The organism is Stenotrophomonas sp. PAMC25021 (assembly GCF_004795795.1).
GTDB classification, from domain to species: Bacteria; Pseudomonadota; Gammaproteobacteria; order Xanthomonadales; family Xanthomonadaceae; genus Stenotrophomonas; species Stenotrophomonas muris.
The window spans coordinates 2995906-3111248 of the sequence record NZ_CP039255.1 but is presented as its reverse complement, the minus strand read 5'-3'; the positions used below and the strand labels follow the sequence as shown (position 1 = coordinate 3111248).

The 115343-nt window shown below is 66.3% G+C and carries 92 protein-coding genes, 1 tRNA gene and 1 pseudogene (2 of these 94 only partly in view); 25 read left to right on the top strand and 69 right to left on the bottom strand.

Annotated features, from left to right (window positions below):
• Positions 1-844: the 3' portion of an alpha,alpha-trehalose-phosphate synthase (UDP-forming) gene (gene otsA, locus E5790_RS14485; RefSeq protein WP_014648191.1), read on the top strand. The gene continues 521 nt to the left of window position 1, outside the view; 844 of the gene's 1365 nt are visible here — the last part of the coding sequence; its start codon lies beyond the left edge, outside the window; the stop codon is at positions 842-844.
• 70 nt (positions 845-914) lie between these two features.
• Here otsA and E5790_RS14480 read toward each other — a convergent pair whose 3' ends face one another.
• From E5790_RS14480 to rluD, 4 genes are read right to left on the bottom strand one after another with little or no spacing between them, the layout of a single operon-like run.
• Positions 915-1352: a thiol-disulfide oxidoreductase DCC family protein gene (locus tag E5790_RS14480; protein ID WP_111206591.1), complete on the bottom strand. Its 438-nt coding sequence runs from the start codon at positions 1350-1352 to the stop codon at positions 915-917.
• On the bottom strand, positions 1327-1833 hold the full coding sequence (locus tag E5790_RS14475) for a DUF4166 domain-containing protein (protein ID WP_049440363.1): 507 nt from the start codon (positions 1831-1833) through the stop codon (positions 1327-1329). The genes E5790_RS14480 and E5790_RS14475 overlap by 26 nt, the downstream gene beginning before the upstream one ends.
• A 20-nt stretch (positions 1834-1853) precedes the next feature.
• A complete protein-coding gene (pgeF, locus tag E5790_RS14470; protein WP_111206593.1) occupies positions 1854-2624 on the bottom strand; it encodes a peptidoglycan editing factor PgeF in 771 nt (256 codons plus the stop codon).
• A complete protein-coding gene (gene rluD, locus E5790_RS14465; RefSeq protein ID WP_014038257.1) occupies positions 2624-3613 on the bottom strand; it encodes a 23S rRNA pseudouridine(1911/1915/1917) synthase RluD in 990 nt (329 codons plus the stop codon). Before rluD ends, pgeF begins: the two co-directional genes overlap by 1 nt.
• A 113-nt stretch (positions 3614-3726) precedes the next feature.
• On the opposite strand from rluD, the gene E5790_RS14460 reads away from it, so the two are divergent.
• On the top strand, positions 3727-4614 hold the full coding sequence (locus tag E5790_RS14460; RefSeq protein WP_032960726.1) for an outer membrane protein assembly factor BamD: 888 nt from the start codon (positions 3727-3729) through the stop codon (positions 4612-4614).
• A 211-nt stretch (positions 4615-4825) separates the two neighbouring features.
• A complete protein-coding gene (locus E5790_RS14455) occupies positions 4826-6028 on the top strand; it encodes a lipase family protein (RefSeq protein ID WP_111206595.1) in 1203 nt (400 codons plus the stop codon).
• Positions 6029-6170: 142 nt separating this feature from the next.
• Here the strand turns inward: E5790_RS14455 and E5790_RS14450 are convergent, their stop codons facing one another.
• The 3 genes from E5790_RS14450 to sucC all read right to left on the bottom strand — a co-directional run bounded on the left by E5790_RS14450 (position 6171) and on the right by sucC (position 10051).
• On the bottom strand, positions 6171-7805 hold the full coding sequence (locus E5790_RS14450) for an NAD+ synthase (RefSeq protein ID WP_111206597.1): 1635 nt from the start codon (positions 7803-7805) through the stop codon (positions 6171-6173).
• Between the two features lie 180 nt (positions 7806-7985).
• Positions 7986-8861, bottom strand: coding sequence for a succinate--CoA ligase subunit alpha (sucD, locus tag E5790_RS14445; protein WP_005410793.1), 876 nt, complete (start codon positions 8859-8861; stop codon positions 7986-7988).
• 20 nt (positions 8862-8881) lie between these two features.
• The gene (gene sucC / locus E5790_RS14440; RefSeq protein WP_004154430.1) at positions 8882-10051 is read right to left on the bottom strand and encodes an ADP-forming succinate--CoA ligase subunit beta; all 1170 of its coding nucleotides are present in this window, start codon (positions 10049-10051) and stop codon (positions 8882-8884) included.
• Positions 10052-10456: 405 nt separating this feature from the next.
• Here sucC and E5790_RS14435 point away from each other — a divergent pair, with 405 nt between their 5' ends.
• Positions 10457-12070: an ATP-binding protein gene (locus E5790_RS14435; protein ID WP_049440369.1), complete on the top strand. Its 1614-nt coding sequence runs from the start codon at positions 10457-10459 to the stop codon at positions 12068-12070.
• A 60-nt stretch (positions 12071-12130) separates the two neighbouring features.
• The gene (locus E5790_RS14430) at positions 12131-13504 is read left to right on the top strand and encodes a sigma-54 dependent transcriptional regulator (protein WP_049405671.1); all 1374 of its coding nucleotides are present in this window, start codon (positions 12131-12133) and stop codon (positions 13502-13504) included.
• A 114-nt stretch (positions 13505-13618) separates the two neighbouring features.
• Here E5790_RS14430 and pilB read toward each other — a convergent pair whose 3' ends face one another.
• From pilB to E5790_RS14415, 3 genes are all read right to left on the bottom strand, one after another.
• A complete protein-coding gene (gene pilB / locus E5790_RS14425; protein WP_111206599.1) occupies positions 13619-15349 on the bottom strand; it encodes a type IV-A pilus assembly ATPase PilB in 1731 nt (576 codons plus the stop codon).
• A gap of 160 nt (positions 15350-15509) precedes the next feature.
• Positions 15510-16343 (bottom strand): sterol desaturase family protein, encoded by an 834-nt coding sequence (locus E5790_RS14420; protein WP_168708240.1) that lies wholly within the window; start codon positions 16341-16343, stop codon positions 15510-15512.
• Between the two features lie 203 nt (positions 16344-16546).
• On the bottom strand, positions 16547-16975 hold the full coding sequence (locus tag E5790_RS14415; RefSeq protein ID WP_049416952.1) for a pilin: 429 nt from the start codon (positions 16973-16975) through the stop codon (positions 16547-16549).
• Positions 16976-17329: 354 nt separating this feature from the next.
• On the opposite strand from E5790_RS14415, the gene E5790_RS14410 reads away from it, so the two are divergent.
• Genes E5790_RS14410 through coaE form a run of 3 tightly spaced genes read left to right on the top strand, consistent with a single transcriptional unit; the run spans position 17330 to position 20079 of the window.
• Positions 17330-18589: a type II secretion system F family protein gene (locus E5790_RS14410; protein WP_049416954.1), complete on the top strand. Its 1260-nt coding sequence runs from the start codon at positions 17330-17332 to the stop codon at positions 18587-18589.
• A gap of 3 nt (positions 18590-18592) precedes the next feature.
• A complete protein-coding gene (locus E5790_RS14405; protein ID WP_005418626.1) occupies positions 18593-19456 on the top strand; it encodes an A24 family peptidase in 864 nt (287 codons plus the stop codon).
• 11 nt (positions 19457-19467) lie between these two features.
• Positions 19468-20079 carry a dephospho-CoA kinase gene (coaE, locus tag E5790_RS14400; protein WP_049440374.1) on the top strand — a complete coding sequence of 204 codons (612 nt, stop codon included), beginning with the start codon at positions 19468-19470 and terminating at the stop codon, positions 20077-20079.
• Between the two features lie 974 nt (positions 20080-21053).
• On the opposite strand, the gene E5790_RS14390 is transcribed toward coaE, so the two are convergent.
• The 13 genes from E5790_RS14390 to E5790_RS14330 all read right to left on the bottom strand — a co-directional run bounded on the left by E5790_RS14390 (position 21054) and on the right by E5790_RS14330 (position 33160).
• Positions 21054-21368: a hypothetical protein gene (locus tag E5790_RS14390; protein WP_198282880.1), complete on the bottom strand. Its 315-nt coding sequence runs from the start codon at positions 21366-21368 to the stop codon at positions 21054-21056.
• 564 nt (positions 21369-21932) lie between these two features.
• Complete coding sequence (locus E5790_RS14385) at positions 21933-22577, bottom strand: hypothetical protein (protein WP_126411298.1); 645 nt, start codon at positions 22575-22577, stop codon at positions 21933-21935.
• A 1021-nt stretch (positions 22578-23598) separates the two neighbouring features.
• Entirely contained in the window at positions 23599-23967 is a 369-nt protein-coding gene (locus E5790_RS14380; protein WP_136191771.1) for a hypothetical protein, read from the bottom strand.
• Positions 23968-24701: 734 nt separating this feature from the next.
• A complete protein-coding gene (locus E5790_RS14375) occupies positions 24702-25088 on the bottom strand; it encodes a hypothetical protein (RefSeq protein WP_032957214.1) in 387 nt (128 codons plus the stop codon).
• Between the two features lie 531 nt (positions 25089-25619).
• Positions 25620-26990: a HAMP domain-containing sensor histidine kinase gene (locus tag E5790_RS14370; protein ID WP_111206605.1), complete on the bottom strand. Its 1371-nt coding sequence runs from the start codon at positions 26988-26990 to the stop codon at positions 25620-25622.
• Positions 26953-27630 carry a response regulator transcription factor gene (locus E5790_RS14365; RefSeq protein WP_005410804.1) on the bottom strand — a complete coding sequence of 226 codons (678 nt, stop codon included), beginning with the start codon at positions 27628-27630 and terminating at the stop codon, positions 26953-26955. The genes E5790_RS14370 and E5790_RS14365 overlap by 38 nt, the downstream gene beginning before the upstream one ends.
• A gap of 162 nt (positions 27631-27792) precedes the next feature.
• Positions 27793-28254 carry a hypothetical protein gene (locus tag E5790_RS14360; RefSeq protein ID WP_061479298.1) on the bottom strand — a complete coding sequence of 154 codons (462 nt, stop codon included), beginning with the start codon at positions 28252-28254 and terminating at the stop codon, positions 27793-27795.
• A gap of 115 nt (positions 28255-28369) precedes the next feature.
• Positions 28370-28840: a hypothetical protein gene (locus E5790_RS14355; protein ID WP_014648207.1), complete on the bottom strand. Its 471-nt coding sequence runs from the start codon at positions 28838-28840 to the stop codon at positions 28370-28372.
• Positions 28841-28935: 95 nt separating this feature from the next.
• The gene (locus E5790_RS14350) at positions 28936-29415 is read right to left on the bottom strand and encodes a hypothetical protein (protein WP_032957208.1); all 480 of its coding nucleotides are present in this window, start codon (positions 29413-29415) and stop codon (positions 28936-28938) included.
• A 258-nt stretch (positions 29416-29673) separates the two neighbouring features.
• On the bottom strand, positions 29674-30552 hold the full coding sequence (rimK, locus tag E5790_RS14345; RefSeq protein WP_005418651.1) for a 30S ribosomal protein S6--L-glutamate ligase: 879 nt from the start codon (positions 30550-30552) through the stop codon (positions 29674-29676).
• 177 nt (positions 30553-30729) lie between these two features.
• Positions 30730-30948 carry a hypothetical protein gene (locus tag E5790_RS14340; protein ID WP_032957205.1) on the bottom strand — a complete coding sequence of 73 codons (219 nt, stop codon included), beginning with the start codon at positions 30946-30948 and terminating at the stop codon, positions 30730-30732.
• Between the two features lie 124 nt (positions 30949-31072).
• A tRNA-Gly gene (locus tag E5790_RS14335) sits at positions 31073-31146 on the bottom strand.
• 160 nt (positions 31147-31306) lie between these two features.
• On the bottom strand, positions 31307-33160 hold the full coding sequence (locus tag E5790_RS14330; RefSeq protein ID WP_069116424.1) for an autotransporter domain-containing esterase: 1854 nt from the start codon (positions 33158-33160) through the stop codon (positions 31307-31309).
• 207 nt (positions 33161-33367) lie between these two features.
• Here E5790_RS14330 and thiS point away from each other — a divergent pair, with 207 nt between their 5' ends.
• From thiS to E5790_RS14310, 4 genes are all read left to right on the top strand, one after another.
• On the top strand, positions 33368-33568 hold the full coding sequence (thiS, locus tag E5790_RS14325; protein ID WP_005418796.1) for a sulfur carrier protein ThiS: 201 nt from the start codon (positions 33368-33370) through the stop codon (positions 33566-33568).
• Positions 33569-33686: 118 nt separating this feature from the next.
• Positions 33687-34481: a thiazole synthase gene (locus tag E5790_RS14320; RefSeq protein ID WP_005418798.1), complete on the top strand. Its 795-nt coding sequence runs from the start codon at positions 33687-33689 to the stop codon at positions 34479-34481.
• On the top strand, positions 34481-35215 hold the full coding sequence (gene trmB / locus E5790_RS14315) for a tRNA (guanosine(46)-N7)-methyltransferase TrmB (RefSeq protein ID WP_019660186.1): 735 nt from the start codon (positions 34481-34483) through the stop codon (positions 35213-35215). The genes E5790_RS14320 and trmB overlap by 1 nt, the downstream gene beginning before the upstream one ends.
• Before the next feature lie 27 nt (positions 35216-35242).
• The gene (locus E5790_RS14310) at positions 35243-37090 is read left to right on the top strand and encodes an SLC13 family permease (protein ID WP_032957191.1); all 1848 of its coding nucleotides are present in this window, start codon (positions 35243-35245) and stop codon (positions 37088-37090) included.
• A gap of 206 nt (positions 37091-37296) precedes the next feature.
• Here E5790_RS14310 and E5790_RS14305 read toward each other — a convergent pair whose 3' ends face one another.
• Entirely contained in the window at positions 37297-37632 is a 336-nt protein-coding gene (locus E5790_RS14305) for a Rieske (2Fe-2S) protein (RefSeq protein ID WP_049442681.1), read from the bottom strand.
• Positions 37633-37810: 178 nt separating this feature from the next.
• On the opposite strand from E5790_RS14305, the gene E5790_RS14300 reads away from it, so the two are divergent.
• The 4 genes from E5790_RS14300 (at position 37811) to E5790_RS14285 (ending at position 41010) form a co-directional block, all read left to right on the top strand.
• Positions 37811-38092 (top strand): hypothetical protein, encoded by a 282-nt coding sequence (locus tag E5790_RS14300; protein ID WP_005410817.1) that lies wholly within the window; start codon positions 37811-37813, stop codon positions 38090-38092.
• 75 nt (positions 38093-38167) lie between these two features.
• The gene (locus E5790_RS14295; protein ID WP_019660190.1) at positions 38168-38884 is read left to right on the top strand and encodes a fumarylacetoacetate hydrolase family protein; all 717 of its coding nucleotides are present in this window, start codon (positions 38168-38170) and stop codon (positions 38882-38884) included.
• Between the two features lie 54 nt (positions 38885-38938).
• Positions 38939-39343: a large-conductance mechanosensitive channel protein MscL gene (gene mscL, locus E5790_RS14290; RefSeq protein ID WP_005418809.1), complete on the top strand. Its 405-nt coding sequence runs from the start codon at positions 38939-38941 to the stop codon at positions 39341-39343.
• 245 nt (positions 39344-39588) lie between these two features.
• Positions 39589-41010, top strand: a complete 1422-nt coding sequence (locus E5790_RS14285; RefSeq protein WP_111206608.1) for a M28 family peptidase — start codon at positions 39589-39591, stop codon at positions 41008-41010.
• A 60-nt stretch (positions 41011-41070) separates the two neighbouring features.
• On the opposite strand, the gene E5790_RS14280 is transcribed toward E5790_RS14285, so the two are convergent.
• The 10 genes from E5790_RS14280 to E5790_RS14235 form a co-directional block, all read right to left on the bottom strand.
• On the bottom strand, positions 41071-42522 hold the full coding sequence (locus E5790_RS14280) for an alanine/glycine:cation symporter family protein (protein ID WP_069116431.1): 1452 nt from the start codon (positions 42520-42522) through the stop codon (positions 41071-41073).
• Positions 42523-42532: 10 nt separating this feature from the next.
• Positions 42533-43519 (bottom strand): hypothetical protein, encoded by a 987-nt coding sequence (locus E5790_RS14275; RefSeq protein ID WP_049404925.1) that lies wholly within the window; start codon positions 43517-43519, stop codon positions 42533-42535.
• Between the two features lie 166 nt (positions 43520-43685).
• Positions 43686-44519, bottom strand: coding sequence for a TrmH family RNA methyltransferase (locus tag E5790_RS14270; protein ID WP_049440415.1), 834 nt, complete (start codon positions 44517-44519; stop codon positions 43686-43688).
• Positions 44520-46028, bottom strand: a complete 1509-nt coding sequence (locus tag E5790_RS14265; protein ID WP_049440417.1) for an alanine/glycine:cation symporter family protein — start codon at positions 46026-46028, stop codon at positions 44520-44522.
• Positions 46029-46210: 182 nt separating this feature from the next.
• Positions 46211-46813, bottom strand: coding sequence for a GNAT family protein (locus tag E5790_RS14260; RefSeq protein ID WP_049440418.1), 603 nt, complete (start codon positions 46811-46813; stop codon positions 46211-46213).
• Entirely contained in the window at positions 46806-49931 is a 3126-nt protein-coding gene (locus E5790_RS14255; RefSeq protein ID WP_111206610.1) for an efflux RND transporter permease subunit, read from the bottom strand. Before E5790_RS14255 ends, E5790_RS14260 begins: the two co-directional genes overlap by 8 nt.
• Positions 49928-51034 (bottom strand): efflux RND transporter periplasmic adaptor subunit, encoded by a 1107-nt coding sequence (locus E5790_RS14250; protein ID WP_032957171.1) that lies wholly within the window; start codon positions 51032-51034, stop codon positions 49928-49930. Before E5790_RS14250 ends, E5790_RS14255 begins: the two co-directional genes overlap by 4 nt.
• A 275-nt stretch (positions 51035-51309) precedes the next feature.
• Complete coding sequence (locus E5790_RS14245; RefSeq protein ID WP_111206612.1) at positions 51310-53373, bottom strand: TonB-dependent copper receptor; 2064 nt, start codon at positions 53371-53373, stop codon at positions 51310-51312.
• A 72-nt stretch (positions 53374-53445) separates the two neighbouring features.
• A complete protein-coding gene (locus tag E5790_RS14240; protein ID WP_111206614.1) occupies positions 53446-53865 on the bottom strand; it encodes a DUF2946 family protein in 420 nt (139 codons plus the stop codon).
• A gap of 631 nt (positions 53866-54496) precedes the next feature.
• Complete coding sequence (locus E5790_RS14235; protein ID WP_010481448.1) at positions 54497-55480, bottom strand: LysR family transcriptional regulator; 984 nt, start codon at positions 55478-55480, stop codon at positions 54497-54499.
• A gap of 208 nt (positions 55481-55688) precedes the next feature.
• On the opposite strand from E5790_RS14235, the gene cysK reads away from it, so the two are divergent.
• Positions 55689-56648, top strand: coding sequence for a cysteine synthase A (gene cysK, locus E5790_RS14230; protein ID WP_014648230.1), 960 nt, complete (start codon positions 55689-55691; stop codon positions 56646-56648).
• A gap of 273 nt (positions 56649-56921) precedes the next feature.
• A complete protein-coding gene (locus E5790_RS14225) occupies positions 56922-57521 on the top strand; it encodes an O-acetyl-ADP-ribose deacetylase (protein WP_014648231.1) in 600 nt (199 codons plus the stop codon).
• 92 nt (positions 57522-57613) lie between these two features.
• Here the strand turns inward: E5790_RS14225 and E5790_RS14220 are convergent, their stop codons facing one another.
• The 8 genes from E5790_RS14220 to gap all read right to left on the bottom strand — a co-directional run bounded on the left by E5790_RS14220 (position 57614) and on the right by gap (position 69423).
• A complete protein-coding gene (locus E5790_RS14220; RefSeq protein ID WP_075075806.1) occupies positions 57614-58756 on the bottom strand; it encodes an ABC transporter substrate-binding protein in 1143 nt (380 codons plus the stop codon).
• 129 nt (positions 58757-58885) lie between these two features.
• Positions 58886-59890, bottom strand: coding sequence for a class I fructose-bisphosphate aldolase (locus E5790_RS14215; protein ID WP_014648233.1), 1005 nt, complete (start codon positions 59888-59890; stop codon positions 58886-58888).
• A 223-nt stretch (positions 59891-60113) separates the two neighbouring features.
• Positions 60114-61580 carry a pyruvate kinase gene (gene pyk / locus E5790_RS14210; protein WP_014648234.1) on the bottom strand — a complete coding sequence of 489 codons (1467 nt, stop codon included), beginning with the start codon at positions 61578-61580 and terminating at the stop codon, positions 60114-60116.
• A gap of 210 nt (positions 61581-61790) precedes the next feature.
• The gene (locus E5790_RS14205; protein ID WP_111205442.1) at positions 61791-62444 is read right to left on the bottom strand and encodes an HAD hydrolase-like protein; all 654 of its coding nucleotides are present in this window, start codon (positions 62442-62444) and stop codon (positions 61791-61793) included.
• Positions 62441-63616 carry a phosphoglycerate kinase gene (locus E5790_RS14200; protein WP_014648236.1) on the bottom strand — a complete coding sequence of 392 codons (1176 nt, stop codon included), beginning with the start codon at positions 63614-63616 and terminating at the stop codon, positions 62441-62443. The genes E5790_RS14205 and E5790_RS14200 overlap by 4 nt, the downstream gene beginning before the upstream one ends.
• Before the next feature lie 625 nt (positions 63617-64241).
• Complete coding sequence (locus E5790_RS14195; RefSeq protein ID WP_032962132.1) at positions 64242-65618, bottom strand: DUF3999 domain-containing protein; 1377 nt, start codon at positions 65616-65618, stop codon at positions 64242-64244.
• Complete coding sequence (locus tag E5790_RS14190; RefSeq protein WP_111207003.1) at positions 65615-68293, bottom strand: DUF2339 domain-containing protein; 2679 nt, start codon at positions 68291-68293, stop codon at positions 65615-65617. The genes E5790_RS14195 and E5790_RS14190 overlap by 4 nt, the downstream gene beginning before the upstream one ends.
• Positions 68294-68418: 125 nt before the next feature.
• Positions 68419-69423 carry a type I glyceraldehyde-3-phosphate dehydrogenase gene (gene gap, locus E5790_RS14185; protein WP_111207004.1) on the bottom strand — a complete coding sequence of 335 codons (1005 nt, stop codon included), beginning with the start codon at positions 69421-69423 and terminating at the stop codon, positions 68419-68421.
• Positions 69424-69615: 192 nt separating this feature from the next.
• Here gap and E5790_RS14180 point away from each other — a divergent pair, with 192 nt between their 5' ends.
• From E5790_RS14180 to E5790_RS14170, 3 genes are all read left to right on the top strand, one after another.
• Entirely contained in the window at positions 69616-70245 is a 630-nt protein-coding gene (locus tag E5790_RS14180; protein WP_136191770.1) for an OmpW family outer membrane protein, read from the top strand.
• Positions 70246-70806: 561 nt separating this feature from the next.
• Complete coding sequence (locus E5790_RS14175) at positions 70807-71625, top strand: S1/P1 nuclease (RefSeq protein ID WP_049406223.1); 819 nt, start codon at positions 70807-70809, stop codon at positions 71623-71625.
• Between the two features lie 11 nt (positions 71626-71636).
• Positions 71637-72437: an MBL fold metallo-hydrolase gene (locus tag E5790_RS14170; RefSeq protein WP_111206045.1), complete on the top strand. Its 801-nt coding sequence runs from the start codon at positions 71637-71639 to the stop codon at positions 72435-72437.
• 53 nt (positions 72438-72490) lie between these two features.
• On the opposite strand, the gene E5790_RS14165 is transcribed toward E5790_RS14170, so the two are convergent.
• Genes E5790_RS14165 through E5790_RS14155 form a run of 3 tightly spaced genes read right to left on the bottom strand, consistent with a single transcriptional unit; the run spans position 72491 to position 74650 of the window.
• Positions 72491-73054, bottom strand: a complete 564-nt coding sequence (locus E5790_RS14165; RefSeq protein WP_014648242.1) for a hypothetical protein — start codon at positions 73052-73054, stop codon at positions 72491-72493.
• A complete protein-coding gene (locus tag E5790_RS14160; protein ID WP_111206044.1) occupies positions 73051-74292 on the bottom strand; it encodes a TonB family protein in 1242 nt (413 codons plus the stop codon). Before E5790_RS14160 ends, E5790_RS14165 begins: the two co-directional genes overlap by 4 nt.
• Positions 74285-74650, bottom strand: a complete 366-nt coding sequence (locus tag E5790_RS14155) for a BlaI/MecI/CopY family transcriptional regulator (RefSeq protein WP_014648244.1) — start codon at positions 74648-74650, stop codon at positions 74285-74287. Before E5790_RS14155 ends, E5790_RS14160 begins: the two co-directional genes overlap by 8 nt.
• A 118-nt stretch (positions 74651-74768) precedes the next feature.
• Here E5790_RS14155 and E5790_RS14150 point away from each other — a divergent pair, with 118 nt between their 5' ends.
• Together E5790_RS14150 and E5790_RS14145 are read left to right on the top strand one after the other, a co-directional pair.
• Positions 74769-75326, top strand: coding sequence for a flavin reductase family protein (locus E5790_RS14150; RefSeq protein WP_014648245.1), 558 nt, complete (start codon positions 74769-74771; stop codon positions 75324-75326).
• A 33-nt stretch (positions 75327-75359) separates the two neighbouring features.
• Positions 75360-77312, top strand: a complete 1953-nt coding sequence (locus E5790_RS14145) for an acetyl-CoA hydrolase/transferase C-terminal domain-containing protein (protein WP_111206043.1) — start codon at positions 75360-75362, stop codon at positions 77310-77312.
• 125 nt (positions 77313-77437) lie between these two features.
• On the opposite strand, the gene tkt is transcribed toward E5790_RS14145, so the two are convergent.
• From tkt to E5790_RS14080, 13 genes are all read right to left on the bottom strand, one after another.
• On the bottom strand, positions 77438-79435 hold the full coding sequence (tkt, locus tag E5790_RS14140) for a transketolase (protein ID WP_014648248.1): 1998 nt from the start codon (positions 79433-79435) through the stop codon (positions 77438-77440).
• A 213-nt stretch (positions 79436-79648) separates the two neighbouring features.
• Positions 79649-80968 carry a dicarboxylate/amino acid:cation symporter gene (locus tag E5790_RS14135; protein ID WP_014648249.1) on the bottom strand — a complete coding sequence of 440 codons (1320 nt, stop codon included), beginning with the start codon at positions 80966-80968 and terminating at the stop codon, positions 79649-79651.
• Positions 80969-81025: 57 nt separating this feature from the next.
• Positions 81026-82741: a BatD family protein gene (locus tag E5790_RS14130; protein WP_111206042.1), complete on the bottom strand. Its 1716-nt coding sequence runs from the start codon at positions 82739-82741 to the stop codon at positions 81026-81028.
• Entirely contained in the window at positions 82738-84576 is a 1839-nt protein-coding gene (locus tag E5790_RS14125; RefSeq protein ID WP_111206041.1) for a VWA domain-containing protein, read from the bottom strand. Before E5790_RS14125 ends, E5790_RS14130 begins: the two co-directional genes overlap by 4 nt.
• Positions 84573-85577 (bottom strand): VWA domain-containing protein, encoded by a 1005-nt coding sequence (locus E5790_RS14120; RefSeq protein WP_014648252.1) that lies wholly within the window; start codon positions 85575-85577, stop codon positions 84573-84575. Before E5790_RS14120 ends, E5790_RS14125 begins: the two co-directional genes overlap by 4 nt.
• Complete coding sequence (locus E5790_RS14115; RefSeq protein WP_032962172.1) at positions 85574-86023, bottom strand: DUF4381 family protein; 450 nt, start codon at positions 86021-86023, stop codon at positions 85574-85576. Before E5790_RS14115 ends, E5790_RS14120 begins: the two co-directional genes overlap by 4 nt.
• A complete protein-coding gene (locus tag E5790_RS14110) occupies positions 86020-86949 on the bottom strand; it encodes a DUF58 domain-containing protein (protein WP_032962159.1) in 930 nt (309 codons plus the stop codon). Before E5790_RS14110 ends, E5790_RS14115 begins: the two co-directional genes overlap by 4 nt.
• Positions 86950-86957: 8 nt before the next feature.
• Positions 86958-87983, bottom strand: a complete 1026-nt coding sequence (locus E5790_RS14105) for a MoxR family ATPase (RefSeq protein WP_014648255.1) — start codon at positions 87981-87983, stop codon at positions 86958-86960.
• Positions 87984-88169: 186 nt separating this feature from the next.
• A complete protein-coding gene (locus E5790_RS14100; RefSeq protein WP_032962161.1) occupies positions 88170-90140 on the bottom strand; it encodes a type IV pilus secretin PilQ family protein in 1971 nt (656 codons plus the stop codon).
• A gap of 21 nt (positions 90141-90161) precedes the next feature.
• On the bottom strand, positions 90162-90695 hold the full coding sequence (locus E5790_RS14095) for a pilus assembly protein PilP (RefSeq protein ID WP_005418914.1): 534 nt from the start codon (positions 90693-90695) through the stop codon (positions 90162-90164).
• Positions 90695-91351, bottom strand: a complete 657-nt coding sequence (gene pilO / locus E5790_RS14090) for a type 4a pilus biogenesis protein PilO (RefSeq protein WP_014648258.1) — start codon at positions 91349-91351, stop codon at positions 90695-90697. The genes E5790_RS14095 and pilO overlap by 1 nt, the downstream gene beginning before the upstream one ends.
• Complete coding sequence (locus E5790_RS14085; protein WP_014648259.1) at positions 91348-92229, bottom strand: PilN domain-containing protein; 882 nt, start codon at positions 92227-92229, stop codon at positions 91348-91350. The genes pilO and E5790_RS14085 overlap by 4 nt, the downstream gene beginning before the upstream one ends.
• The gene (locus E5790_RS14080; RefSeq protein ID WP_014038321.1) at positions 92229-93287 is read right to left on the bottom strand and encodes a pilus assembly protein PilM; all 1059 of its coding nucleotides are present in this window, start codon (positions 93285-93287) and stop codon (positions 92229-92231) included. The genes E5790_RS14085 and E5790_RS14080 overlap by 1 nt, the downstream gene beginning before the upstream one ends.
• A gap of 219 nt (positions 93288-93506) precedes the next feature.
• Between E5790_RS14080 and E5790_RS14075 the strand changes: the two genes are divergently transcribed.
• The gene (locus E5790_RS14075) at positions 93507-95927 is read left to right on the top strand and encodes a penicillin-binding protein 1A (protein WP_046432301.1); all 2421 of its coding nucleotides are present in this window, start codon (positions 93507-93509) and stop codon (positions 95925-95927) included.
• A gap of 212 nt (positions 95928-96139) precedes the next feature.
• Positions 96140-96784, top strand: coding sequence for a hypothetical protein (locus tag E5790_RS14070; protein ID WP_111206040.1), 645 nt, complete (start codon positions 96140-96142; stop codon positions 96782-96784).
• Between the two features lie 339 nt (positions 96785-97123).
• Here the strand turns inward: E5790_RS14070 and E5790_RS14065 are convergent, their stop codons facing one another.
• The 11 genes and pseudogenes from E5790_RS14065 to recG all read right to left on the bottom strand — a co-directional run.
• Positions 97124-97870 carry a hypothetical protein gene (locus tag E5790_RS14065; protein WP_111206039.1) on the bottom strand — a complete coding sequence of 249 codons (747 nt, stop codon included), beginning with the start codon at positions 97868-97870 and terminating at the stop codon, positions 97124-97126.
• A 69-nt stretch (positions 97871-97939) separates the two neighbouring features.
• Entirely contained in the window at positions 97940-103120 is a 5181-nt protein-coding gene (locus tag E5790_RS14060) for an ESPR-type extended signal peptide-containing protein (RefSeq protein WP_111206038.1), read from the bottom strand.
• A gap of 62 nt (positions 103121-103182) precedes the next feature.
• Positions 103183-103890, bottom strand: coding sequence for an alpha-fimbriae chaperone protein (locus E5790_RS14055; RefSeq protein ID WP_014648264.1), 708 nt, complete (start codon positions 103888-103890; stop codon positions 103183-103185).
• A gap of 17 nt (positions 103891-103907) precedes the next feature.
• Positions 103908-105050 carry a CfaE/CblD family pilus tip adhesin gene (locus E5790_RS14050; RefSeq protein ID WP_111206037.1) on the bottom strand — a complete coding sequence of 381 codons (1143 nt, stop codon included), beginning with the start codon at positions 105048-105050 and terminating at the stop codon, positions 103908-103910.
• Entirely contained in the window at positions 105047-107773 is a 2727-nt protein-coding gene (locus E5790_RS14045) for a TcfC E-set like domain-containing protein (RefSeq protein WP_111206036.1), read from the bottom strand. The genes E5790_RS14050 and E5790_RS14045 overlap by 4 nt, the downstream gene beginning before the upstream one ends.
• A gap of 53 nt (positions 107774-107826) precedes the next feature.
• Positions 107827-108336 carry a CS1 type fimbrial major subunit gene (locus E5790_RS14040; protein ID WP_111206035.1) on the bottom strand — a complete coding sequence of 170 codons (510 nt, stop codon included), beginning with the start codon at positions 108334-108336 and terminating at the stop codon, positions 107827-107829.
• 460 nt (positions 108337-108796) lie between these two features.
• Positions 108797-109860: pseudogene (locus E5790_RS14035) on the bottom strand (hypothetical protein).
• A gap of 344 nt (positions 109861-110204) precedes the next feature.
• Positions 110205-111482: a citrate synthase gene (locus E5790_RS14030; protein WP_049440467.1), complete on the bottom strand. Its 1278-nt coding sequence runs from the start codon at positions 111480-111482 to the stop codon at positions 110205-110207.
• 296 nt (positions 111483-111778) lie between these two features.
• Complete coding sequence (locus E5790_RS14025; RefSeq protein WP_010484049.1) at positions 111779-112021, bottom strand: type B 50S ribosomal protein L31; 243 nt, start codon at positions 112019-112021, stop codon at positions 111779-111781.
• Positions 112022-112109: 88 nt separating this feature from the next.
• On the bottom strand, positions 112110-113048 hold the full coding sequence (locus E5790_RS14020) for a nucleoside hydrolase (RefSeq protein ID WP_049407499.1): 939 nt from the start codon (positions 113046-113048) through the stop codon (positions 112110-112112).
• A gap of 320 nt (positions 113049-113368) precedes the next feature.
• A protein-coding gene (gene recG / locus E5790_RS14015; protein WP_111206033.1) for an ATP-dependent DNA helicase RecG crosses the window boundary here: on the bottom strand, positions 113369-115343 show its 3' portion. The gene runs 137 nt beyond the window's last position; only the last 1975 of its 2112 coding nucleotides appear in the window; the start codon falls outside the window, past its right edge; it ends in the stop codon at positions 113369-113371.

Sequence of the window (115343 nt, the reverse complement as noted above, 5' to 3'; positions counted from 1 at the left end):
CGCGCTCTACGCGTATGACCTGGTGGGCTTCCAGACCCAGCGCGATGCCGATCGCTTCCAGACCTACCTGCGCCTGTTCGGCGGGGGGCGGGTACTCGCCAACGGCGAGCTGGAGGCACCGGGCGGGCGTCGTTTCCGCGCGGCGGCGTTCCCGATCGGCATCGACACCGAGCTGATCGCGCGCCAGGCCGGTACCGCCGCCACCAAGGCCGCCGTAAAGAACCTGCGCGCCAGCCTGCGTGATCGCCAACTGGCGATCGGCGTTGATCGCCTGGATTATTCCAAGGGCCTGCCCGAGCGCTTCCTCGGCTTCGAACGGTACCTTGAGCGCCATCCCGACCAGCGCGGGTCGCTGACCTACCTGCAGATCGCCCCCGTCTCGCGCGGTGATGTCACCGAGTACCGGCAGCTGCGCAGCCAGCTGGAGCAGATCGCCGGCCACATCAACGGTGGCCACGCCGAGCCGGACTGGACACCCCTGCGCTACGTCAACCAGAACTTCACCCATGCCACCCTCACCGGTTTCTACCGTGCAGCGGCGGTGGGGCTGGTCACGCCGCTGCGTGATGGCATGAACCTGGTGGCCAAGGAATACGTGGCCTCGCAGGACCCGGAGGACCCGGGCGTGCTGGTGCTGTCGCTGCTGGCCGGCGCCGCCGACGAACTCAAGCAGGCACTGCTGGTGAACCCGCACGACCTGGATGGCGTTGCCGACGCCATCGCCACCGCGGCGACGATGTCGCTGCGCAAGCGCAAGGAGCGCTGGCACGCCATGATGGAGCACCTGCGCACCTACGACATCAACCACTGGCGGCGCAGCTACCTGGACGCACTGGAAGGCTGAGGAAAAAGGGGACGGAGGGGATTAAGTCGTTTGTGCACAAACGACTTAATCCCCTCCGTCCCCTTTTTCTTCAATCCAGGAATCGCGCTGCCTGCTCCGGTGCGGGCAGATGACAGGCATCATGCCGCCCGAACCAGCGGTAGCGGTTGCGGGCCAGCGCGCGGTACGCCGCGTCGCGCAGTCCGCGCGGCAGCACCTTCAGTACGCCGCTCAGGCGCCATCCACCGCCCAGCCCGGCCAGTACACGCAGGATGGCATCGGTATCGGTCCAGGTGCCCTGCGCATCCAGCAGCAGGAACGACATCGGGTCCTGCGGGTCCAGCCCGTGCGCGCGCAACATCGCGCTGCCCTGCTGCCCCTGCATCGCCGCAAAACGGTAGCGCCCCTTGCGGTCGAAACGCAGCAGGAAGCGCACCCAGCGGTTGCACAGGGCGCACACGCCGTCGAACACGATCACCGCGCTGCCAGTCCCGGCGGCGCCGTCACTGTGGTTCGAGCCAGCCTTCATAGCGGATCAGGGCTCCGGCCCAGGGCAGCGTCACATCGACCAGGAAAGTGTAACGCTCGCCGCGCCAGGCTTCACGGCAGCGCACACCGCCGAACCAACGCGTCGGCAGCGGCAGCAGCCCGAACGCCCAGACCCGCCGCACCGACCAGTCGATGCCACCCTCGCGGGCCTGCAGCGCGAACTCGAAGCGAACCGCGCCCAGTTGCTCGCGCAGAAGCCCTTCGTGCGCCCACAGCCGCGACACCATCGGCCAGCGGCCAAACCGCCGCGCCCACTGCTCGCCCTGCCCGCGTGCACTGAACGCCACTTCGGTGGGCAGCGCGTCGCCGTCCTTCGGCAACCGCGCCAACGTGGCCAGCAGCGGCACCAGCCAGTGCCGCCCCCTCACGATGCGCGCCTGCCCCACGTAACGGCAGGGCAACGGCGCGGCATGCAGCGCCTGCACCGGCGCTGCCAGAGTGGCGAAGGCCGGCCCCAGCACCCGCGCAAACAGCGGCGGGGTCAGGGCGCGATCCAGGCCAGGGTCGCCATGCGCCCGGTACGACGGTCGCGCCGGTGCGAATACAGGTCAGGATCGGCCATGGTCGACACCGTGCCGCCATACACCTGCGCCGGGTCCATCCCCGCCGCCTGCAACCGCTGCCGCGCCAGCGCGAACAGGTCCACCTTCCAGTGGCCCGGCCGGGTCGCCACGAACGCCGCTTCGGCGGCCGGATCATGGCCGACGAAGGCGTGATAGACCTCCTCGCCGATCTCATAGTCGGACGGCCCGGCGGCCGGGCCCAGCCAGGCCCGCAGCTGCGCCGGCGGCGTCTGCAGGGCGGCCACCGTGGCCTCCAGCATGCCGTCAGCCAGCCCACGCCAGCCGGCATGGGCCGCACCCACCTCGCTGCCATCGGCCGCGGCAAACACCACCGGCAGGCAGTCGGCGGTCAGGATCGCCAGCACCACGCCCGGCACCGAAGTCACCGCGGCGTCGGCCACCGGTTCGCTGGTGCCGGGCACCGGTGGCGCGGTGAAGCGCAGCACGGTGCTGCTGTGCACCTGGCGCAGCCAGTGCGGTGCCGAGGGCAGTGCCAGCCCCTCCTGCAGCAGCTTGCGGTTGTGCTCCACGTTGGCCGGGGTATCACCATCGGCCGCGTGCCGGTTGCCGAGGTTGAACTGCGCGAACGGCGCCGGCGAGATGCCCGCGCCATGCCGACGCGTGGTCAGCGCATGGACGCCTGCCGGCGCCGGCCAGTCCGCCTGCAGCAACGGCAGCGCGGCGGCCATCACCAGCGATCCCGCTCGCGGGCGGCGAAGGCTTCGCTGTCTTCGCGCAGCACCTTCATCAGGTGCAGCATGTCCTCCGGCACCGGCGCGGTATTGCGCACCGGCTCACCAGTGATCGGATGCATGAACTCCAGGGTCTCGGCGTGCAAGGCCTGGCGCTTGAAGCCGCGCAGCGCGGCCACCAGCTCGTCGCTGGCACCCTTGGGCAGCTTCAGCGCACCGCCGTACAGCGGGTCGCCGATGATCGGATGGCGCACGTGTGCCATGTGCACGCGGATCTGGTGGGTACGGCCGGTTTCCAGGCGGCACTCCAGCGCGGTGTGCGCACGGAAGCGCTCGCGCAGGCGGTAGTGGGTCACCGCTTCCTTGCCGTCTTCGCGCACCGCCATCTTCAGCCGGTCGCGCGGGTGGCGGTCGATCGGGGCATCGGCGGTACCGCCTGCCACCAGCGCGCCCATCACGATGGCCAGGTACTGGCGGTGCACGTCACGGGCCGCCAGTTGCTCGACCAATGCAGTCTGCGCTTCCAGGGTCTTGGCCACCACCATCACGCCGCTGGTGTCCTTGTCCAGGCGGTGCACGATGCCCGCGCGCGGCAGCACCGCCACCGAGGGGTCGCGGAACAGCAGCGCGTTGACCAGGGTGCCGCTGTGGTTGCCGGCGCCGGGGTGGACCACCAGGCCGACCGGCTTGTTGATCACCAGCACATGCTCGTCCTCGAACAGCACGTCCAGCGGGATGTCCTCCGGCTGGGCGTCGGTCTGGGTTTCCAGCACCACATGGAGGGTCACCACCTCGCCGCCGCGCAGCGGATCGCGCGGGCGCACCTGGGCGCCGTCCAGCAGGACGTCACCGGACTTGATCCACTCGGTCAGGCGCGAACGCGAATATTCGGGGAACAGTTCGGCCACGACGGCATCGAAACGACGGCCGGCAGCGGTGTCGGGGACGATGGCCTGGCGGGCCGATTCAGAGGGTTGTTCAGACATGGCAGGGGGCATTCTTTGAAATTTTGGGGTCCCGGCGGCCGGTTTCAGTCGCTGGACAGGACACTAGGCTATCATCGACCCTTCGTATTCCAGCCGCGTCCCGCCTCGACCCCATGATCCGACGCTCCGCCATGCTCTCCGCGCCCGTCCGCCTCACCGCCCTGCTGCTGGTGCTGGTCATCGCCGCAACCGGCTGCCACCGCGGCGCCAAGAAGGGTGATCGCCCCGACGAAGGCGTGCCGGTCGAACAGCTGTACGAGAAAAGCCACAAGCTGATGCAGGGCGGCAACTGGAGCGGCGCCGAAGCCAGCTTCCGCCGCCTGGTGGCCCAGTATCCGTACGGCCCGTACACCGAGCAGGCGATGATCGAAACCGCCTACGCCCAGTACAAGGCCGGCAAGCACGATGACGCGGTGTCCAGCATCGACCGCTTCATCCGCACCTACCCGACCCACCGCAACATTGCGTACCTGTACTACCTGCGTGGCCTGGCCAACTCCAACCGCAGTACGGTTTTCCTGCGCCGCGTATGGTCGCTGGATGCCAGCCGCCGCGACCTGTCCACGCCGCACCAGGCGTACTCGGACTTCAACATCGTGGTTGATCGTTACCCGAACAGCCGCTACGCCGCCGATGCGCGCCAGCGCATGCTGGAGCTGCGTGACGTGTTCGCCCAGCACGAGCTGGACAACGCCCTGTACTACATGCGCCGCGGCGCCTGGGTCTCGGCCGTGGGCCGCGCCAACTACCTGCTGGAAACCTACCCGCAGAGCGCCTTCCAGTACGACGCCGTGGCCGTGCTGGCCGATTCCTACACCCACCTGGGCAACAAGACCCTGGCCGACGACGCCCGTCGCGTCCTGCAGCTGAACCAGCCGGATCACCCGTGGCTGGAAGGCAAGTGGCCGAAGTACCCGTGGATGATCCGCAAGCTGAACCCGTTCGCCGGCGAGAAGTCCGCCAGCACCGGCCAGCGCAACGCGCGACTGGAAAAGAAATAAGAGAGGGCCCCGAAAGGGGCCCTTCTTCTTTGTGGAGTCGAGCCACGCTCGACTGCTTTCCTCATCCGCCTCCCCGCGCCGGGGCCGCCACCTAGGCCCGAACCTAGGAATGCTACGAATCCAGCGCGGATGCGACGCCGGTCGCAGCCCGCCTGGGTGAGGCGCTCCACACTGCGGCGCAACGGCCACACCGGCCATCACGGAGCGTCCCATGGCCCCACTGCGCTGCAGTTTCCGTCCCCTGTCCTGCCTCATCGCCACCGCCCTGCTGGCGCTATCCCCGCGCCCCCTGGCCGCTGCACCGGCCGCGCCGGGCGATCTGCTGTCTGCTGCCCCCTATCGCGCGTCATGGGTGCCGTCCAGGGCCGCGCAGGCCTACAAGCTGCACTACCGCACCCCGGACCACCGCGGCCAGCTGGCCGAAGGCACCGGCCTGCTGTACCTGCCCGCCGGCGCGGCGCCTGCGGGCGGGTGGCCGGTGGTGTCCTGGGCACATGGCACTCAGGGCATTGCGGATCGCTGTGCGCCCTCGGTCTCCGGCCCCACCCATGCCGAACGCGACGGACGCTTCCTGGACGTGTTCCTGGCCCAGGGCTATGCCGTCGCCGCCGCCGACTACCAGGGCCTGGGCAGCCCAGGCAATCATGCCTACCTGCACGTGCGTACCGCGGCGCGCAACGCCATCGACATGGTCAAGGCCAGCCGCCAGTACCTGGGGACGGCAACATTGTCGCCGCGCTGGGTCTCGGTCGGATATTCGCAGGGGGGCGCGGCCGCATTGACAGCAGGCCATCTGGCCGCCTCCCATGGCGGCCCATCCCTGCAGTACCGCGGCAGTTTCACCGCCGGAACGCCCACCGCAGTCGAACTGACCGCGCTGGTGATGAATCCCGGCAACCGCACCGCCAATCCTGGCGCACCCAACGCATATCACGCGTATCTGCTCGACGGCCTGCTGCAGGCCGCGCCTCAGATCGACCGCGTCCTCAGCGACGCAGGCCGTGCCCGTGTGGCAGTGGCCCGCGAGCAGTGCCTGAGCGAACTGACCGCCACGCTGGACGGCGCCGATACCGGCAGCATGTTTACTGCACCACTGACCAGCGTGCCGGGCATCTGGGCGGTGCTGTACGACTATCTGGGTGTACCGCGCCGCGGCTTCAGCCAGCCGCTGATGCTGGCCCATGGCAGCGAGGACCGCGACGTGCCCTATCTGACCACCCTGCTGTACGCCGCAAGCCTGGCCTTGCGAGGTGAGCCGGTCGCGTTCCGGCGCTACCCGGTCGATCATCGCGGCACGCTGGATGCGGCGGCGGCGGATGCCCTGGCGTTCGTGCGTGCACGACTGGAGGGCGACCACTTCAACGACGCTGCGGAGATCGCAGGCCTCGAACAACGGCTCGACGAAGCCCGGTAGATCCACGCCATGCCGGATACGCGATCCAGGAAGTTGCCGGCCAGCGGCCGGCACTACCGAATGCAGTAGATCCACGCCATGCGTGGATACGCGCTATAGGGCGTTGCCGGCCAGCGGCCGGCACTACCTGCCAACCGCTGCCTCAGCCCTTGTAGCCGTTGCTGATCGGGTAACGACGCTCGCGGCCAAAGGCGCGGCGCGAGACCTTCGGCCCCGGCGCGGCCTGGTGCCGCTTCCACTCGCTGATGCGCACCAGCCGCAGCACGCGGTCGACCACGGCCGCGTCATAGCCGGCCGCCACGATCTCCGTGCGCGACTGCTCCTGGTCGATGTAGCGGTACAGGATGCCGTCCAGCACGTCATAGGCCGGCAACGAATCCTGGTCCAGCTGGTTCTCGCGCAGCTCGGCCGACGGCGGGCGGCTGATCACCGCCGGCGGGATCACCGGTGCGCCGCCCACGGTATTGCGCCACTTGGACAGGCCGAACACTTCGGTCTTGTACAGGTCCTTCAGCGGCGCATAGCCACCGCACATGTCGCCGTAGATGGTGGCGTAGCCGACCGCGTACTCGCTCTTGTTGCCGGTGGTCAGCAGCAAGCCGCCGAACTTGTTGGCCAGCGCCATCAGGATCACCCCGCGGCTGCGCGACTGCAGGTTCTCTTCGGTCACGTCCGGCGCGGTGCCCTCGAACATCGGCGCCAACGCTTCCATCAGGCCCTTGAACGCCGGCTCGATCGACACCGTCTCCAGCTTCACGCCCAGCGCCTGGCACTGCTCGGCCGCCAGGTCGTTGGACAGGCCCGCGGTGTAGCGCGACGGCAGGCGCACGGCGGTTACGTTCTCCGCGCCCATCGCGTCGACCGCCATGGCCAGCACGATCGCCGAGTCGATGCCGCCGGACAGGCCCAGCCACACTTTCTTGAAGCCGTTCTTGCGGCAGTAGTCCTGGATGCCACGGGTCACCGCGCGCCAGGCCAGCGCGTCCATGCTCTCGTCGCCGTCGTCCATCCACACGTGCGGCATGAAGCGGCGGCTGGCGCCGTCGTACTCCACCACCAGCCACTGGTCGACGAAGGCAGCAGCGGCCGGGTGCACCGTGCCATCACCGTCGGCCACCACCGAGGCGCCATCGAACACCAGCGCGTCCTGGCCGCCAACCACGTTGAGATAGGCGATCGCCGCCCCGCTCTCGCGGGTACGTGCAGCCAGCACGGCGTCGCGCTGGGCATGCTTGCCACGCTCGTACGGCGAAGCATTCGGCACCACCACCAGCTGCGCACCGGCGCGCATGGTGTCGGCCAGCGGCTCGGCAAACCACAGGTCCTCGCAGATCAGCAGGCCAACCGGAATACCGTTGACCTCGAACACGCAGCTGCCGCCATCCGGATCGACATCGAAGTAGCGGCGCTCGTCGAACACGGCGTAGTTGGGCAGCTCACGCTTGCGGTAGGTCTGCTCGACCAGGCCGTCACGCAGCACGCTGGCGGCGTTGTAGACCACCGCGCCAGCCGCCTGCGGCCAGCCGACCACGGCGGTGATGCCGCGGCAGGCGGCAGCGATGCGGGCCATCGCCTGCTCGCACTCGTACAGGAAGCCCGGGCGCAGCAGCAGGTCTTCCGGCGGGTAGCCGCTCACCGCCAGCTCGGGGAACATCACCAGCTCGGCGCCGTACTCGTCGCGCGCCTGGCCGATCATCTCGATGATGCGCTCGGTGTTGCCGGCGACATCGCCGACCGGGAAGTCGAACTGCGCCATCGCGATGCGGATCGAAGCCATGGGATTCCAGCCTGTGGTTGCAATGCCGCCATTGTAACGCCGGGGTCAGATCCGTTTTGCGCAGCAAAAGGGATCTGCCCCACACCAGACGCAGAAAGGCCGCCCGGAGGCGGCCTTTCTGTGTTCAAGCAGCCGGCCAGCGGCCGGCTCTACAGCATCGTCTGCCGGAGGCAGTCGATCTTATTTCACCAGCTTGGCGATGGCAGCGCCCAGATCGCCCGGCGAGCGGACGGTGACAACACCGGCAGCTTCCATGGCGGCGAACTTGCCTTCGGCAGTGCCCTTGCCGCCCGAGGCGATCGCGCCCGCGTGGCCCATGCGCTTGCCGGCCGGAGCCGACGCACCGGCGATGAAACCGACGACCGGCTTCTTCACGTGGTTCTTGATGTACTCGGCGCCGGCTTCTTCAGCGTCACCGCCGATCTCGCCAACCATGATGATGCCTTCGGTCTGCGGGTCTTCGTTGAACAGCTTCAGGCAGTCGACGAAGTTCAGGCCGTTGATCGGGTCACCACCGATGCCGATGCAGGTGGACTGGCCCAGGCCGACTTCGGTGGTCTGCTTGACCGCTTCATAGGTCAGGGTGCCCGAACGCGACACGATACCGATCTTGCCCGGCTGGTGGATGTGGCCCGGCATGATGCCGATCTTGCACTCACCCGGGGTGATGACGCCCGGGCAGTTCGGCCCGATCAGCACGGTGTCCGGATGCGAACGGGTCAGCACGTTCTTGACGCGCAGCATGTCCAGCACCGGGATGCCTTCGGTGATGCAGACGATGACCTTGATGCCGGCAGCAGCGGCTTCCAGGATCGCGTCGGCCGCGTACGGCGGCGGCACGTAGATGACCGAAGCGTTGGCGCCGGTGCTCTGCACGGCGTCGGCAACGGTGTTGAAGACCGGCAGGTCGATGTGGGTGGTGCCACCCTTGCCCGGGGTCACGCCGCCAACAACCTGGGTGCCGTACTCGATCATCTGAGTGGCGTGGAAGGTGCCCTGCTGGCCGGTGAAGCCCTGCACGATCACCTTGGTGTTCTTGTTAATCAAAACAGACATGGGAATTCCTTGGTGTCGAATCAGGCAGCGTTCTTGACAGCTTCAACGATCTTCTTGGCGCCATCGTTGATGTTGTCAGCCGGGATGATGGCCATGCCGCTGTCGCGCAGCAGCTGCTTGCCTTCTTCCACGTTGGTGCCTTCCAGGCGCACCACGACCGGAACCTTGACGCCCACTTCCTTCACGGCGGCGATGATGCCTTCGGCAATCATGTCGCAGCGGACGATGCCGCCGAAGATGTTGACGAAGATGCCTTCAACCTTGTCCGAGGACAGGATCAGCTTGAACGCCTCGATGACGCGCTGCTTGTTGGCACCGCCGCCCACGTCCAGGAAGTTCGCCGGCTCGCCGCCGTTGAGCTTGATGACGTCCATGGTGGCCATGGCCAGGCCGGCGCCGTTCACCATGCAGCCGATGTTGCCGTCCATGGTGACGTAGTTGATGTCCAGCTCCGAAGCGATCACTTCGGTCGGATCTTCCTGAGTCTTGTCGCGCATGGCGACCAGGGCCTTCTGGCGGAACGCGGCGTTGTCGTCGCTGTCGAACTTGCCGTCCAGCGCGTACAGGTTGCCGTCGTCCAGGATGGCCAGCGGGTTGATTTCAACCAGGGCCAGGTCCTTTTCGTTGAACAGGCGGTACAGGTTCACCATGATGCTGGCGAACTGGCCGGCCTGCTTGGCGGTCAGGCCCAGCTTGAAGCCGAAATCACGGCCGTGGTAACCCTGCACGCCTTCGACGAAATCGACGTTCAGCGAGTGGATCAGCTCCGGGGTTTCAGCAGCAACCTGCTCGATTTCCACGCCGCCTTCCGAAGAGGCGATGTAGGTGATGGTCTTGGTGCCACGGTCGACCAGCACCGACAGGTACAGTTCCTTGACGATCTCGCCGGCGGTGGTCACCAGCACCAGGTTGACCGGCAGTTCAACGCCTGCGGTCTGGTAGGTGGCCATCTTGGTGCCGAGCATCTTGGCCGCAGCGGCCTTCACGTCGTCGGTGGTCTTGCAGAACTTGACGCCGCCAGCCTTGCCGCGGCCGCCAGCGTGGATCTGCGCCTTGACCATCCAGGGGCCCTGGCCCAGGGAGTTGGCAGCGGCAACCGCTTCGTCCGGGGTCGCAGCGACCTTGCCGGCCGGGACCGGGATGCCGTACTCGGCAAGCAGTTGTTTTGACTGGTATTCGTGGAAATTCATGCGTCACCGTGGGAATAGGAACGACCGCACGCAATTCCTCAGGGCCCCGGCGGGGCGCCGGCATGGACCGCGGCGGGCCCACTATTGTGGCCGAGCCGGCGCCGGGGCGCAAAGAAGTCTGTACAAAACGCCAGACGCGGCCAGATTTCCGCCGTCATTCAGGCAGTTGCGCCCGGCGGCCCACTGGCCACCGGTATCCATCCCGGGCCAAATGCGCGATCCGGGCGGCTCCGGCAGCGCCCTGCCCGGGGCCCTATACTGGCCGACCAAGGTGTGTAGAGTCGGGCTTGCCCTGCTGCTTCCACCGCAGGCCACATCGAAGCGACGTGCCCGCCCGGCCTCAGGGGACGCCAGGCAGGCCCGCCGCAGCGTCCAGACCCAGGCAGCCAGAAGGGGAGTTCCGGCGTGTCACCCAGTGCTTCATTGATCGACCGCATCGAATCGATTCCGCGGCGTGAGCTGTATTTCTTCGCGCTGTACCGGGTGCTGATCGCCTCGGTCATCGCCGCGCTGCTCTACAGCCCGCTGTCGGCCATGGTCGGCGAAGCCCACCACCCGCGGCTGGCCGACACCGTCGCCGCCATCTACCTGGTGCTGTCCCTGCTGGCCCTGGTGATCGGCCGCAACGAACGCTGGCTGCGCCCGATCGTGGTCAGTGGCGTGCTGGTGGACATCGTCGCCGCCACCCTGCTGTCGCATGCCCTGCCCGGTGCCAGCGCCGGCATCTCGATGTCGCTGCTGTTCAACATCGCCGCCGCCGCCACCCTGCTCCCGCTCAGCCTGGGGCTGGGCCTGGCGCTGGCCGCCAGCCTCGCCACCGGCGTGGAGTACACCTGGAAGCTGCTGGAAGGCGGCGATCCCACCCGCACCCTGGCCGAACTGGCCATGTTCGCCACCAGCTACCTGGCACTGGCCTTCATCAGTTACCAGGTCGGCAGCCGCGCGCGCCGCAACCAGCAGCTGGCCAACCAGCGCGGCGACGAAGTGGCCAACCTGTTCCAGATCAACGAGCTGATCATCCGCCGCATGCGTACCGGCGTGCTGGTGGTCGACGCCGACAACCGCGTCACCCTGGCCAACGAGGCCGCCGCGATGCTGCTCGGTGACAACGACGGCAGCGGCGAAAGCGGCCGCCTGGACCTGGCCAGCGCCGCCCCGGAACTCGCCCGTCGCCTGCAGCGCTGGCGCAATGGCTGGGCGCAGGACGAACTACCGCTGCAGCTCAACCCCGACCAGCCCGAAGTGCAGCCGCGCTTTGCCCGCCTGCTGGCCGGCAGCGACCTGGCCCTGGTGTTCCTGGACGACTCCAGCGTGGTCTCGCGCCGCGCCGAATCGCTCACCCTGTCGGCGATGGGCCGCTTCTCGGCCAGCCTCGCCCACGAGATCCGCAACCCACTGGCCGCGATCAACTACGCGGTGCAGCTGCTGGAAGAAGGCACCGGCTTCAACGAAAGCGACCGCCGCCTGCTGCAGATCATCCGCCAGCAGTGCCAGCGCACCAACGGCATCGTCGAAAGCGTGCTGGGCCTGGCCCGGCGCGAGCGCGCCACGCCGGAGAACGTCGACCTGGCCGCCTTCGTGCGCCGCTTCGTGCTGGAGTACAAGCAGGGCCAGACGCTGGAGACCGACAGCATCGAGCCGATCATCAACGACACCTCGGTGCTGGCCCAGGTCGACACCAAGCACCTCTACCAGGTGCTGACCGTGCTGGTGCACAACGCGCTCAAGTACGGGCGCATCGGCCAGCAGCCGGCGCGGGTGCGCCTGCGCGTGGCGCAGCACGAGCGCAGTGCGGTCATCGACGTGATGGACCGTGGCCCCGGTATTCCCGAGAGTGTGGCCGCACAGTTGTTCCGGCCGTTCTTCACCACGTCCGAGCATGGCACCGGGCTGGGCCTGTATATCGCCCGCGAGCTGTGCCGGGCCAACCAGGCGCGGCTGGACTACATCCCGGTTCCCGCTGGAGGCTCCTGCTTCCGCCTGGTGCTGCCCGGCCCGCATACGCTGTTGCCCACCTGATCTCGATTCTGTGCGTCAAACATTTGTCGCTTCCAGCCCCCTCGTTTATCTTTCACGCCCATGAACGAAACCCGCAGCGCCCTCGTCGTCGACGACGAACGCGACATCCGCGAACTGCTGGTACTGACGCTCGGCCGCATGGGGCTGCGCATCAGTACGGCAGCCAACCTTGCCGAAGCGCGCGAACTGCTGGCCAGCAATCCGTACGACCTGTGCATCACCGACATGCGCCTGCCGGACGGCAACGGCATCGAGCTGGTCAGTGAGATCGCCCAGCACTACCCACGCACGCCGGTGGCGATGATCACCGCCTTCGGCAGCATGGACCTGGCGGTGGAAGCGCTGAAGGCCGGTGCCTTCGACTTCGTCAGCAAGCCGGTGGACATCGCCGTGCTGCGCGGCCTGGTCAAGCACGCGCTGGAACTCAACAACACCGAGCGCCCCGCGCCCGGCCCCGCCGCCGAACAGGGCGCACGCCTGCTTGGTGATTCGCCGGCCATGGACGTGCTGCGTACCACCATCGGCAAGGTCGCGCGCAGCCAGGCGCCGGTCTACATCCTCGGCGAATCCGGCGTGGGCAAGGAGCTGGTCGCACGCACCATCCACGCCCAGGGCGCCCGCGCGGCCGGCCCGTTCGTGCCGGTCAACTGCGGCGCCATTCCCGGCGAGCTGATGGAAAGCGAATTCTTCGGCCACCGCAAAGGCAGCTTCAGCGGCGCCCACGCCGACAAGCCCGGGCTGTTCCAGGCCGCGCATGGCGGCACCCTGTTCCTCGACGAAGTGGCCGAGCTGCCGCTGCAGATGCAGGTGAAGCTGCTGCGCGCGATCCAGGAGAAGTCGGTGCGCGCGGTGGGCGCGGCTGCCGAGGAGCCGGTTGACGTGCGCATCCTCTCGGCCACCCACAAGGACCTGGCCGAGCTGGTCGAGGACGGGCGCTTCCGCCACGACCTCTACTACCGCATCAACGTGATCGAACTGAGGGTCCCGCCGCTGCGCGAGCGTCGCCAGGACCTGCCGGAACTGGCCGCATCGGTACTGGCACGGCTGGCCCGCAGCCATGGCCGCCCGACGCCGTTGCTGGCGCCGTCGGCGCTGGACGCACTGGCCCAGTACGCCTTCCCTGGCAACGTGCGCGAATTGGAGAACATCCTGGAACGCGCGCTGGCCCTGGCCGAAGAAGACCGCATCGGCGCCGACGACCTGCGCCTGCCGCAGCATGCCCCGCGCACGCCCGGCAGCGCAGCACACGCCGAGGCCGTGGTGGACCTGCAGCCCGGCAGCGCCGCCCTGCCCTCGTACATCGAACAGCTCGAGCGCAGCGCCATCCAGCGCGCGCTGGAAGAGAACCGCTGGAACAAGACCCGCACCGCCGCGCAGCTGGGCATCACCTTCCGCGCGCTGCGCTACAAGCTGAAAAAGCTGGGGATGGAGTAAGGACAGGGCCCGACGCGGGCCACCCCATCCACGCACGACGCAGATCTACTGTAGAGCCGAGCCCACGCTCGGCTGCTCTTCGAACCATCAGCCGAGCATAGGCTCGGCTCTACCTCAATCCTTGGTAACGCGGTTGATCTCGGCCAGGCTGGTGACACCCGCAGCCGCCTTCTTCAACGCCGACTGGCGCAGATCGTTCACCCCGATCTGCTGTGCGGCCTCGGCAATCTGCAACGCATTGCCACCGGCCAGCACGATCGTGGCGATCTCGTCGGTCATCGGCATCACCTGGTAGATACCGGTGCGGCCCTTGTACCCCTCGGTGCACTCGTCACAGCCGACCGCCTCGTACAGCTCGATACCCGCATCCAGCTGCGCCTGGGTAAAGCCTTCAGCCAGCAGCGCGTGCTCTGGCAGGTTGGCCGGGCGCTTGCAGTTGTTGCACAACCGGCGCGCCAGGCGCTGGGCGATCACCAGCGTCACCGAGCTGGTGATGTTGTACGGCGCGATGCCCATGTTCATCAGGCGCGCGATGGTCTGCGGTGCATCGTTGGTGTGCAGCGTGGACAGCACCATGTGGCCGGTCTGCGCCGCCTTGATCGCGATCTCGGCCGTCTCCAGGTCGCGGATTTCGCCGACCATGATGATGTCCGGATCCTGTCGCAGGAACGAGCGCAGTGCCGCGGCGAAGGTCATGCCGCGCTTGTTGTTCTGCTGCACCTGGTTGACGCCGGGCAGACGGATTTCCACCGGGTCTTCGGCGGTGGAGATGTTGCGCGTCTCGTCGTTGAGGATGCCCAGCGCGGTATACAGCGACACCGTCTTGCCCGAACCGGTCGGGCCGGTCACCAGCACCATGCCGTACGGCTTGTGGATGGCGTCCAGGAACAGCTTCTGCTGGTCCGGCTCGTAACCCAGCTTGTCGATGCCCAGCTTGGCCGCGCTGCCGTCCAGGATACGCAGCACCACCTTCTCGCCGAACAGGGTCGGCAGCGTGCTCACGCGGAAGTCGATCTGCTTGGTCTTGGACAGGTTGAGCTTGATGCGTCCGTCCTGCGGCACGCGCTTCTCGGCGATGTCCAGCTGCGCCATCACCTTCAGGCGCGCGGCGATGCGCTGGTTCAGCTTCACCGGCGCGCGCGCCACCATCTTCAGCAGGCCATCGATGCGCAGGCGCACGCGATAGTCGTCTTCATAGGGCTCGAAGTGGATGTCCGAGGCGCCCTTGCGGATCGCGTCCACCAGCACCTTGTTGACGAACTTCACCACCGGGGTGTCATCACCCTTGGCATCGATGCCGGAGTCGCCGGCTCCGGAAATGTCTTCGTCACCGCCGGACACATCCAGGTTGCCAATGCCATCGTCGTCACCGCTCAGCGCGTCGCCCAGCGTGTCATGGCTGGCATGCCACTGCTCGAGCGTGCGGCGGATCTGGTCTTCATCCACCAGGATCGGCTCCACCACCAGGTTGGTGTGGAACTTGATCTCGTCCAGCGAATGGGTCGGGTTGCTGGTGCCCACGAACAGCTTGCCGCCGCGCTTGAACAGCGGCAGCACGTTGTGCTTGCGCAGCAGCTCCTCGCTGACCAGGCTCATCGCGTTCTGGCTGGCGTCGAACGTGGACACGTCGAACAGCGGCATGCCGAACTCGACCGCGTTGGCCGCCGCCAACTGGGCCGCCCCGACCACCTTGTTCTGCGCGAACCAGGTCGGCAGCGGCTGGCGGGCCGCGGCGGCCTTGGCCATGGCGTCGCGGGCGGAAGCCTCGTCCAGCGCACCATCCTGGACCAGGCGACGGGCCAGGCCGGTGATGCCGACGAGGTTGGCGGTGGTTACGGTGTTCATCTACTGGTCTCTTGCCTGTCAACGCCGGTGATATCGAATTTCGTACCGTGCACCCGTGAATCATGCTTCCCGGTACGCCCCACATTGGAGAGGATAGTCCATTGCTGGTGCAGCCAGAGAGCGCATTATGACGAGCCTTCGCCCCAACCTCCCCGATTGCCTAAGGAACAGCATCGCTCCCGACACCGGAGGGACGCCTCAATCTAAACAAGCGGGCGAAGGGACTGAAGATCTGATGCAAGAAGGAATCGTGACCGCCACCGGTCACACCCAGAGGTGCGCCGCACGAAGAGGGCACATACCAAGTACCAAACCACTGGTCAAACACCGAGAACACTGTGGCGAAATTGCTACCCACCCCTTCCCCGTTGCGCACGTGATGCCATCTATGCATCGCGGGCGACACGAATAAGCGACCCAAGGCGCCATAGGTCCATGGCAGGTTCGCGTGAATGAACAAGCCATAGTAATGACGCAGGAGCGCGTTCATAAAGATGACCCACAGCGGGAACCCGAAGAGCAGAAGCGCTCCCATATCGATGAATACCGTTGTCAAACGATTGATGGGATGAAAACGGTAGAGAGAGAACCAAGTCATCCTGCGATCACTGTGGTGCATCTCGTGAAACAGCCATAGCCACTTGCAGTGCTCGAGCCGGTGTCGGAAGTAGCCGATTGCATCCCCAACAAAGAGCACCACCAGGAGCAGCAGCCACTTTGGAAATTCAGCCCACATCGCGTCCAGTGCCCCGGTCCATGCCCATGCGACTGAACGTTGCATCAACACCATACCCATCCCCAGAAGCGGCGCAACCAGCAGCGCGTCCAGCAGAAAAGAAAGGACGTTGACATGGCACCCGGCAGGCAGTAAACGGCGCACGACGCCCACAAGATCGTTGCGATTGACGATCGCAGCCAATAGCAGGAATGCTCCTATCTCCGGAAGGAGCCCGGATATAGCGCTCTGGAACTGTGCGGCAACGTCGAAGTTCAACCCCGGACCGATCATTCGACTGCCCTCCCCCCCCTGTTGTGACACTACTCGGAAGCCACCTTGAGTCGATGAGATCAGAATCTGCGCGGCCAACGACATCAATTCCCAGCAGCGAGTGGCCCCATCCCCCCTAACGGCTACCCCTACAAAGCAAGAGCCCCGCAGTGCGGGGCCCTTGTTGTCTCAGTCAGCGCTGCAACCGATTACGGCGCCGGAGCGGCGGCGGCACCACACTGGCCCGGACGATACTTCGCGTCGAGGCTGGTGGAGCAGGACCACAGGCCGCTGTTGGCGTCGCGGGTCCACGTAATGTTCTTGCTGTTGAACTTGGTAGCGTTGCCGTTCTTAGTGGTGCAGGCAATGGTCGTGGCAGTCACGGCCACATTGCAGTAGGAGGTGCTGGCAGCAACGCCGATGAAGCCCGCATCGGTTGCGGTGGTCGACGGAGTCTTGCCTTCGTTGGTCGCCTGTTCGAAGCCGACCTTGCCGGGGGTAATCTCAGCCAGGGCGGAAGCCGCCTGCGAACGAACGACGTAGTCCTGATAGGCCGGGATCGCAATCGCAGCCAAAATGGCGATGATCGCAACAACGATCATCAGTTCGATAAGGGTGAAGCCCTTCTGGTTCTTCATTTGGTACATCCCCAAGATGGTGGTGGTTGATGTCAGCGGACAGGTTCGACCCGGCCCATGGCCGGTTGAGCGGGCCCTGCCCCCTGCGGGTGGTTCAACGCAGGTTGCGTGCCAACCCCGGCACGCCTCCCCCTGGATTTCCCCGCGCCAATGATGGCAGCAATTTCGCGGATGGGAACCCCCCTTACTCCAATCTGCGATGGAGGCGGCAATGTGACGCAGTGCGTCACCTTTGGTCAGCGACCGGCACGAAATCGCACAGCCCGCCATTCTCCCGCTGCCCAGACGGCCCTGAACCGGCTACCATCTTGAGCTAGACACCCGCCTGGGGATGGCGGGTCTTGGGGAGCCGATATGTCTGTCAGTGGCAGTGCAATGAAGAAAGAACCCGTGGCGCGCAGCACCACGGAACTGCAGCCGTTTGTATGGGAGGGGACCGACAAGCGGGGTGTGAAGATGAAAGGCGAGCAGATGGCAAAGAACGCCAATCTGTTGCGCGCAGAATTGAGACGCCAGGGCATCACGCCCAAAGCGGTGAAGGCGAAGCCAAAGCCTATTTTCGGCAGCACAGGCAGCAGGATTACGCCGAAGGACATTGCCTTCTTCAGTCGCCAGATGGCAACCATGATGAAGTCAGGTGTGCCTATCGTCTCTTCACTCGAGATCATTGGCGAAGGGCACAAGAACCTTCGGATGAAGAGGATGATCGGAACGATCCGCGCCGATATCGAGGGCGGCTCATCCCTATATGAGGCGATCAGCAGACATCCAGTGCAGTTCGACGAGCTGTATCGCAACCTGGTCCGTGCGGGCGAAGGCGCTGGTGTATTGGAGACCGTGCTTGACACTGTGGCCAACTACAAGGAGAACATCGAAACACTCAAGGGCAAGATCAAGAAGGCGCTGTTCTATCCGATCATGGTCATGGCAGTCGCCATCCTGGTCAGTGGCATCCTACTTGTCTGGGTGGTCCCTCAATTCGAAGATGTCTTCAAAGGCTTCGGAGCCGAGTTGCCCGCTTTCACCCAGCTGATTGTTGGCGTTTCTCGCTTCTTGGTGTCTTGGTGGTGGCTGATCCTGTTCACTTTTGTGGGGGCGATAGTTGGCTTCATCGCAGCCTACAAGCGCTCTCCGAAGCTGCAACACACGATGGACCGATTGATCCTGAGGGTGCCAGTGATCGGCCAGATCATGCACAACAGCTCAATTGCCCGCTTTGCACGTACCACTGCAGTTACCTTCAAGGCCGGCGTGCCCTTGGTGGAGGCGTTGGGCATTGTCGCCGGCGCGACCGGCAACAAGGTCTACGAAGAGTCCGTACTGCGGATGCGTGACGACGTGTCGGTCGGCTATCCCGTGAACATGGCCATGAAGCAGCTGAACCTATTTCCTCATATGGTCATCCAGATGACCGGCATCGGCGAGGAGGCCGGTGCTCTGGACGCCATGCTGTTCAAGGTCGCCGAGTACTATGAGCAGGAAGTCAACAACGCCGTGGACGCATTGAGCAGTCTGCTTGAACCTTTCATCATGGTCATCATTGGCGGAATTGTCGGCAGCATCGTGATCGGCATGTACCTGCCGATCTTCAAGCTCGCAGGAGCGGTAGGATAAGCAATGGCATTTCTAGACCAGCATCCCGGCCTCGGCTACCCCGCCGCGGCCGCCCTGGGGCTGCTGCTGGGCAGTTTCCTCAACGTCGTCATCCTGCGCCTGCCCAAGCGGCTGGAGTGGCAGTGGAAGCGCGATGCGCGCGAGGTCCTGGAAGAACCGGACTTCTACGAACCCCCGCCACCGGGGATCGTGGTCGAGCCCTCGCACTGCCCGCACTGCAAGCACAAGCTGAGCTGGTACGAGAACATCCCGCTGTTCAGCTGGATCATCCAGGGCGGCAAGTGCCGCCACTGCAAGGCGCCGATCTCGCTGCAGTACCCGCTGGTCGAGGCCCTGACCTCGGTATTGGTGCTGGCCTGCGTCTGGCAGTTCGGCTTCGGCTGGCAGGGCTTCGGCGCCATCGTGCTGACCTGCTTCCTGATCGCCTTGTCCGGCATCGACCTGCGCACCCAGCTGCTGCCCGACCAGTTGACCCTGCCACTGATGTGGCTGGGCCTGATAGGCAACATCGACAACCTGTACATGCCGGCCAAGCCTGCCTTGGTCGGCGCGGCGGTGGGCTATCTGTCGCTGTGGATGGTCTGGTGGCTGTTCAAGCAGCTGACCGGCAAGGAAGGCATGGGCCACGGCGATTTCAAGCTGTTGGCCGCGCTCGGCGCCTGGTGCGGGCTGAAGGGCATCCTGCCGATCATCCTGCTGTCGTCGGTGCTGGGCGCCATCATCGGCTCGATCTGGCTGTACACCAGGGGCCGTGACCGCGCCACGCCGATCCCGTTCGGCCCCTACCTGGCCATCGCGGGCTGGCTGTACTTCATGTGGGGCGCGCCCGTGGTGGAGCAGTACCTGGTGTTGAGCGGACTGCGCTGAGGGGAATCCCCATGAGCCGCTATGTGGTTGGCCTGACCGGCGGCATTGCCGCCGGCAAGAGCGAGGTGACCCGGCGCTTCGAGGCGCTGGGCATCGTGGTGGCCGACGCCGATCTGGCCGCCCGCGCGGTGGTTGCCGCCGGCAGCCCGGCCCTGGACCGTATCGCCGAGCGCTTCGGCGCCGGCATGCTGCAGGCGGACGGTAGCCTGGACCGGGCACGCCTGCGGGCCCACGTGTTCGCCGACCCGACCGAACGGGCGGCGCTGGAAGCGATCACCCACCCGGCCATCCGTCTGCTGATGCAACAGCAGTGCGAGCAGGCCGCCAGCCCCTATGCGATTGCCGCCATTCCGTTGCTGACCGAGGTCGGTGGGCGGCAGGCCTACCCGTGGTTGGACCGGGTATTGCTGGTGGATGCGCCCGAAGCCGTGCAGCACGCCCGGCTGATGCAGCGCGACGGCATCGACGCCGCGCTGGCCGACAAGATGATCGCCGCCCAGGCCAGCCGCGCGCAGCGGTTGGCACTGGCCGATGATGTAGTGGTCAACGATGGTCACCCCGAGGACCTGCAGGCGCAGGTGGAACGGGTGCATGAGCGGTATCTGGGGTTGGCTGGGGGCTGAGGCCTGGCTGCCGGCCAGCGACCGGCACTACCGAAGCGCATCGCCCCATGGCGTGGATCCACTGTAGAGCCGAGCCTATGCTCGGCTTGATGATCGCAGCCGAACTTTCTTGCGTTTTCTTCGACTCAATCTAATCGGACATCATCACTGCGGCGCGGGCCTCGATCATGACTATCCCGTTTCGCAGGTATAACCAGCAGACTCCTCGCTTTTCGTCGACGATGCAGCTCGCAACATTTCCAAGACGTTCGCTCCACTCCATTGCGGTTTCATCAAACCTCACCGCGCACGACTTGACGCCCTCGAAGCAGACAGACACGGGAATGCGCTCAGGCACGTCTGGCAAGCAGATGACATCTGTATCCCTCAGCACCAACAGCTGAGCTGAGAACTGCTTGCTGCCTACGGAATGGCTCAACCCCGTCAAGACAGCGAAACTCAGCCGCCCGGCAGCAACTCCATCGAGTCGTGTTCCAGAGGCCGCGGACACGCTGGGTCGTGGAGAATGTCCAGACAGCGCAGGGAGCTCCGACCTGAGTAGACTGCCCCCCCGCCTCCAGCATGCCTCCGGCCAGATAAAGCCGAAGTACGCCAGTGCAGCCCAACCCATCAAAATGGCCATCCTGAATGTTCCCGGGCCAAGCGTTGTCCGACAGCTCCTGACTGTCGGACAGCAGGAAGAACGATTCTAGGTTATGGCAACCAATGTCAGCCAATGCTCCTTCCGCAAGGTCACCACATACGCCAACAGTCCGTATCAGGCAGGATTTATCCAGGATCGACACCTGCACTGAATCGAGAGACGAGTCATGAAGTCCCGTCGCCTCCAATGGACTTCGAACCACCAACTCAGCCTCCAATAAGCCACGGGGAAATGCGCTCAATACTTGGCCGTGGCTCGGATGTACCTACAAATTTCAGCTGATCCAGTGGGTCATTGCAGCTCTGACCCACATCACTAATCAATCAGGAAATCAGCGGCCGCCACGAATAAACAGAGCCACGTCTCGATCAAAGAAGACGCTTTGGGCGATGTACGTTCTGACATCACCCGCCATTGCCTGATCAGGGTCCAAGAAAGAAAGCTCAACCAACTTCATCAGCAGATCCTTACTTGGCGACTTTCTCAACCACCAATGGAAGACACTGTTCCTATCATGTTCTGAGGCGCTCTCCATCCCAGGCTGATATGTAGCCATGAGCTGATCGATCAACTCCGCTCGCAACAAGTCGTACTCCCACCACTTGGTCGGGAATTCCATCATTTCCAGATACGCACTTCTATCCATGAATCATCACCAATAAGGCAGACCAACGCCCTCGATAAGCCCCCACATGACACCGGACATGATCGACACTCATCTGCAAACGATCATGCACCAACCATTTGCACGGGATCAACTTGATCATGCACTTCCCACCTGAAAAGGACGTTGCTTATCAAGCCATACAATTGAATCAAGCCCCCCAGCTCTACGACGCAGGACTTCCTGATCGACCGCGCTCGATCAAAGTGAAGTCGTGCTCTGTATCTGGACAATGCAGTAGACCGAATCCAGGCGCTCGCAACAACGCACCTCGTCCGAGGTACCGCCACTCTTCCGCGGAAAAGCCAACTGCATAGCACTCATCATCGATCACGGCAACCACGATCCCGCGCGTTCCGCCACCTAGATCAACGGTGTCGCCAAGCAGTACCTTTTCCCCATCCGGGTAGTTCATAGGAAGCACTCAGGGAAGCCCATGAATGTCGACGAGATCAGAGCGGGCTTCGAGCTCAAGCATGCCTTCGGATAGCGCCATACGGGATGGTCGATTCGGATTTCCAACTGCTGGCCACCAACAGGACCGAGCTAGACATACGGATCGAAATCCAATGAGACTCCACTAGACGCCATCAATCTGATCACGTCACAAGAAAGATTGAAACCCGGCCACACCCCGCGCTGACTCGATAGGCGTACTCCCACCTCCAGCGCCCACACCTTCGCCTCTCCTCCCACCTTCTCAAGGCCGCGCTGCAACGCTTCATGAACTCCCTCCTGGATGTCGCCAGTTCTGTATTGCTGGCGCTCGACTCTGGAAAGGATGACTTCTTCACCACTCACAGGAGAGTCACCAACGAGAACGACAACCAGCTCAGGGCGCGTCGATGGAGCACTGTCCTCCCCCAATTCCAATCCATCTGCGCCTCCGTCTCCAGTCAACTCGGGATCAAAATTCAATGAAGCAGATATAGATGCCATCTTTTCAAGGGTTGCGGAAGAGAGATTCAGACACGCCCTATCTCCCTCGCCTGCCCGAACTCGCACATCGACCTCAAGAGTCTGATGGGTCGACTCGGACAGGCTTGCCGCCCCGCGACAATCAATGACTTTCCTGATCAGAACATCCGCAGCATCCAGCTCATTCACTTCGAGCGACAGCTGCGCCATCAAGTCACAGCTAGCACAGCCAGCTACCGAAGCCGTCAATTTCACTTCAATCTCAGGATGCATCACTTCCACCGATGATTGGCAACTTCCACGAATAGAGCAGCGGATTATACGAACACCAGAATGATGCAATCGGGCATGCGCGCATTGCAATCAACGCACCTTTACCAGTTCAACTTCATATAGCGACGGCCTCCTTTGCAAGCAACGAAATTCTCGCGCCTTCAGATGCACTCTCCCAGCTCTACGCCTATTAGATCACTTTCGCCCAGGTCAGTCGCGTGCGGCGCTCGGCATCGGCCGACGATGCGGTGATCAACGATGTCCAATGGGAAGGCCTGCAGGCGCAGCTCGAACCTCTACATGGACGCCATCCGAGGCTCGCTAGGGACTGAGGTGCTCGCAATGCGCGGAAGCGCTTTTACGCATGACTTGGATCTTCTGAGATATTTCATCCGCTCATCCCTATCGACGTCGGCGTCCCTTTTTTTGCCTACGCCTTTCCGCTGAGCCCTTTCCGTGCCAAACCACAACAGAAACAAAAATGAACATCACTCCCGCAACAACCCAGGAAAAGCCCATCAATCTGTTGTAGGCCGACTGTCCGAATAAACGAATCAAGGCGCTATACAGACCACAGTTCGCTCGGCAAGGACCCGTCCCAATCAATGCATCGTCCATGACTGCAACGCCATACACGACCATCAGTACACCCACGAGACATCCGAAAATACGCAAGGCGAGCATCTTCATTCCTTAATTCGCGTCAAAGATTCCGCCATTGGCATAAAGAGCTCCAACTACCGGGCGCGCACCTGGAGAGCGCCCTACCGCGCTTTCGGATCCACCTGCCAGCATTTCAGGCAATCTCCAGCCCAGGATTCAACGACGGAGCATTCACTCGCCGCAATATGATTGCGCACTTCACCGCCCACTACGGGCCAGCATAGCCAACGGGGTCTTCCCAAGCGCCCAGCAAGCCACGGTTACCGGCCGTAACGTGCGCAAGGTGCCGATTCACATGAACCCTTGGTCGATGTTGGCCTTTAGCTCGGCGTTCAACAGCTCGGGCCTGAATCAAGATTCAATTCAAACTCCAGCTAGAGACAAGCCCCCTCACCGAATGACCCAAATCCAGACCAACGGAATCAACACGACGAGATAGGTAGAGAATGACAACCAGAATATCGCAAGAAGCATCCTTCGGGCACCAGAAGCCACCCAGAACACCTGCCGCCAGCCACAAAATGGATACTTCCGCATCAAGTGATCCCGCTCCAGAATCGCAGGACTCCCAAGTGAGATCCACAGCTCCGGGGAATTTCTTTTTAACTCCCAAACAAGAATAAGCCTTGAAGCGATCGCGATCATTAGCATCACGGCTGCCAATACACAAAGCAATTCGAATATGGATTCTAAGGGCATTCGCAGCTACTCCATCTGACACCAGCACCCAAGAGACTGCTTTGCGCAATGACGTAACTCGCCGTGGCATTCCACCGCCTTTGGCCAACGATTCCCACTGACGAGACCGCACCAATTTTCATAGCTGAATGGGAGAGCCCCCGCCGAAGCTCGGCATCCGCCTCGTAAAGTCTTGAGAAATGCCTTTCGTAGCAGTCTCTCGTTACCCGCTCCTGAGCGTTTGCATTGAGTGAGAAGATCCCACCTAGCATCGGGATCAAGTCAGGAAATCCGAAAGCCGTTGCAGTCCGGCACAGATGCGCAACCCGATCTTTCAATGAGGCGCCCGCGGTGGTCTCGCGTCGTTGCGGCTAGCGCGCATCCGGTCGAATCTAAACACAGAACAGCCACAACCACCTCCCTGTGGAAAAAAGCGAAAGAACGCAACGCTGTAAGAGCGCGCCCAAGTCCAAGCATTAGTCTTCCGAAAGCCTGTACACAGCTTCCTTCTGACTCTACACAGGAGAAGCTTCCTGTGAAACCTTCGTGGCGCGTTCAGAGACGGAGTATTGGATTGTGGCAATTGAGCTGCAACCCCCTCCCGCCTCATCGTGGCAAGCGAGTTCATCGCATCTGCCCATCGTTAGGGGTAGCACGACATAACAGCAGTTTGTGCCCCCCCCCAAGCAGCGCGCGAAGCGCGCCACAAGCGGACCACAGAAAGCGTACGCGCGACCCAAGGCAGTTGCGGCAGCAGCTCGCGCATCCACGCATTGCGTGGACCTACTCCAGCTGCAGGCGGGCATAACGGGCCAGTTCTCGTGCGCCGAGCAGCAGGCCGTCGACGACATCCGGGCTCAGCTGCTGGTGGGCACCGCCCTGTTCGCGGGCGGCTTCGGCGGCGTGCAGCACCTGCATGAGTGCATTCAAGCCGGCCAGGGTGCGGCTGAGACCGGCCATGGTGGCCGCCTGGGCAGGGCTGAGGCCCTGCGCTTCCAGTCGCCGGCCGTCGGCGGCATCGCGGCCGTCCATGCGGGCAAGCAACGCAGGCAGCAGATCTTTCGGATCATCGAGCAGGGTTTCGATGCGCGCGGCGACGTCGGCCGGCAGCAGGTCAGCGGCTTCGCCGATCAGGGCGTGCAGTTGAGGGAACACGGGGCGTGCGGACATGGTGAATCTCCTCGCAGACGACGAGCCACCTGCGGATGCGAGGTGGCGGACGGTGCGGGTTGGCGTACCGGAGATCCGACATTCAGCAAAAATACTCCAGCGGATTCTGATGAATCCCCACGCACCGCCCGCCGAAGCAAGGCACGCGGTGCATTTTCAACGACTGGCCGAGGGGCCGTCGAAGAGAGCTGAATGTTGGTTTTTTTCAGGACGCCAATCCCGGCCAGGGCACCTGCCCCGGCCGCCCCATCTGGCCATCACGCAGCGCTGTGATCTGTAAGGAAATTCTCAAGCCGCTGTTGGGTGTACGAATGCGTGCATGCGGACACGCGCGCTACGTGGCAACGGTCACGGTGATGTCGTGTTGGGCTTCTGGCCCATCCTTCCTGCGAGGGGAATTCGGTGGCACAAGCGACAGAGGGCGCGACACGAACCCGCTGTGGAGCCGAGCCTATGCTCGGCTTCGGGAAGCCACGGCAGCCGAGCGCAGGCTCGGCTCTACAAGTGGAGCACCCACCCAAGCAGGGGCCCTTACAACGGCTTCGGCGAGAACGTCAGCGTGGCGATCACGCCGCGCTCGCCACCGGGGCGCACGCTTACCTGCCAGCCGTACAGATCGCACAGGCGGCTGACGATCGACAGGCCGATGCCACCGCCCTGCGAATGGCCGGCATGGGTGCCGCGATAGCCGCGCTGGAACAGCTTGGCGGCGTCTTCTTCGCTCAGGCCCGGGCCGCTGTCAGTCACCGACACTGAATTGCTGCCGACAAAGACGCGCACTTCGCCATCCTGCGAGTACTTCACCGCGTTGCCGATCAGGTTGCCCAGCGCCACCGACAAGGCCGCCTCCGGCGCATCGATCACCAGGTTGCGCTCGCCTTCCAGCGCCAGCTCCAGCGGCTTGCCACCCAGCTGGGCGCGGTGGGCGTCCAGCAGCTGTTCGGCCACGCGCGCGACGTTGCTGGTGCCCTGCCCGCGCTCGTTGCGCGACAGCAGCAGCAGCGCGCCGATCAGGTCGCTGCACTGCTGTTCGGCGCGTTGGATGCGCTGTAGCCGCTGCAGCACCTTCTCATCCAGGCCGGGCCGGGTCAGCAGCAGTTCGGTGGCGCCACGGATCACCGCCAGCGGCGTGCGCAGTTCGTGGCTGACGTCGGCATTGAACTCGCGGTCGCGCTGCACCACTTCGGTCAGTCGCGACGAATAATCATCCAGCGCCTGCGCCAGCTGCCCCACTTCGTCGTCGGGGAAACGCGGCGCCAGCGGCTCGGGATCACTGGTGCCGCCGCGATAGGCACGCAGCCGCGCGGCCAGGTCCGAAACCGGCTTCATCACCTTCGATGCCGACCACCAGCCCAGCACCAGCGACAACAGGCTGAACACCAGCACCGACAGCACCAGCGCGCGGTTGAGCTGCTGCCCACCGCGCACGCTGTCGGTCATGTCGTAGGCCAGGAACGCCCAGGCGTCGGGCGTCTTGCGCACGGCCAGCTTGTAGGAATAGCGCTGGCCGCGCTCGTCCACGCCGCCCATGTTGTACAGGCCATCCTTGAACTCATACCAGTCCGGCTCTTCCTCGCGCAGCGCGTCAAACTTGTCAGGCTTGATCAGGCGCGCACGCATCTGCTGCACGGGCAGGTCGGGGTTGCGATCCGGGCTCTCGTAGAACCGCCGCACGTACTCGTTGATGTTGCGGTTCATCACGTCTTCCACCAGCTGGTTTTCCACGCGCATGCGGGCCCAGTTGGTGGCAAACGCGAACAGTGTCGTCAGGCAGAAGCCCAACAACACGAACGAGACGATGATGCGGCTGCGCAGGCGCCGCCGATACGGCGAACGCCGGCGCTCCCCCTTGGTTGCCACGGAATCAGGCTTCCGGGGTGGCGATTCGGTATCCGATGCCATGGCGGGTCTGGATCAGCGGCACTTCAAACGGCTTGTCGACCACCGCACGCAGGCCGTGGATGTGGACACGCAGCGAATCCGAGTCGGGCAGCTCCTCGCCCCACACGCGGGTTTCCAGCTCCTGGCGGGTGACCACGGCCGGCGCGGCCTCCATCAGGGCCTGCAGGATCTTCAGCGCGGTCGGGTTGAGTTGCAGCAGCTTGCCCTGGCGGCGCACTTCCAGCGTGTCCAGGTTGTATTCCAGGTCGCCGGTTTCCAGCACGCGGGTCTGCACGCCCTTGCCGCGGCGCGACAGCGCGTTCAAGCGCACTTCCACTTCCTGCAGCGCGAACGGCTTGATCAGGTAGTCATCGGCGCCGGAATCGAAACCGGCCAGCTTGTTGTCCAGCGAGTCGCGGGCGGTCAGCATCAGCACCGGGGTCTGCTTGCGCGCTTCGTTGCGCAGCTTGCGGCACACTTCGATGCCATCCATGCCCGGCAGGTTCAGGTCCAGAACGATGGCGTCGAACTCGTGGACCACGGCCAGGTGCAGGCCGGTCACGCCGTCGGCGGCGAAGTCCACGGTGTGGCCACGATCCTCAAGGTAGTCGCCAAGGTTGGCGGCGATGTCGCTGTTGTCTTCGATTACGAGAATGCGCACTGGGACCTCTGGTTCTTGAAGGGTCGTCGGGGGGCCAGGCCCACCCGCTCAGGATGCCCCTGCGTGGGTGGACGCGACGTCTACCTGCTGAACGATACAGGTTCCATTCTTAACATTTCGTACCGAAGGGCCGACACCGACAAAAGCCCCCTCGGCGAGCGGTCAGCGGCTGATGCGCTGCTGGTCGGTCAGCGCCTGGCGGCTGTCTTCCTGGGCCTTGCGACGCTGGGCCACGGTCAGGCAGACGCTGGTCGGCATGTTGCTGCCGGTAAGGCGCTCGCGGCGGCAGATCATGCGGCTGTCGGCCTGGGCGCGGGTCATGATGGTGTTGACGATCTCCTGCTCGTTGAACAGGTCGTTGCGCTCCTGCGGGGCCAGCTCATCCACCTTCTCCCGGCCATTCATCTTGATCCGGATCCGGTTCAGTGCCTGCTGCACGCGACTCTTGTCCTCCAGCCCGATCTCGCTGTAGTCCTCGCTGCCCATGGCCGTTTCAACGCGGCGGATCTGCTCGGACACCGGGGTGAAGGCATCCATCTGCACGGTGTCCTTCTGCGCCTTGGCCTGCACGGTGGCTACCAGGCCGAGCGACAGCATCAGGGCAAGTGTCGTGTTGCGGTACATGACGAGCTCCATGTTCGTCCATGAATAGGGTCTCGACTTTACGATTCCGCCGATGCGCCCACAAGGGACGCACGGCAGGGTGACCGATGGCGGCATGAGATCGGTCCGGCAGCGATCAGGGCTTGTAGTTGTTGAAGCGCTGGTTGTCGTTGAGCGCCTTGCGGCTGTCTTCCTGCGCCTTGCGGCGCTGGGCCACGGTCAGGCAGACACTCTGCGGCATGTTGCTGCCGGTGGTGCGTTCACGACGGCAGACCATGCGGCTGTCGGCGTGGGCGCGGGTCATGATCGTGTTGATCACTTCCTGGTCGTTGAAGATCTCGGTGCGGTCCTGCGGACTGACCTGCTCCACGCGTTCGTGGTCGCCCATCTTGATCTTGATGCGGCCCAGCGCCTGCTGCACGCGGCTTTTGTCTTCCAGCCCGATCTCGCTGTAGTCCTCGCTGTTGATCGCCGTCTCAACGTTGCGGATCTGTTCGGCCACCGGTGCGTTGGCGTCGAACTTCACCTGCCCTTTCTCGGGCTTGGCGTGGGCGGTGGTGGCCAGGGCCAGGCCCAGCATCAGGGCGAAGGGGGTCATGCGCTGCATCGTTACCTCCAGGTTCTTCCATGAGTGGAACATCGATCCTGCGGTGCCACCGATGCGCCGTCACAGCACACTCGATGGGCCGAAGGGCGGTGCGGTCAACGCCCGGCGGGCGGTGGGCTGAGCGTGTTGTAGCTGCGCTGGTCGTTGATCAGCGCCTTGCCTTTCTCTTCGATCCGGCGCCGTTCGGCCACGGTCAGGCAGCGGCTCTTGGGCATGTTGCTGCCGGTGGTGCGTTCGTACCTGCAGATCTGCCGGCTGTCTTCATGGCCACGCGCCAACAGGGTGTTGATGCGTTCCTGCTCGTTGAAGACCTCGGCCTGCAGCTGCGGCGGCAGCTCCTGCACGGTCTGGCGTTCGCCCATGTGCTGGCGGATACGCGACAGCGACTGCTGCACCTGGCCGCGATCCTCGGCGGAGAGTTCGGCATAGTCGGGGGCGGCCAGGGCGGTTTCCACCTGACGCATCTGCTCGGCGACCGAGCCCTGCCGGTCCATCTGTACAGCCACTTTCTCCGGCTTGGCGGCAACAGCGCCAGACAGGCCCAGCAGCAACGCGATCATCATGATGCGGTACATCGCCAACCTCCCGATCCATCCCGGAACGAAGGGCCAACTCTACGACCGTCACGCGGCCTCCACAAGAGACCTTGGGCATGGGGCCGACAGGCATAAAAAAGGCCCAGACGGTGCACCCGCCTGGGCCTGAAGTCGTATCCCGATACCGATCCTGCTGAGAGGCAGAGCTGCGGTTCGCTGAAGCCTACGCCCGCTCCGATTAAAGCCTCGTTAAAGACCCGGATCATTTGCCGGTGAGAATCATAACCCCATGGATAATCAGGGTTTTTTGATCTTCTCTACGTGCTCGATGATGCGTGTCGCCACGTCGACCCCGCAGGCCGCTTCGATGCCTTCCAGCCCGGGCGTGGAGTTGACCTCCAGCACCAGCGGGCCGCGCGCGGAACGGATCAGGTCCACGCCGCAGACCGACAGGCCCAGCGCCTTGGCCGAACGCACCGCCACCTGCTGCTCGGCACGGCTGGCCTTGGCCGCCACAGCGGTACCCCCGGCGTGCAGGTTGGAGCGGAAGTCGCCCTCCGGTGCCTGCCGCTGCATCGACGCCACCACCTGGTCGCCCACCACGAAGCAGCGCAGGTCGGCCCCCTTGGCCTCGCCGATGAATTCCTGCATCAGGAAGTTGGCGTACAGGCCGCGCAGCGCTTCGACGATGCCGCGCGAGGCACTGGCCTTCTCGGTCAGGATCACGCCGCGCCCCTGGGTACCTTCATTGAGCTTCACCACATGCGGCGGCGGGCCGAGCATGGACAGCAGATCGACGGTGTCATCGGGGTTGTCGCCGAACACGGTGACCGGCATGTCGATGCCCTTGGCCGCCAGCAGCTGGTGCGCGCGCAGCTTGTCGCGCGAACGCAGGATGGCGTCGGACGGATTGGGCGTGCGCGCGCCCATCAGCTCGAACTGGCGCAGCACCGCGGTGCCGTAGCGGGTGATCGAGGCACCGATGCGCGGGATGACCATGTCCACGCCGGTCATTGGCCGGCCCTTGTAGTGCATGGAAAAGCCATCGGCGGCGATGCGCATGTAGCAGCGCAACGGGTCCAGGATGCGCACGGTGTGGCCGCGCGCGCGCGCCGCCTCGACCAGCCGACGGGTGGAATACAGGGAGCTGTTGCGGGACAGGATGGCGAGCTTCATCGCGGTGGGATCGGTCGGCAGGCGCGAAGCATAGCGCGGGCGTGTGGCGGGTGGATGATGCCTGGCCCGTGCCGCCTGCGCCGGTAGTGGCCGGCTCCTGCGGCGACGATTCCGGCGAAAGAGTAACCGTCGCCGGATACACCACAGGCCCGCATCACCATGCGGGCTGGTTCCGCTTCAGAACCCGCGCGCGGATTCACCCAGCGCTGCGATGCAGGCCATCTGCGTGACCGATCCGGCCGAGGTCCCCTCATAGATCTGCCACAGAAGCTGCGCGGCCTTCGGCCCACCGGCGCGACCCAGTGCGCGCACTGCCGCCAGCTGGCGGGAGGTGCCGGCACCGGAGTTCCTGTAGATCTCATGAAGGCTGCCGACGACGTCGTCCTTCGTTTCCATGCGCTGCGTCCCGTGTAGGAAATGCGGCAACGCTAACCGGGCGCGGATGGCCGTGGATATGAAACTAATCAGAAATGCAGAAGGCCGCTGATGAGCGGCCTTCTGTCTACACGCGTGGCGTGATTGGAGCGGGCGATGGGAATCGAACCCACGTCAGTAGCTTGGGAAGCTACAGCTCTACCATTGAGCTACGCCCGCAGTGCGCGGTGAAAGTCTATGCGGTGGGGCCGGTGTTGCGCAATGGCAGCGTGCCGCAATGGGGTCAGAGCCGTTTCCTGGCGGAAACGGATCCGACCCCCGGCGCAACAGGTCAGAGCCCTTTCCTTGCGGAAAGGGATCCGACCCCAGCGGGTGCTGCTTAGAACGTGCCGCTGAAGTTGGCGAACAGGGTGGCGTCCTGCGCGCGCTTCTGGCCGGTCGACGCGCTCAGGCCGAAGTTGCTCTGCAGGCCGAACAGTTCGGTGCGGGCACCCAGCACGACGGTGGCGTAGTTCTTGTCGAACTTCAGGCCCGGCACGCGGTAGCTGCCCAGTTCCGGCAGGGTCTGCAGCCAGGCGCTGGCCTGCTTGGTGTCCTCGAACTCGTGATCGTAGGTCACCTGCGCGTACGGCTTGACGGCGCCGCCATCGAAACGGGCCTGCCAGCCGATGCGGCCGACGGTCGAATCGACGTTCTGGCGGTCATAGCCCAGTGCGGTGGCCAGGGTGCCGGCCGCGGCGCTTTCGGTGTAGCCGTCGATCTTCACCTTCTGCCAGATCACCGAGGCGATCGGGCCGTGGCGGAAGCCGCCTTCGGTGCCGAACTCGTAACCGGCGTTCAGGGCGGCGGTCAGGTTGCTGCCGTCCGGCGAACCACCGTGCTCACGGGTGGCCGGGCCCAGCTGGACCTTGCGGTTAACGTCATAGGACAGCCAGGTGTAGCTGACCTGGCCGTTCACCCAGATGCGATCGCCGTACCAGCCGGCGAACAGACCGGCGGTGGTGTCCTTCTGGGTGAAGTCGCCACGGCTGTTGCCGAAGTCGGCGCTGAGGCGGCCGAAGCCGGCGAAACCGCCGAACACCATGCCGTCGCGGGCCCAGTCGATACCGAACAGGCCGGCCGGGGCCAGGCCGTCGTACAGGTCGGCGTGGTCGTAGCGCTGCAGGTCACCGCGCACGCCGCCCCACCAGGACAGGCCGTCAGCCGGCCGACCGCCGAGGTGCATGCTGACCTGATCGGCGCGCGAGCGGCCGATGGTCTGTGCCGAGTGGCTCAGCACCTGCTGCAGGCGCGGGCCTTCCAGCACCGAGACCGCGTACTGGCCCAGCAGCTGATGACCGGCGGTGGTCGGGTGCACGCCATCGGCAAACAGGTAGGTGTTGGCCGCATCCGGGCTGACGTAGCTGGTCGGGTTGCAGGTCAGGATGCTCTGCGTCGAGTTGGCCGGATCGATCTTGCAGGCGGTGCTGGTGACGTTGGTGAAGCCGTACATGCCCGGGTTGGCGGTCACTTCACGCAGGATGCTGAAGGTGTCGAGCGGAATGAACTCGATGCCCGCCTGCTTCAGACCACCGTACAGGGCCTTGTTGTAACCGGCCGACAGTGCAGTGGCGGCGGCGGCGTTGGGGCCACGGAACTGCGGAGTGATGCCCACGTCCGGCAGATTCGGCACGAGCACGTACTGGGCACCGGCCTGCTTCAGGGCGCCCACCAGCGCGATCTGGTCGGTGACCGCGGCGCCGATGATGCCCTGCACCTGGGCCTGCGAGGCACCACCGGCCGCTGCGCGCGTGGCCGCGAACAGATCATTGGCACCGCCCCATACGGTGTACAGGGCATTGGCGTCAGCCTTGCCACCATTCGCAGCAAGGTAACGGGTCGCCTGCGACTTCAGCGACGGAATGGCTCCGAGGCCACCCGCTTCGTCGGCCGATACACGGGCGCCGCCGACGGCGTAGTTGTCACCGTTCTGGCCATTGCCGTTGGGCGTGCCGTTGAGGCCGTAGTAGTTGGCGACCTGCTGCGCCCACACCCAACCCGGGTTGGTGGTGAACTGGCCGGTCACCGGACGCACATCGGCCGGCAGCAGCGGGCGGAAATAGCCAGCGTCGGTCAGGCTGTCACCGAAGAACACGGCCTTGGAATAGGGGGATTCGCCTGCCATGGCCGGAAGCGCGGCCAGCGCGATCGCGGCCGCCATCAGGGAGCGGATCGGGCGTTTGCTGAGCAGCATGTAAAAAACTCCTGTGGGGATATCGTTGAGGACCCGGCGGACGTACGCCGGCGCACGGTGAATGGTTCCACTGCGCCGCGTTTTGCTCACGCTGCGCCGCCGCATGGATTGTCGCCTGAGGGCGCTGGACCACGCTGTGCCGGGGCTGGCGATCAACGAAATTTGCAAGGGTTCCGATCCGCGCAGGCCATCGGCGACAATGCGGCGATGAACATCCAGCTCAACGGCGAACCCCGTACCCTGCCCGCTTCGGCGACCCTCCACGACCTGCTGCAGGCCGAGCAGCTGCTGCAGCGCCGGGTGGCGGTGGAGGTCAACGGCGAGATCGTCAGCCGCAGCCGCCATGGCGAGCACGTCCTGGCCGAAGGCGACGTGGTGGAGATCGTGCACGCGCTGGGCGGGGGCTGAGGCCTGCGCGGGTGTTCAGGGGTCAGATCCCTTTGCCGATGGCAAAGGGATCTGACCCCACGCTCGACCCCGCCCTCTGCGTGACCCCATCTTCAGGCGGATAAGCGATAATCGCGCCATGAACGTTCATGTCTCCCCCGATTCGCTGGTGATCGCCGGCAAGACCTATGGCTCGCGGCTGCTGACCGGCACCGGCAAGTTCAAGGACCTGGAAGAAACCCGCCTGGCCACCGAGGCCGCTGGCGCCCAGATCGTCACCGTGGCCATCCGCCGCACCAACATCGGGCAGAACCCCGGCGAACCGAACCTGCTGGACGTGCTGCCGCCGGAGCGCTTCACCATCCTGCCCAACACCGCCGGCTGCTACACCGCCGAGGACGCCGTGCGTACCTGCCGGCTGGCCCGTGAGCTGCTGGACGGCCACAACCTGACCAAGCTGGAAGTGCTGGGCGACCAGAAGACCCTTTACCCGGACGTGATGCAGACCCTGAAGGCCGCCGAGCAGCTGGTCAAGGACGGTTTCGAGGTGATGGTCTATACCTCCGACGACCCGATCCTGGCCAAGCGCCTGGAAGAGATCGGCTGCGCTGCGGTGATGCCGCTGGCCGCGCCGATCGGTTCGGGCCTGGGCATCCAGAACAAGTACAACCTGCTGCAGATCATCGAAGACGCCAAGGTGCCGATCATCGTCGACGCCGGCGTCGGTACCGCGTCGGATGCGGCGATCGCGATGGAGCTGGGCTGCGACGGCGTGCTGATGAACACCGCCATTGCCGGTGCGCGCAGCCCGGTGCTGATGGCCAGTGCGATGCGCAAGGCGGTCGAGGCCGGCCGCGAGGCCTTCCTTGCCGGGCGCATCCCGCGCAAGCGCTACGCCAGCGCCTCCTCGCCGGTGGATGGGCTGATCGGCTGATGACCAATCCTTTTGACAGCGCCGGTTCCAAGGCCCCGCCCAAGCCCTTCACCGTGAGCGAGGGCCGCCGCGAGGTGCGCAGCTTCGTGTTGCGCCAGGGCCGCTTCACCCCTGCCCAGCAGCGCGCGTTCGACGAACGCTGGCCGCGCTTCGGCCTCGACTACACCGGCCAACCGCGTGACCTGGACGCCACCTTCGGCCGCCCGGCACACAAGGTGCTGGAAATCGGCTTCGGCAACGGTGCCGCGCTGCGCTTCGCCGCCCAGCACGACCCGTCGCGCGACTACATCGGCATCGAGGTGCACGCCCCGGGCGTGGGCCGTCTGCTGAACGCGCTGGCCGAGGACAATGCCGACCACGTGCGCCTGTACCACCACGATGCGGTGGAAGTGCTGCAGAACGAGATCGCCGACGGCGCGCTCGATGAAGTGCGCATCTACTTCCCGGACCCGTGGCACAAGAAGCGCCACAACAAGCGCCGCCTGCTGCAGCCGGCGTTCGCCGAACTGCTGGTGCGCAAGCTGCGCCCGGGTGGCCGCCTGCACTGCGCGACCGACTGGGAAGACTACGCCGAGCAGATGTGGGATGTGCTCGATGCCACCGCCGGCCTGGTCAACCGTGCCGGCCCGCGTGGCAGCGTGCCGCGCCCGGACTGGCGCCCGCAGACCCACTTCGAGACCCGCGGCCAGAAGCTCGGCCATGGCGTCTGGGACCTGCTGTACGACCGCACCTGACGATCGCCTGAGGACGCCGCGCCCCACATGGATACCGCGCTGACGCTGACCAACGACATGAAGCTCGTGCTCGGGCTGGTCGGCTTCACGATGGCGATGTTCCTGTTCGAGCGCATCCGCGCCGACGTGGTCGCGCTGGTGGTGCTGGTGGTGCTCGGTGTCACCGGACTGATCGCGCCGGAGGAAATCTTCGGCGGTTTCTCCGGTAACGCGGTGATGAGCATCATCGCCACCACCATCCTCGGTGCGGGTCTGGACCGCACCGGGGCGCTGAACCGGCTGGCCGCCTGGCTGCTGCGGCGCGGCCACGGTGTCGAGCAGCGGCTGCTGATGATGACCACGGCCATCGCCGGCCTGAACTCATCCTTCATGCAGAACCCGTCGGTGATGGCGTTGTACCTGCCGGTCGCCTCGCGACTGGCAGCGCGCACCGGGCTGACGATGCAGCGCCTGCTGCTGCCGATCTCGGCGGCGATCGTGATGGGCGGCGCGCTGACCATGGTCGGCAATTCGCCGCTGATCCTGCTGAACGATCTGCTGGCCTCGGCCAACAACAACCTGCCCTCCGGCCTGGCCACCATCGAGCCGCTGCGCATGTTCGCGCCGCTGCCGATCGGCGTGGCACTGCTGGTCGCCTCGCTGCTGTACTTCCGCTACTACGGCGACCGCAAGCTGATCGAGGAAGAAAACCTGGTCAACGACGGGGTCACCCCGGCGCGAACCGAGAGCTACTTTGCCAAGACCTACGGCATCGAAGGCGATGTGTTCGAGCTGGTGGTCAGCGCCGAAAGCCCGCTGGTCGGCATGACCCTGGGCGAGGCCGAGACCCTGCACGATGCGCCACTGCTGCTGGCCCTAAAGACCGGCAATGACACCCGCCTGGCGCCGCCGGCGGAGATGCGCATCTGGGTCGGCAGCGTGCTCGGTGCGATGGGCCCGCGCCAGCAGATCAGCGACTTCGCGCAGAACCAGTTCCTGCGCATGTCCTCGCGCCTGAAGCACCTGGGCGACCTGTTCAACCCCAGCCGCGCCGGCATTTCCGAGGCGGTGGTGCCGCCGACCTCGAACGTGATCGGCAAGAGTGCGGCCGACCTGCGCCTGCGCAAGGAGCGCGGCATCAGCCTGCTGGCGATCAACCGTGACAAGCAGGTGATCCGCGAGGACGTGCGTGACGTGCAGCTGCGCGCCGGTGACATGCTGGTGTTCCACAGCATCTGGACCGACCTGGCGCAGGCTGCCAAGAGCCGCGACTTCGTGGTGGTGACCGACTACCCGACCGGCGAGCAGCGCCCGCACAAGTTCAAGATCGCGATGGCGATCTTCGCGTTGACCATCCTGATCGCGCTGACCAGCAAGCTGCCGGTGGCGCTGACGCTGATGACCGGCGTGGCCGGCATGCTGCTGACCGGCGTGCTGCGCATGGACGAGGCCTATGCCTCGATCAACTGGAAGACGGTGTTCATGATGGCCGGGCTGATTCCGCTCGGCTGGGCGATGGACTCCAGCGGTGCGGCCGCGTGGGTGGCCGGCCATACCATCGACAAGCTGCCGACCGGCATTCCGGTGTGGGTGCTGGAGGTGGCGCTGGCGCTGCTGACCACGGCGTTCTCGCTGGTGATCAGCCATGTGGGCGCGACCATCGTGATGGTCCCCATTGCGGTGAACCTGGCACTGGCGGCGGGTGGCAACCCGACCGCGTTCGCACTGATCGTGGCGCTGTCGGCGTCCAACAACCTGATGACGGCCTCCAACCCGGTGATCTCGATGATCACCGGCCCGGCCAACTACACCCCGCGCGAGATGTGGCGGGTCGGCGGCCCGTTGTCGCTGATCTACACCTGCGTGGTGGTGCTGATGATCAACCTGATGTTCTGAGGGTTGGGGTTTGTTGGCAGGGCTGCGCCCTGCACCCGCCGAATCAACGTCAACGTCAACGTCAACGTCAACGTCAAAGGCTGGCATTCCGTGGCATGGCAGGTTGCCGCGATCTGTCAGAACGGCGTCGTGCATCGCTTTGGTAGGTGTCGACCTTGGTCGACACGGCTTTTGTAGCGTCGAGCCGTGCTCGACTGCTTCTGGCCTCAAGCCAGGTAGACCTGCCCGTCGCGCACGTCCACCGGCACCGCGCGCAGGCGGTCGCCCTTGCACGGGCCGGCGATGCAGTCGCCACTGTCCAGCGCGAACGACGCGCCATGCGCGGCGCACACCAGGTGGCCCTCGCGGCTCTTCAGGAACTGCCCCGGCGCCCAGTCCAGGCGGCGGCCGGCATGCGGGCAGATGTTCAGGAATGCGCGCACCTGCGCGCCGTCGCGGTACAGCACCAGCGATTCGGCATCTCCATCGACCACCGCTTCGACCTCGGCAAACGTGCCATCGGCAATGGCATCCAGGGCGATCAGGGCAGCAGCGGCAGTCATGGCGAAGGCTCGTACGGTAAACCCGCATTGTCGCATGCCCACTCAGGTGACTGGCTGCGACATGAACACAAGTCATTGATCCGTAATAAGCACAGGCTATATTTAACGAGTTTTTCACTCAATGACAGTGGCGCGTCCCGATACTCTGGTTTCGCTGATCCCAGCCTATCGAGCCGCCATGTTCAATCGCGCATCCGCCTTCAACCAGTTCCGCACCCTGTTCGCGCCGCGCAAGCCGCGCCACCCGCTGGTGCGCGTTGCCGTGGGCCTGCTTGGCCTGGCGATCCTGGCCGCGATGGTGTTCATCGGTGTGTTCGTCGGTGCGGCGATGATCCTGGTCGGCCTGGCGTGGAAGCTGCTGGCCTCGCGCAAGCCGGGTGTTGCCCGTCCGGTCGACCCGACCGTGGTCGAAGGCGAATACCGCGTGGTACGCAAGCCGGTGTTGCCGGCCTCGCGCTGATCCACCTCCTCCGCGCCCGCTGACGGCGGGCGCCATGCGTTCTAGACTGCGGGCACGCCCTTCCTGGATGCCCGCATGTCCGATGTCTCCGATGTGATCCCTGCCGTAGCCTTGCCGCGTGTGCCGGTAGCCGGTGGTGGCAGTTTCCCCGTGCACCGCATCTACTGCGTCGGCCGCAACTTTGCCGACCACGCCCGCGAAATGGGTGCGGCCGTGCCGGCGGCCGATGACCGTGGCCGCCCGATGTTCTTCAGCAAGCCGGCCGATGCGATCGTGGTCGGCCACGACGATGCAATCCCCTACCCGCCAGCGACCGCCAACCTGCACCACGAAGTGGAGCTGGTGGTGGCGATCGGCCGCGATGCGCCCGCCGGCGAGCTGGCCGTGGCCGACGCCGACGCACTGGTCTACGGCTATGCCGTCGGCCTGGACCTGACCCGCCGCGACCTGCAGGCCGCGGCCAAGGACAAGGGCCACCCGTGGGACGCGGCCAAGGGCTTCGACGCCTCCGCGCCGATCAGCGAAATCGTCCACGCCGAGGAAGTCGGCGACCTGGCCGCGCTGAACCTGTCGCTGGAGGTCAACGGCGAGGTGCGCCAGCAGGCACTGCTCGACCAGATGATCTGGAACGTGCCGGAGATCCTGCATGAGCTGTCCAAGCTGTGGCAGCTGCGTGCCGGCGACCTGGTGTTCATGGGCACGCCGTCCGGCGTGGCCGCGCTCAAGCCCGGCGACCGCTTCAGCGCGCGCCTGGAAAACGTGGCCGAGCGCCACGGCGTGATCGCCGGCTGACATCACCTGCGCTACCCTGCGCGCTGTCCACTTCCCCACCGGAGAAAAACAACAATGGGAATGCTCACCGAGTTCAAGGAATTCGCGATGCGCGGCAACGTCATCGACCTCGCCGTCGGCGTGGTGATCGGCGCGGCCTTCGGCAAGATCGTGACCGCACTGGTCGAGAAGATCATCATGCCACCGCTGGGCTACCTGATCGGCCGCGTGGACTTCTCCAGCCTGGCCTGGACGTTGTCGCCAGCCCGGCTCGGACCGGATGGCAAGGAGATCCCGGCGGTGGTGGTTGGCTACGGCGACTTCATCAACACCGTCATCCAGTTCGTGATCGTGGCTTTCGCGATCTTCATCGTGGTCAAGGCGATCAACCGCCTGTCGCGCAAGAAGGAAGCGGCACCGGCGGCGCCGGCCGAAGAAGTGGTGCTGCTGCGCGAGATCCGCGACAGCCTGAAGAAGTAAGGGTACCGGGCGCCTATGGGCGCCCCTCCCACCTGTAGAGCCGAGCCCACGCTCGGCTGATCTGCAAAAGGCAGCCGAGCATGGGCTCGGCTCTACAGAAGCAGGCGAAAGCCCCGCTCCGGCGGGGCTTTCGCTTTGCTGCATCTGGCGGGAAACAGCATCCGCGCCAGCCATGACCTCCCGCCCATGCGCCGGGCTGAACGACTGTTAAGCTCCAAGGCTTAGGTCCCTTCCCGGAGTTGTCCATGCGTCGCCGCGTCCTTGCCATCGCATCCTCCCTCGCCCTGTTGGCCGCCCCGGCCTTCGCGGCACCGCGCACCACCACCCTGCCCCCCGCCTCGCTGGCGACCGCCGCGCAGCTGCGCGACCAAGCGCTGGCCGATGACACCGGCTGGAAGGTGGTCGAGTCGCTCACCACCGAAATTGGTCCGCGCATCGCCGGCAGCGAAGCCGATGCCCGCGCCGTTGCCTGGGCCGAAGCCAAGTTCAAGGCCCTGGGCTTCGACAAGGTCTGGAAGGAGCCGGTGACGTTCCCGAAATGGGAGCGCCGCAGCGAACACGCCGCCGTGACCGGCAGGAACCCGCAGCCGCTGCAGATCACCGCACTGGGCGGCAGCCCGGGTGGCACCGTGGAAGCCGAGGTGGTGCGCTTCGCCGATCTGGCCGCGCTGCAGGCCGCACCGGCAGGTTCGCTGAAGGGCAAGATCGCCTTCGTCGATTACCAGATGCTGCCCTTCCGCGATGGCCGCGATTACGGCCGCGGCGGTGCGATCCGCAGCAAGGGCCCGTCCGAAGCCATCCGCAAGGGCGCGGTCGGCTTCCTGATGCGCTCGGCCGGTACCGACTCGCACCGCGTGCCGCACACCGGCATCACCCGTTTCGATGACGGCCTGACCCCGGTGCCGTCGGCCGCGCTGTCGGTGCCCGATGCCGACCAGCTGGCCCGCCTGCTGGCGCGTGGCAGCACCACGGTGAAGGTGGCACTGGATTGCGGCTGGGACGGCACCGCCACCTCGTACAACGTGATCGGAGAGATCACCGGCCGCAGCCTGCCGAAGGAAGTGGTGGTGATCGGTGGTCACCTGGATTCGTGGGACCTGGGCACCGGCGCCGTGGATGACGGCGCGGGCGTGGGTATCACCATGGCCGCCGGCCACCTGATCGGCCAGCTCAAGCAGGCACCGAAGCGCACCGTCCGCGTGATCGCCTTCGCCAACGAGGAACAGGGCCTCTACGGCGGCAAGGCCTATGCCGAGGCACACGCCAAGGACGTGGCCCTGCACCAGCTGGCCGCCGAGAGCGACTTCGGCGCAGGCCGCATCTATGCCTTCAATACTGGTTCACCGAATCCGGAAGGCTCACGTGAAGCGACGAAGCAGATTGCCGAAGTAATGAAGCCGCTGGGCATCGAGTACCAGGCCGACAAGGGTGGCCCGGGCCCGGACGTCGGCCCGCTGGCCGCCAAGGGCGGTGCGTGGGCGTGGCTGGCGCAGGACGGCTCGGACTACTTCCACCTGCACCACACCGCCGACGACACGCTGGACAAGATCGACCCGAAGGCGCTGGCGCAGAACGTGGCCGCGTATACCGTGTTCGCCTACCTGGCGGCGGAAGCCGACGGCAGCTTTGGCAGCGAGGCCAAGGCGACCACGCCGCCGAACGAGTGATGCGGTGGCACAGGGGGTCAGAGCCCTCGCCCTTGGCGAGGGATCTGACCCCTGATCGTATTAGCTCTCCCAGACCCGGGTGTTGCTTACCCCGATCGTCTGCGGCTTGAACAGCGGATCACGCTGCTTGCGCTTCTGCGCCTCGTAATCGCGCAGTGCGGCCAGGGCAGGCCTTTGCAGCAGCAGGATGGCGATGATGTTCAGCCAGCTCATCAGGCCGACGCCGATGTCGCCTAGCGACCAGGCCACTGTGGCACTGTTCACCGCCGAGTAGCCGGTCGCTGCCAGGAACAGCAACTGGAAGACGCCCATCAGCCACGCCGCCGGCCGATCGCGGCACAGATAGCTGACGTTGGTCTCGGCCATGTAATACAGCGCCAGGATGGTGGTGAACGCAAACGGCAGGATCGCCAGCGCCACGAACGAACGGCCGAAGCCCGGCAGCGTCGATTCCACCGCGTGCTGCACGAAGCGTGGGCCGGCTTCGACACCCGGCAGATTGCCCAGCAGCAGGCGCGCCTCATCCGGAATACCGTTCACCGCCGGGTCGTAGACGTTGTACAGGCCGGTGGACAGGATCAGGAAGGCGGTCGCACTGCACACCACCATTGTGTCGATGTAGACCGAGAACGACTGCACCAGGCCCTGCTTGACCGGATGCGAGACTTCCGCGGCGGCGGCCGGATGCGCACCACTGCCCATGCCGGCCTCGTTGGACAGCACGCCACGGCGCACGCCCCACTGGATGGCGGTGCCGATCATCGCGCCGAACGCCGCATCCACGCCGAATGCACTGCGCAGCACCAGCATGATCACCTCCGGCACCCTGTCCGCGTTGAGCACCATCACCAGCGCCGCGACCAGCAGGTAGGCCACGGCCATCAGCGGCACCACCCATTCGGCCACGCGCGCAATGCGCCGCACACCGCCGATGAGGATGGCCCCCAGCACCACCAGCAGAACCGCCGTGGTGGTCATCACCGGCACGTCCCAGGCTTCGTTCACCGCACTGGTGATCGCATTGGACTGCGTGCCGGCCAGCATCGCGCCCGCCAGCACCGTCACCAATGCGAACAGCACGGCATACCAACGTTGGCCGAGGCCTTTTTCGATGTAGTACGCCGGGCCACCCCGGTATTGTCCTTTGCCGTCGCGCTCCTTGTAGATCTGCGCGAGCGTGGACTCGATGAAGGCGCTCGAGGCGCCGAGGAAGGCGACGATCCACATCCAGAAGATCGCGCCGGGCCCGCCGAAGGCGATGGCCATGGCGACGCCGGCGATGTTGCCCACGCCCACGCGGCTGGACAGCGAAAGGGACAACGCCTGGAACGGCGACACGCCGGCATCGGAGCGCTCATGGCGGAACATCAGGCGCAGCATGTCCGGCAATGCACGCAGCTGGATGAAGCGCGTGCGGACGCTGAAGTACAGGCCGGTGAGCAGGCACAGCACCACCAGGTAGGGGCTCCAGACGACGCCAAGGATCGCGTTGACGATGGATTCGATGTTCATCGGCGGCCCCTCAGAAGAACATGCCCAGGGCGACCTGGGGGCTGATGATGCGGCCGGTGTTGCGGCCAGCCACGCTGAACTCGACGCCGGCGATCAGGCCCAGTGACGGGCTGAAGTGGTACTCCACGGCCGGCGCCAGGGTGACGCTGCGGCTGGCCGGGCGATGCTCGTCGATGCGTTCGAAACCACCGCTGGCGTTGCGCGCGAAACCCCTCAGGCGCTGGCCGGTCTCGCGGCTGGCGGCCACTTCCATCACGCCCACCCAGCGCGGATTGAAGCTGTACTCGGCGCCGACCGACAGGCCCAGCACCGACCCCCGGGAGATGTGCCCCTGGAAGCTGTCGTCGGTGCCGTAGACGCTGGCCCCGGAGATCGCCGTCCGCGACGGCGCAGGCCCGGCGCTGAGCTGGGCACGCCAGCGCAGCGGGCGGTCGTTACCCAGCCAGACCACCTGCTGCACGCCCAATGCGGCAGTGGTGCGCTGCACACCGTCGCCCTGCGCATCGAGCGGATTGCCGGTGATGCGGTCATGGCTGCCGGTGCTGAAGCGCTGCACCAGCGCGACCGAGATGGCCGGACGCGTGCCATCGGCATTGGGCGCCTGCAACAGGTACTGCAGGCGCGCGGTGGTGTCACCGGCACGGAAACCACTACTGCGCGCGCCGCCCTGTTCGGCACGCGATGCACTGAGATTGACCTGCCCCATCACCCGGTCGCTGAAGCCGTAGATGATCGGTACCACCGTTGCCCATGCGCCGCTGCGTTGCCCACTGCGGCGGCGATGGCCGCCATCGTCGTAATGATCGCGGCTGTCGATCCGCACCAGATAGGGTTCGATGTACCAGTTGCCCTGCGGCAGGCCAGCCGGGTTGGGGGTGATCAGCGGCCCGGTGAAGTTGACGCCGTCCAGGCTGCGTTCGCTGGCTGCGGCACGGCCGTTGGCAAGGACGCTGGTCAGGACCAGCAATGCGATGAGGATACAGCGTGGGTGATGCATGGCAGCCTCTTCTGGACAACGTGGGATGGAGTTCCACCCTGCGTTGCCGGAAGCGGCTGACCAATAAGGAAACTTTCAAAACATCATGCGCGCTTGACGCAATTACGGACCCTGGAAGGGGTCAGAGCCCTCGCCTGCGGCGAGGGATCCGACCCGGGATACCGGATCAGCCGCGGCGACTCGCCCACTGCGCCAGCAGTACCGCCGTGGCCGAGGCCACGTTCAGGCTCTCCACCGCGCCGCTGCCGGGAATCGAGACCTGCTGGTCGCACGCTCCCGCCAGGCTGCGGTCCATGCCCTCGCCTTCGGCGCCCATCACATACACCAGGCGGGCCGGCAGCGAGGTGCGGAACACGTCGTCACCGCCCTCCACCAGGGTCGCCGCCAGGCCGAAGCCGGCCGCACGCAGCTGCGTCATCGCCTGGGCGGTCTCCGGCAGCTGCACCAGCGGCACCGCTTCTGCACCGCCCTCGGCCACGCGCGCGGCGGCACCGGACAGCGCCAGCGTGCTGCCGGCCGGCAGCAGCAGCGCCTTGGCGCCGAAGTGTGCGGCCGAGCGCAGGATCGCACCGAGGTTGTGCGGGTTGCCCACGCCATCAAGCCACAGCGCCAGCGCCGGGCCGTCGCCGACCTGCTCCAGCCACTGCGCCAGCGGCAGCGCCGGTGCGCGCAGCACATCGGCCACCACGCCTTCGTGGTGGGTGGTGCCGGCAAGCTTGTTCAGATCGCCGTCTTCAACCACGCGATACCCCACGCGGTTGGCCACGCACCACTTCAGCAGCGGCTGCAGGCGCGGAATGCGCGCCTCCAGCAGGTACAGCTTGCGCAGCGCCTGTGGCCGCGCTTCGAACGCGGCCAGCACGGCATTCAGGCCGTACAGGCGCAGCTCGTCGCCGCCACCGCGCCCACCACCGCCCGTGGCCGGCACCTCCGGGCGCGGCAACGGCGTTGCGCGCGGCGGACGGGCGGACGGGCGGCGGTTGTTCCAGGGGTTGTTCACTTACACACTCTCCTGCTTGCGCTGGCGCCAGAAATCGGCGTTCTTGATGCCCAGGGCATCAGGGTCGAACACCGGATCCAGGCCCAGCTTCTTCTGTCGTTCGTAGTCACGCAGGGCCAGCATCGCCGGCTTCTGGATGATGAGGATGGCAATGATGTTCAGCCAGGCCATCAGGCCGACGCCGATGTCACCCAGCGCCCAGGCCAGGGTCGCATTATGGAACGCGCCGAACACCACCATGCCGATGATGCCCAGGCGCAGCACCAGCACGGTCAGCGGGCGCTTCCTGTTGTGGTTCACATAGCTGAGGTTGGTCTCGGCCATGTAGTAGTACGCCATGATGGTGGTGAAGGCGAAGAAGAAGATGGCCACCGACACGAACGCCGAACCCCAGCCCGGCAGCACCGCTTCCACGCCGGCCTGGGCGTAGCCCGCACCTTCGGGAATGCCGGCCAGGCCCTGGAAGATCGGCGCGGCGCCCTCCACCGGCGAGTACACGTTGTAGGTACCACTGGCCAGGATCAGGAACGCGGTGGCGGTGCACACCATCATGGTGTCGAAGTAGATCGCGAAGGCCTGCACGTAGCCCTGCTTGGCCGGGTGCGAGACTTCCGAGGCAGCCGCTGCATGCGGGCCCGAGCCCTGGCCGGCTTCGTTGGCATAGATGCCGCGCTTGATGCCCCACTCCACCGCCAGGCCCATCATCGCGCCGAATGCGGCATGCGTGCCGAAGGCACTCTTGAAGATGATGCCGAACATTTCCGGCACGCGGTCGTAGTTGATGATCATGATGATGATGGCCATCAGGATGAAACCGGCGGCCATGAACGGCACCACCACTTCGGCGAAGTTGGCGATGCGCTTGACGCCACCGAAGATCACCACGCCCAGCAGCAGCGCCACCACGATGCCGATGCCCAGCTTCAGCGCCTGCACCGATTCCATGCCGAAGGCCTGGCCATCGAGCGGACCGCACAGCGCGGTGCCACGGCAGGCGTTGATGATGCTGTCGGCAATGGCGTTGGCCTGTACGCCCGGCATCAGGAAGCCGGCGGCGATGATCGTGGCGATGGCGAAGGCCAGCGCGTACCACTTCAGGCCCATGGCCTTTTCGATGTAGTACGCCGGGCCACCGCGGTAGCGGCCTTCGGCGTCCTTGGTCTTGTAGATCTGCGCCAGGGTGCATTCCACATACGACGTGGACGCGCCGAGGAAGCCCATCACCCACATCCAGAAGATCGCACCGGGGCCGCCGAAGGCGATGGCCGTAGCCACGCCGGCGATGTTGCCGATGCCCATGCGGCCGGCCATCGACATGGCCAGGGCCTGGAACGAGGACACGCCGGCGTCGGATTTCTCACCCTTGACGGTGAGGCGGCACATCTCGAAGAAGCCGCGGATCTGCATGAAGCGCGTGCGCAGGCTGAAGAACAGGCCGGCGCCCAGGCACACGAAGATCAGTGCCTTGCTCCAGATGATGCTGTTGATGAAGTGTACGGTTGCTTCCACGCGCGCTCTCTCCAGTCGGCGGGTTGTAAGGACGTCCCGTCGGCTGGAAGGGACCGGTCGATTCTCCCTGATCGCAGGCCGCTGCGGTAGCGCTGTTTTGTAGAGCCGAGCCCATGCTCGGCTTGGCCCCCCGAGGAGGCAGCCGAGCATGGGCTCGGCTCTACAACAGCCAGCCCGCGTGTTCACGGCAGCTGGGTGCGTACCCGGGCGAAACGGCGAAGGTCGTGCAGCACGCCGCGCTTGTAGACCGCGCAGCGCTCCACGCCCTCCTCCTGGAAGCCGTTCTTCTCCAGCACCCGCGCCGAGCCGAGGTTGAAGTCGACGACCGTGGCCTGCAGCCTGAACAGGCGCAGCTCGTCCATCACCCACGGTGCGAACAGCCCGACCACACGGGTCATCACGCCGTGCCCCCAATAGGCCTGGCCCAGCCAGTAGCCCAGTTCGGCGGTGTGCCCACGCTCGGCCATGCCCTGCTGGGCAGCGACGCTGCCGCAGGCCTGGCCGTCGATCTCGATGGCCAGATTCAGGGTTCCGGGGGCCAGCACGCGGCCGGCGAGGAAGGCCTCGCCATCGGTGCGCGTGTACGGGTACGGGAAACGGTCGCGCAGGCCGCGCGACACCTCGGGATCGTTGGCGTGGCGCAGCAGCGATTCCAGATCATCCGGGCGCCAGGGGCGCAGCTGGAAGCCGTCGCCTCGAAGTGGGGGCAGAGCCCTTTCCCTTTGGGAAAGGGGTCCGACCCCGTCAGCGAGGGACCCGATCCCGTCGGTGTGCCGGTCAGGCATGGCCGCCCACCGACGGCGATTCCGCTTCCTGCTTCTCCAGCTCGCGCTTCACCGCTTCCGGCGAACGGGTGTACGGGGCAAGCCGCGCGTAGAACGCCGGCACCACGAACAGCGACAGGAAGGTCGAGAGGGTCACGCCGAAGATGATCACGATGCCGATCGTGCCACGGCTGGCCGAACCGGGACCACCGGCCACCACCAGCGGAATGGCGCCGACCACGGTGGCGATCGAGGTCATCAGGATCGGGCGCAGGCGCACCATCGCCGATTCAATGATCGCCTCGCGCACGCTGCGCCCATCGTCGCGCAGCTGGTTGGCGAATTCGACGATGAGGATGCCGTTCTTCGCGGCCAGGCCAACCAGCATCACGATGCCGATCTGGCTGAACAGGTTCACCGTACCGCCACTCACCCACAACCCGACCAGCGCGCCGAGCACGCCCAGCGGCACGGTCAGCATGATGGTGAGCGGGTGGATGAAGCTCTCGAACTGCGCGGCCAGCACCAGGTAGACCACCAGCAGGGCCATGGCGAAAGTGAGCAGCACGGCGCCACCGGCGCTCTGGTACTCGCGCGATTCACCCTTCCAGTTCACCTGCGCGTACTGCGGCAGCTCTTCCTGGGCCACGTTCTGCGCCCAGGCAATGGCCTCGCCCAGCGGATAGCCCGGCGCCAGGCCGGCACTGATGGTGATCGAGCGCAGGCGGTTGAAGCGGTTCAGGGTGCCGGCCTCGGCCACTTCGCTCAACGTGACCAGGTTGGACAGCGGCACCAGTTCGCCAGAGGTGGCGCGCACGCGCATCGCGGCCAGGTCGGCCGGGCTGGCGCGACCGTCACGTCCGGCCTGCACCAGCACGTCGTACTCCTCGCCGTTGTCGACGAAGGTGGTGACGCGGCGCGAGCCCATCATGGTTTCCAGCGCCGAACCGATCGCGGTGACCGGCACGCCGAGATCGGCCGCACGCTGGCGGTCGATGTTGACCCGCATCTGCGGCCGGGTTTCCTTGTAGTCCGAGTCGGGGCCGACCAGGCCGGGGTTGTCGGTCATGCGCAGCAGGATGCGGTCGCGCCACTGCGCGATCTCCGCGTATTCCGGCCCACCCAGCACGATCTGGAACGGCTGCCCGCCGCTGCGCACCAGGCCGCCACCGACCTGGGTACGCACACGCACGCCACGGATGGTGTCCAGTTCCTTCTGCAGTTCGTTGGCCACGTCCGGCGTGGCCTCGCTGCGCTGGCGCCACGGCTGCAGGAAGATGCTGACGCGGCCGGTGTGCATTTCCTCGCTGGCACCGAAGCCACCGGGCACGCGCGGGTTGGCACGCACGATCGGCTTGTCCGGACCGACATGCGGGGCCAGCAGCGCCTCCACCTGCTGCACCTGCTGCACGGTGTAGTCGTAGCCGGCACCTTCCGGGCCGTCGATCATGATCTGGAACGAACCGCGGTCTTCGGCCGGCGCCAGTTCCGAGGGCAGCAGCTTGAGCAGGCCCCAGCTGGCGACCAGCGCGGCCACCATCACCAGCAGGTAGATCCAGGTGCGGTCGACATGGTGATCGAGCACCCGCCCATAGGCACCCGCGAGGCGTTCCAGGTTGCGGTTGATGAAGCCGTGCAGGCCACGTGGCGCCTGCCCGGTGTGCGGCTTGAGCAGCTTGGAGGCCATCATCGGCGTCAGTGTGAGCGCCACGAACGCGGACAACGCCACGGCGGCGGCCAGCGCCACTGCCAGCTCGCGGAACAGGCGCCCGGTGTTGCCTTCCAGGAAGCCGACCGGCAGGAACACTGCCACCAGCACGGCGGTGGTGGCGATCACCGCGAAGGCGACCTGCGCGGTGCCGCGCTTGGAGGCCACCAGCGGGGGTTCGCCCAGGTCGATGCGGCGCTGCACGTTCTCCACCACCACGATCGCATCGTCCACCACCAGGCCGATGCACAGCACCAGCGCCAGCAGGGTCAGCAGGTTGATCGAGAAATCGAACGCATACAGTGCGATGAACGCCGCGACCAGGCAGACCGGTACCGTCACCGCCGGGATCAACGCGGCGCGGAAACTGCCGAGGAACAGCCAGATCACCACCAGCACCAGGATCATCGCCTCCACCAGCGTGGCGTAGACGCGGTCCACCGCCGCTTCGATGAAGGTGGTGTTGTCGAAGGCGACGAAGATCTGCGTGCCCTTGGGCAGGGTCAGCGCCACCCGCTCGGCTTCAGCGCGCGCGGTACGCGCCACGTCCAGCGAGTTGGCGGTGGAGGTCTTGACGATGCCCAGCCCGATGCCGGGCTCGCCATTGCTGCGGTAGTACGCGCGGCGTTCGGCCGAGGCCAGCTCGATCTTCGCCACGTCGCCCATGCGCACCACGTAACCGTCGCGGCCCTTGCCCAGCGGGATGGTCGCGAAATCTTCGGGCTTGATGTAGTTGCGCTCCACGCGCAGGGTGAAATCACGGTCGGTCGACTCGATGCGGCCGGCCGGCAGCTCCACGTTCTCGTTGCGCAGCGCGGTTTCCACGTCGCCGGTGGTCAGCCCGCGTGCGGCCAGCTGGTCCCGGTCCAGCCAGATCCGCATCGCATAGCGCTGGCGGCCGCCGATGCGGACCTGGGCCACGCCATCGAGGCTGGAAAAGCGATCGACCACGTAACGGTCGGCGTAGTCGCTCAGCTCCAGCGTGTCCATGGTCGAGGAGACCATGTTGAACCAGATGATGGGGTCGGCATCGCTTTCGACCTTGGCGATCTCCGGTGGCCGCGCCTCTTCCGGCATGCGGTCGGCCACGCGGCTGACCGCATCGCGCACGTCGTTGGCCGCCGCTTCGATATCGCGGTTGGAGGTGAACTCGATGCTGACCTGCGAGCGGCCGTTGGTGCTGCGCGCGTTGATCGTATCGATGCCTTCGATGCCGGCCAGCGCATCTTCCAGCACCTGGGTGATGCGGCTTTCAATGACCGCCGCCGAGGCGCCGGTGTAGTCCACCGAGACCGAGACGATCGGCGGGTCGATGGCCGGCAGTTCGCGCAGGGTCAGGCGGGTGAAGGACATCACGCCCAGCACCAGCAGCAACAGGCTCATCACCACGGCGAACACCGGCCGCTGGATGGAGATGTCGGACAGCTTCATCCGCCGTGGCCCTCGGCCGCGGCCGGCGCAGCGTCTTCAGCGGGCTTTGCACCACTGGCGGGCGCTGCGTCCTTGGCGGCAACCTTCAGGCCCGGACGCAGCTTGCCGGTGCCATCGACCACGATGCGCTGGCCCGCTTCCAGACCCTGCCTGATCTCGACCACGCCGGCACGGCGCGCGCCAGTTACCACGTCCACACGCTCGACGCTGTCGTCAGCCTTGATGCGGTACACGAAGGTATCGCGACCGACCTGCACCACGGCGATTTCCGGAATCACCAGCGCCGGGCGCTCGGGGCGGAACAGGCGCACGTCCAGCAGCATGCCAGGACGCAGCGCATGGTCGCCGTTGGCAAAGTCGGCGCGCACGGTCACGGCACGGGTGGCCGGGTCGATGCGCGCATCGATGGTGCTGACCACGCCCTCGAAGGTGCGGCCCGGCCAGGCCACGCTGGTGGCGCTGACCTTGTCACCGACGCCCAGCGCAGCCAGTTCCACTTCAGGCACCTGGAAATCGATGTGCATGTGCTCGATGTCATCGAGCGTGGCGATGACCGTGGTCGGAGTCACCAGCGAGCCAGGGCTGACCTGGCGGATGCCGAGCACGCCGGCGAACGGCGCGCGCACACGGCGATCACCGATGTCTGCCTGCATCTGCATCACGCGCGCTTCGGCGGCATCGCGGATCGACTTCTGCGTATCCAGCGTGGCGCTGGACACCAGCCGCTGGGCGGCCAGCTCGCGCTGGCGCTTGTACAGCTGATCGGCTTCATGGAAGGTCGCCTGCGCCTGCACCAGTGCGGCCTCCTGGGCCTGCCCACGCAGGGTCACGATCGGCGCACCGGCAGCAATGTGCTGGCCGCTTTCGAAATGCACTTTCTCGACGATCTCGCTGACCTTGGCGGTCACGCTGATCGATTCGCGCGCCTTGGCCGTGCCAAGCGCCTGCAGGGTGTCGCTCCACTGACGGGACTGCACGACCTGCGCAGTGACCGGCACCGCTTCTCCCTGCCGACGCGCGGCGGCCTCCTGTTTGCCTGCGCACCCGGCCAGCACGGCCAGGCTGAGGCCAAGGGCCAGGGTCGAAGCGATACGAGCCAACATGAACGGTCCAAATTGATCCACGGCCGCCGAGTGTAGGCAAGTGCCCCTGAAAGCGGTATGTGCCAAGCGTTTACCGGCGTGGAACCAGGGCTGCGATAGCGCCTTGAACCCATTCCGTGCAAGGCTGCCATGGGCAGTGTCGGCGTGTATCGGGGTGTATCCCGTCGTGCACCACCGGGTCAGTCATCGTAGAGTCGAAGCTGCCCGACGGAGGGCGTCGGGCGGGGACGGATCCTGGCGGGGATCCGGCCCCGTTTTTTTTTACACCCGGCGGATCAATACCGGTAGTTCAGCTTCATCCACACGCTGCGCCCCGGCTCGTTGATGCGCACCGGGTCGGCCGGGAAGCCGAAGTCGGCGCTGCCGGCCAGGTTCAGGTGCTCGCTGTAGGCGCGGTCGAACAGGTTGTCGACGCCTGCGCTGAGCTGCAGCTGTGAACCGAAACGGTACGCCGCGTTGAGCGCGAAGGTGGCAAAGCCCGCGCTCGGCCCGAGATCCTGTGCGACCACGTTGCCCTGGCCATCTGCGACACGGTGCTGGTGGGTCACCGCGCGCAGCAGCGCACCGGCGCTCCAGCGCTGGCCTTCCCAGTTCGCACTCAGGCGCGCTTCCAGCGGCGGCATCTGCGGCAGCGGACGCTGCTGGTCGCGGTTCTCGCCCCAGGCATAGGCCAGCGTGCCACCCAGCTTCCACTGTTCGGCCACGCTCACTTCCAGCCCCGCCTCGGCACCGGCGATGCGCGCATCGACGTTGCTGGCCTGGCTCATCCCCATCGCGCCGCTGCGGTGGTAGGTGAACAGGATGTAGTCCTGGATCTGCCCGGCGTACGCCGAGACCCAGGCCTGCACGCGCGGTCCCTTGTACTGCAGGCCAGCGTCGAGCTGGGTGGTGCGCTCGGGCTGGATGCCGGCAAACGCGTTCACCGCATCGGCCGGGCCGTGGTCGGGCGAGAACAGCTCCCAGTAGTCGGGCATGCGTTCACTGTGGCCGAGGCCGGCGTACCAGGTCAGGCCGTCGGCCAGGTCCTGCTCGTAGCGCAGGAAGCCACTGCCGAGCCATTCCTTGCGACGCTGGCCGGCAGTCGGATTGGGCATGTTGCCCATCATTCCGCGGAGCGACTGCCGCTCGTCGCGCACGCTGGCGCGATCGATGCGCAGGCCGCTGATCCAACGCTGATCGGTGCCGGCGCCGAGGGTCAACTCGGTGAACACGCCATAGCGGCGGAAGTGGGCATCGGTCTCCCACGCCACCTGGCGATAGGTGCCGCGGCCCATGCCCATGCGCCCACGATGGCGGCTGTCTTCGCCGTCCACGCCCGCCACCAGCTGCACGTCCTGCCAGCGCCACTCGGAACTGACCCGGCCGCCCTGGGTACGGCGATCCACGTTCGAAGCCATCGGCGTCGGCATCATGCTGTTCGGGTTCGGCGCACGCAGCGTATAGTTGTCCATCACGTGATCGGCCTCGTTGTAGTACACGTTGGCCTGCACCGTGTCCCACGCACCCGGCAGGTTGCGCTTCTCGAAGCGCGCGGCATAGCTGGTGCGTTCGAACGCGGCCCCGTCCATGCCGCGTCCCGCATAGCGTGCGATCGCATCTCCGGCACCGGCAGAAATTTCCAGCAGCGTGTCGGCATCCGGCGTCCAGCCGATCGCTACGTCACCGTTCCACTTGCGCCACTTCGATGGCACCACATCGCCGTGGCCGTCCTTGTAGTCATCGGCTTCGGAACGGTTGCCACTGGCGCGCACATAGCCGGTCGGGTTGCCCAGGGTCAGGTCGAGCACCTGGTCGTTGCGGTTGCGCGAACCGACCAGCGCACTGGCATCGGCACGCAGGCCCGGCTCTTCGAAGCGCGGTGTATCGCGCTCGAAGCGTACGGTGCCAGCCGAGGCACCTGCGCCCCAGCGCACGCTCTGCGGGCCCTTGATGATGGTCAGCCGGTCGAAGCTTTCCGGCGCGATGTAGGACAGCGGATTGTCCATGCGCGACGGGCAGGCACCGATCAGGTTGCCGTCATTGCTGAGGATGTTCAGGCGCGAACCGAACATGCCGCGCAGCACCGGGTCACCGTTGGTGCCGCCGTTGCGGATGGCGGAGAAACCGGGAACGGTCTTCAGGTAATCGGCGCCATCACTGGCGGGTACCGGCTGCCGCGGCAGGCGTGGGTCGGTCACCCAGTGCAGTGGCGAGGACGGTGCGGCAGCGGTGACCACCAGGGTGTCGAGGGTACGCGCCTCTTCGGCGGGCGCGGCATGGGCGAGCGTTGCAGCTACGGCCAGGCCAAGGGCAACCGGCAGGCGCGCACAGGCGCCCGCGGGGCGGGAAGTCATTTTCATCGGAACAGCTCCAAGGTACGCACGCGCGCACGGCGCCCGGTCAGGCGTCGTGCGGCAGATTCGACAGGGACATCAGCGAACGATGGAGAAAGGCGGCGGCCCACGCGCGGCATGCGCCGGCCAGCACAGCGCGGGCAGCACCTGCCGCGACCAGGGGAACACCAGCCGCGGCCGCCACAACAGCGGCAACAGCAGCACAAGCACGGCCAGCCACGGCAGCAGGCGCATCGCCAGCACGCAGTATTCGCAGGCTTCGCCGTGCATGGCGTGGGGATCGACCGGTGGGGCCGGATCCGTTTGCCCGGGCAAGGGGCTCTGGCCCGCTACGGCACCATCATGCTGCATGTGCGCGTGGTCCATGCCGGCCATCGCAGCGTGGTCCATCGGCTGCGCCTGCAGCGCGCGGCTGACCAGCGGCGCAAGCACCATCAGCAGCGTCGCCAGGACGGCAAGCTGGAGCAGAAGGCGCTGCGGGCGGGACAGCCGGGTCATCCCGCTAGTGTAGAGCCGGGTCCAGGGTTGCCCGTGCGACGAACCGTCGCAGGAGGGGGTTTATCGGCAGGGCTGCGCCCTGCACCTGCAGAGGCCACGTCCACGGCAAGAGCCGAAGCAACAGCAAAAGCAAAAGCTGGCTTCCTGTTGAATGGCGGGGCGGGTCCGGTTGCGGGAGACGCCGTAAACCCATCCATGGGGGCTTGGCCGCGGCATCCATGCCGCGGACACTCCCGCAACCGGACCCACCCCGCCTTCGACAGTTTCCTGCGGTCTGTTGGAACGGCTTTGGGGTCAGATCCGTTTTCCGAAGGAAAACGGATCTGACCCCAGATGTATTTCGATATCTGACAGCTTTCATCCACGCATGGCGTGGATCTACCGTGTCGACCAAGGTCGACACCTACCAACAGCCGCGAAGATCTGTCAGAGGTGGGGCGGTGTGGGCAGACAGGACCGTTGGCGCCATGGATGGCGCCATCGAGCCCCCAGGGATGGGTTTACGGCGTGTCCTGCCTGCCCACACCGCCCCGCCTCCCACGGAAGCCAGCTGTTGCTTCGGCTGTTGCTGTTGCTTCGGCTGTTGCCATTGATTCGGCAGGTGCAGGGCTGCAAGCCCTGCTCGCCCCCCTCACACCGTGATGGTCTGGGTCAGTGATTCCCAGGTCGGTGGCACCGGCCACGCGGCCGCCTGGTTGCCATCCAGCACCCGCCGCAGGTCGCGGGGATCGATCTGCGGTGCCAGCACATGCACCAGCTCCAGCGCGTAATCACGCAGCACGCGGTCGCGCGGCAGCACCGCCCAGGCGATGCACTCGCTGATCGGGTCCGGCGCCGGCCACGACCTCAGGTCTTCGTCGTTGGAACTGACCGCCATTTCGGCCAGCAGGCCCACGCCCAGGCCGGTACGCACATAGGTCTTGATCAGATCGGCATCCAGCGCGGTCAGCGCCAGATCCGGCACCAGCCCGTTGGCGGCAAACGCACGCTGCAGCGACGAATTCGGGCGGGTCGAGGATTCGTAGCTGATCAATGGTTGCCGGGCCAGCGCGGCCAGGTCCGGTGCACGCCCGGCGCGGTCCAGCGGGTGGCCCTTGGGCACCACCACCAGGCGTCGCCAGCGGAACAGTGGCACCGCGATGCCATCGGTGGGCTCCCCCCCAGCGGTGCTTATGATGGCGATATCCGCGTCACCCTGGTTCAAGCGATCCAGCGCGTCGGCTTCACCGGCCTGCTGCAGGTGCACGCTGACCTGCGGGTAAGCCTGCTTGATCGCCGCCACCGCCGGCGGCAGCACGAAGCGCGCCTGGGTGTGGGTGGTGGTCAGGATCAGCTGGCCCTGGCTCTCGCGCCGCTGGTTGGCCGCGTAGGTGCGGATGTTGTTGGCCTCGGCCAGCACGGCGCGGGCGCGGGCGATCACCTCGGTCCCGGCCGGGGTGACCGACTCCAGGCTGCGGCCCTTGCGCACGAACAACAGGAAACCCAGCTCGTCCTCCAGCTGCTTGAGCTGCTTGGACAAGCCGGGCTGGGTGGCATGCACGCGCGAGGCGGCCAGCGTGATGTTCAGCTCGGCGTCGGCGATGGCAACCAGGTAGCGCAGCTGGGTCAGCGTCATGGGCAGGCAGGCGGCGTGGGGCGGAGGTCCACTCTAGGGTCAATTGCCGTCACCAGCTTATAACCAAAGGTTGTTTAAGAAAGGTATCTGGTCATTTCCGGGCGTCATATGCCGGCGCTACGGTCAGCCGGCAGCCGCTGGCCTGAACAGCCAGCCCTCCCCCTTCGCCCGCCGAAACCCGGCGCGGCCCCGTTTCCGGAGCGCTTCCATGGCCCTGTACGACTCCATCCTCGACACCGTCGGCAACACCCCCATCGTCAAGCTGCAGCGTCTGGCACCGCCGCAGGTCAGCGTTTACGCCAAGGTCGAGTCGTTCAATCCGGGCGGCTCGGTCAAGGACCGCCTGGCTTTGGCGATCATCCTCGACGCTGAAGCGCGTGGCCTGCTCAAGCCGGGCGACACCATCGTGGAGGCCACCTCGGGCAATACCGGCGTGGCACTGGCGATGGTCGCCGCAGCGCGCGGCTACAAGTTCGTGGCGACCATGGTCGAGACCTTCTCGGTCGAGCGCCGCAAGCTGATGCGTGCCTATGGTGCCAAGGTGATCCTGACCCCGGCCGCCGAACGCGGCAGCGGCATGGTGCGCAAGGCAGCCGAACTGGCCGAACAGCACGGTTGGTTCCTGGCCAGCCAGTTCGCCAACCCGGCCAACCCGGCCTATCACCGCAACACCACCGCCGCGGAAATCCTGCGCGACTTCGCCGGCAAGCGGCTGGACTATTTCGTCAGCGGCTGGGGCACCGGCGGCACGCTCACTGGTGTGGGCGAAGTGCTGAAGGTCGCGCGCCCGCAGACCCGCATCATCGCCACCGAGCCGGCCGGCGCCGCCCTGCTCAAGGGCGATGACTGGAAGCCGCACAAGATCCAGGGTTGGACCCCGGACTTCGTGCCGGACGTGCTCAACCGCGATGTGGTGGACGAACTGGTCTCGGTCGAAGATGACCGCGCGATCGCCACCGCGCGCCGCCTGGCCGCCGAGGAAGGTATCTTCGTCGGCATCTCTGCCGGTGCCACCGTGGCCAGCGCGCTGGACGTGGCTGCCCGCGCCGAACCCGGCGCGGTGATCCTGGCGATGCTGCCGGACACTGGTGAACGCTATTTCTCCACACCGCTGTTCGCCGATGTCAACGAAGGCTCCGACGACGACTGGCTGGCCGGCCTGCCGTAAACCGCCCGGGGTCGGATCCCTTTGCCGCAGGGAAAGGGCTCTGACCCCACCCGCGTGGATCAGCGACAGGGGTCAGAGCCTTTCCCATGCGGGAAAGGATCTGACCCCGTTCTGCTTCAGCCTGCGTGAAGGCGTCGCCCGCCATCGTGCGTGAAGGCCGTCGGATCGCAGCGCGTGAGACGGTCATGACGCAGTATCGATGCCCTGTCCCCTACCGTGGGAACAGCCGGCGCAGATGCTGCGCGGATCACCTCACAGGCAGGAGACGGACGCATGAAGATCGAGGTTTGGCAGGGTGACATCACGACCCTGGCGGTGGATGCGATCGTCAACGCGGCCAACGAAACACTGCTCGGTGGCGGCGGTGTCGACGGCGCGATCCATCGCGCGGCCGGCCCCGCATTGCTGGCCGAGTGCGCGCAGTTGCCGGAGCTGCGCCCGGGCGTGCGTTGCCCGACGGGCGAAGTGCGCGCCACCAGCGCCCATGCGCTGCCGGCGCGCCATGTACTGCACACGGTGGGCCCGGTCTGGCATGACGGCCAGCGCGACGAACCGGCGCTGCTTGCCAACTGCTACTGGAAGTCGCTGCAGCTGGCCGAGTCGCTGGGCGTGCAGTCGATCGCGTTCCCGGCGATCAGCTGCGGCGTCTATGGCTATCCGCTGTACCAGGCGGCGCAGATCGCAGTGACCGAAACACTGGCGTGGCAGCGCAGCCATGCGCAACCGATGCGCATCGTGCTGGTGGCGTTCAATACCGCTACGGCCAAGGCCTACCAGCAGGCGTTGAGCGCCGCCGGGCAAAGCGCGGACAGCGAACCGCGCGGGTCGATGCTGCCGCCCCTGGGCGATGCGGGTTTTGCCGCCGCGCACTGAATCCCGGTGCGCGACGTAAAGAAAAAGGCCGGGCAGTGCCCGGCCTTTTCCGTTGCACCGTTGTGCTCAGCCACGCATGGCGTGGGTCACGCTCAACGGCTGGCAGCTTCCACCGCGGCGGCGTCATCGGCCACGGCGGCTGCGTCGGCTGCGGCGCGTGCCGCCGAGGCCGCAGCCCCATCGGCGCTGGCGCCATCCACCTGCACGCGCACTTCCACCATGCCCGCGCCATTGTTCAGGCTGGACACGTCGACCGTGTAATGACCGGCCGGCAGGGTCTCTTCCAGGCGCGAATTGGTGCCGTTGCCACCATCGTCGTCGGTCAGCTCGACATCGCCGCCGACCACGCGCAGCACGGTATCAACCTGGCTGGAAATCGCATCCAGGCGCACATCGGCCGGGCGGTCCAGCGACAGCAGGAAGCGGCGACGGCCATCGTTGTCGAGCATCGTGTACACGCTGCCCGCCTTCGGCAGCGCCGTGCCATCGCGCTCGACCAGATTGCCGGGCAGCTCGATGCGGTTGGCCGACAGGGTGAACATGCCGCTGACGCCGTCGCCGAGGCCGCGCGCGGTCAGGGTGTACTTGCCCGGCTTCAGTGACAGGGTCAGGCGCGAGTTGGTGCTGTCGCCGCCATCGTCATTCTCTGCATCCACGCCCTGGCCCGACAGCTTCAGCACCGGATCGAAGACATCCGACACCAGGCGGATCTCGTACAGGCCGGCCTTGTCCACCTGCAGGGTGTAGTCCTGGGAACCACCGGCCAGCATGTCGACGATCTCGCCGCTGCCCGCCAGCGGCTTGCCGTCGTACGGCACCAGCTTCTCGGCGCGCAGGCGGTAAGGACCGTAGTCGGTCGAGCCGTTGGCGTTGACCGCCACCTGGTAGGTGCCGCCACCGTTGGCACGGAAGGCCACCGAGACGTCGCCTTCGCGCTCGTAGCCGGTGTTGCTGCTGGCCACCAGGCTGCCGTTGTTGAACACGGCGATCGAGCCGCTCAGCGAACCGGTCAGCTTCAGCCCGACCAGCTGCTTGTCTTCCAGCTTGATCTGGTAGAGCTGGTGGTGGCTGCCGTCGTTGTAGTTGATGCCGCTGCGCGAGGTGATCTCGCCGGATACCGGCTTGTCGAAATCGAGTGACGCGGCCTTGCCCGCGTCCGCGCCGCCGCCGATGCGGTTGCAACCGCTGGCGACCAGGACCGTGGCAACGGCCAGTGTGATTGCTGCCAAACGCATGTTGTTTCTCCTTGGCCTTCCATGTGGTTCCCGCATACCGGCCAGGCACGCGGGGGCGGAAAAGATACCCGCAAAAGCAAACGCCGGCGTGATGCCGGCGCTGCCTTGTTCATCCGGCGATGGGACGGATCAACCGTTCCACTTGCCCAGCGCGGCCAGGCCGTTGTCCTTGGCGCGCTCGTACACCGTCTTCTGGGCAGCAGCGTAGTTGCCCTTCATGTCCTTGGCCCACAGCTTCAGCGCGGCCTGCTGCATGGCGCGGCCGTAGGAGAAGCTCAGCGGCCACGGCAGGTTGCCCAGCTGGTTCATCGCGTTCAGGTGCTCGGTGGACTGCTCGTCGCTCTGGCCACCGGACAGGAACACCACGCCCGGCAGGATCGCCGGCACGGTGCTCTTCAGGCACATCACGGTCGACTCGGCCACTTCCTCGACATCGGCCTGCTCTTCACAGTCCTTGCCGGAGATGACCATCGAGGCCTTCAGGATGGTGCCTTCCAGCAGCACGTTCTGCTGGTACAGCGCGTCGAACAGCGAGCGCAGGGTGGCTTCGGTGACTTCGTAGCAGGTTTCGATGTCGTGGTCGCCGTCCATGATCACTTCCGGCTCGACCATCGGCACCAGGCCGCATTCCTGGCACAGCGCTGCATAGCGGGCCAGCGCATGGGCGTTGGACTCGATGCAGGTGCCCGACGGGATGCTCTCGCCGATGTTGATGACCGCACGCCACTTGGCGAAGCGCGCGCCCAGCTTGTAATACTCCTGCAGGCGCTCGCGCAGGCCGTCGAGGCCTTCGGTCACCAGCTCGCCCGGGCAGCCGGCCAGCGGGTGCGCACCCTTGTCCACCTTGATGCCCGGAATCATGCCGTGGTCGGCCATGTACTTGGCGAACGGCACGCCGTCCTTGGTCGACTGGCGGATGGTCTCGTCGTACAGGATGGCGCCGGAAATGTGCTCGTTGAGCTTCGGCGTGGTCAGCAGCAGCTCGCGGTAGGCGCGACGGTTCTCCTCGGTGTTCTCGATACCGACGCCGGCGAAACGCTTGGCGATGGTAGCGGTGGATTCGTCGATCGCGATGATGCCCTTGCCCGGGGCGACCATGGCCTGGGCGGTTTCAGCCAGCTGTTCGATACTCATGTATTTCCTGTGGCGGGTGCGGGAAAAACGTAAGTATAGCCCTGCTGCCCGTTGCCTCGCCGTGGAGGACAGGATGGAAACGCTTCCACGTCTACGCAGGACAAAGGATGTCCTGCGGCATGGGGTCAGAGCCCCTTCAGGGATCTGACCCCTGGTCAGTACGGGGTCAGATCCCTTCAGGGCTCTGACCCCGGATCGGCAGCGCCGACCCGACCGTCAGGGCTTACAGATCGCCCAGGCCGATGGCGCGGCCATCCTCGCCCACTTCCAGCAGGCGCAGGGTGTTGGTGGCACCATGGGTTTCCATGTGCTCGCCGCTGGTGAACACAACGCGGTCACCGGCCTGCAGCAGTTCCGATTCGACCAGCAGGCGGATGCTGCCGCGCGCCGCTTCGCGCGGGGTCAGGCCGCGGCTGTCGAAGTTGATCGGGAACACATCGCGCATCAGCGCCATCTGGCGACGCGCGCCGTCGTGGCGGGTGACCGCGAACACCGGCGCCTTGGCGCGGAAACGCGACAGGTAACGCGCGGTGCCGCCGGATTCGGTCATGGCCACGATCGCGCGCACGCCCACATGCTGCGACAGGAACATGGTGGCCATGGCAATTGCCTGGTCGGCACGTTCCAGGTTGCGCGGCGAGGCGTTGAAATCGGTCTCGGTCTGGAACTGGCGCTCGGCACCCAGGCAGATGCGTGCCATCGCTTCCACCGCCTTGACCGGGTAGGCACCGGCGGCGGTTTCCGCCGACAGCATCACCGCGTCGGTACCGTCGATGACCGAGTTGGCCACGTCCAGCACTTCGGCGCGGGTCGGGATCGGGCTTTCCACCATCGACTGCAGCATCTGCGTGGCGGTGATCACCACCTTGTTCTGCGCCAGCGAGGCCTTGATGATCTTCTTCTGCAGGCCCGGCAGCTCGGCATCGCCGATTTCCACGCCAAGGTCGCCACGGGCAACCATCACCACGTCGCTGGCCTCGACGATTTCTTCCAGGTTCTCGATCGCCTCGGTGCGCTCGATCTTCGACACCAGGGCGGCATCACAGCCGTGCGAGCGGGCGATGTCGCGCGCGTCGTTCATGTCCTGCGCGTTGCGGCAGAACGACACGGCGATGAAGTCCACGCCGATCTTGGCAACGATGCCGATCAGTTCCTTGTCGCGCTCGGTCAGGGCACCCAGCGACAGGCCGCCGCCCTGCTTGTTCAGGCCCTTGCGGTCGGACAACACACCATCGTTGAGCACGGTGTTGACGATGCGCTCGCCCTGCACTTCCACCACCTGCAGCTGCATCAGGCCGTCGTCGAGCAGCAGCACATCACCCGGGCCCACGTCCTGCGGCAGGCCGAGGTAGCTCACGCCCACCTGGCTGGCGTTGCCCGGGCCGGCGTTCTCGCTGGCGATCAGGTCGAAGCGGTCACCCGCCTTCAGCTGCACCTTGCCTTCGGCGAAGCGCTCGATGCGGATCTTCGGGCCCGGCAGGTCGGCCAGGATGCCCACTTCCACGCCTACGCGGGCCGCAGCAGCACGCACTTCGGCGGCACGCTTGGCCTGGCCGGACGGATCGCCATGGCTGAAGTTCAGGCGCACCACATTGACGCCGGCGCGGAAAAGATCCTCCAGCACGCCCGGCGGATCAGTGGCCGGACCGAGGGTGGCAAGGATCTTGGTGCGACGCTGACGCTCGAACATGGTGGATGGGCCTCTCCCGTTAAAGAACGGAAATTAGCACATCCTTCACGCCGCATGTATACGGTTACAGCCTTGTGCTGCCTGACTCCGCAGGTCATGCAACGGACATTGTCCGGACATACGCTGGCGCAGGGCATTCCGTAGAGCCGAGCCCATGCCCGGCTGGCCACTCGCCGGAGCAGCCGGGCATCGGCTCGGCGCTACAGCAAGCTAGGCCAGCAGCGTTTCCAGCTGCGCCGGTTCGCGTGCCAGCTGGCCAGCGCCGGCCGCGGTGAGTTCCGCCTCACCGCCAAAGCCCCACAGCACACCCACGCTGCGCAGGCCGTGGTGACGCGCGCCTTCGATGTCCATGCGGCGGTCGCCGATCATCCAGCACTGTGCGGGCTGCACCTGCAGCCGGCGCAGAGCTTCCCCGACCAGCTCCGGCTTGTGGCTGCGCGAGCCATCCAGGGTCGAACCGATGATCTCCTCGAACAGCCCGCCAAACGGCAGGTGCGCAAGGATGCGGCGCGCATGCGGCTCGTTCTTGGCGGTGACCACCGCCAGGCGGTGGCCACGGCCATGCAGCGTGCGCAGCGTGTCTTCCACCTGCGGGTACACCGTGTGTTCGCGCCAGCCTTCGGCGTCGAAGCGCTCACGGTAGTAGCCCACCGCCTGTTCCACCCGTGCCGGTTCGACGAACAGCGGCGCGAAGGTGGTGCGCAGCGACGGACCGATCCAGCCCAGCAGCGTCTCCTGCGGCGGCACCGGATGGTCCATCTTCTGCAGCGCATAGGCGATGCAGGCGGTGATGCCCACCTGCGAATCGATCAGCGTGCCGTCGAGGTCGAAGAACAGGACATCCTTGCTACGGTCGGCACTCATGCGCCGCGCGCGTCGAGTGCGGCGACGGCCGGCAGGGTCTTGCCTTCCAGGAACTCCAGGAACGCACCACCGCCAGTGGAGATATAGCTGACCTGCCCGGCGATATCGAACTTGTCGACCGCCGCCAGGGTGTCGCCACCGCCCGCGATGGAGAATGCCGGCGAGCTGGCGATGGCGCGGGCCAGCGCTTCGGTGCCCTTGCTGAAGGCTTCGAACTCGAACACGCCGACCGGGCCGTTCCAGACCACGGTGCCGGCCTTTCCGATCAGCTGCGCGTACTGCGCAGCGGTCTGCGGGCCAATATCCAGGATCAGGTCGTCCTCGGCGACGGCGTCGACCGCCTTCACTTCGGCAACAGCGTCCGGCATGAACTGCTTGGCGGTGACCACGTCGACCGGCAGCGGGATGTCGGCGCCACGCGCCTTGGCATCGGCCACGATCTTCTTCGCGGTGTCCAGCAGGTCCGGCTCATACAGCGACTTGCCGACCTTGTAGCCGGCGGCAGCGATGAAGGTGTTGGCGATGCCACCACCAACGATCAGCTGGTCGACCTTGCCGACCAGGTTGGCCAGCAGTTCCAGCTTGGTGCTGACCTTGCTGCCGGCAACGATGGCCAGCAGCGGCTTGGCCGGTGCGTCCAGCGCCTGCGCCAGCGCGTCCAGCTCGGCCATCAGCAGCGGGCCACCGGCCGCGACCGGGGCGAAGCGGATGACGCCATGGGTCGAGGCCTGCGCGCGGTGTGCGGTACCAAAGGCATCCATCACGAACACGTCGCACAGGGCGGCGTACTTCTTCGACAGGGCCTCGTCGTCCTTGCCCTCGCCGACGTTCATGCGGCAGTTTTCCAGCAGCACCAGCTGGCCCGGCTGCACGTCGACGCCGTCGACCCAGTCACGCACCAGCGGAACCTCGCGGCCGAGCAGCTCGGACAGGCGCTGGGCGACCGGCGCCAGCGAGTCGGCCTCGCTCCACACGCCTTCCTTCGGGCGCCCCAGGTGCGAGGTGACCATCACTGCCGCGCCCTGCTCCAGCGCGCGCTTGAGCGTCGGCAGCGAAGCGGTGATGCGCTGTTCGGAAGTGATGCGGCCATTCTCGATCGGCACGTTCAGATCCTGGCGGATCAGCACGCGCTTGCCGGAGAGGTCGAGGTCGGTCATGCGGACGATGGACATGGGCAACTCTTTGGCTCAGGGACGGGATGCCGGGCTACGGCAGGCGGCCATTGTATCGGGTGGCGATGCCTGCGGCAGGCAGAGGCGTACGGCAACAGCGAACTGCAACAGCCAAAGCGCTGGCGCTTCTTGGTGCTGAGGGTGAGCCGGGGTGCTGTGGGGTGGCAGGGGACGCCGTAAACCCGTCCATGGGGGCTTGGTCGCCGCATCCATGCGGCTCACACCCCTGCCACCCCACACCATCCCGGCCTTGACAGGTTCATGAGGCGGAGCGGATGGCAAAGGCAGGAGCAAGAGCGGTTTCTGATGTCGGAGAAACTAATGTAGAGCCGAGCCCATGCTCGGCTGGGTCTACCGCGAGCAGCAGCCGAGCGTGGGCTCGGCTCTACAAAGAGCGCCCAGCCAAGCAGCTTTTGCTCTTCTTTTTTTCTTTCCGTGGGTGGACGCACACGGAAACTGTCAGAGGCCGGGCGGGTGGGCTGGGCAGGGGTATCCGCGCCATGGATGGCGCGGCTAAGCCTCCAGGGACGGATTCACGGCGTCCCCTGCCCAGCCCACCCGCTCGGCCCATCCCCGGGATCGCGCTTTGCAGCCACCCACGAGGGGCTGCGCCGTTCGCCGGAACCTACGCCGAAGGCGTCGGCTTCTGCCGAAGCAGGCTGAGCGCCAGGCCACCCACCACCAGCACGCCCAGACCCAGCAGCGCCCACAACAGCCACGACTTCCAGTCATGCTGCGGTTTCAGCGCCGCGTCGCCCGCCAGCGGTTCCGGGCTGCCTTCCAGTCGCGCCAGCGTCGGCTGCCACGACGGATCGTTGCGCTGCCGAAGTTCCTCGATCAACACCCCGATCGGCGCGTCCGTGCGGCGCGCGGTCGCGCTGCCCACCGCCAGTGCGTAGGGCGCCGCACCCTGGCTCAGGAACACCAGCACTTCGGGTTGGTAGCCCAGGCGCAGCGTCGGCGCAGTGGCAGATTCCGCCGGATTCGCCACCAGCTTCCAGTAGCGGTCGCGGTGCACGCCGCCCAGCGGCTGCGCCGCCGACTGCTGGCGCTGGCCCTGCGTGCCCTGTTGCACCTGGTAGGCGATCCACGGCGCGCTGCGGCGCTGCCACTCGGCACTCTCGTCATCACGACTGAACAGCGTCCATTGCACCAGGCTGTTGTCGGTGCTGGCCACATCGGCGCGCGCCACCGGGAACCGGCCATCCATCTCGAAGGTGTATTCGCCCTTGCCCTTCGACGTCGGCTCCAGCGACAGCCATTCCCACGGCAGCGTGGCCGGCGCTGGCGGCAGTTCCGCCAACACGCCGCGCAGGGTCGGCAACCGCGAGTCGCCCTGCGCCAGGATGCGCAGGTAGCGTGCAGTGCCGTCCACCTGCAGGCGGCGCTGCAGCAGGCGCTTGCCGGCGCGCTGCAGATCCACCAGCGGCACGTCGCGACCCATCGATCGCCAGTGCTGCAGGTCATCACTGGCATCCAGCTGAACCTGCGCCTGCAGCGGCTGGCCGCTGTCGGCCCAGTCCAGCACCAGCGCCGCCAGCGGCTGCTGGTCGAGCATGCTGGCGTCGATCAGCCAGCCGCCCTGCCCGTTCGCCGTCGCCCCGCCACTCACCCGTGCTTCGACCCGGCGCACGCGCCCATCGGTATCACGCTCGGTCAGCAGCTGCAGATCGTTGCGCTGGGCATCGGCCAGCGGCGGCAGCACGAACCACGGCAGCTCACGCTGCACCGGCGGTTGCGCCAGCGGCTGGTCCGGCGCCAGCAGTGCCGACGGCAGCAGCTGGCTGGCTGCATTGAACACCTGCAGGTCGCTGAGGTCGGGGCTCACGGCACGGCGGTAGATCGCCGGCTCCAGCACGATGCGGTAGGCACCGGACTGCGCGCTGGACAATGTGAGCGGCCATTGCTCGGCATACTGCGTGCGGTAATCAGCCGCCTGCACCACGACGGCGGCCAGCATGCCGAACATCGCCGGCAGCAGCGCCCTGCTCCACTTCCTCATTGCTTTTCCTCCACGGTCGGCGCCACGCTCGGCGGAGCCGGTGCCAGATAACCCACGACCGTGCACAGCAGGCCGTAGGCGATGAACGATGCGATGCCCAGCAGGTTGCCCAGGTGCTGGCGATCGACAATAACCAGCTTGGCCAGTACCACGCCCATCAGCACGGCACCGACCATCCACAGCACACGCTGGCCACGACGCGAACCCCACACCCAGGCAATCACGCCCAGCACGCTCCACAACACGGTCAGGCTGGTCTGGGCCAGGCTGAAGCGCATCATCGACGCGTTCCACGCCAGCCCACCCCACTGGTGCACGCCATGCAGCACCAGGCTGGTCAGCGCGACGAAGGCCGCCAGTGCCAGCAGCGGCATGCGGATGTTCAGCAATGCCTGCGGGGCCTGCGAACCCTGATTGCTGTACAGCCAGCGCGCCAGCAGCAACAGGCTCAACCATTGGCCGATCTCGGCCGGATTCAGCACCGGCAGCCACAACAGCGGTGCAGCGTCGCCCGGCAGCAGCTGGCCCAACAGCCAGCCGATCGACAGCAGGCCGAACAGCACGCACTGCAGCGGGACGCGCACGCTGTCGAAGGCCTGTCCCAATGGCCAGCGCAGCGCATTCCAGCGCCACAGCGACAGTGCCGCCATCAGCAGCCATGGCAAGGTCACCAGCAGGGTCGTCCAGCCCTGCGCCAGATCGGCTTCGCCACCGCCCCACAGGGCCAGCAGCGAAAGCAGCGACGGCCACAGCAGCCACCACAGGAACTGCGCGATGCGGGCCACGGTATCGCCGCCCTGGCGCAGGCACAGCAGGGTCCGCACGCCCAGCACCGCGAACACCGCCCAGGCCAGCGCGCCATAACCGGCGAACGGCTGGTGGTGTGCATCGCTCTGCACCAGGGCCAGCGGGAAGCCCAGCGCGAGCATGGCCAGTGCGGTCACGCCCAGTGCACGTGCCGGCTGGCGACGCGGCACTTCGGCCACCAGCCAGGCAGTGACCGCGGCCAGCACCAGCAACGCGTCCACTTCGGTGCGGTACGGGAAGAAGCGCGTGATCTCATGGACCAGGCCGCCCAGCCACCACAGCAGGCCCCACAGGTAGTACACCAGTGCGACCTCATGACGTGGCCTGCGCTGGTAGCTCCACGCCGACGCGAAGCCGGCCAGGGCCAGCAACAGCGCGCCGATGGCGGTCGGGTTGATCAGGAAGCGCAGGTCTTCGTGCCAGTGGTCGCCACCGGCAACGAAGGCGAATGCGGCGCCGATCTGCAGCAACGCGCCGGATACCTGCGGCAGCCAGCGCTTCTGGCGCAGCCCCAACCAGGCCAGGCCTGCACCTTCCAGCGCAAACACGGCACCGGTGGCACGCGCCGACAAGGCCAGCGGCACCGCCAGCGTGGCGAAGCCCACCGCAAGCACGGCATGCGATTGCGCCAGCACGGTATAGGACGCGCGTGCGATCAGTGTCCGTGCCAGTACCGCGTAGATCGCGGCCAGGCCCAGCGCGCATAGTGCCAGCGTCATCGGTTGTTCGTGCAGCATGCCTGCCTGCAACGAGAATGCGACCAGCGGCGTGCCGAACACCAGGCTGCCATCGATCAGATCGCGCCGGCTGGCCGGCTGGCGGCGCGCGTACAGCAGCGGGATCAGCAGGTAGAACACGAAGAACAACAGCAGGAACGGCTCAGTGCTGCTGAACTTGTCCGGTACGTACTGCAGCACGCCCCAGAAGGTGCCGATGCCGAAAGTGAAGGCGAAGCCCAGCAGGTTCAGCGCGCGCCAAGGGCGGAACCAGGCGATGGCGAAAATGCCTGCGTTGAGCACCGCGTAATAGCTGAACAGCCCCACGTGATTGCCGCTGCCGGCGGACAGCCACAGCGGTGCCATGAAGCCGGCCAGGATGCCCAGCACGGCCAGCGTGCGCGAGTTCTGCACCACCGCCAGCACGCACAGCCCGGCCACCAGGGCAATGGAGCTGGCGAAGGCGAAGCCCGGCGGAATCAGGTCGAAGCGCTTGAAGGCCGCGAAGATGGTCAGCAGCAGTACGCCGATGGCACCGCCCTGCAAGGCCAGCGCAAACAGGCGCCGGCGCTCGCGCTGGTGCCAACCAAAGGCCAGCAGGCCCAGCGCCCCCACGGTGATGCCGGCCAGGCGCAGCTCGATCGGCAACACCAGCCAGCCCTGGTCGCTGACGTACTTCAGCAGCGCAGCGACACCGGCAAGCAGCACCAGCATGCCGATCTTGACCGGCACGTTGCCTTCGGTGAACCAGCGCTTGACCGCACCGATGCCGCGCTCGATGACGTTGGGCAGTGCCGGCTCGGAAGGCAGCGGCGGCTGCACCGGCACCGGTGGCACCGGCGGTGGCGCAGCAGGTCGGGGAACAGGCGCCTCGGTCGGCGCTGCTTCGCGCACCGGTGGCTGCGTGGGGTGCGGCGCAGCAGCGGCGACCGGCCGCAGGAACGGTGGATCGGCACTGGCCGTGGGCGTGGCCGCAGCCCGTTCAGGCGTGGGCGCGCTGGCGGCCGGCCTGGCGGTGGCAGGCGCGGCGGCCATCGCGCTTTCCAGCGCCGCGACGCGGCGGCGCAGGCCGGCGATCATCACCAGCGCGACCACCAGCAACAGCGGAATAGCCAGAAGAACCAGTACGACCAGGGCTATCAGTGCTTCCATTGCATGCTTCCAATGCGGTTCCGCGCCCCAGCGGCAGCGGTCGACCGGCCCATGCTACGACAGGGCTGGCCCCATAAACGACGAACCCCGGCCAGGCCGGGGTCCGCGCGCGCTGCTCGCCGGCCTTACTTGGCGGCGACGACCTTGGCCATTTCCAGGCACTTGTTCGAGTAGCCCCACTCGTTGTCGTACCAGGTGACCAGCTTGACGAAGGTGCCATCCAGGGCGATGCCGGCTTCGGCGTCGAACACCGAGGTGCAGGTCTCGCCGCGGAAATCGGTGGCCACCACCTTGTCTTCGGTGTAGCCCAGGATGCCCTTCAGCGGGCCTTCGCTCTGTGCCTTCACTTCGGCGCAGATCTCGGCGTAGGTGGCTTCCTTTTCCAGCTCGACGGTCAGGTCGACCACCGACACGTCCGAGGTCGGCACGCGGAAGCTCATGCCGGTCAGCTTCTTGTTCAGTTCCGGAATGACCACGCCGACGGCCTTGGCCGCACCGGTGGACGAGGGAATGATGTTTTCCAGGATGCCACGGCCGCCGCGCCAGTCCTTGTTGGACGGGCCATCGACGGTCTTCTGGGTGGCGGTGGCCGCATGCACGGTGGTCATCAGGCCGCGCTTGATGCCCCACTTGTCGTTGATGACCTTGGCCAGCGGGGCCAGGCAGTTGGTGGTGCACGAAGCGTTGGAGATGATCGCCTGGCCGGCGTAGGTCTTGTCGTTCACGCCGTACACGAACATCGGCGTGTCGTCCTTCGACGGGGCCGACATGATGACCTTCTTGGCGCCGGCATCGATGTGCTTCTGCGCGGTTTCCTTGGTCAGGAACAGGCCGGTGGCTTCCAGCACCACATCAGCGCCGACTTCATCCCACTTCAGGTTGGCCGGGTCGCGTTCCTGGGTCAGGCGGATCTTCTTGCCGTTGACCAGCAGGTCGTTGCCCTGCACCGCCACGTCGGCCTTGAAGCGGCCGTGCACGGAGTCGTACTTGAGCATGTACGCCAGGTAGTCCGGCTCCAGCAGATCGTTGATGGCCACGATTTCGATGTCGTCGCCGAAGTTCAGCACCGCCGAGCGCAGGACGTTACGCCCGATGCGACCGAAACCGTTGATACCAACCTTGATTGCCATTTCTCAAGCTCCTGCGGCCGCGACAGGTGCGGCGGGATGGATAGGGCCCACAAGTCTAGCAAACCGCCGCTGGCCACCGTGGGCCAGCCGGGACCGCCGGCCGGCCCACGGACAGGATTTGATCCGGATCAAAGCGTTAGCGCGGCGTGAGGCCGAGACTGTCGCCATCCACCCAGCAACGAGAACACCCCCATGCGCAAGACCTCCCCCCTGATCATGGCCAGCCTGGCCGCCGCCCTGTCGCTCGCCGCCGCCCCGGCCATGGCCCAGTCCAAGGGCGACTGGACCGTCTCGGCCGGCGTGCACCAGGTGGCGCCGAAGTCGAACAACGGCTGGCTGGCCGGCGGCACCCTGAAGGTCGACGTCGACAATGACGTCAAGCCGACCATCACCGGCGAGTACTTCATCGCCGACAACCTGGGCATCGAAGTGCTGGCCGCGCTGCCGTTCAAGCACGACATCAACATCAACGGCCTGGGCCGCGTCGGCAGCACCAAGCAGCTGCCGCCGGTGGTCACCCTGCAGTACCACTTCAACAGCAAGGGCAAGGTGTCGCCGTTCGTCGGCGCCGGCCTGAACTACACCACCTTCTTCAGCGAAGACACTACGGGTGCGCTGGCCGGCAGCAAGCTGAAGCTGCAGGATTCGTGGGGCCTGGCCGCACACGCCGGCGTGGACTTCGCGATCGGCGAGAAGGGCGCCCTGCGCGTGGACATGCGCTGGATCGACATCGACAGCAAGGTGAAGTTGAACGGCGAGAAGATCGGCACGGTCAACATCGATCCGCTGGTCTACGGCGCTTCGTACGTCTTCAAGTTCTAAAGCGGTGTATTGGGCGCGGGGGCTTCGCCCCCGCTCCCCCGCTACACGCAAAGCCCTCGCAGCATGTTGCCCCGGTAATTGCCGGGGCTTTTTTGTGCCTGGGACTGAAGCGGTTCCGGAGCTGGGGCAAGGCAGGGAGCGGAGCCGGGACACGCCGTAAACCCATCCCTGGGGGCTCGATGGCGCCATCCATGGCGCCAACGGTCCCGGCTCCGCTCCCCGCCTTGCCCCTTCCCATCACCGCGTGCGTACCAGCTCAAGCAAAGGCAAGAGCAGAACCCGTGCATCCGAGGCGCAGTGATTGCCTGTAATTGCAGGAGGCCGATTTTGATCCTGCATTTGTTTTTGATGTTGCATTTGACGTTTGCATCCGCCTCCGCGGCCATGTTTGGAGGGGAGCGCAGAGGGAGGGGCGGCGGGACCGTTGGCGGCATGGATGGCGCCATCGAGCCTCCTCCAAGGACGGATTTACGGCGTGTCCCGCCGCCCCTCCCTCTACGCTTCCACTTCGGAACAGGAACGCGCCGCTCTTCAATCCACCTACCCCGCTAGAATGGGCGCATGAAAGCCCTGCACTCCCTGTTCCTCGCCGCCGCCCTGGCGCCGGCCCTGCTGTCCGTCTCCGCCCCTGCCCATGCCTGGGGCGCGCAAGGCCACCGCCTTGTCGCCGAAGTCGCCGACGCCCGCCTCACCCCCGCCGCCCGCGCCGAAGTGGACCGCCTGCTGGCCACCGAACCGGACGCCACCCTGGCCAGCATCGCGCCCTGGGCCGACCAGCTGCGCGCCAAGGACCCGGGCCTGGGCCGTCGCTCGGCCGGCTGGCACTACGTCAACATTGCCGAAGACGACTGCCACTACGAAGCACCGAAGCACTGCAGGAACGGCAACTGCATCGTCGAAGCCCTCAAGGCGCAGAGCGCCATTCTGGGCGACCGCAGCCTGACTGACGGCGAGCGCCTGCAGGCGCTGAAGTTCGTCGTGCACCTGGTCGGCGACATCCACCAGCCGATGCACGCCGGCTACGCCCACGACAAGGGCGGCAATGATTTCCAGCTGCAGTTCGGCAACCGCGGTACCAACCTGCACTCGCTGTGGGACAGCGGCATGCTCAACACCCGCAAGCTGGACGATGCCGGCTACCTGCCGGTGCTGCAGAGCCAGCGCGCACCGAAGCTGGCACGCCAGTCCAACCCGCAGCGCGACCCGCAGGCCTGGGCCGAGGCCAGCTGCCGCATCTCCATGCAACCTGGCGTTTATCCGGCCTCGCGTAAAATCGGTGACGAGTACACCGAGCGCTACCGGCCGCTGGCCGAAGCGCAGCTGCGGCTGGCCGGTGAAAACCTGGCGCAGTTGCTGAACCGCGTGCTCGGCACGCGCTGAGGAGAGCTCCAATGCCGGTCCAGGTGCAGTCGTTCTTCCACCGTGACAGCAACACCTTCAGCTACCTGGTCAGCGACCCGGCCAGCGGCGAGGCGGCGCTGATCGATCCGGTCCTGGACTACGACCCGGACACCGACGCCAGCAGCGAATCACCGCTGCGCGCGGCATTGCAGGCCATCGAACAACAGGGCGTGCAGCTGCGCTGGCTGCTGGAGACGCATGCCCACGCCGACCATGTGTCGGCCGGGCGCCGACTCAAGCAGCACTTTCCGCAGGCCACGCTGGCCATCGGTGAAGGCATCCGCGCGGTGCAGGCGACGTTTGCGCCACGCTATGGCCTGCAGCTTCCGGGCGCCGATGAAATCTTCGACCACCTGTTCAGTGATGGCGAGACCTTCACTTTGGGCGAACTGCGCTGCCAGGTGATCGCCGTGCCCGGCCACACCAGCGACAGCATCGCCTACCTGATCGACGATGCGCTGTTCACTGGCGACTCGCTGTTCATGCCCGACGGCGGCACTGCCCGTTGCGACTTCCCTGGCGGTGATGCCGCACAGCTGTACCGCTCGATCCAGCGCCTGCTGGCCCTGCCGGATGCCACCCGCGTGTTCGTCTGCCACGACTACGGCCCGGGCGGCCGCGACTTCGCCAACGAAACCACCATCGGTGAACAGCGCGCGCACAACATCCACGTGCACGACGGCGTGGCCGAGGCGGAGTTCGTCAGCGTGCGCCAGGCCCGCGATGCGACGTTGGAAGAACCGAAGCTGATGCAGCCTGCGGTAAAGGCCAATATCCAAGGCGGGGCCTGACATACGCCGGGCAGAGCCCGGCGCCATCGGTTTCCATCGCGGACCGCCAGTGTTCATTTTCCCTGCATCCGCACCACGTGCTGGCCCTTCACGATCTCGAACGTGAAGGCGTACTGCAGGGTGACCGCTACCGGCTCGACGCGCTCGGCGCCCCGGCAGTCACCGCGGTCGGCAGGCACCTTGCCCGCCGCGAAGTGGCAGACCGCTGCGGACGAGTACTTCCACATCGCTACGGCTTCCTGGGCAGCCTGCAGCAGGGGCGCATTCTCGCCCGCAGCACCTGCCGCGCACTCCGGACGATCGGTCAATGGCAGGCTTCGCTCCACGGCGCCATTGGCATCAACCACCACCTGCAGGCAGATCGTGGTCGGCGCCAGTTCCGCGCGCGGGTCACGATCGCCAACCTCCGGGTCCGGTGCCGCGTACAGCTGGGGCATCCGGTAGCCTTCGGTCGCACCCAGCGAATACACCTGCGACTGTCCACCGCCGCTGCCCGCCTGCGGCTGCAGGCGCTGGTGGCCGACATTTTCGCTGCGGGTATCCACCGTGGTCAGGCGGTCCTGGCTCGCACACCCGACCAGCAGCGCTGCCGCCATGATCAGCGCAGCGGACTTCATTGGGTGTCCTCGGTGTTGTCCATGGCGAACGTGATCGGAATCTTCACCGCCGCTGCAACCGGCTTACCGTTCTTCATCGCCGGCCGATAGGTCCAGCTGCGTGCCGCAGCGATCGACACCGCATCGAACACGCCCGGATTGGTGGCACTGAGCACGCGGACATCGCTGGGACGCCCCTGCGCATCCACCTCCACGCGCAGGTTCACCACACCTACCTGGCGCTGCTCGAACGCGGATTTTGGATAGGACGGCGGTGGCATCCTGTCGATCTGGATCGGACGGTCCAGCCCAGCCTTGGCCGCATCTTCTTCAGCGTGCTCGAACGGCTCGACACCGATCCCCGGGCTCCCAACCGCGCCGCCCTGGCTGGCCCATGCCACCGCGCCCATGCCCACACACAACCCGACCACCAGCACCTGCCCGGACACCCACGGCAATGCCTTCCGCTTGGACTGCTTCAACATGGCGATACGCTCCTTCAACACGGGTTGGCTGCGCCAATGGCAGACCGCTGGCGCAACCGGGTGGACCAGCTGCGCCTTCAGCAGCGTGCTGGCGTAGAGGCCGCGCAGCGCCGGCTGCGGGGCCATGGTGCGGGCATCGCAGGCCAGTTCCTGGTCGCGCAGGAAGCGGCCCGCAGCCCACGGCAGAAGCGGGTGGAACCAGAACACCGCGCGCACCAGCAGCAGCGCACCGTTGGCCCAGTGATCGCCATGACGGTGATGGCTGCGCTCGTGCTGCAGGATCAAGCTCTGTTCCTGTGCGGTGAACTGCAGGTCGAAGTCGGGACCAACCACGATGCGTGGGCGCCACAGGCCAACCAGCGCGGGCAAGCCGGGATCGCCGCTGGCCTGCCAGCTGCCATCGGTGCGCGGCGTCAGTGGGCCCATGCTCCGTTCGAAACGATGTTGTGCGTGCAGGTCGCGCAACAGGCGGATGCCCGCGCCCAATGCCCACAGCGCGAACAACAGCCCGGCCCATGGCAGCGAGGGCCCGCTCAGGGCATCGAGGGCACCGGGCATCACTTTCAGCGGCAGCGTGGGTACCTGCTGCAACACCGCAACCTGTGGCAATGGCAGCGTCAGGGCCACCAGCAGCAGCGGCAGCAGCCACCAGCTGCGGTAGGCCAGCCCAGCGCCCCCCAACCGCACCAGCAGCGGTCGCAGCACCGCCAGCAGGGCCACACCCACGGCCAGCCACAAGCTGGCCCGCCACAGTCCGTCGAGCAGCTCAGTCATGGTCCAGCTCCTGGATCAGCTTCTTCAGTTCGGCGATGTCCTGCGCGCTCAGCTGGCCGCGTTCGCTGAAGTGCGCGACCAGCGGCGCCACGCGCCCTTCGAAGACACGGCCGATGAAGTCCTGGCTCTGCGCCTCCACCCACGCCTGTCGCTGCAGCAGCGGCCGGTACAGGTAACGCCGTCCATCGCGCTCGGCAGTGATCGCGCCCTTGGTCAGCAGGCGGTTGAGCAGGGTCTTGATGGTCGGCTCGGCCCAGTCGCGATGGGCCAGCGCGGCCACCACGTCATCGGCACTACGCGGTGCCTGCTGCCACAGCACCTCCATCACGACGGCTTCGGCTTCGCTGATCGGGGTCATGGTTTACATCCGTAATCGACAAATTGATTACGCGCGTAATCGAACTGCCTGTCAAGCCCCTCGACTCCGGGTTCATCCCGGCTGCGCCAGCATCGGTTCCTCCCGCCCCTGGCCCCGGATGAAAGCACTGCCGAAGAAGGATTTCCCGGTCGAGCAGGCCCGCCGCTTCCTCGAACCCGGCCCGATCGTGCTGGTCAGCACGGCATGGCGCGGCCAGCGCAACCTGATGACGATGGGCTGGCACATGGTCATGGGCTTCTCGCCTTCACTGGTCGCCACCTACCTGTGGGACGCAAACCACAGCCACGCGTTGGCGCGCGGCAGCGGCGAGTGCGTGATCAACGTGCCCGGGGTGGAGCTGCTCGATACCGTGGTGGACATCGGCAACTGCAGCGGCCGCGAGGTCGACAAGTTCGCCCGTTTCGGGCTCGACGCACTGCCCGCGCGTGAGGTCGGCGCGCCACTGGTCGGCCAATGCCATTCGTGCTTCGAATGCCGCCTGTACGACGACAGCCAGGTGGCAGCGAGCAATCTGTTCATCTGGGAAATCGTGCACGCCCATGTTGCGCCCCGGCCGAAACTGCCGCGCACGGTGCATTACCGCGGCGATGGGCAGTTCATGGTGGCCGGCGCGGAAGTCTCGCGTCGACGGCGGTTCAAGCCCGACATGCTGTAATGCCCGCACTCCCCCGACGCAGGACCGCCGCGCATGACCGAACACCTCACCGACCTGGACGCCGCCGTCGACTGGTTGTTTGCGCGCGTGGACGGGCCGCTGCGGATCGGGGCACCGCTGGCACTGGGCAAGCCGCATCGGCTGCTCAATGCCCTCTACGCGCGCGTCGAGCACGATCCGTCGCGGCCGCTGCAGCTGTATACCGCGCTGTCGCTGAATCCGCCGAAGGCGCGGGGCAACGGCCTGGAAGCCCGCTTCCTGGCACCGTTCGCGCAGCGCCATTTCGGCGACGACTTCCCGCGCCTGGCCTATGCCGATGCGATCGCGCGCGACGCGTTGCCTGCACATGTGCAGGTGGAAGAGTTCTACATGCAGTCCGGCGCCCTGCTCGGGTCGCGCCAGGCGCAGTCCAGCTATACCAGCCTGAACTACACCCACGCCGCCGATGCGGTGGCGCAGCGCGCGCCACAGGTGATCGTGCAGAAAGTGGCGATGCGCCCGAACGACCGCCGGCTTTCCCTGTCGTGCAACAACGACATCACCCAGGACACGCTGGACGCGATGACCGCACGTGGCCTGCCGCGTCCGCTGCTGATTGCCGAGATCGATCCCCAGTTGCCCTACCTGGGCGGCTCGGCCACGGTCGATGTCTCGTTCTTCGATCTGGTGATCACCCCACCGCCGCCGTACCCGGCGCTGTTCGGGCTGCCGCGGCAGCCGGTCGGCGATGCCGACTACGCCATCGGCCTGTACGCCAGCACGCTGGTGCGCGATGGCGGCACGCTGCAGATCGGCATCGGTACGCTGGCCGACGCGCTCAGCCATGCGCTGGTGCTGCGCCACACCGACAACGCGCGCTACCGCCGCGTGCTGCACGCGCTGGATCCGCAGCTGGCCAGCCACCCGCTGGTGCAGGAGATCGGCGGCGTGGACCCGTTCGAAGTGGGTCTGTACGGCTGCAGCGAGATGCTCAACGAGGGCTTCCGCAGGCTGGTGCAGACCGGGGTGATCAAGCGCAAGGTACACGATGACCTGGCGCTGATGCAGCGCATCGAGAACGGCAGCACGCTGTCGATCGACCACGCCACACTGGCGGCCGAAGGTGAGTACCTGCACGGCGCGTTCTACCTGGGCTCGCCGGAATTCTACGAGTGGCTGCGCACGCTGCCAGAGGACGAGTGCCGTGCGATCGGCATGCGCCGCATCAGCGAGATCAACCAGCTGTACGGCGGCAACGAAACGCTGGAACGCCTGCAGCGCCGCCATGCGCGCTTCTTCAACTCCTGCATGATGGCCACCGCGCTGGGCGCGGCGGTGTCCGACGCGCTGGACGATGGACGCGTGGTATCCGGTGTGGGCGGCCAGTACAACTTCGTGGCGATGGCACATGCCCTGCCGGAAGCCCGCAGCGTGCTGATGTTCCGCGCCGCGCGCGATGACAAGGGCCGACGCGAATCCAACGTGCGCTGGAACTACGGGCACACCACCATTCCGCGCCACCTGCGCGACATCTACCTCAACGAATACGGCATTGCCGACCTGCGCGGACTGACCGACGAGGACTGCGTGCATGCGATGACCGCAATCACCGAGGCCCCGTTCCAGGGCGGCCTGCTGCAGCAGGCGCACGCCTCGCGCAAACTGCTGGCGGTCGCGCAACCGGATCCGCAGCGGCAGCAGCGCAATACGCCGCAGGCGCTGACAGCGGCGCTGGCCCCGTTCCGCGCCGATGGCAGCCTGCCGGACTATCCGCTGGGCAGTGACTTCAACGAGATCGAGCAGGTGCTGGTGAAAGCGCTGGCGTGGCTGAAGGCCAATACGCAGACCCGCGGCGACAAGCTGCGTACCGTCTGGGCAGCACTACGGCAACCGGCCGGCGACGGCGATGCGGTGTACCTGCAGCGCATGGGCCTGCAGGCACCGAAGGATTTCGCCGAACGCCTGGACGCGCGCCTGCTGCGCCTGGCACTGGCACGCACCGCCTGAGAAAAGGGGACGGAGGGGATTAAGTCGTTTGTGCACAAACGACTTAATCCCCTCCGTCCCCTTTTTCCTGCGGCAAAGAAAAGGCCGGCTTGCGCCGGCCTTTCCTCATTACGTCGCGATGCTGCTTACAGCGCCTTGGCGGCTTCCACCACGTGCGCGGTGGTGATGCCGAAGTGCTTGTACAGCTGGTCGGCCGGGGCGGAGGCACCGAAGGTGTCGATACCGATCACGGCACCGTCCAGGCCGACGAACTGGCGCCAGAAACCGGTGACGCCGGCTTCCACGGCCACGCGCTTGCGCACGGCGTTCGGCAGCACCGATTCACGGTAGGCCGCATCCTGGCGCAGGAACACGTCGGTGGACGGCATCGAGACCACGCGGGTCTTGAGACCAGCCGCATCCAGCTGGGCCTTGGCTTCGGTGGCCAGCGAGACTTCCGAACCGGTGGCGATCAGGATCACATCCGGGGTACCGGCGGCATCGGCCAGCACGTAACCGCCGCGCTCGATCTGCGCGATCTGCTCGGCGCTGCGCGGCTGGTGCGGCAGGTTCTGGCGGCTGAACACCAGGCAGCTCGGGCCGTCCTGGCGGGTGATCGCGGCCTTCCAGCTCACCGCCGACTCGACCGCATCGCACGGACGCCACACGTCGTTGTTCGGGATGTAGCGCAGCGAGGCCAGGTGCTCCACCGGCTGGTGGGTCGGGCCGTCTTCGCCCAGGCCGATCGAGTCGTGGGTGTAGACGTGGATGGCGTGCGCCGGGATCAGCGCGCTCATGCGCACGCCGTTGCGGGCGTAGTCGCTGAACACCAGGAAGGTGGCGTCGAACGGAATGAAGCCACCGTGCAGGGCCAGGCCGTTGGCAATGGCGGTCATGCCGAACTCGCGCACGCCGTAATACACGTAGTTGGCGTTGGCGTCGTCGCTGGCAACCGATTTGCTGCCCTTCCACAGGGTCAGGTTGGAGTGCGCCAGGTCGGCCGAACCGCCGACGATTTCCGGCAGCAGCGGGGCATAGGCTTCGATGGCCAGCTGCGACGCCTTGCGCGAGGCGATCGTCGGGCCTTCCGCGGCCACCTGGGCGATGTACGCATCGGCCTTGGCAACGAAGTCGGCCGGCAGTTCGCCATGCGAGCGGCGGGTCAGTTCGGCTGCTTCAGCCGGGTACTGGCTGGCGTACTTGTCGAACAGCTGTTCCCACTCGGCCTGACGCAGGGTGCCGGCGCCATTGGCGCGCCAGCCGTCGTAGATCGCCTGCGGGATCTCGAACGGACCGTATTCCCAGCCCAGCTGCTTGCGGGTGGCTTCCAGCTCGTCCTTGCCCAGCGGTGCGCCGTGGCTGGATTCCTTGCCCGCCTTGTTCGGCGAACCAAACCCGATGGTGGTGCGGCAGCAGATCAGGGTCGGCTTGTCGCTCTGCGACAGCGCGGCCTCGATGCCGGCCTTGATGCTGTCCGGGTCATGGCCATCGACGTCGCGGACCACGTTCCAGCCATAGGCCTCGAAACGCTCCGGGGTGTTGTCGGTGAACCAGCCCTCGACGTTGCCGTCGATGGAGATGTGGTTGTTGTCCCAGAAGCAGACCAGCTTGTGCAGGCCCCAGGTGCCGGCCAGCGAAGCGGCTTCATGCGACACGCCTTCCATCAGGCAGCCATCGCCCATGAACACCCAGGTGCGGTGGTCGACCACTTCCAGCTCCGGACGGTTGAAGCGCTGTGCCAGCAGCTTCTCGGCCAGGGCGAAGCCCACGGCATTGGCGAAACCCTGGCCCAGCGGGCCGGTGGTGGTCTCCACGCCCGGGGTCTCGTGGCGTTCCGGGTGACCGGCGGTGTGGCTGCCCAGCTGGCGGAACAGCTTCAGCTGCTCGATCGGCAGGTCGTAGCCGCTCAGGTGCAGCAGCGCGTACTGCAGCATCGAACCGTGGCCGTTGGACAGCACGAAACGGTCGCGGTTGAACCAGTGCGGGTTGCTCGGGTTATGGCGGAGGTAGTCGTTCCAGAGGACTTCGGCGATGTCGGCCATGCCCATGGGCATGCCGGGGTGGCCGGACTTTGCGGTTTCAACCGCATCGGCGGCAAGGAAGCGGATGGCGTTGGCCAACTGGCGACGGGTAGGCTGCGTCATGGTTCTGTCGGAATCGGGAGGCGGCCGCGGACGTGCGGGCGGCCTATTGTCCCATAGTCGCCGGGCGGGGGGTCAGTTCACCTTGCCCGGTCGTGCCGGCCGCTGGCCGGCACGTCATGATCTCCGCCGGATTCCGCATGTGAAAGGGGTCGGAGCCCTTTCCCTGCGGAAAGGAATCCGACCCCGATCAGGTCGCCAGCAGTGGCGTTGGACTCAGTCCTGCTGCGGACCCAGGGCCGGGCCATCGTGCGACTCGCCCTTGGCCACCAGCGTGGTCAGGGCCAGGTCGCCGGTCACGTTCAGCGCGGTACGGCACATGTCCAGGAAGTGATTCACGCCCAGGATCAGGCCGATGCCCAGCGGATTCACACCGACCATCGCGCAGATCATCGCCACCACCGGCAGCGATCCCGACGGCACGCCGGCGGTACCGATGCCACCGAGGATGCAGACCGCCATCACCATGATCTGCTGGCCGATGCTCAGGTCAACGCCGAAGAACTGGGCCAGGAAGATCACCGTCACGCCCTCGAACAGCGCGGTGCCGTTCTGGTTGGCGGTGGCACCCACGGTCAGCACGAAGCGCGACACGCGCTGCGGCAGGCCCATCTGGTCGGCCACGCGCAGCGCGGTCGGCAGGGTGGCATTGCTGGAGGCGGTGGAGAACGCCATCACCGTTGCTTCCTGGGTATCGCGGAAGAACGACAGCGGCGAGCGGCCGGACAGCCACACCGCGGTACCGTAGGTCACGATCATGTGCAGACCCAGCGCCAGCACCACCACGCCCACATAGGCACCCAGGCGGATGATCAGCTCGAAGCCGAACAGCGCGGCCAGGTTGAACATGAAGCAGGCCACCGCATAAGGGGCCAGGCGGATGACCAGGTTGATCAGGGTCATCGAGATTTCGAACACGCCTTCGATGGCGCGGCGCAGCGGGGCAACCTTTTCATTGTCGGTCAGCACCATGCCGATGCCGAACATCAGCGCGAAGAACATCAGCGACAGGATCGCGCCGTTGTCCGACGCGGCCTGCAGCACGTTGCTCGGCACGATCGACAGCAGCATGTCCATGCCCTTCGGCGTGCCGTGGATGCCAGCGACGATTTCCTTGCTGCGCTCGGCGTTCTCCGAGAGCATCAGTGCCGCAGTCTGCGGATCGACGCCCGCGCCCGGCTTGAGCAGGTTGACCAGCACCAGGCCGATGCCCACCGCGATGCCGGACAGCAGCACGGTGTAGGCCAGGGTCTTCCAGCCGATGCGGCCGAGGGCGCGGATGTCGCCCATCTCCGACACGCCCATGATCAGCGCCGAGAAGATCAGCGGCACGATCAGCATGAAGATCAGGTTGAGGAACAGGCCCGACGCCGGGGTGGTGACGTAGTCCATTACCCACTTGGCACCAGCCTGCAGACCATCGACGCTGCCGCCCAGGGCGTGCACGATCAGTCCCAGGACCAGGCCGATCGCAAAGCCGATGCCCATCTTCCAATGCAGGGGCAACTTCTTCTTGTCGGCAGCAGCTGCTGTCATACGCGGGTTTCCTCGAAAAATGAATGCACTCTAACAAAGCGCGCAAGCGGCGCCGGTTCAGGTTCGCCGCGGCGGATACAGCGGCGCCAGGTCAGTGTCGGCGGTGCCCGCAGCCGCCGACCAGTGCGGTCCGTCACGGAAGACCTCGCGCAGGCGCGTGCGCAGCGGCGCCAGATCCCCCTGCCCGCCCCACCGCGCCTGCTGCAGGTCCTGTAGCACTTGACGCTGGGCTGCATCCCCAAGCCGCGCGATGACCTGTTCGATGCGTTCCACACCAGCCATCGCACACAGCTGTGCTTCCACCTGGTCGAAGCCCTCGCCATCCAGCGCGCGGCGCAGTTCTGCCAGGCCGGCACGCCCGCCCGCCGCAGTCGGCACAGAGGGCTTGCCCGCTACAGGCGCCACTGCGCGCGGGCGCCGACCTCGCTGCCAGCCCCACAGGAGAGTCAGCAGCCACAGCAACGCCAGGCCGATGGCCGCCGCCATCCACGGCCACGGACGCTCGGACAGGCCGCTGGCACGCGGATCGGTCGCGGCGATGCGGCTGTCCTGGCCATCGGCGCCCGGCAGCGCGGCATCGGTGTCGATCGGCGGCAATGGCGCCGGTGAGGCAGTGCCGGTGCCGGTGCCGGCCGCGACGGCCAGCGTCAGGTCCGGCAGCTTCGCCTCCTGCGCCTTGCCGTTACGCACATCCCACCAGGGCAGGCGCGGCCCCGGCACCACCAGCGAACCCGGCTGGCGCGGCACGATCGAATAGCGGCGGGTGATCTTCAGGCGCGGCGTGCTGCCGTTGAAGGTCTCTTCGTACTGTGTCGGTTCGGCGAACACCTGCGCATTGGTGCCGACATCCGGCACCGGCAGGTCGGTGAACTGCGCGCGCGTCGCGCCTTCGGCAACCGCTTCGACCACCACGTTGGCGGCCTCACCGGTGCGGGCACTGGTCGGCGCACTGGTGTAGCGCAGCTGCAGGCTCTGCAGTGGCAGCCACGGCTGCGGGGCCTGCGCCGGCTGTGCCTGCACCTGCAGCGTGCGGTCTGCGCCGGTGGCATTCATGCGGCCATCGCCACCGCCGAAGAAGTCGTCGAAGAAGCCACCCGCACTGCGCCCACTGAAACGGGCACCGGCCAGGCGCAACGCGCCGCTGCGCTCGGGGATCAGCAGGAAACGCCGTTCGACCACGTTGTAGCGGCGCCCGTTGACCTGGCGTACATCGGTGCGGTCGTCGCCCACACGCTGCAACGACGCGCCCGCCGGGGTATCCAGCACCAGCTCGCCGGAGGCCAGCTGCGAGGCGAAGTACAGCCGCACCACCACGCCCACGCTCTGCTGCACATACGGCGTATCGTCATCGACAACGGTTTCGATGAAGGCCATCGCATTGCTGTCGGGCCCCGCCACGGCCGCCGCATCGACCTGCAGCGTCAGCGGTGCGGTGCGCACACTGCCCACCTGCAGGCCCGGTACCACCAGCGCACCACTACGTCGTGGTGTCAGCGCCACGCCATACAGGTTGCGCTGCTGCATGCTGCCATTGCTCCATTCCACCTGGCGGCTGCTGGTCTGCCCGCTCAGGTCGAAGTCGGTGCGCAATGGCGTGAAGTCAGGGGCGCCCTGGTCGCTCTCGACATTGAGCGTGACCGTGTCGCCCATCGCGATGCGGTCGCGGTCCAGCCACGCGCGCGGCTGCGCCCAGGCCAGCAGCGGCAGCCACAACAGCAGCGCCGCCAGTACCTGTCGAGGCCAGTGCCCGTGCATGTTGATCGACCGCGTCATCGCCCTTCCCTCTTCCTGCGTTCGTTTTCCAGCTGGAACTTGGCCCGCAGCAATGCGCCCGGATCATCCGGCACACGCCGCATCCATGCCTCCACCGCCTGTTGCTCCTCGCGCTGGCGCGGCGTGCGGCCCTCACCACCCGGCACTGGCTTGCCCCCCTTGCCGGCCTCACCCTCGCGTGCCTGCTGCATCGCCTGCTGCATGCGCTGGCGCTGCTGTTCATCGGCCTGCGCCTGCGCCTTGGCATCTTCCACCTGCGGTGGTGCCTGCTGGCCATCGCGGCCACGTTCGCCAGGCTGAGGCTCCGACTGCGCGTTGTTGTCACCCGCCTTGGGCTGGCCCTGCTGGCCCGACGGCGGCTGGCCCTGGCCGGGTTGCTGCTGGCCCTGCTTCGGCTGTCCCTGTGGGTTCTGTTGGCCCTGCGGGCCCTGCGGTTGTTTCTGCTGCCCGTTCTGCGGTGGCTTCTGTTGATCCTGGCCTTGGCCGCCCCCGGATGGCCTGCGCTTGCGTGCGGCATCGACCACGGCGCGGTTGGCCACTGCATCGGCCATGCCCGGATGCAGCGCCAGTGCGCGGTCGTAGGCGGCGATCGCTTCGTCGTAGTTGCCTTCGCGTGCAAGCGTGTTGGCCAGGTTGTACCAACCGGCATCGCTGTCGATGCCTTCGAACTGTCTGCGTGCAGTGGCGAAGTCGCCCTTGCGGTAGGCCTGAACCCCCTCGGCCAGGCGTTGATGCTGCAGCTGGTCGCTGCGCTTCCACGGCGTGCCCTGCGCCGGCTGCGAGACAGGCGTCGCAGGGGCCTGCGCCTGCGCGTCATTCATCCATGGCAGCAGACCCACCGCGAGCACCGCGGCCAGCACCGCGCGACGGCGGAAGGCCAGCAATGCCAGCAGCATCACCGGCGGCAGCAACCAGAAGCCTTCGTCACGCCACTGCTTGCCTTCGCCCGGCCGCTGCGCCGCCGTGCCGTCGCGCGCGTCGAGTACACCGAGCGCACGCAGATCGCCGTCATCGGCAGAGATGCGCGCATAGCGGCCGCCACCGGCAGTGGCGACTGCACGCAGGCTGCCCTCATCCAGCGCGGCCTGGCGGATCTGCCCATTGCCATCGCGGTACGCCGCACCGGCAGGCGTGCCCAGGCCCAGCACCGACACCTGCAGGCCCAGGCTGCGTGCCTGCGCCGCCGCCAGTGCAGCTTCGCTGTCCGCCTGATCGCTGACCAGCAGGATCTGCCCCTGCAACGCGCCGATCTGCCGCATCAAGCGTGTCGCCCAGTCGATGCCGCGGTCGGCACGCTGGCCATCACGCGGCATCACGTCCGGCGACAGCGCATCCAGATACAACGCAACATTGCTGCCGTCGTCGGTCAGCGGCGCCACGGTGTAGGCATCATCGGCATACACCACCAGCCCCACCTGCCCGCCCTGGCGCGCGCGCAGCAGCTCGCCCACTTTCGCCCGCGCCTGCAGCAGGCGCGACGGCGGAAGATCGGTTGCCGTGATCCGGCTGGACAGGTCCAGCACCACCAGCAGCGGTGCGCTGGCCTGGAACATCGGTTGTGCCTGCTGGCGCCAGCTCGGCCCGGCCATGGCCAGCGATGCCAGTGTCCAGCCCAGCAGCAGCGCCCATGGCAGGCGCACTCGCCGCTTCGCGCCCGCGGCCAGCAGATGTGGCAACAGGTGTGCGTCCACCGCCTGCCGCCACGCATCACTGCGTCGCTGCCGGTACACCGCGAGCGCGAGGATCAGGGGCAACGCCAGCAGCGCCCACAACCACTCCGGTCGCAGGAAGTGCAATGCGCTCCAATCGGGGAGATTCGAAGCAAACGCGATCATCGGCGACGCTCCGGCCACAGCCAGGCCAGCACGCCCAGCAGCAACGCCAGCCCCAACGGCCAGGCATAGCGTTCTTCGCGCGGACGCAGGCTCGGCCCCTTCGCGGCGACCGGCTCCAGGCGATCGAGCTCGGCGTAGATCCCGGCCAGCTGCGCGGTGTCACGCGCGCGGAAGAACTGGCCACCGGTCATGCTGGCGATCTTCTTCAGGGTGGCCTCATCGACCGGATCCTGGTCGGTGGAAATCGGGATACCAAACAGGCGCATGCTGCCATCGCCGCCGAATGCAACCGTGTGGATGCGCACGCCTTCGGCGCGCGCGACTTCCGCGGCGCGCAGCGGCTCCAGCACACCGGCGTTGCTGACACCATCGGTCAACAGGATCAGCACGCGCTGTCCCTCCGGCTGGCTGCGCAGGCGCTTCACTGCCAGGCCGATGGCATCACCGATGGCGGTCTCGCGCCCGGCCAGGCCGACCACGCTGTCGCGCAGCTGATCGCGCACGCTGGCCAGGTCTGCGGTAAGCGGCGTAAGCGTGTAGGCGCGATCACCGAAAATCAGCAGGCCGACGCGGTCGCCGGCACGACGATCCAGGAAGTCGGCCAGCACGGCCTTGGCCGCGGTGAGGCGATCAACCGCCTGGGCTCCCAGCACCATGTCACCCTCGCCCATGCTGCCGGACACGTCCATCGCCAGCATCATCTGCCGGCCCTGCTGCGGCGGCGTGATGGCTTCGCCCAGCTGCTGCGGCCGTGCCAGCGCGATGCACAGCGCGCACCAGCCCAGCCATAGCAGCAGCGTGCGCAGCCACGACACGTCGACGCGGCCCCCACCGGACAGCGCTTCGAGCTCGGCGGCGGCGTACGGCACACGCAGCGCGGCGCCCGGTTCTGCACGGCGCTTCCACCAGCGCATCAGCAACGGCAACGGCAGCGCGAGCAATGCCAGTGGCCATGCCAGCTGCAGGTCCGGCCATGGCCAATAGGTCGTCCAGAGGTTCATCGGCGGCGCTCCAGCAGCATCGCCAGATAGCGCTCGCGGGCCCAGCTGCGCACGGCCGCCACGTCGTTGCTGTCGACGCGTGGGCGATACGCGCCTTCGGCCAGCAGGCTGCGACGCGCATCGGGCAACGTGCCCTGCGGGTCTACACGCTGCCACCAGGCATCATCGCGCAGCGATTCACTGCCCGGCTTTGCACGGCGTGCGGCACGGCGCAGCAATCCGGCAATGGCCGCCAGTTCGGCCGCAGCGTCGGTGGTGGCTGCCAGTTCGCTATCGAACAGCTGCAACCAACGCTGGCGGCGACGGCGACGCCGCCACATCAGCACGGCGATCACCAACAGCACCAGCACAACCGCCGCGCCGACCATCAGGTAACCGGGGGCAGGCGGCCACCATGAAGGTGCCGGTGGCAACTGCACATCGCGCAGCGGCAGCGCGGCGCTCACGCCGGCACCTCGGTCGGTGATGGCGCCAGCCACGCGTCGCTGGGCGCATCCGTGGACAGCACCTGCACATCAACACGGCGTGCGCCGAGCTGGCGCCGCAGTTCCTGCAGCGGTTCGACGAAGTGTGCCTGCCAATGCGCCTGCACTTCACTGCGGCGCAGGTCGAGGCCGATGCGCTGCTGTGCGGTCTGGAACTGCAGCGCCGCCGAGGGGGGATGCAGTTCCAGCGGATCAACCAGCAGCACCAGGCTGAGATCGTGATGCTGGGCCAGCGCGCTCCAGCGCGCGGGCGGAATGCGGATGGCCTGCTGCGGATCGGCCAGCACCAGCATGCGTGCCCCCGGGCGCAGCACGCGACCGGCATGATCCAGTGCACGCGCCAGGCCCAGATCGTCGGCCGGCGGCTGTGCATACCAGCGGGTCAGCGCGTCGAGCACGCGCAGCACGCCGCGTGGCCCGCCCGCAGGGGCAATCGGCGCTTCGCGGTCACTGCCGCGCAGCGCACCCACGCGGTCGCCGCGGCGCTGCGCCGACCACGCGGCAACCGCACCGGCACGGGCGGCCTGTACCGATTTGAAGCGCACGCGCGTGCCGAAGTACAGCGCCGGCGACGTATCGGCCACGATCAGGCTGACCCGCTCGCGCTCGGCCTGGAACAATTTGGTATGGGCGCGGCCGGTGCGCGCAGTCACGCGCCAATCGATGTGGCGCGCGTCGTCGCCAGCTACATATTCGCGCGACTCGGCGTATTCCATGCCGCGGCCGCGCAGTTGGGACGGTGCCTGGCCCGCGTTGCCGGTGCGGCCACGGCGCGGCGGCGGCGGACGCTGTGCCAGCCGCCGTAGCGCGACCAGTTCGGCCAGCTGCGGGCGCAGCCCGTCACCTTCGAGCGCGGACGGTGCCTGTTCCAGGGATGGATCGGTCATGCGCAGGCTCAGGGTGCCGGCACCCGGGCCAGCAGCTCCTGCACCAGGCGCTCGCCGTCCCAGCCCTCGGCGGTGGCTTCATAGCTGGGCAGCACGCGATGGCGCAGCACGTCGGCGGCGACTGCACGCACGTCGTCGGGCGTGACGAAGTCACGGCCGGCCAGCCACGCCCGCGCACGGGCACAGCGCTCCAGTGCGATGGAACCGCGCGGGCTTGCCCCCCAGGCGATGCGGCGGCCGAGGCCGGCGTCGTAGCGCGCGGGATCGCGCGAGGCCAGCACCAGTTCGATCAGGTAGCGCTCCAGTGCCGGTGCCATGTGCAGGTCCAGCACTTCGCGGCGGGCGTCGAACACGTCCTGCATCGGCATCTTGTCCGGCGCCGGCGCAGCCTCGCCCAATGCACCACGGGCACGCTCACGGGCCAGCCGCAGGATTTCCGATTCGGCGGCCTGGTCCGGGTAACCGATGCGCACATGCATCAGGAAACGGTCCAGCTGCGCTTCCGGCAGCGGGAAGGTGCCCTCCTGCTCGATCGGGTTCTGCGTGGCCATCACCAGGAACAGCGGCGGCAGCGCATAGGTATGGCGGCCAACCGTGACTTGGCGCTCGCCCATGGCCTCCAGCAGCGCCGACTGCACTTTGGCCGGTGCCCGGTTGATCTCGTCGGCCAGCAGGATCGGGTGGAAGATCGGGCCGGGCACGAACTCGAAGCGGCCCTCCTGCGGGCGCCAGATCTCGGTGCCGGTGAGGTCGGCCGGCAGCAGGTCGGGGGTGAACTGCACGCGGGCAAAGTCTGCTTCCAGGCGCGAGGCCAGTGCACGGATCGCCGTGGTCTTGGCCAGGCCCGGCGCGCCCTCCACCAGCAGATGGCCGTCGGCCAACAATGCAATCAGCAGGCGTTCGACCAGTGCCGCCTGGCCGACGATCTCGGCCGACAGCGCGTCGCGCAGCTGGGTGAACGCCGCATGCAGGCGGGAGGTGGCCGGCGCGGGCGGCGGCGAGACGGTTTCGGGCATCGGCGGTGGCAGGTTCATGGGGGCCTTTGACCGGCGCAGGACGGCACGGGTTCCCGACATCATCGCAGGGTGCCCTGCGATTGGCATCAAGAACCGCTGAACAGCCGTCCACACCGGGCATGGATCTGCTTCGTGCATGCCGCCAGCCCAAACGAAAAAGGGCCGCACGGGGCGGCCCTTCTTCGTTTCGCGGGAGGCGCGGGCTCAGTTCTGCTTGGCCACGCGTAGCACCTTCGGGGTGACGAACACCAGCAGTTCGGCCTTGTCCTTGTTGCGACCGCGCTTCTTGAACAGGTTGCCCAGGAACGGCACGTCGCCCAGGAACGGCACCTTGCTGATGCTGTTGCGATCGGTGAACTCGTAGACGCCACCGATCACCACGGTCTGCCCATCCTCGACCAGCACCGCGGTGTTGACTTCGCGACGGTTGATCGACGGCACGGTGCCGTAGCCCTCCAGCTGGATCAGCTGGTCGACTTCGTCCTTCTTCACCTGCATGTTGAGGAACACGCGGTTGTCGTTGGTGATGGTCGGGGTGACCTTCAGCTCCAGCACCACTTCCTTGAACTGGACGTTCGGGGTCGCGACGCCGCCAGCGCCACCACCGCTGATGGTGACGTAGCCGATTTCCTTGCCCTGCTTGATCATCGCTTCGCGCTGGTTGGTGGTGACCACGCGCGGGTTGGAGATCACCTCGCCTCGCGACTCCTGCTGCATGGCCGACAGCTCCACGTCCAGCAGGTAACCGGCATTGAGGATGGACAGTGCCAGCGAACCCGGGTTGCTGGCGGCAGCCACCGGCAGGTTCCAGTTCAGGCCACGGGTGATGGTCGAGCCCACCGGGACAGGAGCCGGGCCCACCCGGCCACCGGCGATCCAGTCGCGCTCGGCCTTGGCGTTGTCCTGCGCGGACTTGACCTGCGATTCCCGGGTCAAGCGGTTGGCCTCGAGATTGCCGCTGAAATAGACATTGTCGCGGCTGCCGCTGACACCGAACTTCGCGCCCAGCTCGCGGGCGAAGGTGTCGGTGGCGATGACGATGCGGCTTTCGATCAGCACCTGGTCGACCGGGCGGTCGATCACGTTGATCAGCTCGCGCATGCGCGCGATCTTCTTCGGGATGTCGCTGATCATCAGCGTGTTGGTACGCTCGTCGGCCACGATGCGACCACGCGAGGACAGGAAGCCACTGTCTTCCTGCGAGGAGTTGCCCGAACCACCACCACTGCCACCACCACCGCCGCCGCCGATGCCCTTGGCCTCGGTCAGCGCTTTGAAGATCTGTGTGGCGCTGTGGTAGTTGATCTGGATGTAGTCGGTCTGCAGGTCTTCGCGGTTCTCGATGGCGATGCGCGCGTCTTCCTTCTCCTGCTCGAACTTGGCCAGTTCGGCCTGCGGCGCCACCCAGATCACGCTGCCGTCACGACGCTTGTCCAGGCCCTTGGCGCGCAGGACGATGTCCAGCGCCTGGTCCCACGGCACATTGACCAGGCGCAGGGTCACGTTGCCCTGCACCGAGTCGGACGCCACCACGTTCAGGTTGGACTCCTCGGCGATCAACTGCAGCACGGTGCGCACCGGCACGTCCTGGAAGTTGAAGGTCACCGGCTTGCCGGTGAAGCCGCGCTGGCCGACGGCCTTGGCCGCCTGGGTGACGCTGCCGGCGGTGACCGCACCCACGGCGGCCTGGGCCTGGCGCGGGCTGATCTCGACCACGTATTCGTTGCCGCTCTGGTAGGCCAGCGACTCCACCGCGCCACCGGTGCTCAGCACCAGCTGGGTACCGGCGCCCGACGGCTTGGCGTCGATGCGCTGTACCGGCGTGGCGAAGTCGGTGACGTTCATCGGCTTCTGCAGGTTGGCCGGCAGCCGGGCATTGCCGACGTCGACCACGACGCTGTTGCCCTGCGTGCGCAGGTCAGGGATCGCGCCCTGCCCGTCGAACTGCACGATCAGGCGCCCGGCGCCGTCATCGCCACGCTTGAAATCGATCTTGGCCACCGACAGGCCCGCCGGCGCGGCGGCCGGTGCCACGGTGGCGCCCACCGGCTTTTCCGCCGGTGCGGCAGCCAGCGCCGGAGCGCAGGCCAGCATCAGCGCGACTCCCAGCGCGCTGACACGGTTCAAGGTAGAGCGCCGGATGGGACGCAGCCCCTTGGCTTGGTGAAAGGTCATCGTGCTATCCCCAGTAAACGATCATTGATCTTCAAGCGAGAGCGTTGCCGGCCGTTCCAGCCAGCCACCCGCGCCATCCGGCACCAGTTCGATCAGCTCCACGCGGTCTTCGAAGACCGCCGTGACCCGCCCGTCGCTCTGCCCCAGGTAACCGCCCGGGCGAACCCGGTAGGTGACCTTGTCCGGCCCCATCACCAGCGCCACGGTACCTGCGCCGGTACCGATGGTGCCGACCATGTCCAGCGCATCCAGCGGGAAGCCTTCCAGCGGCTCCTTGCGCCGGTTCGGGTCCGGTCGCAATCCGCCGTTCCCCTGCTGCGGATTGGTCCAGGCATCGGTGAACGGATCGCGCATGCCCTGCGCGGAGTATTCAAAGGTCTCGAACTGCTGCATCACCGGCAGCGGCTCCAGCGGTTGCGCCGGTCGCGCGCGCTCGCCTTCCACCCACTTCTCAAGGTTCGGTGCGTCGCCGGGCGTGCTGGTCACGCCACGGCCGCAACCAGCCAGCAGCAGCACAGCCAGCACCATCGCACCACGTACGGTCTGCGCGCGCATCACTTCTTGCCCTCCTTGCCAGCGTCGGACGCCTGCTGCGCCTGCACCTCGGTCTCGTCCAGGTAGCGGTAGGTCTTGACCGTACCGGACAGTTCCAGTGCACCGCTGCGGACGTTGCCGCCGGTCTTTTCCTTGGGCTTGAGGTTGATGTCATGCATGGTCAGGATCACCACCCGCGGCAGCGAGGCCACGCCACTGACGAACGCGCCGAACTGGTGGTAACTGCCCACCATGCGCAGCTTGATCGGCTTCTCGGCGTAGAACTCCTTGATCTGCTCCTGCTCCGGCTCGAACAGCTCGTTGGTCAGGCCGCTGGACAGCGCGGTCTGCGAGATGTCGATGATCAGGTCGGGCATTTCGGTCTTGCTCGGCAGCTGCCGCAGCATCTGCTGCAGCACCTGCTCCATCTGCGCCAGCTGCTGCTTCAGCGGCCCCAGGTTCACCGCGCGTTCCTGCTGCTTGGTGAACTCGGTGCGCAGCTCGACTTCCTTCGATTCCAGGCCGGCCAGTTCTTCGCGCTTGCCGCTGATCAGCAGCATCCACGCCACGAACATGATGACCAGCGCCAGCAACGAGCAGAAGACGATCTTGGCCTTCTGCGGCCAGTTGCCGATGTCGTTGAAATCCAGGTTCTTGATGTCGATCTTCTGGCTCATGCGCGGTCCCCCTGCAGCAGCGCATTGAAGGCCTGCGGCGGCTGCGCCAGGCGGCTGCCCTCAGGCTTCGGGGCAGGTGCCGGGGCCGGCGCGGCGGCCGGAGCGGCCGGTTGGTTCGGCTTGGCCGGCGTGGCCGGTGCAGTGGCCGGTGCGGCGGGAGCTGCTGCCGGCTGGCCCGCCGCCGGCGCCGCAGGCGTCGCGGCATCCGGACCTGCGGCCAACGGTGCCACCGGTGCCGGGGCAGCCGTCGCCACCGAGCCATCGGCGTTCAGGCCCGGCGTCGCCGACACCTCTTCGCTCTGTGCCGGCAGTTTCACCTTGACCACGAACACGTAGGGCAGCGCCTTGATGTCGGCCAGCGGGCCGGCCTTGCCGTCCTTGTCCTTCTCCGGGTCACGCGCTTCGATGATCGACAGCTCCGGGTTGGTCATCCAGCCGGAGGTCTCCAGGTTGCGCATGTAGGCCGAAACGCGGGCGTTGGACTGGGTGCGGCCTTCCAGCGTCAGTACATCCCCTTCCTGCTTCAGCGCGGTCAGCACCACGCCGTCGGGGATGGTGCGCACCAGCGCGTCGAACAGGTGGACCATCTGCGAGCGCTTGGCCTGCAGCTCCTCGATCACCTTCTTGCGCGCCAGCAGGCGTTCCTTCTGCGCGTCGAGGCGGTCGATCTCCTTGTTCTGTTCCTTGACCTTCTCGATCTCGGCTTCCAGATAGGCATTGCGGTCCATCTGGCCGCTCACCTGACGGTCGTAGTAGAACCAGATCATCAGCGACAGCAGCAGGCCACCGACGGCGGCCATGCCCAGCATTGCGTAGAACTCGCGCTGGCGTTGCTTGCGCCGCTCGGCGCGCCAGGGCAATAGATTGATGCGTGCCATCAGTCAAAGCTCCTCAGCGCCAGACCGGTCGCGATCATCAGCGCGGGGGCATCCTGGGCCAACGCATGCGCGTTCACCTTCGGCCCCAGGGTCATCTGCGCCAGCGGGTTGGCGACCACGGTCGGCACGCCCAGCTGTTCCTCGACCATCTCCGGCAGGCCACCGAGCACGGCGCAGCCGCCGGCCAGCACGATGTGATCGACGCGGTTGAATTCGCTGCCTGCGTAGAAGAACTGCAGCAGGCGGCTGATCTGCTGGACCGTGGCTTCCTTGAACGGCTCCAGCACTTCCATCTCGTAGCTTTCCGGCAGGCCGCCCTGGCGCTTGGCCAGCCCGGCTTCCTCGTAGCTCAGCCCGTAGCGGCGCATGATCTCATCGGTCAGCTGCTTGCCACCGAACACCTGCTCGCGGCTGTAGAGGCTGCGGCCGCCGCGCAGGACATTGAGCGTGGTCATGGTGGCGCCGATGTCGACCAGCGCGACCACGCCGTCGATGGATACCGGCAGCTCGCTGGCGACCAGAGCGTAGGCGTTCTCGACCGCGAAGGCCTCCACGTCCATCACCTTGGCCTGCAGGCCACCGAGTTCCAGCGCGGACTGGCGCAGCTCGACATTCTCCGAACGCGACGCGGCCAGCAGCACCTGGACCATCTCCGGGTTGTTCGGGATCGACCCGATCACCTCGAAGTCCAGGTTCACTTCCTCGATCGGATACGGAATGTAGTTGACCGCTTCCAGCTCGATCTGGGCTTCCATGTCGTTTTCGTCGAGATCGGCCGGCATCGGGATCACCTTGGTGATCACTGCCGACCCCGCGACGGCGGCAGCGGCCAATTTGGCCTTGCTGCCTGAACGGTTCATCGCCCGACGGATGGCCTCACCCACGGCCTCCACTTCAACGATGTTCTTCTCCACCACCGCATTGGGCGGCAGAGGTTCCACAGCGTAATGTTCCACGCGGAAACGATTGCCGCTGCGGGACAGCTGCAAAAGCTTTACCGCAGTCGAACTGATGTCGACGCCTACGAGCGGCGACTGACTTTTTGGGATGAGCCCCACGGTTTCTCCCCTGCCGACGGGCACTTGGACGCAAGACCTGCGCCCAAGCATTAATAACGTATTCTTAGCAAATGGCAACGGCCCTGCTGTGAATTCCTTCACGGATTCACCATGCAGCCCCTGACTGTTCCCCTTGCGCTCCCCGGTGCCGACCCCAGCCGGCACCTTGCGTAATCTATACTCTGCGACCACGAAATTCGCAATCGGAATCTGAACCCGATGACTCGACTCCGCCGCTGGCTGCGCTGGATCTTCTTGATTGTCCTGGTCCTGGCGCTGATCGGCGCGGCCGCCGTGGGCGGTCTGTACTACGCCGTTTCCTCCAAGCTTCCCGACGTGCAGACCCTGCGCGACGTGGAAATGCAGGAGCCGATGTACGTCTATGCTGCCGATGGCAAGCTGATGGCGGTGTTCGGCGAGACCCGGCGGACCCCGATCACCATGAAGGACGTGCCGGAGAAGCTGAAGCAGGCCTTCCTGGCGACCGAGGACGCCCGCTTCTACGAGCACGGCGGCGTGGACTACATGGGCATCGGCCGGGCGGTCTGGCTGCTGGCCACCACCAGCGACAAGCGCGTGCCGGGTGGCTCCACCATCACCCAGCAGGTGGCCCGCCAGTTCTTCCTCAGCTCCGAGTACAGCTACACCCGCAAGCTGGCCGAGATCCTGCTGGCGCGCAAGATCGAGTCCGAGCTGAGCAAGGACGAGATCTTCGAGCTGTACCTGAACAAGAGTTTCTTCGGCAACCGCGCCTACGGCGTGGCCGCTGCCGCCGAGTTCTATTACGGCAAGAAACTGAACGAGCTGGACCTGGATGAGATGGCCTCGCTGGCCGGCATCCCCAAGTTCCCCTCGTCGGGCAACCCGATCTCCAACCCCGAGCGTGCCCGCCAGCGCCGCGACAACTACGTGCTGCAGCGCATGGCCGACCTGAAATTCGTCAGCCAGGCCGAGGCCGACGCGGCCAAGGCCGTGCCGATGCACGCCACCGCGCATGAGCCGCCGGTGCAGGTCGATGCTCCGTACGTGGCCGAGCTGGTGCGCCAGGAGATGATCGCCCGCTTCGGCGGCGACGTGGTCAACAAGGGCTATCACGTCACCACTACCATCGACTCCACCCTGCAGACCGCCGCGAACCAGTCGGTGCGCGACGGCCTGCTGCTGTACGACCACCGCCACGGCTGGCACGGCGTGGAGAAGCAGGTGCAGGTGGGTGCCGGCGAAGACGCCGCCGCCCTGGCCGAGCACCTGCGCGGCATGTACGGCCAGGCCGGCCTGCTGCCGGCGATCGTCGCCAGTACCGGCGCCGACGGCAGCGCCACCGTGGTGCTGGCCAACCGCAGCGAGATCGTGCTGCCGGCCGGCGCCGCCAAGTGGACCAACAAGACCCCGGGCAAGCTGGTGCAGCGCGGTGACATCGTGCGCGTGCGCGCCGGGGCCAAGGAGGGCGAGTGGCTGCTGGACCAGATCCCGCGCGGCCAGTCCGCGCTGGTCTCGCTGGATGCCCACAGCGGCGCGCTGAAGGCGCTGGTGGGTGGCTTCAGCTTCTCCGGCAACAAGTTCAACCGCGCCACCCAGGCCCGCCGCCAGCCGGGTTCGAGCTTCAAGCCATTCGTCTACGCAGCCGCCTTCGACAAGGGCTACAACCCGGCCTCGATCGTGCTCGACGCCCCGGTCGTGTTCCGCGACCGCCGCGGCAAGACCTGGGCCCCGCAGAACGACGGCGGCGGCTTCCGCGGCCCGATGCGTCTGCGCGAAGCGCTGGTGCAGTCACGCAACCTGGTGTCGGTGCGCCTGCTCGATGGCATGGGCGTGGACTACGCACGCAAGTACATCAGCGAGTTTGGCTTTGCCGAATCGGAGCTGCCGCCGAACCTGTCGATGTCGCTGGGCACCGCCTCGCTGACCCCGCTGTCGGTGGCGCGCGGCTACGCCGTGTTCGCCAACGGCGGCTCGCGCGTGGACACCTGGCTGATCGACCAGGTCAATGACCGCGACGGCAACCTGGTGTTCAAGGAAAACCCGGCGCTGGCCTGCCGCGACTGCGCCGGCAGCAGTGACCAGCCGGTCAACCAGGTGGTGGACGGCTTCAACTTCGGCGCTCCGGCCCCGAAGGTGGACCCGGCCGCCGCCAAGGCCGAAGCCAAGGTCGAAACCCCGGCGGCACCGGCCAACCCGGATGCCCGCACTGCCCCGCGCGCGATCGACGCCCGCACCGCCTACCAGCTGGTATCGATGATGCGCGACGTGGTCCAGCGCGGTACCGGCGTCCAGGCCAAGGTGCTCGGCCGCGAGGACGTGGGCGGCAAGACCGGCTCCACCAACGACCACCGCGACGCCTGGTTCTCCGGCTTCGGTGGCCCGTACGTGACCACCGTGTGGGTGGGCCGCGACGACTTCCGTTCGCTGGGTTACCGCGAATACGGTGGCAAGGCCGCCCTGCCGATCTGGATCGACTACATGCGCACCGCGCTGAAGGACACCCCGATCGCGCAGAACGACCCGCCCAGCGGCATGGTCCAGGCCACCCTCAACGGCGCGACCGAGTGGGTGAAGGTGGAAGACATGGACCGCCTGACCGACTACGACCTGAACCTCAATACGCCGCAGGCCGACGCCGCCGCGTTCGATATCTTCTGAGGAAGGTTCTGGTGGGTGCCAACGGTGAGTTGGCACCCATGCGGCTGTAGAGCCGAGCCCATGCTCGGCTCCGGGCGCCTGCGGTAGAGCAGCCGAGCATGGGCTCGGCTCTACAGGATCAACGACACCCGCTTGCTCGCCTCCATGAAATACCCACGCGGATGTCACATCCTTGCGCTAGTCTGTAGCCAGGTCGCAACAGGAGTCATCGCATGCATCGCGCCCGTCAGCATGCTGCCAGCCAGACCCGCGAGCGGCGCCATCGCCTCGCCCACGAAGCCGCCCGCCTGATGGCCGAAGGCGGCATCCGCGACTACCACCAGGCCAAGTTGAAGGCCGCCAGCCGGCTCGGCATCCACGACGATGCCTCCCTGCCCCGCAACACCGAGATCGAAGACGCCCTCCGCGAGTACCAGCGGCTGTTCTCCGGCCCCCAGCACGGCAACGAACTGCAGCGCCGCCGCGAAGCCGCGTTGCGTGCGCTGGAGTTCCTGCACGGCTTCGCACCGCGCCTGGCCGGCCCGGTGCTGGAGGGCACCGCCGATGCCAACAGCCCCGTGCAGCTGCACCTGCACAGCGACGACCCGGAAGCCGTGCATCGCTTCCTCGACGAACACGGCATTCCCGCCGAATCGCGGACGCGCCGGTTGCGGATGGACCGCGAACGCTGCCTGGAGGTACCGGTGTGGGTGTTCAGCGCCGAGGAGCTGACCTTCGACCTGGCCGTGCTGCCGTATGACGCCCTGCGCCAGGCGCCCTTGTCGCCGGTGGATGAGAAGCCGATGCGACGCGCGTCTGTCGCACAGTTGCGGCAGCTGCTGGCCCAGGCGGAGATCACCGCGTATATCGGGGGGTGACGGTTGCGCCGACCTTGGGGTGCGGACCGTTGGTCCGCACTGTGCATCAGGCATGCGGACACCTGCCCCAAGAGCAGCCGAGCATGGCTCGGCTCTACAGAAGGCGCGTTGCCTGCTTCCTTCTTCTGGTAGGTGCGGACCGTTGGTCCGCACGGTGCATCAGGCGTGCGGACACCTGGCCCAAGAGCAGCCGAGCATGGCTCGGCTCTACAGAAGGCGCGCTGCCTGCTTCCTTCTTCTGGTGGGTGCGGACCGTTGGTCCGCACGATGCATCAGGCATGCGGACACCTGGCCCAAGAGCAGCCGAGCATGGCTCGGCTCTACAGAAGTCGCGCTGCCCTACCAGACATCATGGTGCTGCTCCTCCGGCTCATCGCCAAGCAGGCGCATCAGCCACGGTGCTCCCACCCGCTGCGGGTACGCCATCATCATCCGCGCGTGCATGTTCTGCAGATCGCCCAGCAACCAGGTCTGGTTGTAGACATCGCCGAACGGGTCCGACCACGCCGTCTGTATCCGCGCGCGCTCACCGCCGTTGAGGTTGGGCATCCTGTCCAACGGCACCTCCAGCACCGGCTCCAGCCCCCGGTTGATGGCCGCGTTCTCCGCCTCCGCCGCACGCATGAGCTCCAGCCGGTGGCTCACCTGCCAGCATAGGAAGGGGAAGCAGCTGCCCGTGGCTTCGATGTACGCCGCCATGTCGGCCAGCATGTGGGCTTTCAGCTGCCACACCCTCTCACTGTCCAGCAGTTGTCGCACCCGCAGGGTGCGCAGCGTTCCCGCGCGGACGTCTTCCGGCGTGGTGAACGGCTCGCCCGGTGTCGGGCCACCATGCCGCACCAGCACGATGCGATGGATCGCCTCCTGGGTGATGTTCTCCACGCGCACCGCGGCGGCCTCCGGATGCACGCGCGGTGGCGGCACGCTCGCCACCCGCCAGTGGTACCAGAGCACCAGCACCATGCCCACCAGGCACAACAAGGTGAACTGCACCCAGCGATCCAGATTGCGGGTGTAGTAGTAGAAACGCGCCCGCCACAGATAGAACGTGCGGTAGCTGATGAATCGGCTTACCCATCGATACATTGCCATCTCCTCGGCAAGGACCCCGGCGCGGCGGGGTTCATTACGCGCACCACGCCGGGGCTGCACGGCTTACCAGCCGATGCCCACGCCGACGCCCATGCTGCGCTCACCGCTGTTGGTGAACGCACCATTGAGGCTGAAGGTGGCCGAACCCTTCTCGTTCAGCACGCGCTGGTAGCCCACCGCCATCGCCGACTCACCCTCGCTGTAACCCACGCCCGCACCCAGGCGGTTGTAGGTGGCCAGGCCGGCGGTATTCATCGCCATCGCACTCTGTGCGCTGCTCATTGCCGCCATGCGGTTGAAGCGCTTGTCCATCTTGTCCAGGCGGCGCTCGAAGTTGCTGATCGCACCATCGGTGTACTCGTTGGCCCGGGCAAGCATCTTCTCCAGCTCGGCGGTATCGACCTGCGGCTTGGGCGTGTCGTCCTGCTTCGACTTCGGCTGCGGGGCTGGCTTGTCACCTTCACCGGTTGAGGCGATCTGCGGCGAGCCGCCGGTCTCCGGCGCCGGCGCGGTCTCTTCGGTGGATGGCGAAGGCGTGGATGCTGCCGCCGTGGCGCGGGCCTGCGGCTGACCGTCGATACGCTGCTCCAGCCCATCCATGCGGCCGTTGATCTGCTGCTGCATCGAATGCAGCTGGCCGCCGTTGACCGCATCGCGGCTGCCGGCCGCGATCAGGCCGTTGGCCACGTTGGAGATGACCATGCCGTTGGCACCGGCCAGGGTGAGCTGGTGGGTGCCGTCTGCACGCACCGACGGAGTTTCCTGGAACACGGAGCGGAGCTGTGATTCGACCTGGTTCACGCGCGAGGTGGTGCTGACGACTGCGCCGTCGAGCGCTTCCAATGCACCATTGAGCGTGGATTGGGACTGACCCTGCACGTTGAAGCTGGGGCCGACGATGTTGCCGTTGGCATCGACTTCGCTGCCGAGGGCGGAGAGTGCACCGCGCAGCTGGCCGACGGTGGCGGCGTTGTGGTTGGCGGTGCCGTTGGCGATGTTTACGAGGCGGCGTTCAGTTCCTGCACTCCCAAAGGATGCGGTTCCTGCCTCAGTAGCTTCAGACCCCACGCCCAAGGCCAATGATCCCTCCGCGCCCGCGTGAACTCTCGAACTTACACCAATTGAAACTCCGTTCGTCGACGCGACATGTGCACCAGCCCCCACCGCGAAGCCATTCAAAGAGTTCGCTGACACGGAAGATCCACGGCCTATAGCGACAGAGTTTACGCCCAGCGAAGAGGCAAACGAACCGACAGCCGTGCCCCCCTCGCCCTGCGTACGAGCCGAGTCACCAATGGCAACACCCAAGAATCCAGCGAAGGCATCTTCGCTCAGCTGATCCGTGTCAATTTTGAGGAAGCGACCCTGATGCTCGATCTTGGATACCCGATCACTGACGCCGAACAACTGGCGACCGGTGACCACGTCGTGACTATCCGCAGAAACCGAACCATCGGACACGCCAGTCAAACGCGCACCGCCGAAATCGATCGGGCCGCTCGCATCCAATCCACGCATTGCCTGCTCGCCCACCTCCCGCTCCTTGCGCATCGCCTCCAGATCGTTCCGATTCTGCGAGATCTTCTGCTCTGCGGCGTACAACTGACTGCCGGTTACGGCATCACGGCTTCCCGGCGCCACACGTCCGTCAGCCAGGTTGGTCAGCACCATGCCATTCACGCCATTCAGCACGATCTGGCTCATGCCGTCGGCGCGGGTCGAAGGTGAATCCTGGAAGATCGAACCCAGCCGGCCTTCCACCTTGTCCGCGCGACGGCCTGCGGTGACGACAGCGCCATCGAGTGCCATCAGCGCGTCCTCAACGGTGCCCTGAGTTCCACTCTGCACTGCATAAGTAGGGGCAATGATGTTGCCGTTGGCATCCATGCCTGCACCACCACCGAGAGTGGCGAGGGAGTCATTGAGCTGAGAAACGGTAGTGGCGTTGTGGTCGGCGGTGCCTCGGGCAATGTTGGTGAGTCGACGTTGAGTTGTGGCATTTCCAAAAGAGGCCGTTCCAGCCTCGTCTGCACCGGAGTCTGCACCCAACGCCAAAGAGCCAGCCGCTGAGCCTTCGACAACAGCACCTGCTCCGATTGCAACCCCACTGATTGCGTGCACCTGAGCGCCGGCCCCCATTGCAAAACCATCAGCGGCACCACCAGATACCCCAGCCCCACGGCCCACCGCTACCGAGTTCTTGCTCAGCGCCCTCGCAAATGCCCCCAGAGCTGTGGCTCCCTCCGCTCCGGCCTTCGCAGAATCTCCAATTGCCACCCCAAGCGAGGCCGCATCCGCCCGCTCGCTGAACGAATCGGTACCCACACTCACGTACAGATTGGCGTTCTCCAAATCCGAAATTCGATTGTTCGTTGTATACAATTGGCGGCCCGACACAGCTTCGCTACTGGAAGCGTCAACTCCCCCATCCGCCACACCACTGATCTTCCGGTCGGCATTGGCGCTGTTACGCACATTCAGGGTCGTACCGCTGTTTTTCTCTCCCAAACGAACATCGCCAGAGGCGGAGACCTGCGCCACCAGCCCGCCCAGAACCGCTGTTTCGGCCAGCGCCTTGGCCGCATCCACCTTTGCGAGTGTCGCATCCGCAGCCGCAGAGGTAGCCATGCCTTCCACAGCTACCACCTTCTCATTGGTGGCATTGAGCTGCCTGCCATTTACTGCTTCGTAGCTGCTGGCACTGATCGCACCATTGGCCACGCCGGTCAGCTTACGGTTCACATTCGCGATGTTGCGCACATCCAGTACGGTGCCGCTGTTCTTTTCACCCAGGCGGACAATCCCCGTGGCCGAAACCTGCCCGACCAACCCACCCAGAACGGTGACTTCAGCCAAGGCCTTGGTGGCATCAACCTGTGCGGCATTGGCGGTGGTCTGCGCGCCGTTGGCGGCATTCTGTGCAGTCGTTACCCGGCCGTTGGTTTCATTCAACTGCTTGCCCGTAATGGCCTCGGTACTGCTGCTGCTGACAGCGCCATCCGCAAGGTTGACGATCTTGCGCTTGATACTGGAGCTGCCGACCGAGACCTGATTGATGCCGGTGGTCTGGGAGCCGTTGCCCAGAGCGACACTTCCCGTGTGCGATGCCAGGGCGCGGTCGCCCAACGCAATGGCACTTTCGGCACCCGCCTTTGCAAGATTGCCAAGCGCCGTCGAATACAAACCCGATGCGGCGGCCTCCCGGCCAATGGCGACGGCCTGATTGCCGCTCGCATCTGCCTTGTAGCCCAGCGCGGCGGCATGGGTCGCCGCGGCCGTCGCATCATTGCCTACGGCCACGGCGCGATCGCCCACTGCCGAAGCACGCAGGCCTGCCGCCACCGCGCCGTTGCCACTACGCGTTGCAGCACCGAGAGCGACTGCACCGGTGGCAGCGCTCTTGTCACCGTTGGCGTCGACACTGGCCCGAGCATCTGCACCAACTGCGATGCTGTTGGTGTTGTAGGCCTTCGCCGAGCGCCCCATCGCTACGCTGGCGGTGCTTCCGCTCCCCTCCGCCTCTGCCGCCAGCCCGATAGCCGGGGCGGATGCGTTCAGGCGCGCGATTGCCGCGTCTGCGGCGCGCTGTGCATCTTCCACCTTGGTGTTGGTGGCATTCAACTGCTTGCCTGACACAGCATCCGTGCTGGTCGTGCTCAGCGTGGCATCCGCCACGCCCGTGATCGTGCGACTGGCGCTGGCGCTGTTGCGGACGTCCAGTACGGTGCCGCTGTTGCTTGCACCTACACGAACGTTCCCCGAGGCAGACGTCTGGCTCAGAAGACCGGAAAGCACATTGGCTTTTGCCAGCGCGCTGTCGGCATTGCTCTTGGCGGAGTCGGCGACGGACCGTGCGGCCGTTACATTGGTGTTGGTGGCATTCAGCTGCTTGCCAGACACAGCCTCCGTGCTGGTCGTACTCAGCGTGGCGTCTGCGACGCCCGTGATCTTACGGCTGGCGTTTGCGCTGTTGCGTACATCCAGTACGGTGCCACTGTTGCTTGCGCCGAGGCGGACGTTCCCCGAGGCAGACGTCTGGCTCAGAAGGCCGGAAATCACATTGGCTTTTGCCAGCGCGCTGTCGGCATTGGTCTTGGCGGAGTCGGCGACGGACCGTGCGGCCGCTACATTGGTGTTGGTGGCATTCAGCTGCTTGCCAGACACAGCCTCCGCGCTGGTCGTACTCAGCGTGGCGTCTGCCACGCCCGTGATCTTACGGCTGGCGTTTGCGCTGTTGCGCACATCCAGTACGGTGCCGCTGTTGCTTGCGCCGAGGCGGACGTTGCCGGACGCAGACGTCTGATTGAGCAGCCCAGTCAGGGCATTGGCTCTGAGCAGGGCGTTGTCCGCAGTCGACTTGGCGGTATTGGCGGTGCTCAGCGCGGTGTTGGCGTTCGAATTTGCGGTGCCAGCCACGCTTCCAATGGCGCTGACAGTCTGGTTTGTTTCGTACAGTTGCCCGCCCGTTACGGCATCGGTGCTCCCATAGGACGTACTGCCGCGGGCAACGTTGACGATTCTCCGTTTGTTGCTCGAACTCCCGACCGATACGATATTGTCCTCATAGGCTGTGGAACCGTTTCCCAGGGCAACCGAGTTATAGGCCAAGGCATTGGCACGGTACCCCAGTGCCACCCCATCGTATCGAGCGACCGCCTGATGGCCGATTGATACAGCACCGGAGACGCCACTCGTTCCAGCACGAGCGTCTGCGCCAATGGCAATGGCACCCACGCCGCCATTGGTGGTGACCTGCGCGCCACTTCCCACTGCTACGCTGTTGACGCCGCTGCCCCAGGAATTGTTGCCCAGCGCGGTTGAGCCCAGACCATGCGCGCGTGCATTCGAACCCACGGCAGTGTTGTAGCCACCGGTCACCTCGACGCGGTAGCCAAACGCAGTGTTGTGATCGCCGTTGCGCTTGATACCGTCACCCCAGATCGTCTCACCTACGGCCAGGAGACCGGCGCGGGAAAGGTCATCTGTTGCCTTGAGCAACGAATTCATGCGCACCGTGTTCGTCGCAGAAGCATCCGGGGCGCACTCGGTCTGCTCGGACTCGCAGTGCGCAGGCTCCATCGCCTGCGCCAGCGGCAGGAAGAAGAAACAAGCAGCCAGTACAGCGCAGTTTCCCGACAAGCGTGCTCCGCCACCGTGCGGTTTCCCACGCAACGCACTCAACTCACTGCCAACCACCCAGCACTGCTTGGCGGTACTCCAGATACGACGATAGATGTGGTTCATGCTCTCTCCCTTAACAGGACATCGAAAATGAGGCCCCGCGCACAGCGCGGGGCCAGGAACGATCAGGCGCTTGGCGCCAGGGTGGTTACGTGCTCGCGGTAGCCGTCCTTGGACAGGCGGTAATGCAGCTGCACGGTGTTGCCCGGCTGAGGCTGGAACGGCAGCTTCAGCTCCGCATCCGGGTACAGGCTTTTGGCAAAGTCGTGGGTCGTGCAGGCACCACTGCCGGTGCACTCGGCCAGCCCTGTGATGCCGACCCGCAAGGTCCCCACGTTGCGCAGGGTGTCGCCCTGCAGTTGCAGATCCACGCTGCCATTGGCGGGCAGCACGTTCACCAGCGCACCCCAGACCAGGCTGACGCCGACGTTGGCCTGTGCCGCCTGCTCGTCACCCTCGAGCAGGGTCCCGTCCGGTCCCCTGACACCCTCGAAGTAGACGCGGTAGGCCACTTCCTTCTCCACGCTGCGTAGCGGAATCACCCGGATCAGGCGATTGCCTCCGCCACTGAGTGCGAACTTCCCAGGGGTGATGGCGACCGCGGCATCGGCCGCCTCCATGTCCACCTCTTCCTCGCCAGCCTGGGCGGGATTCGAGATGCGCAACAGGCGTGCCTGCACGTACTGCGGCTGGGTGGAGTGCGAGTAGACGCGGATCTGCGTACCGCGTTTGCCATCGACGGCCGCGCGCATTGGATGGATCGAGAGGTTGGCATGTACCGGCGGCGCCAGCAGCGCGCTCAACGGCAGCAGACAGAACAGCAGCTTCTTCATGATGAGGCTCCGTGGGATCAGGGTTTGGCGGTCGGCACGCGCAGCTCTACCGTCAGCTCGCCGTCGTAAAGACCGGGCCGCTTGCTGGCGATGGGGGTAGGCGGCGTTTCCAGCACCAGCGGCGTGGGCACGCAGTACACGGGTTGGCTGATGCCCGGCAGCATCACCAGCCGCAACTGCGCGCTGTCGATACCGCGTAGCAGCTGTTCTTCGCCGTTCTTCATCGCCAGACGGTTGCCGCCGTATTTCAGGCTGACCTGGTAGTCGAGGCGCTGGGTGTCATCGCTGCCGCCGTCCCCGTGCCAGACCGCGAAGTCCCGCCCCGGTGGTGGTCGCGGCCCGCTATCCCGCACGGTGACGCCGAGGAACTCGCTCTGCGAGCCCACGCCGTCGTACAGGCACATGTCCACTTCCTTGTATCCGCCGACTACCTTGCGGATGGGGTCGTAGCGCAGGTCCATGTTGACCAGTGGGGCAATGCCGTCGAAGCCGGGAAAGTAGATCGAGATCGCGTCGTAGTCGGTGACGGTGAAATCGAAGTTGAAGGTGGCTGTGGCGACTGGTGGTGCGGTTGGATCGGCCTTGATGTTCAGGCGCATCGTGGCCTTCCAGTGGCCTGCGACGAGTCGCGAGATTTCATACTGAGGCAAGATCAGCTCGATGCCAGTTCCAATCGGCTCATCTGGGATCCCCACACTGCATTGAAACCAGTACGCTGAGTGCAAGGGGCGCAAACTTTCATGCCAGAAATCGCCTGCGCAGATCCGCCCTGACATGATTCTCCGCATGCTTCCAATCGTGCGCACTTGGGATGTCAGACCTGTCCGTTGCTCCGTAAAGCGCAGCACCACTTCTGAAGTCCCCGATGCAAGGGCGAGCTCACCTTCCGTCGGGCACTTCCCAAACTCACTATCAGAAGCAGACCCACAAACCACATGGATCTGCCCATACTTAATCGCCAGGTCGTGACTGAACCCCAGCACCGTCCGTGGCGCCCACAGCTCCACATCGCCCGGTACCGCCGAGCGATCCCAGCTCATCACGATGTCCCGGCTCTGGTCCGTCGGATGCGTCTCCGGCGGCCACTGCGCCCGCGCCCGTGGCATCACCAGCACCAGCGCACACACCAGCATCAACACACACATCCAACGCCGGCTCATGGCGTACCTCCTGCAGCAGCGGTCTGGGGCGTGGCGGCAATCAACGCGCGTTCCTGCAGCAGGCGGGTCACGCGGGCCTGCTGGCGGATCTCGGGCGGCAGCTGGGCCACGGCCAGCGGCTCGCAGTGCACGGCGCCGACCAGCAGCACCACCTGGCGGCGCTCGCGCACCTGCAACGGGCAGTGCAGCAGGCGGTCGTCCTGCAGCAGGTACAGCGTTGTTTCGCGGCGCGGGAAATCGGCAACAAAGCTGCCGTTGGCGCTGGTGCCGGGCACCGGCGCGTTGAGGATGCGGGCGCCGCCCAGCGGCGACCCCGCAAGGTCCTTGGCGTTGCCGATGAAGGTGTAGGTCACTTCGATCGGCACTGGCATGCGCATCAGCTTGCCGGGCGTGAGGAACATCGGCCGTGCACCGCCCACGCCGGTCACGCGGATCGCGGCGATGCTGTCCAGCGTGCTGGCATCCTGCACTTCGGCGCGCTGCGACTGATAGGCCTGCAGCGGCAGCAGCCGGCGCTCGCCGATCTGCAGACGCTGTCGGCGCAGCCCACCCACCTGCAATTCCGCGGCCACGCCATGCAGGTCGGCATCGTCGAAACCGTCCACCTGCACGGCCAAGCCGGCCTCGGCGCCGTTGGCACCGCTCCAGTAGAAACCACGACGGCCCAGTGCGAAGCCGGAGCTGTGGCTGCCGCTGTAGCCGGTCTCGCCACGCCCCCGCTGCTGATAGTGCGCGATGCTGGCGGTGGTGTTGCCGATGCCGTTCTGCAGCTGGCCACTCAGTGACGCGCTGTAGCGATCGTTGTTGTTGGCGCGCAGTTCGGCGTTCAGCTCCCGATAGTGCGTGTCCCGGTCCTGGCGCAGGCTCTGGCCCACGCTGTAGTCGATGGCCGGGCGCTGATGCTGCGGCTGGCGCACGTCCACCGCGTAGCGGCGCTGGCCGCTGCTGTCATGGTTGCGCTGCAGGCGGGTCAGGCTGAGGTTGAAGTAGATGCCACGGTCACGCTCGTTGCTGCCGCGCACGCTGTCGGTGCTGCGCTGCTGCCATAGCCCCACGCGCGTGTACACGCTGAAGTCCTGCCAGCGGTGGCTGCGGCTGAAGCTGGCCTGCCAGGTCCGGCTGAGCACGGGCTCGCGGCGCGGCTCCAGCGGACCGGGCGGCAGCAAGGGATCCAGCCCGAACAACGGGTCCTGCTCGAATTCAGGCCGATGCCAGCCGGTGCGCCAGGTCTGGCGCCGGGTGTAGCCCACGTAGACGTTGCCGCCGGCCAGCGGCAGCGATACCGAGCCGCTGAGTGAGTTGGTGCAGCCCAGCTGGTCGCGTGCATCGGCCTCGAACTGGCAGGCCTTGCCGCGCATGCGCTGCTGGTAAAGATTCCACGACGCCTTGCGCCGGTATGACAGCTGGTGCTGCTGACCATTGCTGCCATCGCTTCCACGCATGCCGCTGAGCGAGGCGCGCATTTCCTGGGTGGCCAGCACGCGGCGCAGGTCCAGGCGCAGCTCGCCGTAGCTGTGGCCGCCGAGGTTGGCAGCGCCGGCAGTCATGGCGGCATCGCGGCCCAACGGCACACGTACGCCCGCCACCGCAACCGACTCACCGTCGAAACGATCGCTGCGTCGCTCGTTGCGGCGGCCGCCCTGCACGAACCACTGCCACTGGCTGTTGGTCCAGTCGCCGCCCTTGTCGAACGGCGCCTCCTCGGTGCGCACCAGCACACCGTCCTCGTAGATGCGCATGCGCACCAGGTAGTTGCCGAACGGGAAATTGCGGGTGTCGATCTGGTTGATGCCGGCCTGCAGGTAGAAGGTCTGCAGCAGCCGCTCGCCATCGAACACATCGACGCGAGCGTCGCGCGCCAGCAGCACCGTCAGCGGCGTGGCCTGCACGGCGGCATCGGTGTCCACATAGGCCTGGGTGGTACCCACGCGCGCGCCCTGGAAACGGTCCAGCGGCAGCATGCTGAAACTGAAGGTGCCACCCTGCGGGCTGGACAGGTTGCGGCGATCCATGCGCCCGAGCTGCAGGTAATGCGCCTGGCCCAGGTCATGGCGGTAATAGACGTTGTCGAACTGGAAGTCGTCGTCACTTCGGCTGCGGTAGCGTTGCTGGGTGTAGTACCACTCGGCGGACAGATGACCGCGGTCGAACAGGCCCAGCGTGCCCACGCCGCGCGCGGACAGTGCCTGGTAATCGCGACCACCGCTCACATTGAGCGTCTGCTGGTGCAGGAAGGCGTTCTCGGCATTGGCCGTGACCTTGTGGTAACGCTCCGCTGCCGGCTCGCCGGGAATCCACTGCCGCGCCACGAACAGGCGCACGGCGCCCTCGCCTTCGTCGTACAGCGCGCGCGCCGCGGTGGGCTCTTCGGGCGGGTCCAGATAGCCGCACCCCGCCGTGGCGCCACCAAAGCGGCAGGCCAGGTGGCTGTTGCGCGGCAACGGTTGCGACAGCGCCGGTAGCAACGCGGCCTGTGCTTCGGCAGGCAGGGCCAGCGCCTGCAGCACGCGCGCAGGATCTTCCAGCTGCACGTGCTCCAGGGTCACGCGCACCGGCGACAGCCCGGCCGAGCGGCCGAACAGCTGGATGTCGAGTTGTTCGGTCTGGCCATCGACCAGATCCTCGAAACCGGCGGGCACGCCGCGGGCCGCCACCAAGGGAGCAACCATTGCCAGGGCGAGCGCGACCGCCAGCCGAGTGACGGCGGGGGCGTGTCGAATCATGGGGGTACCGCTGTAGAAGCGGCCGGCCCGGCGTGCGGACCGGCGCGCGGGGATTACGGCGTGGTGGCCTTCTGGTTCAACACGACGCTGACGATGCCGGCGTAGCGGCCCTTGGTGGCAATCGGCGCCGGCGTGGTCTGGGCAATGGTCAACGGCATCGAAATCGAGGCGCCCGGAGTGGAGCCGGCGCCGGTGAACAGATCAGCCGCCTTGTACTCGATGGCAGTGGTACCCAGTGCGCGGTTGTTGAGGCTGATGGTCATCGGCACGGTGACGGCGCCGGTCTCGTTGGCCAGCACGAATGGACCGTCGATACGGGCCTCGATATCGGCGGCTTCATCGTTGGAGTGGATGCGGACGCGCTGGGTGTCCGGAATCAGGCCGCGCAGCGGATCGTGGGTCAGCGTGACCAGGTCCGGCAGCGGGGTGCCGTCATCGCGCAGCAGCGCCAGGGTCGGATCGACGTCGGCGTAGACGGAGATCCTGGTTTCAACAGCGTGCGCGGACAGTGAAGCAGTGGCCAGCGCTGCAGCGAGCGCGGCCTTCTTGATAATGGCGTGCATGATTGTCTCTCTCGGACAAGGGGGAATTTGAAAGCTCCCCTCCCCAAGGAGAAAAGGGAGGGAAGCGCCGCCCGCGGGGATGGGTGCGGGCGACGGAGAGAATGTTAGAAATCCATTGCCATGCAGGCCATTCAAGCATTCCTAAAACGTTGAACGTTAAGGAGAATTTTTGAAGGCGCTCTATGTTTGAGGGTTATGCAATTTCCCTCACTGTTTGAATGCAATAAACCTCATTGCATTGCGTTTGTAGAGTCGGGCATGGCTCGACTCTACTGTGGGGCATCCACGCGTGGCGTGGGTCTGCGGGATGGCATCAGGCCGCCTTTCGGCGGCCTGATGACACGGCGCGGTGGTGCGCGATCAGAAGAAGATCGCGTACAGGATCAGCAGCGGAATCGGCACGCCCAGCAACCAGAGCAGAATCATCTTCATGGCAGGTCTCCTTGCATGGAAGGGTGGATTACAGGTCGCGGCGGCGGCCGCCCCAGGTGGCGCTGAGGCTGGCGAAGAACGCGCCGATCAGCAGGGTGATGAAGAGCCACAATGCGGCGTAGGCGGTCGCCTTCCGCGCGTCGTCGGCAGCCTGCTTGGCGGTATTCCTGGCCTTCTGCAGCGCTGCACGCATGCGCGTCTGCACATCGGTCACGCGGGCCTGCGCTTCAGCCGGGCTCATCCGGTCTCGCGCGCGATCAGCTGTGACAGGTACTGGGTATCGGCCGGATCCAGGCCTTCCCCCTGCAGGCTGTTGACGATGATGCGGTTCACTTCGGCACGCACTTCGCGGCGATCGCCGATCGGACCGTTGCCCGTCGCCGGTCGCGGCGGCGGGGCCATGCGCGCGTCGCGTGGACCGGCGCCCGCTGCCGGCGGTGGCGCGGCATCCGGGTCCATCGGTGCGCCCGGCGGCGGCGCTGCGGGATCGGCCTGCCCTGCGTGGGTCGTGCTGCGGAACAGCGCATCCACCCAATAGTCGAGGTCGCCTTCCGGTGCAGCCGCCACAGCGCCGCTGGCACCGGCTGCAGCCACGCCGACGGTGGACGCAGCGGCACCGGCAGTGGCGCCGGCCACCTTTGCGCCCGCACCCAGCACGCCACCGATGGCCGACGTCAGCAGGCCCGCGGTCAGCAGCGTGGCCACCGCCCACGACACGAAGCCGTGCGCGGTGTCGCGGAAGTAGGTTTCGTCGCCGTGGATCTGCGTCCACTTGGTACGCAGGCGACCCGCCAGATAGCCACCCAGGCCGGAAGCGGCCAGCGCGGTGAAGGTGAGCCAGGCGATGCTGGACCAGCCGAAGGTTTCCTTGCTGACGCCTTCGAACGACCAGGGCGACACCGACGACAACCCCAGGCCCACGCCGAGGATCAGCAGGATGAGAGAGAGCGCAGCGGCGGCGGCGGCGCCAGCGAAGATGGCTCCCCACGACACCGCGCTTTCGCTGGCGGGCGGAACGATGGGGGCAGTGACGACAGCGGCGACGTCAGCGCCGAGCGGGCCGCGCTCGGGTGGGTCGAATCGGGTACTCATCGGGATGGACGCTCCATTTCAGGTGCTGCGAATGCAGCTGGCGTCCTGAGGCTGCGCGAGCGCTTGTGAAGCTGATGAGACCCCTAAATCACGCGGTCTTGGCGCGTTGAAGAGCGTGCCAACCAAGGTTGGCACCTACCAAGGCGGGAACGCGGTAAATCCATGCCACGCGTGGATGGGGAGCGTGCCAACCAAGGGCGGGAACAAGTGGATCCACGCCATGCGTGGATGGTTTTTCGCGAGTGTCGAAAGCGTGCCAACCTTGGTTGGCACCCACCAGGGCGGCAGAAAAAAAAAACGCCCCGCGCATGCGGGGCGTTCTCGGCACAACCTACGCGGGGCGATCAGCCCTGGTAGTCGCGCACATCGCTGCCGGTGTAGACCTGGCGCGGACGGCCGATCTTCATTTCCGGATCGACCTGCTGTTCCAGCCAATGCGAGACCCAGCCGGAGGTACGGCCCAGGGCGAACATGACGGTGAACATTTCGGTCGGGATCTGCAGCGCCTTGTAGATGATGCCGCTGTAGAAATCGACGTTCGGGTACAGCTTGCGCGCGACGAAGTACTCGTCCTGCAGCGCGGCCTGTTCCAGCTTCACGGCCACGTCCAGCAGCGGATCCTGCACGCCCAGCTGCTTGAGCACCTTGCTGGTCATCTCGCCGATGACCTTGGCGCGCGGATCGAAGTTCTTGTAGACGCGGTGGCCGAAGCCCATCAGGCGGAAGCCGGAGGTCTTGTCCTTGGCCTTGACCACGGCAGACTCGACGTTGTCGGCGGTGCCGATCTCTTCCAGCATCTTCAGCACGGCTTCGTTGGCACCACCGTGGGCCGGACCCCACAGCGCGGTGACACCCGCGGCAACCGACGCGTACGGGTTGGCACCGGTCGAACCGACCAGGCGCACGGTCGAGGTCGAGGCGTTCTGCTCGTGGTCGGCGTGCAGGATGAACAGCAGGTCCAGCGCCTTGACCACATCCGGGTTCAGATCGTACTGGCCGTCAGCCGACTCGAAGGTCTGCTTCAGGAAGCGGCTGACGTAGTCCAGCGAGGTGTCCGGCTTGTTGGCGGGCAGGCCCTTGCCATGGCGGTAGATCAGCGCCGACAGGGTCGGCACCTTGGCGATCAGGCGCACGGCGGCCTGGCGGCGCTGCTCGGCGTCGGACAGGTCCAGCGCGTCGTGGTAGATGGCCGACAGCTGCGCGATCGCAGCAGCCAGGATGGCCATCGGGTGGGCGTCCTTGGCGAAGCTGCCGATCAGGGTGTTGATCGAGTCGTCGACATTGGCTTCGGCAGTCAGCTCATCGGTGAAGGCCTTCAGCTGCTCGGCGCTCGGGCGCTCGCCGTTGATCAGCAGGTAGGCCACTTCGACGTAGCTCGACTTTTCCGACAGCTGCTCGATCGGGTAGCCGCGATACAGCAGCACGCCCTTGTCGCCGTCGATGTAAGTGATGGCGGACTTGCAGCTGGCCGTCGCGGTGAAGCCGGAATCGTAGGTGAAAAACCCCGTTTCCTTGGTCAGCTTCGCGATGTCGACGCAGTCGTTGCCAAGGGTGGGTTTGATGACGGGCAGAACGACGGACTTATCGCCGGCGTTGAGCGTGACCTGATCAAGATCGGACACTGTGTGCGCTCCTTCATGGGAAGGCGCCTGCCCAAGCGCATTGGTCAGGCACGTGAATGACGTCCTCGGCCTGTGCCGGGGATCATGCCATTATCGCACAGCAGCATTTGCCCGGCGCTAGACAGAAGTCGTAGACGGCAGGCGGTCAGAACCCGGCCAGCAAGCGGCCCGGATCGGCAAAAGCGTTGTCACACGAACGCAGTGTTCTGTCCATCCAAACGCCCGTTGGGTAGGCGTTGGGGAAAAACAAACGGCCGCGCAGAGCGCGGCCGTCGGTTCGAAGCTGGATCGACAGATCAGCGCGCGTAGCGCTTCTGGAACTTGTCGATACGGCCCGAGGTGTCGATGACCTTGTGCTTGCCCGTGTAGAACGGGTGCGAAGCCGAGGAAATTTCAACCTTCACCAGCGGGTAGTCGTTGCCGTCTTCCCACTTGATGGTTTCCTTCGTCGCCATGGTCGAGCGGGTCAGGATCTTGAAATCGGAGGTGACGTCATGGAAGACGACGTCGCGGTAGTTCGGATGGATATCGGCCTTCATGGGCTCACACCGTAAATGGGCTGGTGGTCAAGAGCGGCATTATAAGCACCGGTTGCCGCCCGGGGCAACCGGTGCCGGTCAATCGGCTTCAGTCCGCGCCCAGGGCCTGGCGTACCAGGGCCTCGAAACGCTGCTGGTCGTAGGCCATCAGCAGATCGCAGTTGTCCGGCTGGCCGGTCTGGCGGTTCCAGTCGACGATGGTGGCGCCGCGGCTGAACGTGCCATTCAGCTCCACGTTCAGCGGACGCGACTCGACCCGCAGCTGCCCTTCCGGGTTCAGTGCCCAGGCCATGGCAACCGCGTCGGCGGTGTACCAGCGGCCACCCTTGCTGTCTTCGGACAGGCCACGGGTCTTGCGCGAGATCAGCTCGTAGAAGCGGGCACGATCGGAGTCGGCCTGCAGCCACTTCTCGGCTTCTTCCAGCGGCAGGCCGTGGGCGACGGTGGCCTCCCAGTCCGACACCAGCAGGTGCTTGAACGAGGTGAACACCACATGCGCCGCTTCCGGATCGAAGGCGATGTTGAATTCGGCCGCCGGGGTGATGTTGCCGTGGCAGGTGACCGCGCCGCCCATCACCACGATGCGCTTGATGCGCTGGGGCAGGGTCGGGTCCAGCTTCAGTGCCAGCGCGAGGTTGGTTAGCGGGCCAAGCATCACCAGCATCAGTTCGCCGGCATGCGCGTGCGACAGGCGCAGGATGGCCAGCGCAGCGTGCTCGGCTTCGGCCTGGCGGCTCGGCGGCGGCAGGTCCACGTCGCCATAGCCATCACGGCCATGCACGTGGGCAGCGTCTACGGAAGGATGCAGCAGCGGATCCGGGCTGCCGGCAAACACCGGCACGTCGGTGCGGCCGACGATGTCGCAGAGCTTGAGGGCGTTGCGGACGGTGTACTGCAGGCCGACATTGCCGGCGGCGATGGTCAGGGCGACCACGTCATGCCGTTCATCGGCAAAGGCCATCAGCAGGGCCAGGGCGTCGTCCACACCGGGGTCGGTGTCGATCAACAGGGGGATCTTGTGGGTCATCGTTGCCGTCTTCAGATCGGCAACGAAGTGTGGACCGGGATGATGACCGTTGCAAGTATGGGGGGCGGCAGGGCTGCGACCTGCACCCGCGGTAGTGCCGGCCGCTGGCCGACAACTTCAACAGCAACGCCGAAAACGGGTTTCCCGCGGATGGCAGGGAGAGCTCTCTGTAGAGTCGAGCCATGCTCGACTCCCGCGCGCAACGCGCACAGCAGCCGAGCGTGGGCTCGGCTCTACAGTGGATCCACGCCGTGCGTGGATGAGCGTCCCGGGGATGGGGTCAGAGCCCTTTGCTGTGCAAAGGGGCCTGACCCCGCCACTTACGCCGAGGCGTAGCGCACGGCGGTGCCGATCCAGCGCTGCACCACGCGATCGGCCAACGCGGGCTGCTGGGCCAGCAGCCGCTCGGCCAGGTCATGCACGCCGGGCAGCAGGCCGGCATCGCGGGCCAGGTCTGCAATGCGGAAACCGGCCAGGCCGGTCTGGCGGGTGCCCAGCAGTTCGCCGGGGCCGCGCAGTTCCAGATCCTTCTCGGCGATGACGAAACCATCGTTGGTTTCGCGCATGGTCTGCAGGCGCTCGCGCGCCATCTGCGAAAGCGGAGCCTGGTACAGCAGCACGCAGCGCGATACCGCCGAACCACGCCCCACGCGGCCGCGCAGCTGGTGCAGCTGGGCCAGGCCGAGGCGTTCGGCGTTCTCGATCACCATCAACGAAGCATTGGGTACGTCCACGCCCACTTCGATGACCGTGGTCGCGACCAGCAGGTCGATCTCGCCGGTCTTGAACGCCACCATCGTCGCCAGCTTTTCGGCGGCTTTCAGGCGTCCGTGCACCAGCCCCACGCGAACGCCGGGCAGCAGTGCCTGCAGCGATTCGTAGGTGGCCTGCGCCGGGGTGGCATCCAGTTCTTCGCTTTCCTCGATGAGCGTGCACACCCAGTACACCTGCCGCCCTTCCTGGCAGGCCAGCGCGATGCGCTCGATCAGCTCCGGGCGGCGGTCATTGTTGAGGGCGACGGTCTGCACCGGCGTGCGTCCCGGTGGCAGTTCATCGATGGCCGACACATCCAGGTCCGCGTACTCGGACATCGCCAGCGTGCGCGGAATCGGCGTGGCGGTCATCACCAGCTGGTGCGGCACGCTGTTGCCACCCGCGCCCTTGTCGCGCAGCGCCAAGCGCTGGTGCACGCCGAAGCGGTGCTGTTCGTCGACGATGGCCAGAGCCAGATCCTGGAACACCACCGCCTCCTGCATCAGCGCGTGGGTACCGACCACCACCTGCGCTTCGCCACTGGCGACCTGCTCCATCACCTTGGCGCGCGCCTTGCCGGTGACCTTGCCGGCCAGCCAGGCGATACGCACACCGAGCGGCTCCAGCCAGCCGCGCAGGTTGTTGAGATGCTGTTCGGCCAGCAGTTCGGTGGGCGCTGCCAACGCAACCTGCTTGCCCTGCTCCACCGCCAGCATCGCCGCCAGTGCGGCCACCACGGTCTTGCCGGAACCGACGTCGCCCTGCACCAGCCGCAGCATCGGGCTGGGGCGCGCGAGGTCTTCACGGATCTGCTTGAACACGCGCGCCTGCGCGCCGGTGAGCGCGAACGGCAGCTGCTTCAGCAGCGCCTTGGCCAGCTTGCCAGGACCAGCCAGCGGCGGCGCATGGTGTGCCTGCAAGGCAATGCGCTGGCGACGCAGGCTGAGGTGGTGGGCCAGCAGTTCTTCCATCGCCAGGCGGCGCTGCGCCGGGTGGGTGCCGGCGGCCAGCGCGGCGAGGTCGGCATCCGGCGGTGGCCGGTGCACGGTCAGCAGCGCGCTGCGCAGCGACGGCAGGCCCAGGCCATCGAGCCAACCGCTGGGCAGCAGTTCCAGCGTGCTTTCCTCGGGCAGGCGATCCAGGGCCTGGCCGATCAGCTTGCGCATCGTCATCGGGCCCACGCCTTCGACGGTGGGATACACCGGGTCGAGGCGGTCGCCGAGTTCGGGATCATCGTTGCGGCCCAGCACCTGGTAGCTGGGATGGACGATTTCCAGGCCGAGGTGGCCGGGCTTGGGCGTGCCGAAGCAGCGCAGCCGGTTGCCGACCGCGAACTGGCCGACCTGCTGCTGGCGGAAATGGAAGAATCGCAGCACCAGGGTGCCCTGCCCTTCGTCCTCCACCGCCACTTTCAGCATCGGCCGGTAGCGCATGACGCGCTCCACCGCGACCACCCGCCCTTCCACCTGGGCCGGCACGCCGTTGCGCAGGTCTTCGATGCGGGTCAGCCGGGTCCGGTCTTCATAGCGCAGGGGCAGGTGA

Excerpts from the sequence above, each read along its gene's own strand:
- E5790_RS14450 (WP_111206597.1), bottom strand. The coding sequence starts at position 7,805 with ATGGCTTCGATCCGCATCGCGATGGCGCAGTTCGACTTCCCGGTCGGC.
- E5790_RS14310 (WP_032957191.1), top strand. The coding sequence starts at position 35,243 with ATGGATACCGCGCTGACGCTGACCAACGACATGAAGCTCGTGCTCGGG.
- E5790_RS14455 (WP_111206595.1), top strand. The coding sequence starts at position 4,826 with ATGGCCCCACTGCGCTGCAGTTTCCGTCCCCTGTCCTGCCTCATCGCC.
- E5790_RS14150 (WP_014648245.1), top strand. The coding sequence starts at position 74,769 with ATGAAAGCACTGCCGAAGAAGGATTTCCCGGTCGAGCAGGCCCGCCGC.
- E5790_RS14360 (WP_061479298.1), bottom strand. The coding sequence starts at position 28,254 with ATGTACCGCAACACGACACTTGCCCTGATGCTGTCGCTCGGCCTGGTA.
- E5790_RS14110 (WP_032962159.1), bottom strand. The coding sequence starts at position 86,949 with ATGACCGATCCATCCCTGGAACAGGCACCGTCCGCGCTCGAAGGTGAC.
- E5790_RS14165 (WP_014648242.1), bottom strand. The coding sequence starts at position 73,054 with ATGAAGTCCGCTGCGCTGATCATGGCGGCAGCGCTGCTGGTCGGGTGT.
- E5790_RS14135 (WP_014648249.1), bottom strand. The coding sequence starts at position 80,968 with ATGACAGCAGCTGCTGCCGACAAGAAGAAGTTGCCCCTGCATTGGAAG.
- E5790_RS14190 (WP_111207003.1), bottom strand. The coding sequence starts at position 68,293 with ATGGAAGCACTGATAGCCCTGGTCGTACTGGTTCTTCTGGCTATTCCG.
- E5790_RS14405 (WP_005418626.1), top strand. The coding sequence starts at position 18,593 with ATGGCATTTCTAGACCAGCATCCCGGCCTCGGCTACCCCGCCGCGGCC.
- E5790_RS14065 (WP_111206039.1), bottom strand. The coding sequence starts at position 97,870 with ATGTATCGATGGGTAAGCCGATTCATCAGCTACCGCACGTTCTATCTG.
- pyk (WP_014648234.1), bottom strand. The coding sequence starts at position 61,580 with ATGTTCGAGCGTCAGCGTCGCACCAAGATCCTTGCCACCCTCGGTCCG.
- E5790_RS14060 (WP_111206038.1), bottom strand. The coding sequence starts at position 103,120 with ATGAACCACATCTATCGTCGTATCTGGAGTACCGCCAAGCAGTGCTGG.
- E5790_RS14105 (WP_014648255.1), bottom strand. The coding sequence starts at position 87,983 with ATGAACCTGCCACCGCCGATGCCCGAAACCGTCTCGCCGCCGCCCGCG.
- E5790_RS14355 (WP_014648207.1), bottom strand. The coding sequence starts at position 28,840 with ATGCAGCGCATGACCCCCTTCGCCCTGATGCTGGGCCTGGCCCTGGCC.
- E5790_RS14225 (WP_014648231.1), top strand. The coding sequence starts at position 56,922 with ATGAAGATCGAGGTTTGGCAGGGTGACATCACGACCCTGGCGGTGGAT.
- E5790_RS14020 (WP_049407499.1), bottom strand. The coding sequence starts at position 113,048 with ATGACCCACAAGATCCCCCTGTTGATCGACACCGACCCCGGTGTGGAC.
- E5790_RS14120 (WP_014648252.1), bottom strand. The coding sequence starts at position 85,577 with ATGAACCTCTGGACGACCTATTGGCCATGGCCGGACCTGCAGCTGGCA.
- E5790_RS14430 (WP_049405671.1), top strand. The coding sequence starts at position 12,131 with ATGAACGAAACCCGCAGCGCCCTCGTCGTCGACGACGAACGCGACATC.
- E5790_RS14375 (WP_032957214.1), bottom strand. The coding sequence starts at position 25,088 with ATGTCCGCACGCCCCGTGTTCCCTCAACTGCACGCCCTGATCGGCGAA.
- E5790_RS14460 (WP_032960726.1), top strand. The coding sequence starts at position 3,727 with ATGATCCGACGCTCCGCCATGCTCTCCGCGCCCGTCCGCCTCACCGCC.
- E5790_RS14235 (WP_010481448.1), bottom strand. The coding sequence starts at position 55,480 with ATGACGCTGACCCAGCTGCGCTACCTGGTTGCCATCGCCGACGCCGAG.
- E5790_RS14415 (WP_049416952.1), bottom strand. The coding sequence starts at position 16,975 with ATGAAGAACCAGAAGGGCTTCACCCTTATCGAACTGATGATCGTTGTT.
- thiS (WP_005418796.1), top strand. The coding sequence starts at position 33,368 with ATGAACATCCAGCTCAACGGCGAACCCCGTACCCTGCCCGCTTCGGCG.
- E5790_RS14350 (WP_032957208.1), bottom strand. The coding sequence starts at position 29,415 with ATGTACCGCATCATGATGATCGCGTTGCTGCTGGGCCTGTCTGGCGCT.
- E5790_RS14075 (WP_046432301.1), top strand. The coding sequence starts at position 93,507 with ATGACTCGACTCCGCCGCTGGCTGCGCTGGATCTTCTTGATTGTCCTG.
- rimK (WP_005418651.1), bottom strand. The coding sequence starts at position 30,552 with ATGAAGCTCGCCATCCTGTCCCGCAACAGCTCCCTGTATTCCACCCGT.
- E5790_RS14250 (WP_032957171.1), bottom strand. The coding sequence starts at position 51,034 with ATGTTGGCTCGTATCGCTTCGACCCTGGCCCTTGGCCTCAGCCTGGCC.
- E5790_RS14125 (WP_111206041.1), bottom strand. The coding sequence starts at position 84,576 with ATGATCGCGTTTGCTTCGAATCTCCCCGATTGGAGCGCATTGCACTTC.
- E5790_RS14295 (WP_019660190.1), top strand. The coding sequence starts at position 38,168 with ATGTCCGATGTCTCCGATGTGATCCCTGCCGTAGCCTTGCCGCGTGTG.
- E5790_RS14160 (WP_111206044.1), bottom strand. The coding sequence starts at position 74,292 with ATGACTGAGCTGCTCGACGGACTGTGGCGGGCCAGCTTGTGGCTGGCC.
- E5790_RS14280 (WP_069116431.1), bottom strand. The coding sequence starts at position 42,522 with ATGAACATCGAATCCATCGTCAACGCGATCCTTGGCGTCGTCTGGAGC.
- E5790_RS14320 (WP_005418798.1), top strand. The coding sequence starts at position 33,687 with ATGAACGTTCATGTCTCCCCCGATTCGCTGGTGATCGCCGGCAAGACC.
- pilO (WP_014648258.1), bottom strand. The coding sequence starts at position 91,351 with ATGAGCCAGAAGATCGACATCAAGAACCTGGATTTCAACGACATCGGC.
- pgeF (WP_111206593.1), bottom strand. The coding sequence starts at position 2,624 with ATGGCCGCCGCGCTGCCGTTGCTGCAGGCGGACTGGCCGGCGCCGGCA.
- coaE (WP_049440374.1), top strand. The coding sequence starts at position 19,468 with ATGAGCCGCTATGTGGTTGGCCTGACCGGCGGCATTGCCGCCGGCAAG.
- E5790_RS14195 (WP_032962132.1), bottom strand. The coding sequence starts at position 65,618 with ATGAGGAAGTGGAGCAGGGCGCTGCTGCCGGCGATGTTCGGCATGCTG.
- E5790_RS14130 (WP_111206042.1), bottom strand. The coding sequence starts at position 82,741 with ATGACGCGGTCGATCAACATGCACGGGCACTGGCCTCGACAGGTACTG.
- E5790_RS14100 (WP_032962161.1), bottom strand. The coding sequence starts at position 90,140 with ATGACCTTTCACCAAGCCAAGGGGCTGCGTCCCATCCGGCGCTCTACC.
- E5790_RS14085 (WP_014648259.1), bottom strand. The coding sequence starts at position 92,229 with ATGGCACGCATCAATCTATTGCCCTGGCGCGCCGAGCGGCGCAAGCAA.
- E5790_RS14145 (WP_111206043.1), top strand. The coding sequence starts at position 75,360 with ATGACCGAACACCTCACCGACCTGGACGCCGCCGTCGACTGGTTGTTT.
- E5790_RS14275 (WP_049404925.1), bottom strand. The coding sequence starts at position 43,519 with ATGCATCACCCACGCTGTATCCTCATCGCATTGCTGGTCCTGACCAGC.
- E5790_RS14095 (WP_005418914.1), bottom strand. The coding sequence starts at position 90,695 with ATGCGCGCGCAGACCGTACGTGGTGCGATGGTGCTGGCTGTGCTGCTG.
- E5790_RS14300 (WP_005410817.1), top strand. The coding sequence starts at position 37,811 with ATGTTCAATCGCGCATCCGCCTTCAACCAGTTCCGCACCCTGTTCGCG.
- E5790_RS14480 (WP_111206591.1), bottom strand. The coding sequence starts at position 1,352 with ATGAAGGCTGGCTCGAACCACAGTGACGGCGCCGCCGGGACTGGCAGC.
- E5790_RS14240 (WP_111206614.1), bottom strand. The coding sequence starts at position 53,865 with ATGACCCGGCTGTCCCGCCCGCAGCGCCTTCTGCTCCAGCTTGCCGTC.
- E5790_RS14205 (WP_111205442.1), bottom strand. The coding sequence starts at position 62,444 with ATGAGTGCCGACCGTAGCAAGGATGTCCTGTTCTTCGACCTCGACGGC.
- E5790_RS14340 (WP_032957205.1), bottom strand. The coding sequence starts at position 30,948 with ATGGAAACGAAGGACGACGTCGTCGGCAGCCTTCATGAGATCTACAGG.
- E5790_RS14390 (WP_198282880.1), bottom strand. The coding sequence starts at position 21,368 with ATGGATAGAAGTGCGTATCTGGAAATGATGGAATTCCCGACCAAGTGG.
- E5790_RS14255 (WP_111206610.1), bottom strand. The coding sequence starts at position 49,931 with ATGAAGCTGTCCGACATCTCCATCCAGCGGCCGGTGTTCGCCGTGGTG.
- E5790_RS14040 (WP_111206035.1), bottom strand. The coding sequence starts at position 108,336 with ATGCACGCCATTATCAAGAAGGCCGCGCTCGCTGCAGCGCTGGCCACT.
- rluD (WP_014038257.1), bottom strand. The coding sequence starts at position 3,613 with ATGTCTGAACAACCCTCTGAATCGGCCCGCCAGGCCATCGTCCCCGAC.
- E5790_RS14370 (WP_111206605.1), bottom strand. The coding sequence starts at position 26,990 with ATGGCATCGGATACCGAATCGCCACCCCGGAAGCCTGATTCCGTGGCA.
- E5790_RS14215 (WP_014648233.1), bottom strand. The coding sequence starts at position 59,890 with ATGAGTATCGAACAGCTGGCTGAAACCGCCCAGGCCATGGTCGCCCCG.
- cysK (WP_014648230.1), top strand. The coding sequence starts at position 55,689 with ATGGCCCTGTACGACTCCATCCTCGACACCGTCGGCAACACCCCCATC.
- E5790_RS14410 (WP_049416954.1), top strand. The coding sequence starts at position 17,330 with ATGTCTGTCAGTGGCAGTGCAATGAAGAAAGAACCCGTGGCGCGCAGC.
- E5790_RS14050 (WP_111206037.1), bottom strand. The coding sequence starts at position 105,050 with ATGAGCCGGCGTTGGATGTGTGTGTTGATGCTGGTGTGTGCGCTGGTG.
- E5790_RS14070 (WP_111206040.1), top strand. The coding sequence starts at position 96,140 with ATGCATCGCGCCCGTCAGCATGCTGCCAGCCAGACCCGCGAGCGGCGC.
- E5790_RS14200 (WP_014648236.1), bottom strand. The coding sequence starts at position 63,616 with ATGTCCATCGTCCGCATGACCGACCTCGACCTCTCCGGCAAGCGCGTG.
- gap (WP_111207004.1), bottom strand. The coding sequence starts at position 69,423 with ATGGCAATCAAGGTTGGTATCAACGGTTTCGGTCGCATCGGGCGTAAC.
- E5790_RS14025 (WP_010484049.1), bottom strand. The coding sequence starts at position 112,021 with ATGAAGGCCGATATCCATCCGAACTACCGCGACGTCGTCTTCCATGAC.
- trmB (WP_019660186.1), top strand. The coding sequence starts at position 34,481 with ATGACCAATCCTTTTGACAGCGCCGGTTCCAAGGCCCCGCCCAAGCCC.
- sucD (WP_005410793.1), bottom strand. The coding sequence starts at position 8,861 with ATGTCTGTTTTGATTAACAAGAACACCAAGGTGATCGTGCAGGGCTTC.
- tkt (WP_014648248.1), bottom strand. The coding sequence starts at position 79,435 with ATGACGCAGCCTACCCGTCGCCAGTTGGCCAACGCCATCCGCTTCCTT.
- E5790_RS14220 (WP_075075806.1), bottom strand. The coding sequence starts at position 58,756 with ATGCGTTTGGCAGCAATCACACTGGCCGTTGCCACGGTCCTGGTCGCC.
- E5790_RS14330 (WP_069116424.1), bottom strand. The coding sequence starts at position 33,160 with ATGCTGCTCAGCAAACGCCCGATCCGCTCCCTGATGGCGGCCGCGATC.
- E5790_RS14245 (WP_111206612.1), bottom strand. The coding sequence starts at position 53,373 with ATGAAAATGACTTCCCGCCCCGCGGGCGCCTGTGCGCGCCTGCCGGTT.
- E5790_RS14055 (WP_014648264.1), bottom strand. The coding sequence starts at position 103,890 with ATGAAGAAGCTGCTGTTCTGTCTGCTGCCGTTGAGCGCGCTGCTGGCG.
- E5790_RS14180 (WP_136191770.1), top strand. The coding sequence starts at position 69,616 with ATGCGCAAGACCTCCCCCCTGATCATGGCCAGCCTGGCCGCCGCCCTG.
- E5790_RS14305 (WP_049442681.1), bottom strand. The coding sequence starts at position 37,632 with ATGACTGCCGCTGCTGCCCTGATCGCCCTGGATGCCATTGCCGATGGC.
- E5790_RS14285 (WP_111206608.1), top strand. The coding sequence starts at position 39,589 with ATGCGTCGCCGCGTCCTTGCCATCGCATCCTCCCTCGCCCTGTTGGCC.
- sucC (WP_004154430.1), bottom strand. The coding sequence starts at position 10,051 with ATGAATTTCCACGAATACCAGTCAAAACAACTGCTTGCCGAGTACGGC.
- pilB (WP_111206599.1), bottom strand. The coding sequence starts at position 15,349 with ATGAACACCGTAACCACCGCCAACCTCGTCGGCATCACCGGCCTGGCC.
- mscL (WP_005418809.1), top strand. The coding sequence starts at position 38,939 with ATGGGAATGCTCACCGAGTTCAAGGAATTCGCGATGCGCGGCAACGTC.
- E5790_RS14260 (WP_049440418.1), bottom strand. The coding sequence starts at position 46,813 with ATGCCTGACCGGCACACCGACGGGATCGGGTCCCTCGCTGACGGGGTC.
- E5790_RS14385 (WP_126411298.1), bottom strand. The coding sequence starts at position 22,577 with ATGCATCCTGAGATTGAAGTGAAATTGACGGCTTCGGTAGCTGGCTGT.
- E5790_RS14175 (WP_049406223.1), top strand. The coding sequence starts at position 70,807 with ATGAAAGCCCTGCACTCCCTGTTCCTCGCCGCCGCCCTGGCGCCGGCC.
- E5790_RS14045 (WP_111206036.1), bottom strand. The coding sequence starts at position 107,773 with ATGATTCGACACGCCCCCGCCGTCACTCGGCTGGCGGTCGCGCTCGCC.
- E5790_RS14155 (WP_014648244.1), bottom strand. The coding sequence starts at position 74,650 with ATGACCCCGATCAGCGAAGCCGAAGCCGTCGTGATGGAGGTGCTGTGG.
- E5790_RS14170 (WP_111206045.1), top strand. The coding sequence starts at position 71,637 with ATGCCGGTCCAGGTGCAGTCGTTCTTCCACCGTGACAGCAACACCTTC.